Annotated in this window: 94 protein-coding genes and 2 pseudogenes (1 of these 96 only partly in view); 42 read left to right on the top strand and 54 right to left on the bottom strand. The window is 67.0% G+C overall.

Annotated elements, in window-relative coordinates:
* From FHT98_RS22245 to FHT98_RS22240, 3 genes and pseudogenes are all read left to right on the top strand, one after another.
* Positions 1–84: the end of an ABC transporter permease gene (locus tag FHT98_RS22245; RefSeq protein WP_113587409.1), read on the top strand. Its footprint begins 870 nt before the window's first position; 84 of the gene's 954 nt are visible here — the last part of the coding sequence; its start codon lies beyond the left edge, outside the window; the stop codon is at positions 82–84.
* Positions 81–899, top strand: a pseudogene (locus FHT98_RS26685) (ABC transporter permease); the annotation flags it as partial. The gene FHT98_RS22245 and the pseudogene FHT98_RS26685, both read left to right, overlap by 4 nt.
* A 54-nt stretch (positions 900–953) precedes the next feature.
* Positions 954–2,834: an ABC transporter ATP-binding protein gene (locus tag FHT98_RS22240; RefSeq protein WP_465246938.1), complete on the top strand. Its 1,881-nt coding sequence runs from the start codon at positions 954–956 to the stop codon at positions 2,832–2,834.
* 98 nt (positions 2,835–2,932) lie between these two features.
* Here the strand turns inward: FHT98_RS22240 and guaA are convergent, their stop codons facing one another.
* From guaA to FHT98_RS22225, 3 genes are all read right to left on the bottom strand, one after another.
* The gene (gene guaA / locus FHT98_RS22235) at positions 2,933–4,501 is read right to left on the bottom strand and encodes a glutamine-hydrolyzing GMP synthase (protein WP_142115324.1); all 1,569 of its coding nucleotides are present in this window, start codon (positions 4,499–4,501) and stop codon (positions 2,933–2,935) included.
* A gap of 69 nt (positions 4,502–4,570) precedes the next feature.
* On the bottom strand, positions 4,571–5,257 hold the full coding sequence (locus tag FHT98_RS22230) for an alpha/beta hydrolase (protein ID WP_142115323.1): 687 nt from the start codon (positions 5,255–5,257) through the stop codon (positions 4,571–4,573).
* Between the two features lie 109 nt (positions 5,258–5,366).
* Complete coding sequence (locus FHT98_RS22225) at positions 5,367–6,665, bottom strand: RsmB/NOP family class I SAM-dependent RNA methyltransferase (protein WP_142115322.1); 1,299 nt, start codon at positions 6,663–6,665, stop codon at positions 5,367–5,369.
* A gap of 181 nt (positions 6,666–6,846) precedes the next feature.
* On the opposite strand from FHT98_RS22225, the gene FHT98_RS26295 reads away from it, so the two are divergent.
* The 3 genes from FHT98_RS26295 (at position 6,847) to FHT98_RS22215 (ending at position 8,761) form a co-directional block, all read left to right on the top strand.
* Positions 6,847–6,984, top strand: coding sequence for a lipoprotein (locus tag FHT98_RS26295; RefSeq protein WP_170843263.1), 138 nt, complete (start codon positions 6,847–6,849; stop codon positions 6,982–6,984).
* Positions 6,985–7,204: 220 nt separating this feature from the next.
* Complete coding sequence (locus FHT98_RS26760) at positions 7,205–7,453, top strand: DUF6719 family protein (RefSeq protein ID WP_349236274.1); 249 nt, start codon at positions 7,205–7,207, stop codon at positions 7,451–7,453.
* 147 nt (positions 7,454–7,600) lie between these two features.
* Entirely contained in the window at positions 7,601–8,761 is a 1,161-nt protein-coding gene (locus FHT98_RS22215; protein WP_142115321.1) for a glycerophosphodiester phosphodiesterase, read from the top strand.
* A gap of 84 nt (positions 8,762–8,845) precedes the next feature.
* Here FHT98_RS22215 and FHT98_RS22210 read toward each other — a convergent pair whose 3' ends face one another.
* From FHT98_RS22210 to FHT98_RS22185, 6 genes are all read right to left on the bottom strand, one after another.
* Positions 8,846–9,127 (bottom strand): hypothetical protein, encoded by a 282-nt coding sequence (locus tag FHT98_RS22210; protein ID WP_061963785.1) that lies wholly within the window; start codon positions 9,125–9,127, stop codon positions 8,846–8,848.
* A 121-nt stretch (positions 9,128–9,248) separates the two neighbouring features.
* Positions 9,249–10,043, bottom strand: a complete 795-nt coding sequence (locus FHT98_RS22205) for an amino acid ABC transporter ATP-binding protein (RefSeq protein WP_377848949.1) — start codon at positions 10,041–10,043, stop codon at positions 9,249–9,251.
* A gap of 20 nt (positions 10,044–10,063) precedes the next feature.
* Positions 10,064–11,443, bottom strand: a complete 1,380-nt coding sequence (locus tag FHT98_RS22200; protein WP_142115320.1) for an amino acid ABC transporter permease — start codon at positions 11,441–11,443, stop codon at positions 10,064–10,066.
* A 10-nt stretch (positions 11,444–11,453) separates the two neighbouring features.
* Positions 11,454–12,650, bottom strand: a complete 1,197-nt coding sequence (locus FHT98_RS22195) for an amino acid ABC transporter permease (protein WP_142115319.1) — start codon at positions 12,648–12,650, stop codon at positions 11,454–11,456.
* 372 nt (positions 12,651–13,022) lie between these two features.
* Positions 13,023–14,039, bottom strand: a complete 1,017-nt coding sequence (locus tag FHT98_RS22190; RefSeq protein WP_465246937.1) for an amino acid ABC transporter substrate-binding protein — start codon at positions 14,037–14,039, stop codon at positions 13,023–13,025.
* 168 nt (positions 14,040–14,207) lie between these two features.
* The gene (locus FHT98_RS22185) at positions 14,208–15,230 is read right to left on the bottom strand and encodes an amino acid ABC transporter substrate-binding protein (RefSeq protein ID WP_061963792.1); all 1,023 of its coding nucleotides are present in this window, start codon (positions 15,228–15,230) and stop codon (positions 14,208–14,210) included.
* Between the two features lie 264 nt (positions 15,231–15,494).
* Here FHT98_RS22185 and metC point away from each other — a divergent pair, with 264 nt between their 5' ends.
* A complete protein-coding gene (metC, locus tag FHT98_RS22180) occupies positions 15,495–16,685 on the top strand; it encodes a cystathionine beta-lyase (protein WP_142115317.1) in 1,191 nt (396 codons plus the stop codon).
* 184 nt (positions 16,686–16,869) lie between these two features.
* Here the strand turns inward: metC and ppx are convergent, their stop codons facing one another.
* From ppx to FHT98_RS22155, 5 genes are all read right to left on the bottom strand, one after another.
* Complete coding sequence (gene ppx, locus FHT98_RS22175) at positions 16,870–18,444, bottom strand: exopolyphosphatase (protein WP_282568658.1); 1,575 nt, start codon at positions 18,442–18,444, stop codon at positions 16,870–16,872.
* On the bottom strand, positions 18,380–20,575 hold the full coding sequence (locus tag FHT98_RS22170) for an RNA degradosome polyphosphate kinase (protein ID WP_061965455.1): 2,196 nt from the start codon (positions 20,573–20,575) through the stop codon (positions 18,380–18,382). The genes ppx and FHT98_RS22170 overlap by 65 nt, the downstream gene beginning before the upstream one ends.
* Positions 20,576–20,696: 121 nt before the next feature.
* Positions 20,697–21,395, bottom strand: a complete 699-nt coding sequence (locus FHT98_RS22165) for a P-loop NTPase family protein (protein WP_142115316.1) — start codon at positions 21,393–21,395, stop codon at positions 20,697–20,699.
* Between the two features lie 6 nt (positions 21,396–21,401).
* Entirely contained in the window at positions 21,402–22,511 is a 1,110-nt protein-coding gene (locus FHT98_RS22160) for an AI-2E family transporter (protein WP_091855439.1), read from the bottom strand.
* Positions 22,512–22,604: 93 nt separating this feature from the next.
* Positions 22,605–23,135 carry a CDP-alcohol phosphatidyltransferase family protein gene (locus FHT98_RS22155; protein ID WP_091855440.1) on the bottom strand — a complete coding sequence of 177 codons (531 nt, stop codon included), beginning with the start codon at positions 23,133–23,135 and terminating at the stop codon, positions 22,605–22,607.
* Positions 23,136–23,310: 175 nt separating this feature from the next.
* Between FHT98_RS22155 and purM the strand changes: the two genes are divergently transcribed.
* The gene (purM, locus tag FHT98_RS22150; RefSeq protein WP_142115315.1) at positions 23,311–24,384 is read left to right on the top strand and encodes a phosphoribosylformylglycinamidine cyclo-ligase; all 1,074 of its coding nucleotides are present in this window, start codon (positions 23,311–23,313) and stop codon (positions 24,382–24,384) included.
* A gap of 56 nt (positions 24,385–24,440) precedes the next feature.
* Positions 24,441–25,004, top strand: a complete 564-nt coding sequence (gene purN, locus FHT98_RS22145; RefSeq protein ID WP_465246936.1) for a phosphoribosylglycinamide formyltransferase — start codon at positions 24,441–24,443, stop codon at positions 25,002–25,004.
* Here purN and FHT98_RS22140 read toward each other — a convergent pair.
* Positions 24,932–25,732 (bottom strand): helix-turn-helix transcriptional regulator, encoded by an 801-nt coding sequence (locus tag FHT98_RS22140; RefSeq protein ID WP_113587397.1) that lies wholly within the window; start codon positions 25,730–25,732, stop codon positions 24,932–24,934. The two genes, purN and FHT98_RS22140, sit on opposite strands and share 73 nt — an antisense overlap.
* Before the next feature lie 187 nt (positions 25,733–25,919).
* A complete protein-coding gene (locus FHT98_RS22135; protein WP_142115313.1) occupies positions 25,920–26,282 on the bottom strand; it encodes a hypothetical protein in 363 nt (120 codons plus the stop codon).
* Positions 26,283–27,361: 1,079 nt separating this feature from the next.
* Between FHT98_RS22135 and FHT98_RS22130 the strand changes: the two genes are divergently transcribed.
* Positions 27,362–28,204, top strand: coding sequence for a MipA/OmpV family protein (locus FHT98_RS22130; RefSeq protein WP_142115312.1), 843 nt, complete (start codon positions 27,362–27,364; stop codon positions 28,202–28,204).
* Positions 28,205–28,316: 112 nt separating this feature from the next.
* On the opposite strand, the gene ndk is transcribed toward FHT98_RS22130, so the two are convergent.
* Positions 28,317–28,739, bottom strand: a complete 423-nt coding sequence (gene ndk / locus FHT98_RS22125) for a nucleoside-diphosphate kinase (protein WP_061963812.1) — start codon at positions 28,737–28,739, stop codon at positions 28,317–28,319.
* 164 nt (positions 28,740–28,903) lie between these two features.
* Here ndk and FHT98_RS26680 point away from each other — a divergent pair, with 164 nt between their 5' ends.
* The gene (locus FHT98_RS26680; protein WP_274532841.1) at positions 28,904–29,038 is read left to right on the top strand and encodes a hypothetical protein; all 135 of its coding nucleotides are present in this window, start codon (positions 28,904–28,906) and stop codon (positions 29,036–29,038) included.
* A 42-nt stretch (positions 29,039–29,080) separates the two neighbouring features.
* Here the strand turns inward: FHT98_RS26680 and FHT98_RS22120 are convergent, their stop codons facing one another.
* The gene (locus FHT98_RS22120; RefSeq protein WP_248309277.1) at positions 29,081–29,335 is read right to left on the bottom strand and encodes a hypothetical protein; all 255 of its coding nucleotides are present in this window, start codon (positions 29,333–29,335) and stop codon (positions 29,081–29,083) included.
* Between the two features lie 368 nt (positions 29,336–29,703).
* On the opposite strand from FHT98_RS22120, the gene FHT98_RS22115 reads away from it, so the two are divergent.
* Positions 29,704–30,090 carry a DUF2147 domain-containing protein gene (locus tag FHT98_RS22115; RefSeq protein WP_142115311.1) on the top strand — a complete coding sequence of 129 codons (387 nt, stop codon included), beginning with the start codon at positions 29,704–29,706 and terminating at the stop codon, positions 30,088–30,090.
* Between the two features lie 131 nt (positions 30,091–30,221).
* On the opposite strand, the gene FHT98_RS22110 is transcribed toward FHT98_RS22115, so the two are convergent.
* From FHT98_RS22110 to gatB, 4 genes are all read right to left on the bottom strand, one after another.
* Positions 30,222–30,929, bottom strand: a complete 708-nt coding sequence (locus tag FHT98_RS22110; protein ID WP_061963816.1) for a glutathione S-transferase N-terminal domain-containing protein — start codon at positions 30,927–30,929, stop codon at positions 30,222–30,224.
* 119 nt (positions 30,930–31,048) lie between these two features.
* A complete protein-coding gene (locus tag FHT98_RS22105; protein WP_142115310.1) occupies positions 31,049–31,537 on the bottom strand; it encodes a GNAT family N-acetyltransferase in 489 nt (162 codons plus the stop codon).
* A 29-nt stretch (positions 31,538–31,566) separates the two neighbouring features.
* Positions 31,567–32,073: a GNAT family N-acetyltransferase gene (locus FHT98_RS22100; protein WP_061963820.1), complete on the bottom strand. Its 507-nt coding sequence runs from the start codon at positions 32,071–32,073 to the stop codon at positions 31,567–31,569.
* Between the two features lie 4 nt (positions 32,074–32,077).
* Complete coding sequence (gatB, locus tag FHT98_RS22095) at positions 32,078–33,559, bottom strand: Asp-tRNA(Asn)/Glu-tRNA(Gln) amidotransferase subunit GatB (RefSeq protein ID WP_113587391.1); 1,482 nt, start codon at positions 33,557–33,559, stop codon at positions 32,078–32,080.
* A 380-nt stretch (positions 33,560–33,939) separates the two neighbouring features.
* On the opposite strand from gatB, the gene FHT98_RS22090 reads away from it, so the two are divergent.
* Together FHT98_RS22090 and FHT98_RS22085 are read left to right on the top strand one after the other, a co-directional pair.
* A complete protein-coding gene (locus tag FHT98_RS22090; RefSeq protein WP_091855452.1) occupies positions 33,940–35,094 on the top strand; it encodes an efflux RND transporter periplasmic adaptor subunit in 1,155 nt (384 codons plus the stop codon).
* 121 nt (positions 35,095–35,215) lie between these two features.
* Positions 35,216–38,407, top strand: a complete 3,192-nt coding sequence (locus tag FHT98_RS22085; RefSeq protein ID WP_113587390.1) for an efflux RND transporter permease subunit — start codon at positions 35,216–35,218, stop codon at positions 38,405–38,407.
* A gap of 86 nt (positions 38,408–38,493) precedes the next feature.
* Here FHT98_RS22085 and FHT98_RS22080 read toward each other — a convergent pair whose 3' ends face one another.
* The 5 genes from FHT98_RS22080 to FHT98_RS22060 all read right to left on the bottom strand — a co-directional run bounded on the left by FHT98_RS22080 (position 38,494) and on the right by FHT98_RS22060 (position 41,835).
* Positions 38,494–38,700 carry a hypothetical protein gene (locus FHT98_RS22080; protein WP_061963828.1) on the bottom strand — a complete coding sequence of 69 codons (207 nt, stop codon included), beginning with the start codon at positions 38,698–38,700 and terminating at the stop codon, positions 38,494–38,496.
* Between the two features lie 129 nt (positions 38,701–38,829).
* Positions 38,830–40,344 carry an Asp-tRNA(Asn)/Glu-tRNA(Gln) amidotransferase subunit GatA gene (gatA, locus tag FHT98_RS22075; protein ID WP_142115309.1) on the bottom strand — a complete coding sequence of 505 codons (1,515 nt, stop codon included), beginning with the start codon at positions 40,342–40,344 and terminating at the stop codon, positions 38,830–38,832.
* A gap of 84 nt (positions 40,345–40,428) precedes the next feature.
* Complete coding sequence (gene gatC / locus FHT98_RS22070) at positions 40,429–40,716, bottom strand: Asp-tRNA(Asn)/Glu-tRNA(Gln) amidotransferase subunit GatC (protein WP_061963832.1); 288 nt, start codon at positions 40,714–40,716, stop codon at positions 40,429–40,431.
* A gap of 114 nt (positions 40,717–40,830) precedes the next feature.
* Positions 40,831–41,529: a metal-dependent hydrolase gene (locus FHT98_RS22065; protein WP_142115308.1), complete on the bottom strand. Its 699-nt coding sequence runs from the start codon at positions 41,527–41,529 to the stop codon at positions 40,831–40,833.
* 21 nt (positions 41,530–41,550) lie between these two features.
* Positions 41,551–41,835 carry a GIY-YIG nuclease family protein gene (locus tag FHT98_RS22060; RefSeq protein ID WP_142115307.1) on the bottom strand — a complete coding sequence of 95 codons (285 nt, stop codon included), beginning with the start codon at positions 41,833–41,835 and terminating at the stop codon, positions 41,551–41,553.
* 228 nt (positions 41,836–42,063) lie between these two features.
* Between FHT98_RS22060 and ade the strand changes: the two genes are divergently transcribed.
* Entirely contained in the window at positions 42,064–43,779 is a 1,716-nt protein-coding gene (ade, locus tag FHT98_RS22055; protein WP_142115306.1) for an adenine deaminase, read from the top strand.
* A 321-nt stretch (positions 43,780–44,100) separates the two neighbouring features.
* A complete protein-coding gene (gene argC, locus FHT98_RS22050; protein ID WP_142115305.1) occupies positions 44,101–45,075 on the top strand; it encodes an N-acetyl-gamma-glutamyl-phosphate reductase in 975 nt (324 codons plus the stop codon).
* 83 nt (positions 45,076–45,158) lie between these two features.
* Here the strand turns inward: argC and FHT98_RS22045 are convergent, their stop codons facing one another.
* Both FHT98_RS22045 and FHT98_RS22040 read right to left on the bottom strand, forming a co-directional pair.
* Entirely contained in the window at positions 45,159–46,091 is a 933-nt protein-coding gene (locus FHT98_RS22045; protein ID WP_142115304.1) for a hydroxyacid dehydrogenase, read from the bottom strand.
* On the bottom strand, positions 46,088–46,672 hold the full coding sequence (locus tag FHT98_RS22040) for a GNAT family N-acetyltransferase (RefSeq protein ID WP_248309276.1): 585 nt from the start codon (positions 46,670–46,672) through the stop codon (positions 46,088–46,090). Before FHT98_RS22040 ends, FHT98_RS22045 begins: the two co-directional genes overlap by 4 nt.
* A 169-nt stretch (positions 46,673–46,841) precedes the next feature.
* Here FHT98_RS22040 and ruvX point away from each other — a divergent pair, with 169 nt between their 5' ends.
* Positions 46,842–47,348: a Holliday junction resolvase RuvX gene (ruvX, locus tag FHT98_RS22035; protein WP_113587386.1), complete on the top strand. Its 507-nt coding sequence runs from the start codon at positions 46,842–46,844 to the stop codon at positions 47,346–47,348.
* 69 nt (positions 47,349–47,417) lie between these two features.
* Here ruvX and FHT98_RS22030 read toward each other — a convergent pair whose 3' ends face one another.
* Both FHT98_RS22030 and FHT98_RS22025 read right to left on the bottom strand, forming a co-directional pair.
* The gene (locus tag FHT98_RS22030) at positions 47,418–47,777 is read right to left on the bottom strand and encodes a hypothetical protein (protein ID WP_142115303.1); all 360 of its coding nucleotides are present in this window, start codon (positions 47,775–47,777) and stop codon (positions 47,418–47,420) included.
* A gap of 122 nt (positions 47,778–47,899) precedes the next feature.
* Entirely contained in the window at positions 47,900–48,289 is a 390-nt protein-coding gene (locus FHT98_RS22025) for a hypothetical protein (protein WP_142115302.1), read from the bottom strand.
* Positions 48,290–48,537: 248 nt separating this feature from the next.
* On the opposite strand from FHT98_RS22025, the gene FHT98_RS22020 reads away from it, so the two are divergent.
* Entirely contained in the window at positions 48,538–49,452 is a 915-nt protein-coding gene (locus FHT98_RS22020; RefSeq protein ID WP_185745246.1) for an AEC family transporter, read from the top strand.
* A 113-nt stretch (positions 49,453–49,565) separates the two neighbouring features.
* On the top strand, positions 49,566–49,814 hold the full coding sequence (locus tag FHT98_RS22015) for a hypothetical protein (RefSeq protein ID WP_142115300.1): 249 nt from the start codon (positions 49,566–49,568) through the stop codon (positions 49,812–49,814).
* Between the two features lie 16 nt (positions 49,815–49,830).
* Here FHT98_RS22015 and dprA read toward each other — a convergent pair whose 3' ends face one another.
* Genes dprA through FHT98_RS21995 form a run of 4 tightly spaced genes read right to left on the bottom strand, consistent with a single transcriptional unit; the run spans position 49,831 to position 53,990 of the window.
* Entirely contained in the window at positions 49,831–51,042 is a 1,212-nt protein-coding gene (gene dprA, locus FHT98_RS22010) for a DNA-processing protein DprA (protein ID WP_142115847.1), read from the bottom strand.
* Positions 51,043–51,058: 16 nt separating this feature from the next.
* Complete coding sequence (plsY, locus tag FHT98_RS22005) at positions 51,059–51,682, bottom strand: glycerol-3-phosphate 1-O-acyltransferase PlsY (RefSeq protein WP_142115299.1); 624 nt, start codon at positions 51,680–51,682, stop codon at positions 51,059–51,061.
* A 29-nt stretch (positions 51,683–51,711) separates the two neighbouring features.
* Entirely contained in the window at positions 51,712–53,028 is a 1,317-nt protein-coding gene (pyrC, locus tag FHT98_RS22000; protein ID WP_142115298.1) for a dihydroorotase, read from the bottom strand.
* Between the two features lie 17 nt (positions 53,029–53,045).
* Positions 53,046–53,990 (bottom strand): aspartate carbamoyltransferase catalytic subunit, encoded by a 945-nt coding sequence (locus FHT98_RS21995; protein WP_091855463.1) that lies wholly within the window; start codon positions 53,988–53,990, stop codon positions 53,046–53,048.
* A gap of 151 nt (positions 53,991–54,141) precedes the next feature.
* On the opposite strand from FHT98_RS21995, the gene FHT98_RS21990 reads away from it, so the two are divergent.
* From FHT98_RS21990 to FHT98_RS21980, 3 genes are all read left to right on the top strand, one after another.
* Positions 54,142–55,266, top strand: a complete 1,125-nt coding sequence (locus FHT98_RS21990) for a serine hydrolase domain-containing protein (protein ID WP_248309275.1) — start codon at positions 54,142–54,144, stop codon at positions 55,264–55,266.
* A gap of 217 nt (positions 55,267–55,483) precedes the next feature.
* A complete protein-coding gene (topA, locus tag FHT98_RS21985; protein WP_142115297.1) occupies positions 55,484–58,162 on the top strand; it encodes a type I DNA topoisomerase in 2,679 nt (892 codons plus the stop codon).
* Between the two features lie 28 nt (positions 58,163–58,190).
* Positions 58,191–58,439, top strand: a complete 249-nt coding sequence (locus FHT98_RS21980; RefSeq protein WP_091855465.1) for a hypothetical protein — start codon at positions 58,191–58,193, stop codon at positions 58,437–58,439.
* Positions 58,440–58,454: 15 nt separating this feature from the next.
* On the opposite strand, the gene FHT98_RS21975 is transcribed toward FHT98_RS21980, so the two are convergent.
* Positions 58,455–59,555, bottom strand: coding sequence for a DUF2778 domain-containing protein (locus FHT98_RS21975; RefSeq protein ID WP_185745245.1), 1,101 nt, complete (start codon positions 59,553–59,555; stop codon positions 58,455–58,457).
* Between the two features lie 460 nt (positions 59,556–60,015).
* On the opposite strand from FHT98_RS21975, the gene FHT98_RS21970 reads away from it, so the two are divergent.
* A complete protein-coding gene (locus tag FHT98_RS21970) occupies positions 60,016–61,272 on the top strand; it encodes an MFS transporter (protein WP_162260047.1) in 1,257 nt (418 codons plus the stop codon).
* Between the two features lie 4 nt (positions 61,273–61,276).
* Here the strand turns inward: FHT98_RS21970 and FHT98_RS21965 are convergent, their stop codons facing one another.
* Positions 61,277–63,607 (bottom strand): bifunctional salicylyl-CoA 5-hydroxylase/oxidoreductase, encoded by a 2,331-nt coding sequence (locus tag FHT98_RS21965; protein WP_142115295.1) that lies wholly within the window; start codon positions 63,605–63,607, stop codon positions 61,277–61,279.
* 239 nt (positions 63,608–63,846) lie between these two features.
* Between FHT98_RS21965 and FHT98_RS21960 the strand changes: the two genes are divergently transcribed.
* The 6 genes from FHT98_RS21960 (at position 63,847) to FHT98_RS21935 (ending at position 69,344) form a co-directional block, all read left to right on the top strand.
* The gene (locus FHT98_RS21960) at positions 63,847–64,602 is read left to right on the top strand and encodes an SDR family NAD(P)-dependent oxidoreductase (RefSeq protein WP_142115294.1); all 756 of its coding nucleotides are present in this window, start codon (positions 63,847–63,849) and stop codon (positions 64,600–64,602) included.
* Position 64,603: 1 nt separating this feature from the next.
* The gene (locus FHT98_RS21955) at positions 64,604–65,140 is read left to right on the top strand and encodes a MarR family winged helix-turn-helix transcriptional regulator (protein WP_113587376.1); all 537 of its coding nucleotides are present in this window, start codon (positions 64,604–64,606) and stop codon (positions 65,138–65,140) included.
* Positions 65,140–65,976: an enoyl-CoA hydratase family protein gene (locus tag FHT98_RS21950; protein WP_113587375.1), complete on the top strand. Its 837-nt coding sequence runs from the start codon at positions 65,140–65,142 to the stop codon at positions 65,974–65,976. The genes FHT98_RS21955 and FHT98_RS21950 overlap by 1 nt, the downstream gene beginning before the upstream one ends.
* A gap of 1 nt (position 65,977) precedes the next feature.
* Positions 65,978–67,186: an acyl-CoA dehydrogenase family protein gene (locus FHT98_RS21945; RefSeq protein ID WP_142115293.1), complete on the top strand. Its 1,209-nt coding sequence runs from the start codon at positions 65,978–65,980 to the stop codon at positions 67,184–67,186.
* Between the two features lie 62 nt (positions 67,187–67,248).
* Positions 67,249–68,889, top strand: coding sequence for a benzoate-CoA ligase family protein (locus FHT98_RS21940; protein ID WP_142115292.1), 1,641 nt, complete (start codon positions 67,249–67,251; stop codon positions 68,887–68,889).
* Positions 68,890–68,936: 47 nt separating this feature from the next.
* Entirely contained in the window at positions 68,937–69,344 is a 408-nt protein-coding gene (locus FHT98_RS21935) for a RidA family protein (RefSeq protein ID WP_142115291.1), read from the top strand.
* 9 nt (positions 69,345–69,353) lie between these two features.
* Here FHT98_RS21935 and FHT98_RS21930 read toward each other — a convergent pair whose 3' ends face one another.
* From FHT98_RS21930 to FHT98_RS21905, 6 genes are all read right to left on the bottom strand, one after another.
* On the bottom strand, positions 69,354–70,988 hold the full coding sequence (locus FHT98_RS21930) for a sulfate adenylyltransferase subunit 1 (RefSeq protein ID WP_142115290.1): 1,635 nt from the start codon (positions 70,986–70,988) through the stop codon (positions 69,354–69,356).
* Positions 70,988–71,890: a sulfate adenylyltransferase subunit CysD gene (gene cysD, locus FHT98_RS21925; protein ID WP_248309274.1), complete on the bottom strand. Its 903-nt coding sequence runs from the start codon at positions 71,888–71,890 to the stop codon at positions 70,988–70,990. The genes FHT98_RS21930 and cysD overlap by 1 nt, the downstream gene beginning before the upstream one ends.
* Positions 71,887–72,696 (bottom strand): phosphoadenylyl-sulfate reductase, encoded by an 810-nt coding sequence (locus tag FHT98_RS21920; RefSeq protein ID WP_142115288.1) that lies wholly within the window; start codon positions 72,694–72,696, stop codon positions 71,887–71,889. Before FHT98_RS21920 ends, cysD begins: the two co-directional genes overlap by 4 nt.
* Before the next feature lie 154 nt (positions 72,697–72,850).
* Entirely contained in the window at positions 72,851–76,264 is a 3,414-nt protein-coding gene (locus tag FHT98_RS21915; RefSeq protein WP_142115287.1) for an error-prone DNA polymerase, read from the bottom strand.
* Positions 76,261–77,805: a Y-family DNA polymerase gene (locus tag FHT98_RS21910; protein ID WP_142115286.1), complete on the bottom strand. Its 1,545-nt coding sequence runs from the start codon at positions 77,803–77,805 to the stop codon at positions 76,261–76,263. Before FHT98_RS21910 ends, FHT98_RS21915 begins: the two co-directional genes overlap by 4 nt.
* On the bottom strand, positions 77,711–78,619 hold the full coding sequence (locus FHT98_RS21905; protein ID WP_210244396.1) for an ImuA family protein: 909 nt from the start codon (positions 78,617–78,619) through the stop codon (positions 77,711–77,713). The genes FHT98_RS21910 and FHT98_RS21905 overlap by 95 nt, the downstream gene beginning before the upstream one ends.
* 297 nt (positions 78,620–78,916) lie before the next feature.
* Here FHT98_RS21905 and FHT98_RS21900 point away from each other — a divergent pair, with 297 nt between their 5' ends.
* The 8 genes and pseudogenes from FHT98_RS21900 to FHT98_RS21865 all read left to right on the top strand — a co-directional run bounded on the left by FHT98_RS21900 (position 78,917) and on the right by FHT98_RS21865 (position 88,678).
* Positions 78,917–80,362 carry a phospholipase D-like domain-containing protein gene (locus FHT98_RS21900; protein WP_142115285.1) on the top strand — a complete coding sequence of 482 codons (1,446 nt, stop codon included), beginning with the start codon at positions 78,917–78,919 and terminating at the stop codon, positions 80,360–80,362.
* 88 nt (positions 80,363–80,450) lie between these two features.
* Positions 80,451–81,248 (top strand): annotated as a pseudogene (locus tag FHT98_RS21895) (endonuclease/exonuclease/phosphatase family protein); the annotation flags it as partial.
* A 360-nt stretch (positions 81,249–81,608) separates the two neighbouring features.
* Entirely contained in the window at positions 81,609–82,157 is a 549-nt protein-coding gene (locus FHT98_RS21890; protein WP_142115283.1) for a chromate transporter, read from the top strand.
* An 8-nt stretch (positions 82,158–82,165) separates the two neighbouring features.
* The gene (locus FHT98_RS21885) at positions 82,166–82,702 is read left to right on the top strand and encodes a chromate transporter (RefSeq protein WP_091855478.1); all 537 of its coding nucleotides are present in this window, start codon (positions 82,166–82,168) and stop codon (positions 82,700–82,702) included.
* 353 nt (positions 82,703–83,055) lie between these two features.
* Entirely contained in the window at positions 83,056–85,221 is a 2,166-nt protein-coding gene (locus tag FHT98_RS21880) for a TonB-dependent hemoglobin/transferrin/lactoferrin family receptor (protein WP_185745244.1), read from the top strand.
* Between the two features lie 91 nt (positions 85,222–85,312).
* Positions 85,313–86,062: a ChuX/HutX family heme-like substrate-binding protein gene (locus FHT98_RS21875; protein ID WP_185745243.1), complete on the top strand. Its 750-nt coding sequence runs from the start codon at positions 85,313–85,315 to the stop codon at positions 86,060–86,062.
* Positions 86,049–86,939: a ChaN family lipoprotein gene (locus FHT98_RS21870; RefSeq protein WP_142115280.1), complete on the top strand. Its 891-nt coding sequence runs from the start codon at positions 86,049–86,051 to the stop codon at positions 86,937–86,939. Before FHT98_RS21875 ends, FHT98_RS21870 begins: the two co-directional genes overlap by 14 nt.
* Positions 86,936–88,678 (top strand): ABC transporter ATP-binding protein/permease, encoded by a 1,743-nt coding sequence (locus FHT98_RS21865; RefSeq protein WP_142115279.1) that lies wholly within the window; start codon positions 86,936–86,938, stop codon positions 88,676–88,678. Before FHT98_RS21870 ends, FHT98_RS21865 begins: the two co-directional genes overlap by 4 nt.
* Positions 88,679–88,700: 22 nt before the next feature.
* Here the strand turns inward: FHT98_RS21865 and FHT98_RS21860 are convergent, their stop codons facing one another.
* The 7 genes from FHT98_RS21860 to FHT98_RS21830 all read right to left on the bottom strand — a co-directional run bounded on the left by FHT98_RS21860 (position 88,701) and on the right by FHT98_RS21830 (position 99,702).
* The gene (locus FHT98_RS21860) at positions 88,701–89,978 is read right to left on the bottom strand and encodes an NAD(P)/FAD-dependent oxidoreductase (protein ID WP_142115278.1); all 1,278 of its coding nucleotides are present in this window, start codon (positions 89,976–89,978) and stop codon (positions 88,701–88,703) included.
* 93 nt (positions 89,979–90,071) lie between these two features.
* Complete coding sequence (locus FHT98_RS21855; RefSeq protein ID WP_185745242.1) at positions 90,072–92,420, bottom strand: molybdopterin guanine dinucleotide-containing S/N-oxide reductase; 2,349 nt, start codon at positions 92,418–92,420, stop codon at positions 90,072–90,074.
* Positions 92,421–92,602: 182 nt separating this feature from the next.
* Positions 92,603–93,616, bottom strand: a complete 1,014-nt coding sequence (locus tag FHT98_RS21850) for an amino acid ABC transporter substrate-binding protein (RefSeq protein WP_061963901.1) — start codon at positions 93,614–93,616, stop codon at positions 92,603–92,605.
* 103 nt (positions 93,617–93,719) lie between these two features.
* The gene (locus FHT98_RS21845; protein ID WP_142115277.1) at positions 93,720–94,904 is read right to left on the bottom strand and encodes a MalY/PatB family protein; all 1,185 of its coding nucleotides are present in this window, start codon (positions 94,902–94,904) and stop codon (positions 93,720–93,722) included.
* A 150-nt stretch (positions 94,905–95,054) separates the two neighbouring features.
* The gene (locus FHT98_RS21840) at positions 95,055–96,332 is read right to left on the bottom strand and encodes a cytochrome c (protein WP_142115276.1); all 1,278 of its coding nucleotides are present in this window, start codon (positions 96,330–96,332) and stop codon (positions 95,055–95,057) included.
* 5 nt (positions 96,333–96,337) lie between these two features.
* Positions 96,338–96,883 (bottom strand): (2Fe-2S)-binding protein, encoded by a 546-nt coding sequence (locus FHT98_RS21835; RefSeq protein ID WP_061963907.1) that lies wholly within the window; start codon positions 96,881–96,883, stop codon positions 96,338–96,340.
* The gene (locus FHT98_RS21830; RefSeq protein ID WP_248309273.1) at positions 96,880–99,702 is read right to left on the bottom strand and encodes a xanthine dehydrogenase family protein molybdopterin-binding subunit; all 2,823 of its coding nucleotides are present in this window, start codon (positions 99,700–99,702) and stop codon (positions 96,880–96,882) included. The genes FHT98_RS21835 and FHT98_RS21830 overlap by 4 nt, the downstream gene beginning before the upstream one ends.
* Before the next feature lie 355 nt (positions 99,703–100,057).
* On the opposite strand from FHT98_RS21830, the gene FHT98_RS21825 reads away from it, so the two are divergent.
* Positions 100,058–101,161, top strand: coding sequence for a YeiH family protein (locus tag FHT98_RS21825; RefSeq protein WP_465246922.1), 1,104 nt, complete (start codon positions 100,058–100,060; stop codon positions 101,159–101,161).
* A 52-nt stretch (positions 101,162–101,213) separates the two neighbouring features.
* On the opposite strand, the gene ampH is transcribed toward FHT98_RS21825, so the two are convergent.
* From ampH to FHT98_RS21805, 4 genes are all read right to left on the bottom strand, one after another.
* Positions 101,214–102,371 (bottom strand): D-alanyl-D-alanine-carboxypeptidase/endopeptidase AmpH, encoded by a 1,158-nt coding sequence (ampH, locus tag FHT98_RS21820; RefSeq protein WP_142115274.1) that lies wholly within the window; start codon positions 102,369–102,371, stop codon positions 101,214–101,216.
* Positions 102,372–102,413: 42 nt separating this feature from the next.
* The gene (locus tag FHT98_RS26675) at positions 102,414–109,010 is read right to left on the bottom strand and encodes an autotransporter outer membrane beta-barrel domain-containing protein (RefSeq protein ID WP_142115273.1); all 6,597 of its coding nucleotides are present in this window, start codon (positions 109,008–109,010) and stop codon (positions 102,414–102,416) included.
* A gap of 200 nt (positions 109,011–109,210) precedes the next feature.
* A complete protein-coding gene (locus FHT98_RS21810) occupies positions 109,211–110,137 on the bottom strand; it encodes a GAF domain-containing DNA-binding protein (protein WP_142115272.1) in 927 nt (308 codons plus the stop codon).
* A gap of 38 nt (positions 110,138–110,175) precedes the next feature.
* The gene (locus FHT98_RS21805) at positions 110,176–111,060 is read right to left on the bottom strand and encodes a LysR family transcriptional regulator (protein WP_091855491.1); all 885 of its coding nucleotides are present in this window, start codon (positions 111,058–111,060) and stop codon (positions 110,176–110,178) included.
* A 155-nt stretch (positions 111,061–111,215) separates the two neighbouring features.
* Here FHT98_RS21805 and FHT98_RS21800 point away from each other — a divergent pair, with 155 nt between their 5' ends.
* The 4 genes from FHT98_RS21800 to FHT98_RS21785 are packed head-to-tail and all read left to right on the top strand — an operon-like array spanning position 111,216 to position 115,323.
* Positions 111,216–112,373: an NAD(P)/FAD-dependent oxidoreductase gene (locus FHT98_RS21800; RefSeq protein WP_142115271.1), complete on the top strand. Its 1,158-nt coding sequence runs from the start codon at positions 111,216–111,218 to the stop codon at positions 112,371–112,373.
* The gene (locus tag FHT98_RS21795) at positions 112,370–112,633 is read left to right on the top strand and encodes a 2Fe-2S iron-sulfur cluster-binding protein (RefSeq protein ID WP_142115270.1); all 264 of its coding nucleotides are present in this window, start codon (positions 112,370–112,372) and stop codon (positions 112,631–112,633) included. Before FHT98_RS21800 ends, FHT98_RS21795 begins: the two co-directional genes overlap by 4 nt.
* Complete coding sequence (locus FHT98_RS21790) at positions 112,626–113,912, top strand: FAD-dependent oxidoreductase (protein ID WP_142115269.1); 1,287 nt, start codon at positions 112,626–112,628, stop codon at positions 113,910–113,912. The genes FHT98_RS21795 and FHT98_RS21790 overlap by 8 nt, the downstream gene beginning before the upstream one ends.
* Before the next feature lie 7 nt (positions 113,913–113,919).
* Complete coding sequence (locus tag FHT98_RS21785; RefSeq protein WP_248309272.1) at positions 113,920–115,323, top strand: aldehyde dehydrogenase family protein; 1,404 nt, start codon at positions 113,920–113,922, stop codon at positions 115,321–115,323.
* Positions 115,324–115,343: the final 20 nt, after the last annotated feature.

Raw genomic sequence — 115,343 nt, 5'->3', positions numbered from 1 at the left:
GTCACAGCGACGCTCTTCATCCTGCTCAATCTCGTCGTCGACGTGCTTTATTCGGTTCTCGATCCGCAGGTGCGCGCGTCATGAACGGCTTGCTCACCCTGTGGCGGAATCCCAAGGCGCGCCATCTCGCGCCATCGCTGATCGCGCTTTTCATCCTGATCCTGATCGCCGTCCTGGCGCCGGTGATCGCTCCCTACGACCCCCTGACCCTGGATATCGGCGGGCGGCTGGCACCGCCCTCGGTCGAACATTGGCTGGGGCAGGACGAGTTCGGCCGCGACGTCCTGAGCCGGCTGCTCTACGGCGCGCAGGTCTCGCTCAGCGTTGCTCTCGCGACCGGCGCGGTGGCGGCCCTCGTCGGCGTCAGCGCCGGCATGATCGGCGGCTATTTCGGCGGCATCGCCGAGGTGCTCACCGTCCGCACGGCGGAGTTCATGCTGTCCTTCCCGCCGATCCTGCTGGCCCTACTCGTCATCGCCCTGACCGGCCCCGGCACGGCAACGCTGATCGTCACGCTCTCGGTCTTCTATGCGCCGGAATTCGCCCGGATCGCCTATGGCGAGGTCCGCGCCGTCAGGCAGAAGGAATATGTCGAGGCAATGCGCGCCATCGGGGCAGGCCCGTCCCGCATCCTGCGGCGGACGATCCTGCCCAACATCGCCGCGCCGCTCTTCGTGCAGTTCTCGCTGGTGGTCGCCTCGGCGATCGTGGTCGAGTCCGGACTGAGCTTCCTCGGGCTCGGCATCGTGCCGCCGACGCCGTCCTGGGGCCTGATGATCCGCGGTGCGCGCGCCTATCTGGAGATCAATCCGCTCGGCCTGGTCTGGCCCTGCGCCGCGCTGGTGACGACGATCTTCATCGTCAACGCGCTCTGCGACGCGGTGCGCGACGTGTTCGACCCCCGCACGACCAAGCTGAAGGGCCTGCCCGAGGACAAGGAAGGCACGAGCGACCTGCAGGGTCGCAGCGACGTCCGCCTTCCAGAGGGCGTCCAGCTCTCCGTGGCGGGGTTGCGGACCGAGTTCGCCACGCCGAACGGCGCCGTGGCCGCGGTGAAGGACATCTCCTTCGATCTCAGGCGCGGCGAGACGCTGGCGGTGGTCGGCGAATCCGGTTCCGGCAAATCGGTCACCAGCCTGTCGATCATGGGGCTGCTGCCGAAGGGCGTCGCGCGGGTCACCGGCGGGCGGATCGCCTTCGCGGCGAAATCGGGCCAGACCTACGACCTGGCCGATCTCCCGGACGAGACGGCCTGCTCGCTGCGCGGCAGCGATATCGCCATGATCTTCCAGGAGCCGATGACCAGCCTCAACCCGGTCTACCGGATCGGCGACCAGATCGCCGAGGCCATCCTGGCGCATCGGGATTGCTCGCAGGCGGAAGCGCGCAGGCTCGCCCTGGAGATGCTGCGCAAGGTCCGCATCTCGGACCCGGAGCGCCGCCTCGACCAGTTCCCCTTCGAATTGTCGGGAGGGATGCGCCAGCGCGTGATGATCGCGCTCGCCTTGGCCTGCAAGCCGAAGCTCCTGATCGCCGACGAGCCGACCACGGCGCTCGATGTCACGATCCAGGCGCAGATCCTCGAGCTCATCAAGGATCTCCAGAAGGAAGAGGGCATGGCGATCCTCTTCGTCACCCACGACATGGGCGTGGTTGCCGAGATCGCCGACCGGACCGTCGTCATGTTCAATGGCGAGGCGGTCGAAGCCGGGACCACCGCCGAGATCTTCCGGCGGCCGCAGCATCCCTACACCAAGGCGCTACTCGCCGCGGTTCCGAAGCTCGGCGCCATGAACGGCCGCGAACGGCCGATGCGCTTCCCGATCGTGGATCGCAGCACCGGCACGTCTGATATTCCGACGGAGGTTCCAGACACCGTCAGGGACCAGGAGCGCCCTCTCCTTCAGGTCAGCAATCTGACGACGCGCTTCCCGATCCGCTCCGCCATTCGCGGCCGGATCACGGGGCGTGTGCACGCGGTCGAGAACGTCTCCTTCGACCTCCGCGCGGGCGAGACCCTGGCGCTGGTCGGGGAATCCGGCTGCGGCAAGTCGACCACGGGCCGCTCCCTGCTGCGGCTGATCGAGCCGGAATCCGGCTCGATCCTGCTCGACGGCGTGGACATGCTAAAGCTGGGCGCCGACGAACTGCGCGAACAGCGCCGACGCATCCAAATGATCTTCCAGGACCCGTTCGGCAGCCTCAACCCGCGCGAGACAGTCGGCAGGGCGATCGCCGAGCCGCTCGTCATCCACGGCCTCGCCACGCCGGCCAAGGCCCGGGACAAGGTCGCGGACCTGCTGGAGCGGGTCGGGCTGCAGACCGACATGGCCCGCCGCTATCCTCACGAATTCTCGGGAGGGCAACGCCAGCGCATCTGCATCGCCCGCGCATTGGCGCTCGAACCGCGCCTGATCGTCGCCGACGAATCCGTTTCGGCGCTGGATGTGTCGGTCAAGGCGCAGGTGGTGAACCTGATGCTCGACCTGCAGGCCCAGATGGGGCTGAGCTACGTGTTCATCTCGCATGACATGGCGGTGGTGGAGCGTGTCAGCCACCGTGTGGCGGTGATGTATCTCGGCGAGATCGTCGAGATCGGACCCCGTGCCGCGATCTTCGGCAGTCCGCAGCATCCCTATACCAAACGGCTGCTCGCCGCGGTGCCGGTCGCGGACCCGGAGCGTCGCCACCAACCGCGGCCCGTCTCCGACGCCGAGATCAGAAGCCCGATCAGGCCGGCCGATTTCGAACCTCCGATCCGCCAGTACCGGACAGTCTCGCCCGGGCACTCGGTCATGATCTGGGGAGACGAGTGGGCGCGCGACGCAACATAGTTGCTCCGGCCCCGCTCGTCGCGGCAGGCGCCCTATCCGGCTTCAATGCGTTGGAGCGTGCTCCAGCGCAATCTTGAAGACGCCCGGAGCGGCCTGGGTCACTCCCACTCGATCGTGCCGGGCGGCTTGCTCGTCACGTCGTAGACGACGCGGTTGATGCCCTTGACCTCGTTGATGATCCGGGTCGCGGCGCGGCCGAGGAAGTTCATGTCGAAGGGATAGAAATCCGCGGTCATGCCGTCGACCGAGGTCACGGCGCGCAGCGCGCAGACATGGTCATAGGTGCGGTAATCGCCCATCACGCCGACGGTTCGCACCGGCAGCAGCACGGCGAAGGCCTGCCAGATCACGTCGTAGAGGCCGGCCTTGCGGATCTCGTCGAGATAGATCGCATCCGCCTTGCGCAGGATGTCGAGCTTCTCCCTGGTGATCTCGCCGGGGCAGCGGATGGCGAGGCCCGGCCCCGGGAAGGGATGGCGGCCGACGAAGGCCTCGGGCAGGCCGAGCTCGCGGCCGAGCACGCGAACCTCGTCCTTGAACAGCTCGCGCAGCGGCTCGACGAGCTTCATCTTCATGCGCTCGGGCAGGCCGCCGACATTGTGGTGGCTCTTGATCGTGACCGAAGGACCGCCGGAGAAGGAGACGCTCTCGATCACGTCGGGATAGAGCGTGCCCTGCGCCAGGAAATCGGCGCCGCCGAGCTTGGCGGCTTCGGCATCGAAGACATCGATGAAGAGCCGGCCGATGGTCTTGCGCTTGGCTTCCGGATCGGCGCCGCACTTGGCAAGTTCGGAGAGGAAAAGCTCTTCGGCTTCAACATGAACCAGCGGGATGTTGTAGTGATCCTTGAACAGGCGGACGACCTCCTCGGCCTCGTTCATCCGCATCAGACCATGGTCGACGAAAACACAGGTGAGCTGGTCGCCGATCGCCTCGTGGATCAGCACCGCCGCCACGGCGGAATCGACGCCACCGGAGAGCCCGCAGATGACGCGGCCGGTGCCGACCTGCTCCTTGATCTTCTTCTGCATCTCGGAGCGATAGGCCGACATGCTCCAGTCCGGCTTGCAGCCGCAGATCTCGACGACGAAGTTGCGCAGCAGCTTGCCGCCATCGGGGGTATGGACCACCTCGGGGTGGAACATCGTCGAGTAGAAACGGCGCTCCTCGTCGCTCGCCACGGCATAGGGGGCGTTCTCGGAGGTCGCCTTGACGGTGAAACCGGCCGGGAGCTGCGTGACCCGGTCGCCATGGCTCATCCAGACCGGATAGCGGCCGCCCTGCTCCCAGACACCTTCGAACAGCGCCGAGGGCGTGACGATCTCGACATCGGCGCGGCCGAATTCGGCAGCATGCCCGCCCTCGACCTTGCCGCCGAGCTGATGCGCCATGGTCTGCTGGCCGTAGCAGATGCCCATCAGGGGAATGTTCGCGCTGAAGACCGCTTCTGGCGCGCGGGGGCTGCCCTCGTCCGGCACCGAAGCGGGGCCTCCCGAGAAGATCACGCCCTTTGGCTTCATGCGGGCGAAGGCCTCGGAAGCGGACTGGAACGGGGCGATCTCGCAATAGACGCCGATCTCGCGGATACGCCGCGCGATGAGCTGCGTCACCTGCGAGCCGAAATCGATGATGAGGATGGAGTCGTGATGGGGCTGAGCGCTCGTCATCGCGTTCCGTTAATGGATCGCGCGGGCGCGCGCAACGGGGCCGCGCCCGAACGCATGGCGGCCCTACCGCTAGGCCTTGGCGGCATCCTCGATCAGGTCAGAAATCTCGGCCGGGCGCGAGGCGAGCGAGGCGTGGCTGGCATCGAGCCTCAGGGTCTTCTGCGGACGCATGCGCTCCGCCATCATCTTCTGGTTTTCCGGGGCGATCATCCGGTCGGCGGTCGAGATCTGGTACCAGTTCGGCTTCTTCTTCCAGGCCGGGGCCGTCACGGTGTCGCCGAAGGTCGAGCCGAGCGGCGCCTTCTGCGCGATCGCCATCACCAGGGCTTCATCGGCCGAGAGATCCTGGCAGAAGCTCTCGTGGAACTTGTCCGGCTTGATCCAGAGATAGCCGTCGCTATCCGGTGCGATGTTGGGGAAGGCCTGCGGCGGCCTGGCCTGGCTGATACCGCCCGCGCTTTCGCCGGCATCGGGCGCGAAGGCCGCAATGAAGACCAGCGCCTTGACGTTCGGCAGGTCACCCATCTCGGTGATGACCTTGCCGCCATAGGAATGGCCGACGAGCACGACGGGGCCTGCGATCTGCCGCACCATCTTGCGGGTGCGCTCGGCGTCATCCGCCAGCGAGGTCAGCGGATTCTCGACGGCGTGAAGATCGGCATGGCCGCGTCGCGACAATTCGAGAATGACCTTCGACCAGTGGGCGGCCCCGCCCCAGAAGCCATGAACCAGAACGATCGCGGGCTTGTTGGGCATGTCACCATCTCCCATCCCGGCCGGGGAAGGTCCCGGCCGAACACGTCGCCGAGTGGAAACCTCGCAGAGTTTCAGCGCAGTGTCGATGCGGAAGCGCAGCCGCTAACGCTCACGCGTTGCGCGTCAGGCAGGCCAGATAGAACCCATCCGTGCCGGTGCGCCGCGGCGAGAGCTGCAGGCCGTGGGTGGTGGCGAAGCGGGCGAGCAGGGAGAAGTCGCTTTCGGCGCCCCTGAGCACGTCGATCGGCGCGATTGCGGAGAAGCTCGCATGCTTGGCGAGAAAGGCGCGGATGGCCTCGTCGTTCTCCTCCGGCAGCACCGAGCAGGTGATGTAGGCGATGCGGCCGCCCGGCTTCACCAGCCTGGCGGCGCGGGCCAGCACCTCGGCCTGGTCCTTGATGCGCTCGGCCAGTGCGCCCGGGCGCACGCGCCATTTCGCATCCGGGTTACGCCGCCAGGTGCCGGAGCCGGTGCAAGGCGCGTCGACCAGGACGAGATCGACCTGTCCGGCGATATCGGCGAAGGGCTCGTGGCCGCGCGAGCGGGGAATGCGAACCTCGACGATGCCGGCGCCCGAGCGGGCGAGCCGGTCATGCAGGGGCGCGAGGCGGCGGCTGTCGAGATCGGTGGCGTAGAGGCTGCCGCGATTGGCCATCAACGCCGCGAGCGCCAGCGTCTTGCCCCCTGCCCCGGCACAGAGGTCGATCACGGTCTGGCCGGGCCGGGCACCGGCGAGCAGCGTCACCAGTTGCGAGCCCTCGTCCTGGATCTCGAAAGCGCCAGCGAAGAAGCCGGGCTCGGTCTGCAGCGAAGGGCCGCGCCCGTCATGGCCAGGCTGGAAACGCAGCGCATCCGGAGACCAGGGTCCCTGCTCCGGCTCAAGATGGGCCAGATCGTTCAACACGGCGTCCCTGCCCGCCTTCAGGCGATTGACGCGCAGATCGATCGGCGCGCGCGCGGCCAGCGCCTCGCCCTCAGCGATGGCGACCTCGCCCAATCCCGCGCGGAAAGAAGGCCAGAGCCATTCCGGCACGTCGGCCTGCACCCATTCGGGCGCGCCCTCGACCGAGAAAGCGGTGAGAAGCGCGGTCTCGTCGTCGCTCAAGGGTTCCGGCGCGTGGTTTTCGCCAGAGCAGAGGTCCGCGATCTCCGCGACGCCGAGGCCGCGCAAACCCGCGAGCATGCCGAGGACGAGCGCACGCGGCGTCTCCGACGCCATCGCATAGCCGGAGGAGGCCTTGCGGCGGAGCGCATCATAGACCAGCGAGGCGATGGCGGCGCGGTCCTTGGAGCCGGCGAAACGGCGCGACAGGCCCCAGTCCTTCAGGGAATCGGAGGCCGGCCGGCGGCGCTCGACGATATCCTGGAGTACCTCGATGGCGGCACTGATCCGGGCGGCTGGGGTCATGACGCTTCAATCCTGGCGCCGGACGCATTCCGGAACACCGCAAAGACGGAGTCGAACGAATTTCGACCGATTCAAGCATGACGCAGGGACATGAAGACCCCATTGCCACACTCTTGACGCGGTCGTTCCACAAGCGGAAAGACGATGCAACCGCATGTCGCGGCCATTGGGATACACACACATGAAAAGCGCCAGCCGCATCGTCATCCTGAGCCTCGTCGCGCTCGGCCTCGCCGCCTGCGCCACCCAGCAGCCGGACTACACCCCGCCGGCCTCCAAGCGCCTCGACGCCAAGACGACCCTCGAGAACCGCCGCTGAGATTTCGCGGAGCGGCAAAGGCTGGCTGCGTCGAAGCGGCCGGCCGATCCCGCTCGCATCGGCAATCGCACCAAAACCCGCGCCGGCTTCTGCCGGGGCGGGTTTTTATATGGGCGACGCGATCGGTAGAAGACCCGCGGCACGCGGCCGCTCAACTTTCGGCCAACTGTCATCGGGACAGCGCCGATGCTAGCCTTCCACCAAGGTGGAGGAACGGTCGATGATACGCTTCGGGGCTCTCTCGCTAGCTCTTCTATCGTTCGCGCTGGCAGATGCGGCGGCAGCCCAGCAGATCTATCGCCACGAGCCGGCCAAAGGGCTGATCCGAGCCGGTCAAAAGATACTGGTCGATGACGGCAGATGCCCGCGAGGACAGATCCTCGAGGTGACCGGCGGCACAAATCCAGGCCTCAGGGCCCGGCAAGGCCAATCGACGGAGCGTGAACGTCGTTGCATTCCGCGCGGTTGAGCGGCGACAGTTTCGACCAGATGCCGCGCCACACGCTTCCGCGCGGCGCCCCAGACCCGCCCCAGATTCACTAAGCGCCAGCCTTCATGGCGGCGTCATATCCGCCGACCTAAGTTCGCCGGCATTTCCGCAAGACCGGGTCAGGCCATGACAAAGAACTTCCTTCTCTCGACCACGCTCCTTGCCGCGCTGTCCTTCCAGGCACCGGTCGCGCTTGCGCAGGCGGCTCCGACGCTGTCCGGCCAGAAGCCGCTCGTCATCGCCCATCGCGGCGCCAGCGGCTACCTGCCCGAGCATACGATCGAGGGCTACAAGCTCGCGATCGAGCAGGGCGCCGACTTCATCGAGCCGGACCTCGTCTCGACCAGGGACGGCGTGCTCGTCGTCCGCCACGAGCCGATGCTATCAGGCACGACCGATGTCGCGGATCGCCCGGAATTCGCCAATCGCAAGACCACGCGCAAGGTCGACGGCGTCGACACCACCGACTGGTTCGCCAATGACTTCACCGCCGCCGAGATCAAGACGCTGAAGGCGAAGCAGGCCTTCGCCGATCGCGACCAATCGCATAACGGCCAATACCAGATCCCGACCTTCCAGGAGGTGATCGACCTCGCCAAGGCCGAAAGCACCCGCACCGGCCGCACCATCGGGATCTATCCGGAGACCAAGCACCCGACCTATCACGCCGCGCTCGGCCTCGCCTTCGAGGACAAACTGCTCGACATGCTCAAGGCGGCCGGCTGGACCGACAAGACCGCGCCGGTCTTCATCCAGAGCTTCGAGACCGCGAACCTCAAATACCTGCGCCCGAAGACGCAATTGCGCCTCGTCCAGCTCGTCGACGGCGACGGCGTCGACAAGGACGGCAAGGTCACGCTCGCCGCTCCCTTCGACCGCCCCTATGATTTCGCCGTGCTCGGCGACAAGCGGACCTTCCAGGACATGCTCTCGGCCGAGGGCCTGAAGGAGATCGCGACCTATGCCGACGGCGTCGGCCCCTGGAAGCCCTATCTGATCGGCTCCAAGCAGACGATCGGCGCCGACGGCAAGCCACAGGATCTCAACGGCGACGGCGCCATCGACGAGCGCGACCGCACGCTGATCGCCCCGACCAATGTCGTGAAGGACGCCCATGCCGCCGGCCTGCTGGTCCATAGCTGGACCTTCCGCAGCGAGCCGAAGCGGCTGACCTCCGACTTCAAGGGAGAGGCTGGCGCCGAATACAAGGCCTTCTTCGCGCTCGGCCTCGACGGCCTGTTCTCGGACTTCCCCGACCAGGCCGTGAAGGCGCGTGACGGCAAGTAAGCCCGATCTTGGCAGAAGGCCCGCGACGCTCGGCGTCGCGGGCCTTCTCATGGGCAGATGTCGCGCCTTCCGGCACGGCTGAACTCAATCGCAGACGCGGGTCGTCCGGCGCACGACCCCGCGCGGGGTCTCGCGCTCGGTCGTCACGGTGCGGCAGTCGCGGCGCGAATTCGCACGGCGCCATTCACGCTCGCGATGACGATCGTACCGGTCGCGCCGCTCCTCGCGGATTTCGCGATCGATGGCCCGCTCGCGCGGCGAGCGCGTATCGACGCTGACGCCGCCGGGGCCGACATTGATCGACTGGGCATAGGCTCCGCCACTCATCAGAAGCGCGACGAGCAGGGCAGGAACAAGACGTTTCATGACGTATCCTCCGTTCCCGTCACCAACCGGTTACGCAAGGATTCGTTCCGACATCCCCTGAAACGCAAAACGCGCCGGCGAGAGCCGACGCGTTGGCAATCGATGACGGAAGCGCCTGCCCTCAGTGCAGGATCTGCGAGAGGAAGAGCTTGGTGCGCTCGTGCTGCGGGTTCTTGAAGAACTCGTTCGGGGTGTTCATCTCGACGATCTGGCCGGCATCCATGAAGATGACGCGGTCGGCGACCTGGCGGGCGAAGCCCATCTCGTGGGTGACGCAGAGCATGGTCATGCCCTCGTCGGCCAGCGAGACCATGGTGTCGAGCACCTCCTTGACCATCTCGGGATCGAGCGCCGAGGTCGGCTCGTCGAACAGCATGATCTTCGGGCTCATGCAGAGAGAGCGGGCGATCGCGACGCGCTGCTGCTGGCCGCCCGAGAGCTGGCCCGGATATTTATGGGCCTGCTCGGGGATTTTGACGCGCTTGAGATAGTGCATGCCGATCTCCTCGGCATCCTTCTTGGGCATCTTGCGCACCCAGATCGGCGCCAGCGTCAGGTTCTCGAGGATCGTCAGATGCGGGAACAGGTTGAAGTGCTGGAAGACCATGCCGACGTCGCGGCGGATCTCGTCGATCTTCTTGAGATCGTTGGTGAGCTCCGTGCCATCGACGATGATCTGGCCCTTCTGATGCTCCTCCAGCCGGTTGATGCAGCGGATCATCGTCGACTTGCCCGAGCCGGACGGGCCGCAGATGACCAGCTTCTCGCCGCGGCTGACCTTCAGGTTGATGTCGCGCAGCACATGGAACTCGCCGTACCACTTGTTGACGCCGATCATCTCGACCGCCGTCGCCGTGTTTAGCGAGGTCTGCTTCAGGGCCGCGGGGCGGGAGTCGGTCGTCTTGGTTTCTGCCATTGCCATGGTTGTCGTCCCTCTCAACGTTTTTGGCCGGCGGCGAGGCGCTTCTCGACCGCGATCGAGTAGCGCGACATCCCCCAGCAGCACAGGAAATAGAAGATGGCGGCGAAGGCGTAACCTGTCGACCGTGTCGTCGGCGTCGCCCAGGTCGGATCGATCAGCGTCGCCTCGATGGTGCGCAGGAAGTCGAAGATGCCGACGATGGTGACCAGCGTCGTATCCTTGAACAGCCCGATGAAGGTGTTGACGATGCCGGGGATTACGATCCGCAGCGCCTGCGGCAGGATGATCAGGCGCATCATCTGCCAGTAGCCGAGGCCGAGCGACATCGCGCCCTCGTACTGGCCCTTCGGCATCGCCTGCAGGCCGCCGCGCACCACCTCCGCCATATAGGCGGCGGCGAAGAGCGCGACGCCGATCAGCGGCCGCAGCAAACGGTCCGGCGAATATTCCTGCGGCACGAAGAGCGGCAGCATGGTGTTCGCCATGAACAGCACCGTGATCAGCGGCACGCCGCGCACGAACTCGATGAAGATCACCGAGAGCAGCTGGATCGCCGGCAGCTTGGAGCGGCGGCCGAGCGCCAACAGCACGCCGAGTGGCAGCGAGAAGACGATGCCGACCGCCGAGATCAGGAAGGTGACGGTCATGCCGCCCCAGAGGCCGGTATCGACGCGCGGCAGCCCGACCTTGTCGGCGAGCACCGCCAGGAGCCCGAAGACGACGAGCGAGATCAGGATCAGGCGCTTGGGCCGGTAGAAGCGCTGCCAGGCCGGCATGGCCTCCTCGACCGCGAGCTGGCCCTCGCCGATCCAGAACTTCATCAGCCCCGGTGCGAAGGAGAGCACCAGATAGAGCACCGCCAGCGCGAAGGTGACGAGGATCAGGAAGCGCAGGAAGCTCTCCGCGCGCTCGCCGCCAAGCAGCAGGATGAAGGCGCTCGCCGGCATGATGACGAAGAAGAAGAAGAAGCCGACCTTCTTCAGCGGCATCTTGTTCCAGAGCAGCCAGACCACGCCGAGCGCGAACATCGCGAAGACGATGTTGACCCGCCAGCGCTCCGCCACCGGATAGGAGCCGTAGATGAAGTACTGGGTGCGGTCCGCGATATAGGCCCAGCAGGCGCCGACCGGGCGGCCGACCTTGTCGGCGAGGCAGGCATCGCGGTTCGTGCCGGTCCAGACCGCATCGAGGAAGTAGAAGCGGATCATCCCCGGAACCGTGTCGATCACCAGCCAGACGCAGAGCAGCGTCAGGATGATATTGAGCGGGCTCGAGAACAGGTTCGTCCTGATCCAGGCCAGCGGGCCGGCGACGGAGAGCGGTGCCGGCTCCTGCTCGAGGGTTTCCCTGCGGACGAAGGCGTAGGGCGCGTTTTCGGTTGTTGCGTCGGTCATCGCGCGGCCCTCACCGTTCCACCAGCGCCATGCGCTTGTTGTAGATGTTCATGAACAGCGATGTCACCAGCGAGATCGTCAGATAGACCGCCATCGTGATCGCCACGACCTCGACTGCCTGGCCGGTCTGGTTCAGCACCGTGCCGGTGAAGACCTGAACGAGATCGGGATAGCCGATCGCGACCGCCAGCGACGAGTTCTTGGTCAGGTTGAGGTAGTTGGAGGTCAGCGGCGGGATGATGACGCGCATCGCCTGCGGAATGACGACGAGCTTCAGCGTCGGCCCGTTGCGCAGGCCCAGCGCATGGGCGGCCTCGGTCTGCCCTTTCGACACCGCGAGGATGCCGGCGCGCACGACCTCCGCGATGAAGCCGGCCGTATAGGTCGTCAGGCCGATCAGCAGCGCGACGAATTCCGGGAAGATCTGGACACCCCCGCGCAGATTGAAGCCGGCGAGTTCGGGATAGACGAAGGTGACCGGCCGGCCCAGGACGAAATAGATCAGCGCCGGCACGACCACGATCAGGGCGAGCGCGACCCAGCCGATCGGATATTGCCTGCCGGTCGCGGCCTGCTGCTTGTGCGCCCAGGAGCGGAAGATGAAGGTGGCGACGAGACCGATCAGGAACGCCCATATGATCAGGCTGCCGCCGGGACCCAGGTGCGGATCGGGAAGGTAGAGGCCGCGATTGTTGAGCAGCGCTCCAGCCGGCAGCTCGATGGACTGGCGCGGGTTCGGCAGCGGCTTCAGCACTGCGTTGTACCAGAAGAACAGCTGGAGCAGCAGCGGGATGTTGCGGATGACCTCGACATAGATCATCGCCAGCTTGGAGATGACCCAGTTGTTCGACAGCCGGGCGACACCGACGAAGAAGCCGAGGAAGGTCGCAAAGATGATGCCGAGCCCGGCGACCAGCAGCGTGTTCAACAGGCCGACGATGAATGCGTCGCCATAGGTCGAGCCGCCCGCGGCCGAGAACGGGATCAGCTTCTGGTTGATGTCGAAGCCGGCGGCGTTGTGCCAGAAGCCGAAGCCGGAGGCGATCTTCTGCGCGCGCAGGTTCTCGATCGCGTTCGAAGCCGCCGACCAGATCAGGAAGACGACGATCGCCACCAGAGCGGCCTGATAGACATAGCCCCGGACCTTCGGGTCGTAGAATAACGACGCCTTGCCGGGTGATACCTGTTCGCTCGGAATGCTCGACACCTGTCACGCCCTTTTTGTTTCGCTTGTCGTGGCCGGCGATCCTGCAGCGGTGCGGTTGCGCTGCGGTCGTCTTGTTGTCCGTGCCACTCTTCTGGTTTTGCGAACGGCGCCCGGCCGGCAGGCCGCGCGCCCTTCCCTCACGTCCCGGTCCGGCGCAGCGCGTTGCTCTGCGACAGGTATCCGGCACCGGCGGCCGCCGGCGCGATGATGTTCCTCATGCGGTTCCCCTGTTCGGAGCGGGTTCGTCCCGCCCTCGGCCAGCCAGCAAGCTTCGCGCCAACCGGCGCGACCCCTGCCTCGATTCCTTCGTCTCGCACAGGGCTGCCTCGCCCTGTGCCGTCATCTTTCGAACCGGCTGCCCGCCGGTCGTCTTCAGCGGATCGGCGGAGCGTATTGCAGGCCCCCCTTGGTCCACAGCGCATTCTGGCCACGTTCGATCTTCAGAGGCGAGTCCCGACCGAGATTTCGCTCAAAAGATTCACCATAATTGCCGACATGGCGAACGATGCGATAGGCCCAGTCGCGATCCAGGCCGAGTGCCTCGCCGAAATGACCCTCCAGGCCGAGCAGCCGGCGGACGTCAGGCCGCTCCGAGGCCCGCATGGAATCGACATTGCCCTGGCCCACGCCCAACTCTTCGGCATCGACCATGGCGAAGAGCGTCCACTTCACCAGGTCGAACCATTGGTCGTCGCCATGGCGGACGGCGGGGCCGAGCGGCTCCTTCGAGATCGTTTCGGGCAGGATGACGTGCTCCTGCGGCGCTGCCAGCTTCATCCGCTGGATCGCGAGCCCGGCCCGGTCATAGGCATAGGCGTCGCAGCGGCCGCTGGCATAGGCGTCGACGGTCTCCTCGCTGCCCTTGAAGGTGACGATCTCATATTTCAGGCCGTGGCTGCGAAAGAAGTCGGCAACATTGAGCTCGGTCGTGGTGCCCTGTTCGGTGCAGACGGACGAGCCGGCAAGCTGCAAGGCAGAAGTCAGGCCGAGCCTGGCACGAACCATGAAGCCTTCGCCGCCATAGAAATTGATGCCGGTGAAGTTGAGACCGAGTGCGGTATCGCGCGCCATCGACCAGGTCGAGGTGCGTGACAGGAGATCGACCTCGCCCGTCTGGAGCGCGGTGAAGCGGTCCTTCGACAGGAGGGGAATGAATTTCACCTTCTCGGGATCGTCGAAGATCGCGGCCGCGACGGCCCGGCAGAGATCGACATCGAAACCGGTCCAGCGCCCCTGCCTGTCGGGAATGGAAAACCCCGCCAGCGAAGGAGCCACGCCGCAGATGACGGCGCCGCGATGCCTGACCTGCTCCAGCAGGCCGCCGGCTGGCGCCGCTCGTCCACAGTCGGGCGCGAGGGCGGCCATGGCGGCCAATACCAGCGCAAGGATGGTCGGCATCCCGGCCTTTCCCATGGCGGAGTCAGACCCGGGTGACAGCGGCGGCGACACCACCCGGCAATCGACGTTCAGATGATCGCGGCCGATCAACGAGGACCGCTTCGGCGAGCGCATGCGAGAACGGGGCGCCGGTCAGACAACCGGCGCCCCGCATGCCTCTCAGCGAACCGGCGGGGCGTATTGCAGGCCGCCCTTGGTCCAGAGACCGTTCTGGCCGCGGGCGATCTTGAGCAGCGAGCCCTGGCCCACGTTGCGCTCGAAGGATTCGCCGTAGTTGCCGACATGCTTGACGATGCGGACGACCCAGTCCGGCGTCAGGCCGATCTGCTCGCCGAACTTGCCCTCGGTGCCGAGCAGACGCTTGATCTCGGGGTTCTCGGACTTCAGCTGCTGGTCGACATTCGCCTGGGTGACGCCGAGCTCCTCGGCGTTCAGCATGGCAAAATGGGTCCACTTCACCAGGTTGAACCACTGCGGGTCGTTGTTGCGGACGGAGGGGCCGAGCGGCTCCTTCGAGATGATCTCCGGCAGAACGAGATGCTCGTCGGGGTTCGTCAGCTTCAGGCGTTCGGCATAGAGGCCCGAGGCGTCGGTGGTGAAGGCGTCGCAGCGACCGGCATCGTAAGCCTTGACCGTCTCGTCCGAGGTCGCGAAGGCGACGACTTCGTACTTGAGGTTGTTGGCGCGGAAATAGTCAGCGAGGTTGAGCTCGGTCGTGGTGCCCTGCTGGGTGCAGACCGACGCGCCCGAAAGCTGCAGCGCCGAATTCACGCCGAGCTTCTTGCGGACCAGGAAGCCCTGGCCGTCATAATAGTTCACGCCGGTGAAGAGCAGGCCGAGCGAGGCGTCGCGCGTCATCGTCCAGGTCGAGTTGCGGACGAGCACGTCGACTTCGCCCGACTGGAGCGCGGTGAAGCGATCCTTGGCCGAGAGCGGGATGAACTTCACCTTGCTGGGATCGTTGAAGATCGTCGCGGCGATGGCACGGCAAAGATCGACGTCGAGCCCCTTCCAGTTGCCCTGCGCATCCGGCACGCCGAAGCCGGCGAGGCCGGTGTTCGAGCCGCAGTTGAGAATGCCGCGCTGCTTGACCTGCGCCAGCGTGGCCTGGGCCGAAGCCCCCGTCGCGGACATCGCCAGGCCGATGCCTGCTGCAAGGGCGGCTGCTACAAACTTCTTCATCGGTACTCTCCCGTTGGAACCCCTGTCCGGCTGATGCCGGAAGATTTGTCTGGTCCCGCCGCCGGCGGCTTTTTCGCCGCTCGGTTCATCCCGCTTTCGCGCGGCGTCCCCATATCATCGCGTCGATTGCCAGAGCGACTCATGAGCGTCAAGCAACCGCCATACGCATGAGCCGCCCCTTGTTCGCTGCATATATCACATGCGAGTTTGTGGGGAGTGGTCAAGCCCGGCCACAATTTTTCCGTTTTTTGGCCGTGCCTTTCCATGAAAAAGCTGACTTCGCCTGAATTTGCGCGCCTCGGCGAGCGCACGCGCCTCGTCCTGGCAGGCCGCGACCCCGCCGACAGCTACGGGTTTGTCAATCCGCCTATCGTACGAGGCTCGACGGTGGTCTATCCGAACACCGAGGACTTCCTGGTGCGCAAGGCGCGCTACACCTACGGCACGGACGGCAACCCGACGATCGACGCGCTGATCGCCGCCGCCAACACGATCGAGGGCGGCGCGGGCGTCGTCGTGACGCCATCGGGCCTGATGGCCTGCACACTTGCCTTTCTCGCCATGCTCTCGGCCGGCGATCACGTTCTGGTGACGGACAGCGTCTACCGGCCGACGCGGATCTTCTGCGATACCTTCCTGAAGCGGATGGGCGTCGAGACGACCTATTACGACCCGCTGGTCGGCGCCGACATCGCCAAGCTGTTCAAGCCGAACACCAGGGCGATCTGGACCGAGGCTCCGGGCTCGCAGACCTTCGAGATGCAGGATATCCCGGCCATCGTGGCGGCTGCGCATGAGCGCGACATTCTCGTCGCGATGGACAACACCTGGGCGACGCCGCTGTTCTTCGATGCCCATGGCTTCGGCGTCGACCTCTCCGTGCAGGCTGGTACCAAATATTACGCCGCCCATTCCGACGTGCTGATCGGCACCGTCTCGGCCCGCACGCCGGAGCTGTTCAAGGCGTTGCGCGCAACCTGGGGCCAGCTCGGCCTGATCATCGCCCCGGAAGACGCCTTCCTGACGCTGCGTGGCATGCGCACGATGGCCATCCGCCTGAAGGAGCAGATGCCGGCCGGCATCGCCATGGCGGAATGGCTGCGCGCGCGGCCCGAGGTCGCTCAGGTCCTGCACCCTGCCCTGCCGGGCGCGCCCGGGCACGAGATCTGGAAGCGCGATTTCACCGGCGCCTCCTCGCTCTTCACCTTCGAATTGAAACCGGTCTCGATGAAAGCCGTCGGCGCGATGCTGGACGGGCTGACGCTGTTCGGGATCGGCGCGTCCTGGGGCGGCTATGAGAGCCTCGTCCTGCCCTTCGACTGCAAGAGCTATCGCACTGCGACCGAGCCCGGCTTCAAGGGGCCGACGATCCGCATCCATATCGGGCTGGAGGACATCGAGGACCTCAAGGCCGATCTCGATGCCGGCTTCGCGCGGTTGCGGGCGGTCGGCTGAGCGTGGGCCACCCGGCCGTCATTCCCGGGCGAAGCGCAGCTTCGACCCGAGAACCTCTGGACGAAAAGGCGCCGGAACCTCCGGCGTCATTGCGAGCGCAGCGAAGCAATCCAGGGCGGCGGAGCTCTACGACCCCTGGATTGCTTCGCCGCTTCGCTCCTCGCAATGACGGCAGGGGAAGGCCTCAGAGCCTGCCGATCTCGAAATCGCGGCCGAGCAGCTTCGCGAGCTGCTTGAGCCGCCCCTCGACACGCTCGCTCGCCAGCGCCGACAGATCGTCGGGAAAGCGCAACAGCAGGCGATTGTCGACGCAAGCCGCCGGAATGCGCGGCAGGATGCCCGCCATGCCGGCCGAAAGCAGATAGGCGACGCGGAAGATCGCCGCGATCAGCAGCGCTCGCGCGAGAATGGCCGGCGGCAACAGCGTCTTCAGTCCCGCCGCCCCCGGCGAGCTCGCCTTCATCCCGGCATAGCGGTGGAAGATCGCCAGCGCCAGGAAAGCCCGCCCGACATGGTCGATGCCGGTGAAATAGGCATGGGCGATGACGTTCATGCTCTGCTCGCCGCGATAATCCGGATGGGCGCGCCAGCCGATATCGGAGAGCAGGCAGACGGTCTCGATCATCCGGCCGGATGGCTCGTCCTGCGGCAGGCCGGCCGTTTCGAGGATGCCGCGGGTCCAATTGATCAGCTCGGCCGCGTGGCGGGGATCGCGTGCGCGCAGCAGGTTGTAGTCACGCGCCGCCTGCAAGAGCGGATCGGCATTCTGCTCCTCCGGCGAGAGCTGCTCGTGCAGCAGGCCTTCGCGCACGCCCTGCGCCGAGATGATGATGCCCCGCGGCTTGCCGCGCTTGATCAGCTCATCTAGCACCAGCGCGCCATAGGCCAGCAGCGGACGGCGGGCCGACGACACTGAATCGATCGCATCGAGCACCGAGGCATCGGCCCGCTCGACCAGCTTGACGAAATCGGCGACGTCGCGCGTCGGCACGGCATAGCCGTGCATCACGTTGAGCGGATAGGCCATGCGGTGCTGATGAAGGGTGGCAAGCGCGCGCCAGGTCCCACCGACGGCATAGAAGTCCCGCCCCTTCATCGCAGCGAGCTGCGGCAGCTTGTCGAGTTCGTCCTTGACGATTTTCTCGGCAACCCTCAGCGAGCCCTTCGAGCGGTCGAGCAAGGCAAGGCCGCCGAGCGGCACGCTGGCGCCCTGCCCCACCGAACCGCCTTTGACCGAGATCAGCTCCAGGCTGCCGCCGCCGAGGTCGCCGACGACACCGTCCGGCACATCGAAGCCCGAGATCACGCCGAGGCCGGAGAGCACGGCTTCGCGCCCGCCCGAGATCAGTTCGATCGGCTGGCCGATCGCCTCCTCGGCACGCGCGATGAACTCGGGCCCGTTGCTGGCATAGCGCGCCGCCGCCGTCGCGATGACGCGGAGTTCCCCGACATGCATGGCTTCGCAGAGGATGCGGAAGCGGACCAGCGCGTTGATCGCCTTGGCGATGGCATCGTCGGCGAGGCGTCCGGTCGTGGCGACCTGGCGACCGAGACCCGCCATCTCCTTCTCGTTGAAGACCTGGGCGGGCGCGCGCGCCAGCATCTCGTAGACGACAAGACGGACCGAGTTCGAGCCGATATCGACGATGGCAATGGTATGGGAGAGCGCGAGCCGCCCCGGCGCGTGCCTGGGCTCAGGCCTTGCGTCCCCCTCGGCGTGCGAGGGAGCGGGGACTTGAATTGGAGAGCGATTTTCCACGTCCGGACAGACTCGGGTTCGTCATGAAGTACTTATGCGCATTGAACGGCTCTTCGTTCGGCGCGGGGACAATGCGGCGCGAGCCGCCATCGGGCAATATCGTCCAGCTCTGCTCGTTGTCGAGCAGGTTGGCCAACATGATCTGATCCAGCAACTGCTGATGCACCGTCGGATTCAGGATCGGCGTCAGCGCCTCGACACGGCGATCGAGATTGCGCGGCATCAGATCGGCCGAGGAGATGTAGATCTTGGCCTTGGGTCCGGGCATGCCGTGGCCGGCACCGAAAGCGTAGATGCGCGTATGCTCGAGGAAGCGGCCGATGATCGACTTGACGCGGATATTCTCGGACAAGCCGGGCACGCCCGGCCGCAGGCAGCAGATGCCGCGCACGACGAAGTCGATCTCGACGCCGGCCTGGCTCGCGTCATAGAGCGCGTCGATGATCTCCGGATCGACCAGCGAATTGCACTTGCCCCAGATCGCGCCCTTGCGGCCGGCCTTCACATGCGCGACCTCCTCGGCGATGTCGGCGAGCAGACGCTGCTTCAGACCAGTCGGCGAGACGGCCATGCGCTCCAGCCCGGCCGGCTCGGCATAGCCGGTGATGAAGTTGAAGACGCGGGCGACGTCCTGCGCGATCACCGGATCGGCGGTGAAGAAGGAGACGTCGGTATAGATGCGCGCCGTGATCGGGTGGTAGTTGCCGGTCGCGATATGGCAGTAGCTGACGAGCTGACCGGCCTCGCGGCGCACCACCAGCGAGAGCTTGGCGTGGGTCTTGAGCTCGATGAAGCCATAGACGACCTGGACGCCGGCCCGCTCCATCTCCTTGGCCCAGCGGATATTGGCTTCCTCGTCGAAGCGGGCCTTAAGCTCGACCAGTGCCGTCACCGACTTGCCGGCCTCGGCCGCTTCCGTCAGCGCCTTGACGATCGGCGAGTTCGATGAGGTGCGGTAGAGCGTCTGCTTGATCGCGACGACATTGGGATCGCGCGCCGCCTGCTGCAGGAACTGCACGACGACATCGAAGCTCTCATAGGGATGGTGGACGAGCAGGTCCTTCTGGCGGATCGCAGCGAAGCAATCGCCGCCATGCTCGCGGATACGCTCAGGGAAACGGGCATTGTACGGTTTGAACTTCAGGTCCGGCCGGTCGACGCCGACGAGCTGCGAGAGCTCGGTCAGGCCGATCAGGCCGTTGACCTCGACGACCTCGTCGCTGTCGACCTTGAGCTCGCGCACGATCAAACGGCGCAGATGGTCCGGCATGCCGGTCGAGAGCTCGAGCCGGATCACCACGCCGAGGCGGCGCTGCTTCAGCATCGTTTCGAAGACGCGGACGAGGTCCTCTGCCTCCTCCTCGATGTCGAGATCGGAGTCGCGGATGATGCGGAAGGAGCCGGCGCCCTTCACCTCGTAGCCGGGGAAGAGCTTGCTGATGAACAGCGAGACCGCGTCGTCGAGCGCGATGAAGCGGTGCAAACCCTCGCGCGCCAGATCCGGCAATTCGATGAAGCGGTCGATCTTGGTCGGCACGCGGATCAACGCGTCGAGCTGACGGCCATCATTCTTGCGCTCCAGCGCCAGCGCGATGGTGAAGCCCAGATTGGGAATGAAGGGGAAGGGATGCGCCGGGTCGATCGCCAGCGGCGTCAGCACCGGGAAGATGTAATTGAGGAAGTAGTCCTCCAGCCAGATTCGGTCCTGCGCGCCGATATCGCCGGGCTGCAGCAGGTGGATGCGGTTCTCGTGCAGCTCATGACGCAATTCGGCCCAGCGCGCCTGCTGGTCGGCGGTCAGTGCCGCGACGGCCTCGCCGATGGCGACGAGCTGGCCGGCCGGCGTCAGGCCGTCCTGGCTGCGCGTGGTCACGCCGGCCTTGAGCTGCTCGCGCAGGCCGGAGACGCGGACCATGAAGAATTCGTCGAGATTGTTCGCGGAGATCGAGAGGAAGCGCAGCTGCTCCAGCAGCGGGTGGCTGCGGTTCGAGGCTTCCTCCATGACGCGGCGGTTGAACTGGAGCCAGGAGAGCTCGCGGTTCATGAAACGCTCCGGCTGCTGGCGCAGGGGCGCCGCATCAGCTTCGCTGGAGAGCTTCTCCGACTCGTCGATCACCGTGTCGAGGGTCATGCGCTTCACTCGCGTCCTGGTCGTCTTGCCGCTCATGCCGCCGTTGAAGCCATTCTAGTGCGACGGTTCGATGACAAGCGACATGATTTGAAGCATGCGGCCTGCGCAGAGATGGCCGGGTTCAACCCGGCTCCTCCGGGAACAGTTCCGCCAGCGCCTCCTGCACCAGCGGGCGCGTCACCCGGCGTCCGCGTTCGAGTGCGAGCCGGTCAAGCCGATCGACCACCTGCCGCGCGGCGGCGAAGGAACGTTCCATCCGCATGGCGAGAGCGTCGATCACGGCGATATCGACCACGAGCTGGCGGTCGATGAAGAGCTTGACCAGCAGTGCCCGCAGCAGCCCGTCATCCGGCGGTTCGATCGTCGCGGCCGGCGCCAGCCGGAGTCGCGACAGCAGATCCGGCACGCTAACGCCCCAGAGATCGGGCGAGCGCCTGGCCGTCAGCAACAGCGAGCCGCCACGCGCCTTGATCGCGTTCATCAGATGGAACAGGGCGGGCTCGTCGAGGCGGCCGGCATCGCAATCCTCGATCACCAGCGCCCCGCCGGACACGAGGTGGGGCACCTCCGCCTCGTTCAGCTCCGCTGCCGAAATCGTCCAGGCATGGGCGGCGCGGGCCCAGATCGCGGCAAGATGGGTCTTGCCGGCCCCTTCCGGCCCGGTCAGGCGCAGCCAAGCCTCCGGCCAGGCGGGCCAGCTCTCGATCAGGCTGTAAGCCGCCTCGTTGGAAGAGCCGACGAGAAAATCCTCGACGCCATGGCGGCTGTCGACCGGCAGGTCGAAGGCGAGCTGGCGCGGGCGTGGCGGAATGTCGGACATGGCGGCTCAGGCGTCGGCGTCGACGCGCGCCTTTGCCGCCGCAGCGCGGGTGGCATCGCCGCCGTGATAGAGGTTGCTGGCGAGATATTGCCTCAGGGCAAAGCGGCAGAGCACGCCGATGACAGCCGCGAGCGGCACGGCAAGCAGCAAGCCCACGAAGCCGAACAGCGAGCCGAAAGCAAGCAGCGCGAACATTAGCCAGACCGGATGCACGCCGATGGAATCACCGACGAATTTCGGCTGGAAGATATTTCCCTCGAGGAATTGCCCGGCCAGGAAGACGCCAAGCGTCGCCAGCGGCCAGGTCCAGTCCGGCCAGAACTGCACCGTCGCGACGCCGACCGAGAGCACGAGCCCCGTCAGCGAGCCGACATAGGGAATGAAGGAGAGGAAACCCGAAATGATGCCGATCAGCGCGCCGAAATTCACGCCGATGACACTGAGGCCGATCGCATAGAAGCCACCAAGCAGAACGCAGACCAGTGCCTGCCCGCGCAGGAAGCCGGCGATCGCCATGTCCATCTCGTGCAGCAGGCTACGGATGGTGTCGCGATGGTCGAGCGGCAGCCAGCTATCGACGGTCGCGACCATGCGGTCCCAGTCGACCAGCAGGTAGAAGGCGATGACCGGCGTCAGCACCAGGAGCGAGAACACCCCGACGATGGCGGTGCCGCCGCTCCAGAGCGATTGCAGCAGGCCGCCGACCCATTTCATGCCGTCGCCGACGAGATTGCCGAGCGAATTCTGCGCTTCCTTGGTCAGGTCGGCGCCGCCGAAGCGCTCCAGCCAGGGCGCCCCCTTCTCCAGCACCAGCGCCTGCAGCTTGGCGGCGTCGCCCGGCAGGCGGGCGACGAGCCCGGCAAGCTGCTGGCCGAGCAGCGGCGCCAGCAGCACCAGCCCCAGCACGAAGATGAGCAGGAAGACGACGAGGATGACGATCGTCGCCGCCAACCGGTTCATGCCCATGCGCTCCAGCCTGTCGGCGAGCGGGTCGAGCAGATAGGCCAGCGCCAGCGCCGCGATGAAGGGCAGCATCACGTCCCGCAGCATCACCAGAACCAGGACGAATACGAGAAGGGAGCCGACCCAGAAGCCGATCTGGCGCTGCAACGTCATCGATCAGCCTCTCTCGCGTTTCACGGCCGGCGGGACAAGACAAATGTGCATCGAGGCCCGGGGTTCCAAGCCGCAATGGCGGATAAAGCCCCGTCAACCTGCCATGTGGCGCAGCCAGAAGGCGAGATAGGCCGTCATCGAGGCGACCGTCAACAGAGCGACGAGGAGTTCACAGACCAGAGCGGCAGCGCCGAGCTCGATCCCGAAGGCGCGCGAACCGAGCGCCAGCGCGGCGAAGCCGATCTGCGCGGCAGTGTTGAGCTTGCTGACGACGATCGGCGCGATCGTCAACGGCTTGTCGAGCAGCCAGGACAGGATCACCGCCGACACGATCATCAGGTCGCGCGCGACCACGAGGACGACGAGCCAGACCGGGATCGCGCCGACGATCGCCAGAGTGATGTAGATCGAGACGATCAGCGCCTTGTCGGCGACGGGGTCGAGCCACGCTCCCAGCTCGCTCGCCATGCCGCAGCGCTTGGCGAGGAAGCCGTCGACCGCATCCGAGATGCCGGCGACGACGAAGAGGATGAAAGCTGCCTGCCAGTTCGCACCGACGATCATGACGATGACCAGCGGCACCAGGAACAGGCGACCGATGGTGATCAGGTTGGGGATCGTCATGGCGGCAGTTTCGCGCGAACCGCGGAAAAGACCAATGCTCTCCGGACAGAGATCCTGCGTCCAGTCGGAATGACGTCGCCTCGCCTGTGAGAAATCGACAAAGCCGGCGCAGATGCCTTGCCAGCGCGGGCGCGCTTGCCTATCGCTCGCGCGAGCAGAAGGAAGGCGAAACGCAATGAGCAAGCCCGGCGCAAACGGACTGACCTATGCGCAGGCAGGCGTCGATATCGACGCCGGCAACGCCATGGTCGACGAGATCAAGCCGCTGGTGCGCGCGACGCGCCGGCCGGGCGCCGATGCGGAGATCGGCGGCTTCGGCGGATTGTTCGACCTCAAAGCCGCCGGCTTCAGCGATCCGATCCTAGTCGCGGCCAATGACGGCGTCGGCACCAAGGTCAAGATCGCCATCGAGAGCGGGCTGCACGCGACGATCGGCATCGACCTCGTCGCGATGTGCGTCAACGACCTGATCGTCCAGGGTGCCGAGCCCCTGCTCTTCCTCGACTATTACGCCACCGGCAAGCTCGACCCGAAGGTCGGCGTCGAGATCGTCCGCGGCATCGCCGATGGCTGCCGCCAGGCCGGCTGCGCATTGATCGGCGGCGAGACCGCCGAGATGCCCGGCATGTATGCCGATAAGGATTACGACCTCGCGGGCTTCGCGGTCGGCGCCGCGGAGCGCGGCACGCTCCTGCCGCGCGAGGACCTGAAGCCCGGCGACCTGGTCTTCGGCCTGCCCTCCTCCGGCGTGCATTCGAACGGCTATTCGCTGGTTCGCCGCATCGTCGAGGTCAGCGGCCTCGGCTGGGAGGCGCCCGCCCCCTTCGCGCCCGGCAAGAGCCTGGCCGAAGCACTGCTGGAGCCGACCCGCATCTATGTGAAGCCGCTGCTGCAGGCGCTGAAGGCGACGGACGGCATCAAGGCGCTGGCGCATATCACCGGCGGCGGCTTCCCCGACAATATTCCGCGCGTCCTCCCGGAGGGGCTCGGCGTCGCGCTCGATCTCACCGCCATCCCGGTCCCGGCCGTGTTCGGCTGGCTTGCCCAGGTCGGCGGCGTCGCCGAGCGCGAGATGCTGCGCACCTTCAACTGCGGCGTCGGCATGATCGTCGCGGCTGATGCCAGCAAGGCGGATGAGGTTCTCGCCGCGCTGAAGGCCGCAGGCGAAGCGCCGGTGAAGCTCGGCGAGATCGTGCCTGTCGCCAGCGGCGAGGAGCAGGTCAGCTATCGCGGCAAGCTCTCGCTGTGAGCGCCATCCCTCCCCGCAAGCGCGTCGGGGTGCTGATCTCCGGGCGCGGCTCGAACATGGTCTCGCTGGCGCAAGCGGCGCAGGCACCGGGCTATCCGGCCCAGATCGCGCTGGTCATCTCGAACATTCCCGATGTCGCCGGGCTCGACCGGGCACGCGATTTCGGCATCGCCACGGCGACGGTCGATCATCGCCCCTTCGGCAAGGACCGCGAGGCCTTCGAGCGCGCGGTGGATGAAGCGCTGCGGGTGAACCAGATCGACCTGCTCGTGCTCGCCGGTTTCATGCGGATCCTGACACCTTGGTTCGTGGCGCGCTGGGAAGGGCGGATGATCAACATCCACCCGTCGCTCCTGCCGCTGTTCAAGGGCACGCATACGCATCGCCAGGCTCTGGAAGCCGGCGTTGCCGAGCATGGCTGCTCGGTGCATTTCGTCGTGCCGGAACTCGATGCCGGGCCGGTGATCCTGCAGGCGAAGGTGCCGGTCCTGCCCGGCGACGACGAGGAGACGCTGTCGCAGCGCGTCCTCGTCGAGGAGCACAAGCTCTATCCGGCCGCGCTGGCGGAGGTCGCGTCCGGCCGAGCCAAGCTCGAAGGCGGCGTCGTGATCCGCGGCTGAGCCGCAGCATCGCCCTCGCGCTTGCAGCGCTCCCACTCCTCTTTCGCCCTCTCCTCCTCCTTCTGCCAGCGGCGGAAGAGATCGGCACGGCGCGCGGGATAGCGCTCCTCCAGCGCGGCGAGGCCGGTCATGCGGTCGGTGCGGAAATGGCGGAAGGCCTGCCGGAGCTCGCACCAGGCGATGACGACGCGCACGCGCTCGTAGAACGTCATGCCGATCGGCCAGATCATCCGCTGCGTCGCCTGGCCGCTCTCGTCGCTGTAGTGGATCGAGAGCTTGCGGCCGTTGCGGATGGCGGCACGCACGGCCGCGACATCTACCTGATCGGCCGGGACGTCGCCGGGATGGGAGGCCGCGAACAGCGCACCATCGAGCAGGATCGGCCGCAGATGCGGCGGCAGCACCGCCGCAACCTTGCTGACCACATCCTCGGCAGCCCGCGCGAGCACCGGATCGGCCCGCTCGCTGAGCCAGCGCATGCCGACCAGCACGGCCTCGATCTCGTCGGGCGAGAGCATCAGGGGCGGCAGGTCGAAGCCTGCGTCAAGCACGTAGCCGATGCCGGCCTCGCCGCGCACGGGCACGCCCTGGCGCACCAAGGCGCCGATGTCGCGGTAGACCGTACGCACGGAGACGTCGAGCTCGGAAGCCAGCGTCTCGGCCGTCACCGGGCGCCTGCGGCGACGCAGGCTCTGGATCATGTCGAGCAATCGTTCAGCGCGCTGCACGGCGGCGTCTCCCCACTCGTCTCCCGATCCAGCACCCATGCCGTTCGACCGAGACGATCGAACGGGCAACGATGTGGACCTGCGGCAGAATGGCTCGACCGCGCTGACAGGTTCTGTCAGGAGCGTGTCAGCAGCAAGGCGGCCGTCGCGAGAGGGATGCCGCCGGCGAGCCGGCGCAGCCGTCAGTTCAGAACGGGCGCTTCAGCTTGCACTGGTCGATGAACTGCAGGCCCTTCTGGCGGGCCGTGTCGTTGAAATAGCCGGTGTCGCGGAAGGCCTGAATCTCGTCCTTGGTCATCGCGTTGACCGTGCCCTTGGCGTAGCAGCTGCAGGGGGTGTGGACGGCTTCGCGCGTGGTGCCCATCAATTGCGACTGCGTGATCAGGCAGGCGTCGAAGGCGCGCAGCTGGATCATGTAGGGGGTCAGGTTCTTCGCCGTCGGGTCGGGCGGCGGCAAGGTCGTCGAGCTGCTTGCGGCATAGGCCGAAACGCTCGCCAGAATCGACAGTCCACCGGCCAGAACGACCGCACCCATCCGCCGCATCTTCATGATTCCGCCTGCCCTTCGAGAACGGAGCGCATCGAAGACCACGATGCCGAGCCCCTGCCCCGGCATGGCCATAGAGCGGGCCCGAGGTCAAGAGGCGGATCATCGCCGGACTACCGATTCATGGGCGGCGCGCCCCAGAGCAGGCGTTCGCAGCACCGGCGGCACAATCCGCTCGGAGCCCGCAGGTTCCGGCCATTTGAGAGGACCGCCTGGCCGATGCCGACACGGTCAATGCGGCCGTTCCCGGTCCTGCATCGCCTTTCCCGAGAACCGCATGCCCCTTTTCGAGCCGAAGCTTCAGTCGGCCTCGGGCGCACTGTCCGCCAGCTCGAGGAACACGGCCGCACAGAGCAGCCAGAGGATCGCCAGTTCCATGATCGCCGCTGCTCCTGGAGCGCCTTTCGGCCGCCATTCCCGGCCTTGCGATCATTCTCCCCGTCATCGATTAACGGGCGGTATCCGGGCCTGCCCCCACCCGCACCGCGAGCCCTGCCCGTCGCCTCTAGGCGGCCACAGGCACCGCCAGTCCGAGCTCGACCAGAATGGAGCGCGGGCACAAGCAGCCGATCTGGCTGGGCGGCGGTCCCCAAGCGCCTTGCCACTCGAGGCCGCCCTGCTTCCACGCTTCGACGACCGCGCGCCACTGCCTCCGCTGTTCGGAGGATTTGCGCCGGCGGACCGAGCCGGAGTTCCTTTTTGCCATGTCAGCCTCACCGCCTAGCTGCGACGCAGCATAAATTGTGCATCGCAACAGAGATAAGAAGCCATCGAGCGATGCGCCACCCTCGTTTCGGCAGGGCCAGTATGCACGCGGAGGCTTGGCAGCCGGAGGCGGAGTGCTGTTTGGCGCTTTCGAACGGCTCGACATGGCCTGTCGGCCAGCCGGCAGCCTGGTCCCGCCTCGCCGCCAGGACAGAGCGAAACCGTGCAGAAGCTGACGACGCGTGAAAGGCCCCTAAGATCAACCACTTGAAAATGCTGAAGATAACGAAATGGGAACCTTAACCGCGCATTAAACCTCCTCCGCCAGATTGCGGGCATACCTTATCGGAGACGCCGTCGCGTCGGAGTTCTGGATCATGCGTTGCGTTGCGTATCTGGCAGGTCTTTCGACCTGCCTCGCCCTGTCGCTAACTGGCTATGCCCAGGCCCAGTCGAGCGACTACTCGACCCTGACTTCCCCCCAGTCGGCGCAGAACTGGTACATCACGGTCGGCGCCGGCGTACGCTACCAGCCCGACTACACCGGCTCGGACGATTACGTCTTCCGGGCCCGCCCGATCATCTCGCTGGGCAAGGGCCTGAAGAGCACCTGGTGGAGCGCCGAGGACGATACGATGCTCAGCATCGGCGTCTTCTCCGGCCAGGGCTGGCGCATCGGCTTCTCGGGCGACCTGCTCTGGAAGCGCTCGGCCAAGGTCAATCCGGCCCTCGTGGCAGTGCCTGCGACCAAGTTCGGCGCCGAGCTCGGCGGCTTCGCCGAGTTCTACCCGACCTCCTGGCTGCGCGGCCGCGTCGACCTGCGCCGCGGCGTCGTCGCGCATGACGGCGTCGTCGCCGATTTCAAGCTCGACGCCTTCTCGACCGTCGGACAATGGACGCTCGGCATCGGCCCGCGCATGCGGATCACCTCGGCCGACTACGTCCGGACCTATTTCGGCACCCGCGGCGCCCAGCCGGGCACCGGCGGCCTGCTACAGCGCTACAACGCCGGCGTCCACACGGTCGGCGCCCTGGCGCAAGTGACCTATCACTGGTCCGACCAGCTCAAGACCACGGCCTATGTCGAATACAAGCGCCTTGTCGGCGACGCCACGCGCTCGCCGATCGTCAGGCCGTTCGGCTCACGCGATTCGCTCACCTTCGGCCTGTCGGCGAGCTATTCGTTCGACACGGGAACGAGCTACTCCTTCGGGCTCTGACGAGCCGCCGCGCCATGGCGGGGGCTCCCCCTGCCATGACGTCCCCAAACCGCAAAAGAAAAGGCGGGCCGGATACCGGCCCGCCTTTCTGCGTTTCAGCAGACGGCTGGGATCAGCCGACGATCTCGTTGCCAGCGAAGAACTGGGCGATCTCGATCGCAGCCGTCTCCGGAGCGTCCGAGCCGTGCACGGTGTTCTCGCCGACCGAGAGGGCGAAGAGCTTGCGGACGGTGCCCTCGGCAGCGTTGGCCGGGTTGGTGGCGCCCATCACTTCGCGATACTTGGCGATGCCGTCCTCGCCTTCCAGAACCTGCACGACCACCGGGCCGGAGGTCATGAACTCGACGAGCTCGCCGAAGAACGGACGGGCCGAGTGGACCGCATAGAAGGTCTCGGCCTGGGCCTTGGTCATCTGGATGCGCTTCTGCGCGACGATGCGCAGGCCGGCCTTCTCGATGACCGCGTTGACCGCGCCGGTGAGATTGCGCTTCGTCGCATCGGGCTTGAGAATGGAGAAGGTACGCTGGACAGCCATCGATCGATCCTTGGAAGGGGTACGGAGAAGGGAAATGTGGCGCGCTTATAGCGACCACCTTCGCACCCTACAAGGCTTGTGCGCCGGGCCATCATGCCCGGAATCCATGAGCCGGCGGATCAATTCCATGTTAGGATAGGGCGTTGACGACAAGGAGCCGATCCATGGTGCTCATTGCTCTCGCCTTCGCCAGCTGCCTGGCAATGCTTTGTCAAATCCTGCTCGTGACACCGGACTCCATCACCCGCGACCGCAGGGGCAACCAGCCCCCGCCTTCCGGCGGCATCGCGGCGTTCTGAACGGCGCAGCAGGGCGGCATCCTCCGGATACCGAACGTGGCCTCAGTGCCGCGTCAGGAAAGCGCGGGCTTCGCGCAGGGCCGAGGCGATCTCGTCGCGATTCATCTCGAGCGCCAGTTCCTGACGGTGCGCCGCTGCCCGGGCGCAGCCGCGGGCAAAGGCGACGTTGAACCACATCTGCGCCTTGACCAGATCGACAGCTCCCGCCCGCCCCGAGGCGTGCATCAGCCCGAGTTCGTAATAGGCTTCCGCCGACACCTCCGCCGGGATCACCAGCGAAGCAGGAACAGCGTTCATCTCCATGCGTGCCATGACAACCACCCTCTTGTCGTTGTGCCGGCCACCCGTCCAAAGGCCCCGGCTGATGACTGCGAGAGTGGGTCCGATCTTTAAAATGCCTCCTAAATTTCGCGATGAATCGAGTCTCAACGAGACGTAAGCGGGCGGTTAAATCAACGAAGGATTCACCCCGGAATCGCGAAATTCGCAATAATCTCAATACCCTGATCTTGCGTCACCCTGGGGCGCATTGAGAATGGATTCACCTTGCGCGGCGGAAGCGGCGGAAACCTCTTCCGCTGCGGCAGCTTGGAGACGGGCTCGATCCCGGATATAGTTCATATCTGAACCATGCAGGCATAGCTGGTCGGACACGGGAGGATCGGATGCATCACGGAACCGGATCGAAGCTTGCTGCCTTCGCGACGCTCGGCCTGCTGGCGAGCGTCACGACTGCTGCGGCGCAGGACGTGGTCGGCACCTGGGAGCGCGATACCGGCGCCTCGCGCGTGCGCTTCAGCAAATGCGGCGAGGCCCTCTGCGGCTCGCTCTCCTGGCTCAAGGAGACGAACGGGCCGGCCAAGGTCGGCCAGCGCATCTTCTACGACATGAAGCCGAACGGCGCCAACAAGTGGAGCGGCAGCGCCTTCAATCCCGAGGACGGCAAGACCTATTCGGGCACGATGACGCTCTCGGGCGGCACGCTGACCACCGCAGGCTGCGTCATGGGCGGGCTGATCTGCCGCTCGGTGAAGTGGAACCGGATGAATTGAGGTTTTGCCGCCAACGGCGGGAAAACGTCATCCTCGGACGTAGCGAAGCGCAGCCCCGAGGATCTCATCCCGGAAGAGGCGATCTCTCGTCGTGAGATGCCCGGGTCAAGCCCGGGCATGACGGCCCGTGTTCAGCGCGCCTTCTGGCCGAACAGGATCGCCTTTTCCTCCGGCGTGCTGATGCCCGCCGGATTGCGCAGCTCTTCGCCGACCTTCAGCCCGCGCTGCACGGCCGGGCGCGCCTGCATCGTCTCCAGCCAGCGCGCGACATTCGGGAACTGCTTCAGGTCCTGGCCCTGCTTTTCCCAGCCACGGGCCCAGCCGATGCAGGCCATGTCGGCGATGGAATAATCGCCGCAGATATAGTCGCGGCCTTCGAGACGCTTGTTCAGCACGCCATAGAGGCGGTTGGTCTCGTTGGTGTAGCGATCAATGGCGTAGGGCACGGGCTCGGGCGCGTAGAGGCGGAAATGATGGGTCTGGCCGAGCATCGGGCCGAAACCGCCCATCTGCCAGAACAGCCATTCGTCGACTTCGACGCGGCCGCGTTCGTCCTTCGGATAGAATTTTCCGGTCTTGCGGCCGAGATATTGCAGGATCGCGCCGGATTCGAAGACCGAGATCGGCTTGCCGCCCGGCCCGTCGGGATCGACGATCGCCGGCATGCGGTTGTTCGGGGATATCGCGAGGAAGTCCGGCTTGAACTGGTCGCCCTTGCCGATGTTCACCGGAACGATGGCGTAGGGCAGCCCGGTCTCCTCGAGCATGATCGTGATCTTGGTGCCGTTCGGCGTCGGCCAGTAATATAGGTCGATCGGCTTGGCGGGGGCTGCGGACATCGGTCGCTTCCTTTCAGGCGGGAGGCCTCGCCATCGAACCTAGGAAGCTTGCGAAGGCCCCGGAAGGGGCTGCGGTGCGCTTTCGGCGCGACCGCGCCATGCCCTGACGGCGGGCTCGCTCAGGGCGAGAGCGCCATCTTGAAGCCCTCGTGGCTCTGCTCGAAGCCGAGGCCAGCGTAGAAGCGATGCGCGTCGGGCCGGGCCTTGTGCGAGGTCAGTTCGACGAGGCCGACGCCCTTCTGCGCCGCGAAGGAGAGCGCATGGCGCATCATGATCGCACCGATCCCCCGCCCCCGGCATTCCGGCGCGACATGGACGCTCTCGATCTTGGCGCGGATGCGCCCGCGCTCGGCCAGGCCCGGCAGGACGGTGATCTGGTAGGTGCCGACGACCTTACCTTCATGCTCGGCGACGAAGAGCGTGTTGTAGGGGTTGGCCGCGATCACATCGAAGGCCTTGATATAGACCGGGTCCTGCGCCTCGGCCACGATCTCTCCCGGCGTGCGCTTCTGCACGGAAGCGCCATGCATGATCAGCTCTGCGACGCGCGATACGTCGGCCCTCGCCGCCTCGCGCATGCGGATTTCGGAAGCGTCGGTTTTCGTCATAGGCCTGTCTCGTTTGTTGGGCGCCTACGTCAGGCGACGAAGAGGCGCTTCGCCATCAGGAGCGTATTGGGCGTATCGTCACGCCCGTCGAAGCGCGCCTGCCTTTGCAGGAAGAAGCCCATGCGCTCGTAGAAGGTGATGGCCGGCTCGTTCTGGCTCTCGACCTCCAGCCGCGCCACCGGCGCCTCCGGAAAGCAGGCCAGCGCGACCTGCAGCAGAGTGCGCCCGATGCCGACGCCCTGCCGGGTCGGCAGGACATAGAGCCGCGTCAGCAGGGCCGCGCCGTCACGCTCCTGCCGGGCCGAGGCCGTCGCGACGATCTCCTCGCCGACCAGCGCGACGAGGAAGACGCCCTCGTCGCGCCCGAGCTGCGCCTTCAGGTTCTCGAGGGAGTGCCAGGCATTGGTGATCTCGGCGACGCGCTGCCAGCCATAGATCCCGTCATAGGTGGCGTGCCAGGTCTCGACCAAAAGCGCCCTGACCGCCGGGAGATCGGCGGCTTCGGCGTCGCGGATGACGAGATCGGCTGGCGTCACATGATCACTCGATGCCGAGTTTCTGCTTCAGGATCTCGTTCAGGGCCTGCGGATTGGCCTTGCCACCCGAGGCCTTCATGGCCTGGCCGACGAACCAGCCCAGCATGGTCGGCTTGGCCTTGACCTGCTCGACCTTGTCGGGATTGGCGGCGATCAGTTCGTCCACGGCCTTCTCGATGGCGCCGGTATCGGTGACCTGCTTCATGCCGCGGGTCTCGACGATCTCGCGCGGGTCGCCGCCCTCGGTCCAGAGGATCTCGAACAGGTCCTTGGCGATGCGGCCGGAGATGACGCCCTCACCGATCAGGTCGACGAGCCCGCCGAGCTGCGCGGCCGAGACGGGCGAGGTCGTGACGTCCTTGCCTTCCTTGTTGAGGCGGCCGAATAGTTCGTTGATGACCCAGTTGGCGGCGGCCTTGCCGTCGCGACCCTTGGCGACCTCCTCGAAATAATCGGCCTGCTCGCGCTCGGCGACCAGCACCGAGGCATCATAGGGCGAGAGCCCGTAAGTCGCGATGAAGCGCGCCTTCTTGGCGTCCGGCAGTTCCGGCAGCGCGCCCTTCAGGCTCTCGACGAAGGCATCGTCGAATTCGAGCGGCAGCAGGTCCGGGTCGGGGAAGTAGCGGTAATCGTGCGCTTCTTCCTTGGAGCGCATCGAGCGCGTCTCGCCCTTGCCGGGATCGTAGAGGCGGGTTTCCTGATCGATCGTGCCGCCATCCTCGATGATGCCGATCTGGCGACGCGCCTCGGTCTCGACCGCCTGGCCGATGAAGCGGATCGAGTTGACGTTCTTGATCTCGCAGCGGGTTCCCAGCTCCGCGCCGGGCTTGCGGACGGAAACGTTGACGTCGGCGCGCAGGTTACCCTTCTCCATGTCGCCGTCGCAGGTGCCGAGATAGCGCAGGATGGTGCGCAGCTTGGTGACATAGGCCTTGGCTTCCTCGGCCGAGCGCAGGTCGGGCCTGGAGACGATCTCCATCAGCGCGACGCCGGAACGGTTGAGGTCGACGAAGCTCATCGTCGGGTGCTGGTCGTGGATCGACTTGCCGGCATCCTGCTCCAGATGCAGCCGCTCGATGCCGACGGTGATCTGCTCGGTCGGCGAGAGATCGACGACGATCTCGCCCTCGCCCACGATCGGGCTCTTGTACTGGCTGATCTGGTAGCCCTGCGGCAGGTCCGGGTAGAAGTAGTTCTTGCGGTCGAAGACCGAGCGGTTGTTGATCTGCGCGTTGAGGCCCAAGCCCGTACGCACCGCCTGCCTGACGCATTCCGCATTGATCACCGGCAGCATGCCGGGCATGGCGGCGTCGACGAGGCTGACATGCTCGTTCGGCTCGGCACCGAAGCCGGTCGAGGCGCCGGAGAACAGCTTGGCATTGGAGGTGACCTGGGCATGGATTTCCATGCCGACCACGATCTCCCAATCGCCGGTCGCGCCCTTGATCAGCTTCTTCGGGTCGGCGGGGCGGGCATGCGCGTTCATCTGGACTCTTCCGGCTGATAGAGTCGGATCCGATCACGTCGAAACCTGATCGATGAATCCGTCTCCAAGTTATATTAGAGGACGCGTGACCCGATCATATTGCAACGCAATCTGATCGGCGCATGCTCCAGCGCCTACGCGTTACGATGTCGGCGGGCGGGCGGCAAGCACCCGTTGCACCGGCACAGCACTCACGAGAGGCGAAAATGGCCCGTCGCGTTGCGCTCCTGCAACCAGATGGCGGGAATGTGGCTTATGTGGCGCTATATCGCGCCGATTGACGGGTGATGGTTCTTGACATTCGTCACTCGCCACCCCTTCTTGCGCAAAATGCCGGAAACCCTCATTGGTTGGGCCGGCTCGTTACCCGGAGTTCCGTCATGTCACGCAGCCGTTTCATCGGTCTGGTGCTCACCGCCATCTTCACGTCGACCGCCCTGACGGCTTTCGACGCCGCCGCACAGGGGGCTCCTCCGGCCCCTCCGGTCCAGGTCGCCAACCCGCTCGCCAAGCGCATCACCAACTGGGACGAGTACACCGGTCGCTTCGAGGCCAGTGAACAGGTCGACGTGCGCGCCCGCGTCTCCGGCTTCATCGACAGCGTGCATTTCTCCGACGGCTCGCTCGTCCAGAAGGGCGACCTGCTCTTTACCATCGATCAGCGGCCTTACAAACTGGCCGTCGACGTGGCCCGCGCCGAAGTCGCGCGCGCCAAGGCCCAGGTCGAGCTCGCCCAGAATGAAGTCGAGCGCGCCGAGGGCCTGACCCAGAACCGCACGATCACGGCGCGCGACGTCGACCAGCGCCGCGCCAACCTGAACAGTGCGGTCGGGTCGCTGCAGGGTGCCGAGGCGAACCTGAAGAACGCCGAGCTCAACCTCGAATGGACCGAGGTGCGCGCGCCGCTCGCCGGGCGCATCTCGAACCGCCGCGTCGATCCGGGCAACCTGATCGCCGGCGGCCAGTCGGGTGCGTCGCTGCTGACGACCATCGTCGCGGTCGCGCCGATCTACTTCACCTTCGACGTCTCGGAAGCCGATTACCTGCGCTATGCCCGGATGAGCAATCCGCGCGACGGGGCCAGCAAGGATGCCGGGACGGTGGTCGAGGTGCGCCTGTCCGACGAACCCAAATGGGGCCGCCGCGGCAAGGTCAACTTCCTCGACAACGCGCTCAACGCCCGTTCGGCGACGATCCGCGGCCGCGCCGTGTTCGAGAACAAGGACCAGTTCCTGACGCCGGGCGTGTTCGGACGCCTGCGCTTCTACGCCGGCGAATCCGACGCGCTGCTGGTGCCGGACACGGTCATCGCCTCGGACCAGGCCCACAAGATCGTGTTGACGCTCGGCCCCGAGAACAAGGTCGTGCCGAAGCCGGTTGTGCTCGGGCCGCTCAGCGAAGGCCTCAGGGTGATCCGGTCCGGGCTGACGCCCGAGGACAAGGTGATCGTCGGCGGCACCGCCAATCCGATGGTCCGCCCGGGCGTCACCGTCGCCCCGCAGCCCGGCGAGATCAAGGTCGCGACGACCAACTGAGCGCCTGCCGCACCGGCTTTCCGCAAAAGCCGGTGCCCGCCTCTCGGGCCCTGCCTGGCCCGGCATCGAATCATGGACGCCAACGGGCGCCCGCCCGCTTTATTCCGGCCAGGACATCCCCATGTTCCGCTTCGCCCATTTCTTCATCGACCGGCCGATCTTCGCCACCGTGCTCTCGGTGCTGCTGACGATCGCCGGCGCCATCGCGCAGCGCTCGCTGCCGATCGCCGAATATCCCGAGATCGCGCCGCCGACGGTGTCGATCACCGCGACCTATCCCGGCGCCTCGGCCGAGACGGTGGCCGCCACGGTGGCGACGCCGATCGAGCAGGAGGTGAACGGCGTCGACGACATGCTCTACATCACGTCGCAGTCGACCGGCGACGGGCGCGTGACCATCAACGTCGTGTTCAAGGCCGGCGTCGATGTCGACCAGGCCCAGGTGCTGGTGCAGAACCGCGTCTCGCAGGCCGAAGCGCGCCTGCCGGCGGAAGTGCGCCAGCTCGGCCTGCAGGTGCGCAAGGCCTCGCCCGACTTCCTGATGGTCATCAACATGATCTCGCCGGACGGGTCGCGCGACGCGCAGTACATCTCCAACTACGCCTCGCTCTACGTGAAGGACGTGCTGACCCGCGTCGACGGCGTCGGCGACGTGCAGGTCTTCGGCGCACGCGACTTCTCGATGCGCATCTGGCTGGACCCGGCCAAGGTGGCGGCGCGCAACCTGACGGCCGGCGACGTCGTCGCCGCGCTCCGGGCGGCGAACGTCCAGGTCGCGGCCGGCGCGCTGAACCAGCCGCCGGCGAAGTCGGACGAGGCCTTCCAGCTCTCGGTCAACACCCTCGGCCGCCTGACGGATATCTCCGAGTTCGAGAACATCGTCGTGCGCTCGGACGCCGATGGCGGCACGATCCGCGTCCGCGATATCGCCCGCGTCGAGCTCGGCTCGCAGGACTACACCACCAACGCCTATCTCGATAACAAGAACACCGTCGCCATCGGCGTCTTCCAGCGCCCGGGCTCGAACGCGCTCGCGACCTCGGACAAGCTGATCGCGACGATGGCCGACATGGCCAAGCAGTTCCCGGTCGGCCTCGAGCACCGCATCATCTACAACCCGACCGAGTTCATCGGCGAATCCGTCGATGCCGTCGTGCGGACGCTGCTCGAAGCGGTCGTGCTCGTCGTGATCGTGGTCATCCTGTTCCTGCAGACCTGGCGCGCCGCGATCATCCCGATCGTCGCGATCCCGGTCTCGCTGGTCGGCACCTTCCTGGTGATGAGCGCGGTCGGCATCTCCTTCAACACGATCTCGCTGCTGGCGCTCGTGCTGGCCATCGGCATCGTCGTCGACGACGCGATCGTCGTGGTGGAGAATGTCGAGCGTTATCTGGCCGAGGGCATGACGCCCAAGGAAGCCGCGCACAAGACCATGGACGAGGTCGGCGGCGCGCTGCTCGCCATCGCGCTCGTGCTTTGCGCGGTGTTCATCCCGACCGCCTTCATCAGCGGCCTGCAGGGCACGTTCTACCAGCAGTTCGCGGTGACGATCGCAGCCTCGACGGCAATCTCCTGCTTCGTCTCGCTGACGCTCTCGCCGGCGATGTCGGCGGTGCTGCTCAAGGCGCACAAGAAGCATGACGAGCACGAGCAGCACGGCTTCCTCTACAAGCTGGGCGCGCCGGTCCGCTGGTTCTTCCACTATTTCAACGCCGGCTTCGACTGGCTGTCGCGAACCTATGGCCGCGTCACCTCGCGGCTCATCCGGATCGCGGTGATCCTGCTGATCGTCTATTCCGGTCTGATCGCGGCAACCGTCTACGATATCCGCAAGACCCCGACCGGCCTCGTGCCGCAACTCGACCGCGGCTATTTCATCGCCGTGATCCAGTTGCCGCCGGGTTCCTCGCTGCAACGTACCGACACGGTGCTGCGCAAGGCCAACGAGATCCTGCAGTCACGCCCCGGCGTGGCGCATACCGTCGCCTTCGCCGGTCTCGACGGAGCGACCTTCACGATCGCGCCGAACGCGGGCGTCGCCTTCGTCACCCTCTCGCCGTTCAAGGATCGCGAGAAGCAGGGCCTGACCACACAGGGCATCCTGAACGATCTGCGCCAGCAGATGTTCGGGATCACTGAGGCCTTCACCCTGCTGATCGAGCCGCCGGCCATTCCGGGCATCGGCACCGGCGGCGGCCTGAAGGGCTATGTGCAGGATCGCGGCGGACGCGGGCTTGCGGCGCTTGAAGGGGCGGCCTGGACCGTCGCCGGCTCGGCCGCGCAGGTCCCGGGCATCCAGCAGCCCTTCACGCTGTTCTCGACCAAGACGCCGCAGATCTATGCCGATATCGACCGCACCAAGGCGGAGATGCTCGGCGTGCCGGTGACGCGCATCTTCGAGACCCTGTCGGTCTATATGGGCTCGGCCTATATCAACGACTTCAACCTGCTGGGCCGCACCTTTCGCGTCACGGCGCAGGCCGACAACCCGTTCCGCCTGACCACGCGCGACGTCGCCACGCTCAAGACCCGCAATGCGGATGGCGAGATGGTGCCGATCGGCTCGGTCGCGTCCTTCCATGACACGACCGGCGCCTATCGCGTGCCGCGCTACAACCTCTATCCGGCGGCGGAGGTGCAGCTCTCGATGGCACACGGCTTCTCGACCGGACAGGGCATCGCGGCGGTCGAGAAGATCGCGGCGGAGCGGCTGCCGGCCGGGTTCGGCTTCGAATGGACCGAGATCGCGCTGCAGGAGAAGCTCGCCGGCAACACCGCGGTGATCGCCTTCGGGCTGGCGGTGGTGTTCGTCTTCCTGCTGCTGGCGGCGCTCTACGAAAGCTGGCTCCTGCCGCTCTCGGTCATCCTGATCGTGCCGATGTGTATCCTGGCGGCGATGTTCGGGGTGAACTATGCCGGGCTCGACCGCAACATCCTGGTGGATATCGGCCTGGTGGTGCTCGTCGGCCTTGCAGCCAAGAACGCGATCCTGATCGTCGAGTTCGCCAAGCAGGCCGAGGACGAGGGCATGCACCGCCGCGACGCGGCGATCGCCGCCGCCAAGACCCGCCTGCGGCCGATCCTGATGACCTCGATGGCCTTCATCCTCGGCGTGCTGCCGCTGACCGTCTCGGTCGGTGCCGGCGCCGAGATGCGCCAGGCGATGGGCATCGCGGTGTTCTCCGGCATGCTGGGCGTGACCTTCTTCGGCCTCATCTTCACGCCGGTGTTCTACGTGATGGTGCGCTGGCTGGCGGATCTGCGCGGGACGAAGCGCAAGGCCGCGGCGGGGCAGCCGACCGGGGCGCATTGAGGCCACGGAAGGCCCGGGACAGCCAAACAGGAAAGGGGCCGCAGCGATGCGGCCCCTTTTTCGTTCGCCGCCCCTGCCCGGCGGGCCTAGACCAGACGTCGCGCCAATGCCCGGCAGAGCGGCGCGAGGCCGGCGGCGATCACCGTGCCGATCGCCCTGGCGCCCAAATCCGGAATCGTCTCGCCACGCGCCATCTGGACGATCGTCAGCAGGATCATCAGCGCGGCGATGAGCACGAGCATGCCGGCGAACACCATCAGGCAGGCATAGGCCATCGCGCGGCTGACGATCATCGCCGTCTCCTTTGAAGAGGCAACCAGCCTAACGGCCAAGCGCAGCTCATGCCATCCCGGGGCGGGGCGGCTTCACCAAGCGTCCGGATGGCGAAGCGTTCTGTCAGCAGCCCGGGGGCCGAACTCCGCTCAGCCCCACCAGCGCTCGGAGACCGGGAAGCGGCCCGCCGCCTGCTCGATCACTTCGCCGAGCGAGAACAAGGTCTCCTCGTCGAAGGGGCGACCGATGAGCTGAAGGCCCAGCGGCAGGCCCTGAGCATCCAGGCCAGCGGGCACGGCGATGCCGGGCAGGCCGGCCATGTTCACCGTCACCGTGAAGATGTCGTTCAGGTACATCTCGACCGGATCGGCCGAGCCTTTCTCGCCGATGCCGAAGGCCGCCGACGGCGTCGCCGGCGTCAGCACCGCGTCGATGCCCTGCGCATAGACCGCCTCGAAATCGCGCTTGATCAGCGTGCGGATCTTCTGAGCCCGGACGTAATAGGCGTCGTAATAGCCGGCCGATAGCACATAGGTGCCGATCATGATGCGGCGCTTGACCTCGGCGCCGAAGCCGGCGGCGCGGGTCTTCTCGTACATCTCGACGATGTCCCTGCCCTGCTCGCGCAGGCCGTAGCGGACGCCGTCATAACGGGCGAGGTTCGAGGAGGCCTCGGCCGGGGCGACGATGTAATAGGCCGGCAGGGCGTATTTGGTATGCGGCAGCGAGATCTCGACGATCTCGGCGCCTGCGGCCCTCAGCCATTCGATGCCCTGCTGCCAGAGCGCATCGATCTCGGCATTGAGGCCATCCAGCCGGTATTCGCGGGGGATGCCGATCTTCATGCCTTTCACCGAGCGCCCGACCGCGGCCTCGTAATCCGGCACGGCCATGTTGACCGAAGTGGTGTCCTTGGGATCGTGGCCGGACATGGAGCGCAGCATCACCGCCGCGTCGCGCACGGTCTTGGCGATCGGCCCGGCCTGGTCGAGCGAGGAGGCGAAGGCGACCGTGCCCCAGCGCGAGCAGCGGCCATAGGTCGGCTTGATGCCGACCGTGCCGGTGAAGGCCGCCGGCTGGCGGATCGAGCCGCCGGTATCGGTCGCGGTCGCGGCCAAGCAGAGACCGGCGGCGACGGCCGAAGCCGAACCGCCCGACGAACCGCCCGGCACGAGATGGTTGCCTTCGACGGCGCCACCGGCGCCAGAACCGACATTGGAACCCTTGCGGCGCCACGGGTTCACGACATTGCCGAAAGCGCTGGTCTCGTTGGACGAGCCCATGGCGAATTCGTCGTTGTTGAGCTTGCCGAGCATCACGGCGCCGTCGCGCCAGAGCTGGCTCGTCACGGTCGACTCATAGGCCGGCACGAAGTTGCCGAGGATCTTCGAGCAGGCCGTAGTGCGCACGCCGTTGGTCGCGAACAGGTCCTTGATGCCGAGCGGCAGGCCTTCGAGCGGGCCAGCCTCGCCCTTGGCGAGCTTCTCGTCGGAGGCGGCAGCCTGCTTCAGGGCGTGCTCGGGGGTTTCCAGCACATAGGCGTTGAGGGCACGGGCCTTCTCGACGGCGGCGATATGCGCCTTCGTCAGTTCGGTCGCGGAGAAGGTCTTGGCCTTCAGGCCGTCGCGGGCCTCGGTCAGCGTCAGGCGGGTGAGATCGGTCACGGTTTCAGTTCCGTTCTGTATGCAGATGGTGATCCCGGATGACGCTTCGCGCCTCCGGGACGATCGAACAGGCGCGCCTCGCGCTTATTCGATCACCTTCGGCACCATGAAATAGTTGTCCTCGGAGGCCGGGGCGTTGGCGACGATCGCGTTGGCGATCTCGCCGTCATTGACCACGTCCTCGCGCTGCAAGATCGCCATCGGCGTCACCGAGGTCATCGGCTCAACGCCATCGACATTCACCTCGTTGAGCTGCTCGACGAAGCCGAGAATGGCGTTGAGCTCGCCTTGCAGCTTGGGCAGATCGGCCTCCGGCACGGCGATGCGCGCGAGATGCGCGACGCGTTTGACGGTGGCGAGATCGACCGACATGGCGGACTCCTGAAGAGGGCGCGGATCGCGCGCCGGAAAACGGTTCGCCGCGCTATAGCGCGGCGAACGGGCAAACGTAAATCAGCATTGAGCGATCAGGCCGGATTCTCCGGCTCAGATCGCGAAAGCCTCACCCTTCTTCGGCAGGATCACGTCGATGCCACTGCCCTGCATGCCGGCGACGAAGGCGTCGGCATTCTGGTCGATGATCGGGAAGGTGCCGTAATGGCTGGGGATCGCCAGCTTCGGCTTGACGAAGCGGGTCATGGCCAGCGCGGCAACCTTGCCGCCCATCGTGAAACGGTCACCGATCGGGCAGATGCAGGCCTCGACGCCGTGGATCTCGCTGAGCAGCGCCATGTCGGAGAAGATGTCGGTATCGCCCATGTGCCAGAGCGTCTTCTCGCCCTTGGCCTTGATGATCGCGCCATTGGCGCTGCCGACGGGGACGTTGACGCCGCCCTCGCCCATGCCGGCCGAATGATCGGCGCGCGTGAGCGTGACGCTGAACGGGCCGAGATCGACCGTGCCGCCGGTGTTCATCGGCTGAAAGCTCTTCAGCCCCTGCGAGGCCAGGTGCATGGCGAGATCGTAATTCGTGATGACGGTCGCGCCGGTCTTCCCGGCGATATCGAGCGTGTCGCCGACATGGTCGCCATGGCCGTGGGTGACCACGATATGGCTGATACCCTTGGAGATCGCGGCGACATCGCCCTCGAAGGCCGGGTTTCCGGTGAAGAACGGGTCGATCAGGATGGCGGCGCCGTCGAGATCGACGCGGAAGGCGGAATGGCCGTACCAGGTGAGTTTCATGCGAAGGCTCCGGGCTTTCGATCAATCGAAATGCGTCGTCGGATATAGATCATTCCACTCGGGATTGGCACGCTCGATCAGCGCGATCTTCCAGCTTCGACGCCAATGCTTGATGCGCTTTTCATGAGCGATGGCTTCGCCCGGACTCGCGAAGTGCTCGGCGTAGACAAGGCGCAAGGCGCCATAACGGGACGCGAATTCAGAGCCTTGACCATTACGGTGCTCCCCCACCCGACGCGACAATGCATTGGTCACGCCGACATAAAGCGTTCCATGCTTCTTGCTGGCGAGAAGATAGACCCACATCGAGAAATACCCGCGCCGTCGTCCCGGGCGGAGCGAAGCGTAGACCCGGGACCCATTCCGGAACGATGCCCGATGCACGCTTAGGCGCTCAAGATGGCTTGCGTTCCGGAATGGATCCCGGATCGGCGCGGCTACGCCGCTTGTCCGGGATGACTCGCGTTGGGATATATCGACAAGCTGGAACAGCCCGTGCAGGTTCGTGCGATGATGTCAGACGGAAATCGCCCCATGACCGACGCCGCCACGGTCTCCAGTCAAGAATTGGCCCGCCGGATCGCCCAGGGGCATGGCGACGAGCCGGCCGATCTCGTCATCAAGGGCGCGAAGCTCCTAGACCTCGTCACCGGCGCGCTGGTCGAGAGCGATATCGCGATCTGCGGTGATACCATCGTCGGGACCTACGGGACCTATGAGGGCAAGCGCGTCGTCGATGCCAGGGGCCTCATCGCCGTGCCCGGCTTCATCGACACGCACCTGCACATCGAGTCCTCGCTGGTGACGCCGCTCGAATTCGAGCGCTGCGTGCTGCCGCATGGCGTCACCACCGCGATCTGCGACCCGCACGAGATTTCGAACGTGCTCGGCACCGAGGGAATCCGCTATTTCCTCGCCTGCGCCGAGGCGATGCGGATGGATCTGCGCGTCAATCTCTCAAGCTGCGTGCCGGCGACGCATCTGGAGACGGCGGGGGCCGCGCTGGAGGCCGGCGACCTCACGCCGATGATGGATCACCCCAAGGTGATCGGCTTGGCCGAATTCATGAATTTTCCGGGCGTGATCCATCGCGACCCCGGCTGCCTCGCCAAGCTGGAGGCCTTCTCGCATCGCCATATCGACGGCCATGCGCCGCTTGTCCGTGGCATGGACCTCAACGCCTATCTCGCGGCTGGCATCCGCACCGACCACGAGACGACCACGGCCGACGAGGCTCGCGAAAAGCTTGCCAAGGGCATGGCGATCCTGATCCGCGAGGGCTCGGTCTCGAAGGACCTGCATCAGTTGATCCCGCTGATCTCCCGCGACACCTCGCCCTTCCTCGCCTTCTGCACCGATGACCGCAACCCGCTCGATATCGGCGAGGAGGGCCATCTCGACTACATGATCCGCACCGCCATCGCCGAGGGTGCGGATGTTCTGGCGACCTATCGCGTCGCCTCCTTGTCGGCGGCGCGGAATTTCGGGCTGTTCGATCGCGGCTTCATCGGGCCGGGCAAGCGCGCCGATATCGTGCTGGTCGAGGACCTCGCCGCCTGCTCGGTGAAGCAGGTCCTGACGGGTGGCCGGCTGGTCGAGGAGGCGCTGTTCGCGGACCGAGCGACGATCGCTCCGGTCGGACTCGGCAGCGTGAAGAGCCGCAAGCTCGCGCCCGCCGACTTCACCGTTAAGGCCCGCGACGGCGAGACGCCGGTGATCGGCGTGGTGCCGGGGCGGATCATCACCGAGCGCCTGGCGATGGCCCTGCCCTCGCGCGACGGCGAGGCCCTGCCCGATCTGGCGCAGGATGCGATCAAGGTCACGGTGATCGAGCGGCACGGCAAGAATGGCGGCATTGCGGGCGGCTTCGTCCATGGCTTCGGCATGAAGCGCGGCGCCATCGCCTCCTCCGTCGGCCATGACAGCCATAATCTCTGCGTCGTCGGCGTCGACGAGGCCTCGATGGCGGCGGCGGCCAACCGGCTGATCGAGACCGGCGGCGGCTTCGCCGTGGCCGATGGCGGGAAGGTCACGGCGGAGCTGGCGCTGCCGGTCGCCGGGCTGATGAGCGAAGAGCCCTTCGAGGCAGTCAGGCACGATCTTGAAAAACTACGCGCCGCCGCGAAATCGCTCGGCGTCGTGCTGGCCGAGCCCTTCCTGCAGGTCGCCTTCCTGACCCTGCCGGTGATCCCGCATCTCAAGATCACCGACAAGGGGTTGGTCGATGTCGACCGGTTCGATTTCGTGTGAGCTTTTGATGGCGAGCTGGAACGCTTGCTGAGCGCGCAGCGTCCGCGTTGCGGCGAACGCGGAGTTTCCGCTTGACGATGAATAGGGGCAGCGACAGTGTCGCGGGACATGCGCGGAAACCGGAACCTCTGTGATCGACGCCGACGCTGCTTCACACAAGCGGCGGCTCTTCCGGCTGCGCGTCGATCAGCGCCCTTCCGCATGATGACAGCCTCACCGTAGGCTTCATCCGCCGAAGCGGCCCCCGGCCCGTGTTCCCGAACCTCCGCAGCCCTCGGCTCCGGGGGTTTTCTTTTGCCCGAACCCCAGAAGGACATCATCATGAGCATTCGCGTCGGCATTGTCGGGATCAGTGGCTTCGGCGGCGGCGAAGCATTGCGCCTGATCGCGAGCCACCCGTCTTTCGAGCTGGTCTACGCGGCCGGCGACAGCAGCGCCGGCAGCCGATTGGTGGATCGCTTCCCCGGCGTGCCGACCAAGCTGGCCGGACTGGTGATCGAGAAATGGGACCCGGCAACCTTGCCGAAGCTCGACGTGCTCTTCGCGTCGCTGCCCACGGGCGCCTCGGCCGACGCGCTGGCACGCGTCCCCCAGGACGTGAAGATCGTCGATATCGGCGGTGACCACCGCTATGTCGAGGGCTGGGCATACGGCCTGGCCGACATCTGGCCGGCGCAGATCGAGGGCCGGACCCGCGTTGCCAACCCCGGCTGCTTTCCTGCAGCGACGCTGACCGCACTGGCTCCGCTGCTGGCCTCCAAGCTGATCGAGCCCGGCAACATCGTGATCGACGTCAAGACGGGCATCTCCGGTGCCGGCCGGGGCGGCGACAGCAAGTTCGGCTATGCCGAGAGCAACGAGAACCTGGTGCCCTATGGCCTGCTCAAGCATGTCCACATGCCCGAGATCGCCAAGACGATCGAACGGCTGAGCGGCGGCAGCGCGGCCGGGCTGGTGTTCACGCCCCATCTGGTGCCGATGACTCGCGGCATCCTCGCCACCATCTACTGTCGCGGCCGCGCCACCACGGACGAGTGCCTGGACGCGGCGCGGCGCTTCTACGCCGAGCGGGCATTCGTCCGCGTGACCAACAAGCCACCGCAGACTAAATGGGCGACCGGCTCGAATCTCGCATTCGTCAGCTATGCGGCCGACCCGGAGCGCGACCTGATCATCGCGATGGGCGTGGTCGACAATCTCGGTAAAGGCGCAGCTGGTCAGGCGCTGCAGAATGCGAACCTGATCTGCGGTCTACCGGAAAGCACAGGGCTGGACGGCGCACCTGTCTGGCCATGAAACGGGCCTCGAGGCGATTATTCAATCCGTTTCGAGGTTAGCCAGGGAGCGAAAGCCGTCGCTCCCTGGCTGTCCAGATCGCCCTAAATCCGCTCGTCCAGCGCCGCCATGACCTTCTCGGCGACGAGCCCGGACACACGCCCATTCGATTCCACCGTATTCCCGGCGATATGCGGCGTCAGGATCAGGTTCGGCGCCCCGGTGAAGACCTTGGCGGCGTCCTTGCCGAGCGGCTCCTGCTCGTAGGCATCGATCGCCGCGCCGCCGAGCTTGCCGGCCTTGAGCGCCTTCACCAGAGCCGCCTCGTCCAGAATGCCGCCGCGCGCCGTGTTGATCACGATCGCGTCCGGTTTCATCCGGGCGAAGGCCTTGGCGTCGATCATGCCACGGGTTTCCGAGGTCAGCGGGACATGCAGGCTGATGATGTCGGCCTGCTCCAGCAATTCGTCGAGCTCCAGCCGCCGCACGCCGCTCCAGGCCGGATCATCGATGGGGAGGCGCGGATGGTAGGCAGCGACCTCCATCCCGATCGCGCGGGCATGGTGGGCGACGTCGCGGGCGATGGAGCCGAAGCCGACAAGGCCCATCAGCTTGCCGGCGATCTCGCGGCCGATCAGCCTGGTCTTGGGAAACTCGCCGGCCAGCATCGCGGCATTGGCGTAATAGGCGCCGCGCAGCAGGGTCATCGTCGTGCCGATGACATATTCGACGACGGAGAGGCTGTTGGCGCCGGTCGCCGGGAAGACGCGGATGCCACGGGCGGCGCAAGTCTCCATGTCGAGATTGTCGAGGCCGACGCCGAGGCGGCCGATGACCTTGAGCGCCCTCGCCACTTCCAGCACCTTGCCACGCACTTGCGTCTGGTTGCGCACGATCACGGCCGGGACATCGGCGAAAAGCCGCGCCATCTCGTCGATATCGGCATAGAGCTCGGGGTCGTAATGGACCGCGAACCGCGCTTTCAGGTTGGCGAGAGCGGTGTCGTCGATGAACTCGGTGATGACGATATCGGTCATGGTGCGGTGCTGACGCTGAAACGGAGGCGTTGATCGGGGCCGTAGAGCGGCGCGACGAAAGTCTCGACCAGCCGCCCGCCATTCTTCTCGATGATGCGGCGCGAGGCCTGGTTGGTCGCGTCGCAGGTGATGCTGATCTCGGGCAGCCCGGCTTCGCGTGCCACGCCGAGCATCGCCGCAAGCGCCGCCGTCGCGTAGCCGCGCCCGGCGAAGGCCGGCAGGATGGTGTAGCCGACATGGCCGAGGACATGCTCCGGCAGGGCGAGGATCGGGCGACCCGCCGCATCCTCCTGCCAGCGCAGGTTGATCGAACCGATGAAGGGCCGCTCGGGACGATCCTCGGCGAAGATCCAGCGCGTCGGGCCGGGAATGCGGTCGACCTCGCGGCCATCCGGCAGGCGGATGCGGCCGGGGCCGCCACGGATCTCGGCGAGGAAAGCGTCGGGATCGGCGGCAATGGCAGCGAGATGCTCGGGCGCGACGTTACGCGTCGTATTCGGCGACCAGCCGCCGCGCAACGCCGCCTGATAGGCGCCGAGCAGGTGCTTGTCGGGAACATGGAGCGAGATGCGCGCCGGCACGGGACTATCCTTTATGCGGCAGCGCCGCTTTTCAAGCGCGCGGATATAGCCTGATAGCCGGCGATGCGCGATGGCTTCCGCGCTACAGCCGCCGGGAACCCGTCATTCGCCGGGCGCATCGAAGAAGGTATCGCTCGCGAGGCCGGCCGGCGCGTGATACCGCCATGCCATGACCAGCGCCGTCGTCCCGCTCGAAGCCTTCCTCGACCTGCCGGCGCATGCCCGGCTGCTCGGGCTCGATCTCGGCAGCAAGACGATCGGGCTGGCGCTCTCGGATGTGGAGCGGCAGATCGCGACGCCGCTGGAGACGATCCAGCGGGTCAAGTTCGGGCTCGATGCAGCAGCGCTGCTGAAGATCGCCGGCAAGCACCAGGTCGCCGGGCTGGTCATCGGCCTGCCGCTCAATATGGACGGCACGGAAGGACCGCGCGTGCAGTCGACCCGCGCCTTCGTGCGCAATCTCGTGCCGCTGACCGACCTGCCGATCGTGTTCTGGGACGAGCGCATGTCGACGCTTGCCGTGACGCGGACCCTGCTCGATGCCGACGCCTCGCGCGCCAAGCGCGCCGCCGTCGTCGACAAGATGGCGGCCGCCTATATCCTGCAAGGCGCGCTCGACCGGCTGGGCCGGCTCGGACCGCAGGAGGATGGCGAAGACGAAAGCCAATACGACTGAAGGCCGCCGGCCGGATGGCGAAGCGGCCTTCGTGAAAGCCGTCCTTGCCGGCGTCGTGCCAGCCTGGACCTATTGGAAGATCTGGCCGCGCTTGAACGCCTTCTTCTGCGCCTCGCGCTCGTTCTTGACCGCGCGCTTCTGCTCTTCAAGGCTCATCCCGGCCATCGGATTCTGCGTGCGGCGACCGTAGCCACCGCGCCCGTCGTCCCGGCCGAAACGCGAGCCACGATCATCGTCACGCCAGGAGTCGCGGCGTTCATAGCCGTTGCGTTGATAGCCGTTGCGGTCATAGCCGTTGCGTTCCTGGCCACGGCGCTCGTAGCCGTTGCCCTGGCCGCCGTAATACTGGGCGACGGCCGGCTGAGCGGAAGCCCAGGCCAGCGCGACCAGACCGAGGCTTGCGACCAGTGTCTTTCGAAGCGATTTCATCGTGGCGATACCCCCATCGGAAAGTCCATGACCGCGCTTCATGACGCCAAATCCCAAATATATCGTCACACAGAAAGGCCCGCGCGACGGCGCGGGCCTTGCCGGTCTAGCTGCGATCGATCTCAGCGATAGTCCCGGAAATCATAGGGCTGATAGCCATAGGGGGCGTAGTAGCGCCTCGGCGCGACGTAGACCGGCGCCAGCGGCGCATAATAGCCATCGTCGTCGTAGTAGCTCGGCCCCGCATAAGCATTCCTGTTGGCCGCGATGGCCGCAGCGCCAAGGATGCCGAGACCGATCGCACCGGCAACCGCCGCGCCGCGCGACGAGCCGCGCCAATGGCCACGATAGCCGTGACGGTAGCGATACTGCGTATATTCGGCCTGGGCCTTGTCGAGGCGCGCCGCGTCGAAGCCGCGCGTTTCGGCCGCCATGGCGGGAACGGCAAAGCTGCCCGCGGCAACGCTCGCGGCGGTCAGCGCAACAGCGACTTTCTTCTTCAGAGACATCATGACGGCATCTCCTTTCACGAGATCACCCAATGTTGAAGCCAGTATGGGGCAATCCGGTTGAATGGGACCTGAACCAATCGCGGCAGCATTGCGGCAGGGACAGGACGGTCCTTCTCCCGCGCCCTTGCCGGCCACGAACGGGCATGACAGGGACAGGTCAGTTCGACAGTAAAACGGCTGCCCATCTCCATTGTTCCCGACAGCCTCTCGCCACGGCCTCCTGCCCCGCCCTCGTTTCCGGCCCCTCCATGCTCGATAGCCTGATCGCCGTCTTCCTCGTCATCGCGACGGGCTGGTTCCTGAAGGCGCGCAACATCGTCTCGCCGGCGCATTGGGTCGGCGTCGAGCGCCTGACCTACCAGGTCCTGTTTCCGGCGGTGGTGATCCATACGCTGGCCATGGCCGACCTGCGCAGCGTTCCGGTCCTCGGCATGGGCGCGAGCCTCGTCCTCGCCATCCTCAGCGTCGCCGCCCTGCTCCTGCTCGCCCGCCCGCTGCTGGCGCGGGTCGGTATCGGGGGACCGGCCTTCACCTCGATCTTCCAGGGCTCGGTGCGCTGGAACAGCTTCGTCGGCCTCGCGCTGGCGGCCGGCCTGCAGGGCCGCACCGGCACGACGCTGATGGCGATCGCCGTCGCCACGATGATCCCGCTGCTCAACGTCATGTGCGTCTTCGTGCTCGCCCGCTTCGCCAGCGGCAAGCCGATGAGCCTGAGCGCGATGATCCGCTCGATTCTCTACAACCCCTTCATCTGGTCCTCGGCGGTCGGCCTCGTGTTCAATCAGGTTCAGTGGCTGCTGCCCACCGCCTTCACCGGCTATCTCGACGTGCTCGGGCGTGCCTCGCTCGGCATCGGGCTGCTCGTGGTCGGCTCGGCGCTCGACCTCGACCGCCTGGCCCGGCCACGGCTGGCGCATGCCGTTGCCGTCGGGCTCAAGCTCGCGGTCATGCCGGTGCTGGCCTGGCTCTATGCCGGCTGGTTCGGCGTCACCGGCCCGGCCCTTGCGATGACGGTGGTCGCAGGCGCCGTCCCGACGGCCACCGCCGCCTATTTCCTGGCACGCGACCTCGGCGGCGACGCCCCGCTGATGGCCGAGATCACGACGCTGCAGACGCTGCTCGCCCTGGCGACGCTTCCGGCAGCGGTCCTTCTTCTGGCATAGTATACGGAAACTTGAAATTCATTCATAAATGCAATCTATGATTGCATATCTGTCCGGGAAGCAAAGCCCGCCGGACGAGTCGATCCCCGATTATGCGAGGGAATCCATTCGCCATGAAACACAAAGTCTCCAAGCTGGTCGCACTTGAGCCCGATCCGGGAGGGCTCAGCGAAGACGACATTCCCAGCCGGCCGATGTCGCCGCTGGAGGCCGCCTGCTTCATCGAGGGGATGGCGGCGGAACTCCGCGCCATGGCCCGCGATGCCAGGCTCAGCGCCCTCAGCTACTTTCTCGAAATGGCCAGAATCGAGGCCTCGGCGGAAATCGAGCGACTGGCATCGCCGCGCAGCGACCGTCATTGAAACCGGCCTGGCCGGTTCAGGGCAGGTTGCGCGACAATGCCCCGCCGGGGTGGCGCCGTATCGTTCCCGAGAGCTCCAGCTCGACGAGGATATGACCGATCTCGCGGGCCGCAAGCCCGCTGGCACGGACGAGATCGTCAAGCCCGATCGGAGTGGGGCCGAGAAGATCGAGCACCAGCCGGCCGGAATCGGCAGCGCCCTTCGCCTGCAATGATGACGGTGGCTCCGGCTCGAAGCCGTCTTCATGCCGGGCATAGCCGGGCGCCGGCATGATCTCGGGCAGGTCGAGTTCGTCCCACATCGCCTCGGAGGCGGGCTCTCCGATGACCTCGCGCATGGCTTGCACCGGGAAGGACAGGTCGAGCTCGCGCTGGCGCAAGGGCTGAAGCGCTTCGATGACATGGGCCGCCTCGGCGCAGAGCGTCGCCCCTTCCCGGATCAGGTGGTTGCCGCCCTCGGCGCGCGGATCGAGCGGCGAGCCCGGAACGGCGAAGACCAGCCTGCCCTGCTCGTTGGCGAAGCGCGCGGTGATCAGGGAGCCCGAACGGCGCGCCGCCTCGACCACGACCGTGCCGAGTGACAGCCCCGAGACCAGGCGGTTGCGGCGGGGGAAGTCGCGCGCCCGCGCGACCCAGCCGAGCGGCATCTCGCTGATCAGCGCGCCGCGCTCCAGGATGCGGCGGGCGAGCGGGATGTTCTGCGGCGGGTAGATCTCGTCGAGCCCGCCGGCGAGCACGGCGACCGTGCCGGTTTCGAGGCTTGCCTCATGGGCTGCCGTATCGATGCCGCGCGCCAACCCCGAGACCACGGTGAAATCGGCCTCGCCGAGCTCGCGGGCAAGCCGCGCCGTGAACTTCATCCCCGCGGCCGAGGCGTTGCGCGAACCGACCATGGCCACGCCAGGGCGTTGCAGGATGTCGCCGCGCCCGAGCACCGCCAGCAAGGGCGGGGCCGAATCGATCGCCTGCAGCGGGACGGGATATCCGACTTCGCCGAGCGCGATGAAGCGGCCGCCGAGGCGCGACAGTCCCTCGAATTCGCGCTCGGCCTCGCCTGCCGGGCAGATGCGGATGGCGCGGCCCGCCTGCCGGGCGAGGTCGGGCAGCGCATCGAGTGCCGCGGCCGCGCCGCCGCAGCGGTTCATCAGGGTGCGGAAGCTGCGCGGGCCGATGCTCTCGCTGCGGATCAACCGCAACCAATCGAGACGCTGGCGATCGGAGAGGACGATCCCAGCCATGCCCCTGTCAGCCCTTCTGGCCGATCTTGCCTTCGCGTCCGGCCAATAGCCGGGCGATGTTCTCCCGGTGCATGATCCAGAGCAGGACGGTGAGCCCGGCCATGACGAGCGCCGCCTTCGGCATCCCGACCCAGAACCAGAGCAGGAGCGGCGTCAACACGCTCGCGACCAGAGCCGAGAGAGAGGAATAGCGGAACAGATAGGCCAGGCTCAGCCAGATCGCGGCGAAGACCAGCGCGATCGAAGCCTTCACGCCGATCAGCACGCCAAGATAGGTCGCGACGCCCTTGCCGCCCTTGAAACCGAGCCAGACCGGGAAGAGATGCCCGAGGAAGGCGCCGGCGCCGGCCGCCAGCGCGGCCTCGGCGCCGCCGAGGAAGCGCGAGCCGACCAGGACAGCCACCGTGCCCTTGAGCATGTCGCCGACGAGAGTGGCCGCCGCGAGCTTCTTGTTGCCGGTGCGCAGCACATTGGTCGCGCCGATATTGCCGGAGCCGATGCTGCGCAGGTCCGGCCCACCGGCGAGCCTGGTCAGGATGATGCCGAAGGGGATCGAGCCGAAGAGATAGCCGACGACGAGGGCGATCAGCGTGGCGGAGCCGGAGAGGCCCCAGTTCAGAACATCCGTCATGCCGCCCGTTCCCCCGGTTCGCAGGTAGCCTAGCCCGGCTCGGCTTCGTAGACCACCCGGCCGCCGACGAAGGTCGCCTGCACGATGCCTTCCAGCCGTGCCTCGTCGAAGGGCGAGTTCTTGGCGCGGGACTTGAGCTTGCGCTTGTCGACGACGAAAGGCGCCTCGGGATCGAACAGAACGAGGTCGGCGGGCGCCCCGACAGCGAGCCTGCCGGCGGAGAGCCCGAGCAAGGCGGCCGGCCGTGCCGACAAGGCGGCGAGCAATTGCGGCAGGCCGATCTGCCCGGCCTGGACCATGCGCTGGGCAGCCGAGAGCATGGTCTCGATGCCGAGCGCGCCGTCGGCGCATTCGGCGAAGGGCTGGCGCTTGGTCTCGACGTCCTGAGGATCGTGATCGGAGACGACGACGTCGATCACGCCCTCGGCCAGCGCCGCGACCATCGCGAGGCGGTCGTCCTCGTGGCGCAGCGGCGGCGTGACCTTGCAGAAGGTGCGGTACTCGCCGACGTCGTTCTCGTTGAGGGTGAGGTTGTTGATCGAGACCCCGCAGGTGACGCGCACGCCGTCCTGCTTGGCACGACGCACCAGCTCGGCCGATTCCGCGCAGGAGATCATCGCGGCGTGGTAGCGGGCGCCGCTCGCGCGAGCGAGGCGGATGTCGCGCTCCAGCATCACCGTCTCGGCCTCTACGGGTATGCCCGGCAGGCCCTTGCGGCTGGCGAACTCGCCCTCGTTCATCACGCCCGAGCCGCGCAGCTCGGGGTCCTCGACATGGTTCATGATCAGGGCGTCGAAATTCCGGGCATAGATCATGGCCCGGCGCATGACCTGCGGATTGCGCAGGCCCCTGGCGCCGTCGCAGAAGGCGACCGCGCCGGCTTCCAGCAGCAGGCCGAACTCGGTGATCTCCTGGCCATGCAGGCCCTTGGTCAGGGCGGCACAGGAGAGGACGTTGACGACGGCCTTGTCGCGGGCGCGGCGCTTGACGAAATCGATGATCGCGGGGTCGTCGATCGGCGGATTGGTATCCGGGCGGCAGACGACCGTGGTGACGCCGCCGGCGGCCGCGGCCTGTGAGCCGGTACCGAGCGTCTCGCGGAATTCGGCGCCGGGCTCGCCCAGAAAGGCGCGGAGGTCGACGAGGCCGGGCGTCAGTACCTGGCCCTTCGCATCGATGCGGCGCACGCCCTCGCCCGTAGCGGGGGCGCCCTGCCATTCGACCGCGGCGATCGTGCCGTTGCGGAGCAGGACGGAGCCCGCTTCTTCGCGACCGGTTGCGGGGTCGATCAGGCGAGCGTTGACGATCGCCGAGTCCCGCGTCGCGATGTCCTGCGTGTCAGCCATGTCCGCTCTCTTTACGCTTACGCATTCGGCAGATGCTGGGCCAGCGCGTCGAGCACGGCCATGCGGACGGCGACCCCCATCTCGACCTGCTCGCGGATCAGCGACTGGGCGCCGTCGGCGACCGCAGAAGAAATCTCGACGCCACGATTCATCGGGCCCGGATGCATCACCAGCGCGTCAGCTTGAGCGCGCTCCAGCTTCTCGTGATCGAGCCCGTAATAGCGGAAATACTCCTTCGGCGAGGGCACGAAGGCGCCATGCATGCGCTCGAGCTGGAGGCGCAGCATCATCACGATGTCGGCGCCCTCCAGCCCCTTGTTCATATCGGTGAAGATTTCGACGCCCATGCGCTCGATGCCAACCGGCAGCAGCGTCGTCGGCGCGATCAGCCGGACTTTCGCGCCCAGCGCGTTGAGCAGGATGATGTTGGAGCGGGCGACGCGCGAATGCAGGATGTCGCCGCAGATCGCCACCGTCAGGCCCTGGATGCGGCCCTTGTTGCGGCGGATGGTCAATGCGTCGAGCAGCGCCTGCGTCGGATGCTCATGGGCGCCGTCGCCGGCATTGACCACCGAGCATCCAACCTTGCGGGCGAGCAGGTTGACCGCCCCCGCTGCATGGTGACGCACGACGATGATGTCCGGCCGCATGGCGTTGAGCGTCGCGGCGGTGTCGATCAGCGTCTCGCCCTTCTTCACCGAAGAAGAGGCGACGGACATGTTCATGACATCGGCACCGAGGCGCTTGCCGGCCAGCTCGAAGGAGGCCTGCGTCCGGGTCGAGGGCTCGAAGAACAGGTTGATCTGGGTGCGGCCGCGCAAGGTCGCCGCCTTCTTCTCGACCTGGCGGGAGAGCGCGACATAGTCCTCGGCCCTGTCCAACAGCGCCTCGATGTCCAGATGGGACAACCCCTCGATCCCGAGGAGATGGCGGTGCGGATAGAGCGGTGCTGGCGATGTCATTTGAAGCAGGCTGTTTAGGCGCGAGTCGGGTGCGGCGCAAGCTCCTCCCGGCTGGGAGGACACATGTCCTGTGGGTGTTGTCTTGCGGGTCTTGGAGCTTTCGCCGAAACGGCGCTACCAATCGGGTTTTCCGCCGTGTGAGGATGCCGCCTTGTCCAGCCCGACCGATGCCTTCGTTCCCGCCCCCAATGGGGCCCTCTGGCAGACGATCGCGCCCGCCGAGGCCGGCTTCGACCCGGAGAGGCTGAAGGCCGCGGTCGAGTTCGCCCGCGAGCAGGAGAGCCCCTGGCCGCGCAGCCTCTATTATCCGGACGGCAGCTATGTCGGGAATGTCGAGTGGAACGAGCGCGGCCCCTGGACCGAGATCGTCGGCCCGGTGCGCGAGCGCGGCGGCCCGGCAGGGCTGATCCTGAAGGGCGGGCGCATCGTCGCCGAATGGGGCGACACCGCCCGCACCGACATGACCTTCTCGATCGCCAAGAGCTATCTCGCCGTGCTCGCCGGCATCGCCTTCGATGATGGACTGATCAAGGATGTCGAGGAGCCGGTCGGTGCGACGGTCGCCGGCCCGGTCTTCGCCGGCGCCCATAACGGCCAGATCACCTGGCGGCACCTGCTGCAGCAATCCAGTGAGTGGCAGGGCGAGATCTTCGGCAAGTCCGACCAGGTCGACCATAACCGCCAGATCGGGCCCGGCGCGGACAACAGCCGCAAGGGCCAGCGCCGCGAACTCAAGACGCCGGGCTCCTTCTACGAATATAACGACGTGCGCGTGAACGTCCTCAGCTATGCGCTGCTGGAGCGCTTCCGCCGCCCGTTGCCGGAGGTGCTGCGCGAGCGGGTCATGAACCCGATCGGCGCCTCGCCGGACTGGCGCTGGGAGGGCTACAGCACCTCCTTCACCGAGATCGACGGACGCTCGATCCAGTCGGTGCCGGGCGGCGGCCATTGGGGCGGCGGGCTGTTCATCGGCGCGCGCGACCATGCCCGCTTCGGCCTGCTGATCGGCCGCGAGGGCGATTGGGGCGGCCGGCAGATCCTGTCCCGCGACTGGGTCAGGCGCATGCTGACGCCCTCGCCCACCCTGGCCAATTACGGCTATCTCTGGTGGCTGGCGGCGCGCCCCGGCGTGCCGGCCGCGTCCTTCTCGGCGCTGGGCGCCGGCAGCAACGTGATCTGGGTCGACCCGGAGCAGGATGTCGTCGCGGTGCTGCGCTGGATCAACGGCGCCCAGACCGACGGCTTCATCGACCGGCTGGTGGCGGCGCGGGGCTGAGGCCCCCGCTTGCAAAGCCGGCGATCGCCCCCATGTCTCACCGCTGCATCAGCGGGCCGGCGATCGTCGTTGTCATCCATTCGGGGTTTGACAGAGCCGGCGCGCTGAACCACTTTCGCGCGCATCTTCCGAACCGCAGCGGTCTTGCGGGTCGCGGGACCGTCCGTTACGGCCGGTTCCGCGCTCTGATCAAGGCTGTTATCGAGACACGAAAATCATGAAGCTCCTCGTCGTCGAGTCGCCGGCCAAGGCCAAGACGATCAACAAATATCTCGGCTCCGATTACGAGGTCATCGCCTCGTTCGGGCATATCCGTGACCTGCCGGCCAAGGACGGCTCGGTCGAGCCCGACAACGACTTCTCCATGAAATGGGAGATCGAGGGCCGCGGCGCCAAGCAGGTCGCCGAGATCGCGCGCGCCGTGAAGGGCGCCGAGAAGCTGATCCTCGCCACCGACCCGGATCGCGAGGGCGAGGCGATCTCCTGGCATGTGCTGGAAGCGCTGAACCAGAAGAAGGTGCTGAAAGGCATTCCCGTCGAGCGCGTCACCTTCAACGCCGTGACCAAGGACGCCGTGCAGAAGGCGCTGGCCAATCCGCGCCAGATCGACCAGGCGCTGGTCGATGCCTATCTGGCGCGCCGCGCGCTCGACTATCTCGTCGGCTTCACCCTCTCCCCGGTGCTGTGGCGCAAGTTGCCGGGCGCGCGCTCGGCCGGCCGCGTGCAGTCGGTGGCGCTGCGCCTCGTCTGCGACCGCGAGCGGGAGATCGAGGCCTTCCGGGCCCGCGAATACTGGTCGCTGGTTGCGACGCTCGCGACGGAATCCGGCCAGACCTTCGAGGCCCGGCTCGTCGGCGCCGACGGCAAGAAGATCACCCGGCTCGATATCGGCAACGAGGAGGAGGCCAAGGCCTTCAAGGCGGCGCTGGAAACCGCCCTCTTCGCCGTCAGCGAAGTCGAGGCCAAGCCGGTCAAGCGCCACCCACAGCCGCCGTTCCAGACCTCGACGCTGCAGCAGGAAGCCTCGCGCAAGCTCGGCCTCGCCCCGGCGCGGACGATGCAGCTGGCGCAGCGGCTCTATGAAGGCGTCGACATCGGCGGCGAGACCGTCGGCCTCATCACCTATATGCGAACCGACGGCGTCGACATGGACGCCTCGGCGATCACCGCGGCGCGCAACGTCATCGGCAAGGAGTTCGGCGCCAAATACGTGCCGAACGCGCCGCGCAAATACATGGTCAAGGCCAAGAACGCGCAGGAGGCCCACGAGGCCATCCGCCCGACCGATCTCGGCCGCCTGCCGGCCATGGTCGCGCGCCAGCTCGAACCCGAGCAGGCCAAGCTCTACGAACTGATCTGGAAGCGCACCATCGCGAGCCAGATGGAATCGGCCGAGATGGAGCGCACGACGGTCGACATCGCGGCCAAGGTCGGCGCCCGCAACCTGGAATTGCGCGCCTCCGGGCAGGTCGTGCTCTTCGACGGTTTCCTGACGCTCTATCAGGAAAGCCGCGACGACGAGGAAGACGAGGACTCCAAGAAGCTGCCGGCGATGAAGGCCGGCGACCCGCTGGAGAAGCGCGACATCGCCGCCGACCAGCATTTCACGGAGCCGCCGCCGCGCTTCTCGGAAGCGAGCCTCGTCAAGCGCATGGAAGAGCTCGGCATCGGCCGGCCCTCGACCTATGCCGCGACGCTCTCGACTTTGCGCGACCGCGAATATGTCCGCATCGAGAAGAAGCGCCTCGTGCCCGAGGACAAGGGCATGCTGGTCACGGCGTTCCTGGAGAGTTTCTTCAAGCGCTATGTCGAGTTCGACTTCACCGCGAATCTCGAGGAGAACCTCGACCGCGTTTCGAACGCCGAAGTCGACTGGAAGGCGCTGCTGCGCGCGTTCTGGGACGAGTTCCAGGCCTCGATCGGCGAGACCAAGGACCTGCGCGTCGGCGATGTGCTGGAAGCGCTGAACGGCATCCTCGGCGAGTACATCTTCCCGAAGAAGGCCGACGGCTCCGATCCGCGGGTCTGCCCGACCTGCGGTAACGGCCAGCTTTCGCTCAAGCTCGGCAAGTTCGGCGCCTTCGTCGGTTGCTCGAACTACCCGGAATGCCGCTATACGCGGCCCCTCTCCGTCCCTGCCGCCGATGGCGAGGCCTCGGCCGAGGGCGGCCAGGGCACGCCCGGCGTGCGCATCCTCGGCACCGATCCGGTGACGAACCTCGAAGTCACGCTGCGCGACGGCCGCTTCGGCCCCTATATCCAGCTCGGCGAGGGCGAGAAGCCCAAGCGCTCCAGCCTGCCCAAGGGCATGAGCCCGTCGAGCGTCACGCTGGAGAAGGCGTTGGCGCTCCTCTCCCTGCCGCGCGAAGTCGCCCGGCATCCCGAGAGCGGCGAGCCGATCCTCGTCGGCATCGGGCGCTTCGGGCCTTATGTCCAGCACGGCAAGGTCTACGCCAATATCGACAAGGACGACGACGTGCTCGAGCTTGGCGCCAACCGCGCCATCGACCTGATCGTCGCCAAGGAGGCCGGCGGTGGGCGCGGCGGCCGGGCGGCGACGCCGGGCCGGGCGCTGGGTGACCATCCCGCCGGCGGGGCGCTGGAGGTCAAGGCCGGCAAATACGGCCCCTATGTCGCCTGGGGCAAGATCTTCGCGACCCTGCCCAAGACGATGACCGCGGAGAGCATCACCCTGGAACAGGCGATCGAGCTGGCGAACGCCAAGGCCGAGGCGAAGGGCGGCAAGGGTAAGCCGAAGGCCGCCAGCGGTGCAGCCAAGGCCAAGGCTCCGGCCAAGAAGGCTGCTGCAAAGAAGGCGCCTGCCAAGAAGACGGCCGCCAAGAAAGCGGCCGAGCCGGACGCGACGGAGAAGAAGGCGAAGGCGGCGCGCGGCTAACCGCGCCGCGCCTCACGGAGAAGCCTGAATGCGGCGCGCGAGCTGGCTTCTGATCGGAGGCGGGGCGGTTCTCTGCCTCGTCGCCTTCGCGGGCTGGGTCGCGTTGAACCTCTTCGCCTGCGGCCTGCATTCGGGCGGCTGCAGCCTCTCCCGCTTCCGCTTTCGCTGGGAGGATACCGAAGCCCTTATGGTCTTCGTCCCGCCCTTCTTCCTGGGCTGCGTTCTGACCGCGACCGGGATCGCGTTGCGGACGGCAAATCGTCAGCAGCGGCCTTAGCGCAGTCGCCTGCGCTCAGAGGCTCGCCACCACAACGATGCGCTTGATCTCGCCGCGCAGGAAGGCCTGCAGGAAGCGATCGTAATCCTTGAAGGAAATACAGCCGTTCGAGTCGCCACGCGGGCCGAGCAGATAGGTATGGGCGAGGAGCCCGGCCCGGCCGTGGATCGCGCCGCTGCCGCCGACCGGGTTCAGGCGAATGGCGCGCACGCCGTGGAACAGTGCCTCGCGCTCGGTCAAGGTATAGGTGTGCGGCGGGGTGACGCCCTTCATCCGGACATGGGCGTAGCGGACATCGTCCATCATCTCGCCGAGGCCTGAATGAGCCTCCAGTCGCTCGCCATTCGGCAGATAGACCATCTTGGCCGCGATATCGTAGATCGCGGTGCCGGCCTCGGCGGTGCGCGTGGGGGTGCCGGCCGAGGGGCTGAGACGGGTGATGCGGCCACGATCGATGATGTCGTCCTGCGGCGCGGCATAGGCGAGCACGGTCCCGGCCGGCTCCTGCTGCTTCTGCACGCCGAAAAGCTTCTCGAAGAAGCTGCGGTTGTCCCCGGGCGTCGGCGCGGCGGCAGCCGTCCGGTTGCGACGCGACGTCGTCGGCTGGGCGACGCGCGGCTGGACTTGTTGCGGCTGGAGCTGCTGCGGACCGGCCTTCGGCAGCAGATCCAAGGGGCGCGGCACCGGCATGGGAGCGGCCTTCTCCGCCAGCGTGACCGGAGGCTGCGGCGGCAGCGGCAAGGCGGGCTCCGCGGGAGCGACAGCGGCGAGCGACGAGGATGGCGGCACCGGGGCCGCCGGCTGGAACGCGGAGCGGACGGGAGCGCCCTGGACGAAGGAGGCACCCTTGCCGCCCGACAGGGAGGGATCGAGCAGGCCGCTATAGGCCGGCGCCTGCTGCTGCGCGACATGACCGGCCGATCCCTTATGGGCGATTGCGGCGGGCACCTTCTCCGCATCGGGGCCGGGCGCGCCCTGCCCCAGCATCCAGAAGCCGGACATGGCGCCGCCGCTCAGGGCGAGCGCGAGGAGAAGCCCCTTCAGCAAGGGCCTGCGGCGACGACGCGGCCGCACATAGGGCGCGCCACCTTCCCGCACATAGGTCGCATACGTCATCCGCCGCACTCTCGATACGCTTACGCCACGCCCGGCGGCCGCAGGCACAGCACGGCCGCACGCGCCTCGACCGAGGGAGGCACGGTGCGCATCGCGGTGTGACAGGACATGCCGGGAGAACCCAAACTTCGTTCCGTATCGATAAGGCGCCGCCTTGGTTAATCGCCGGTGAACCGGATCGATAATTTTTCGCGGTTCGCGCGCGGCGGCACAGGGCCCGGCGCGCGCCTCCAAGGCCACGCGAAGACGGCGCGATCGAGACCGGACGATGGAGGAAGAAAGACGGGTTTTTTCGCGACCTGCCCCGATTGGCCCATTTTTTCGGGCAAGGCTGCAATTCCAACCTATTTCTCACCAACCGGCCTTCGAATCGGATATGTCGCAAGCATCGCAACCGCAGGAGTTGCAGCCGCCGGAATCGCAGGATTCAGTGGCCGCTGCGCCGGAGGCCGGGACCGCCGTGAGCCAGCCAGCCGAGCCCCGGACGAGTTCCGTCGCAGCGCTCGGCGCAATCGTCAGCGGCGCTCTGATCCTGCAGATCGCCTCGACCATCGTGAACACGGTCGTGCCGCTCAAGATGGCGCTGGAGCAGAAGGCGCCGCTGCTGATCGGCCTTGTCGGCTCGGCCTATTCCGTCGGCTTCCTCGCCGGCTGCTTCGTCATCCCCGCTTTCATCCGCCGTGTCGGGCATATCCGCGCCTTCGGCGTCTTCGCGGCGCTGCAGGCGGTTCTGACGATCAGCTTCGCGCTCACATCGCTCGATTTCTGGGGTATCTCACGGCTCGGCATGGGCTTCGCCGGCGCCGGCCATGCGATCTGCATCGAGAGCTGGATCAGCGGCCAGGCCAAGGCCGGCCAGCGCGGGCGCCTGTTCGGCTTCTACCAGATCCTCAACCGCCTGGCGCTGATCGGCTCGCAGATCGGTGTCGGCTATGTCTCGCTGCAATCGCACGATGTCTTCCTGCTGGCGAGCGCGACCTTCTCGATCGCACTGATCCCGGTCGGCATGACCCGCGCCAAGGGACCTGAATCGGGCGAGGTCGTCTCGGTCCGGCTCAACACGATGTGGCAATACGCGCCGGCCTCGGTGATCGGCTGTCTCTATGTCGGGCTGATGGGCGGCGCGCTGACCAATATCGCACCGGCCTACGGCATCCTGATCGGCCTCGACCAGGCCTGGGCGATCCTGCTGACCGCCGGCATCCAGATCGGCGCGCTCGTGCTGCAATGGCCGCTCGGGCTGCTGGCAGACCGCGTCGAGAGCCGCAAGATCATGCTGACCGCCACCGTCTCGGTCGTGCTCTGCTCGCTGGCGCTCGGCGTCGTGCTCTGGCTCTCCGTGCCTCATACGCGCTTCTGGCTGTTCGGGCTTTTCGCCCTGATCGGCGCAGGGGCGATGCCGATCTACACGGTCGCCGTCGCGCATGCCTATTTCCGGCTCGGCCGCGAACGGGCGCTCGGCCTCTCGGCGCAATTGCTCTTCCTCTGGGCGACAGGCTCGGCGATCGGCCCCCTGGTCGCCGCCGCCTTCATGCAGACGGTCGGGCCGAACGGTCTGCTGGCCTATCTCGGCCTGCTCTCGGCGGCGGCTGCGGCCTATCTCGCCTTCCGGCTGCGGCGCAACCCACCTTCGGCCAGCCCGTTCGGCGAGCGCCCTGCCACGGCGCCGACCATCCCGGAGGTTTCACCTTCCGGGCGTTCGCAGGGCGCAAAATAGAGTCTCAGGCCTCGATGACCGGCGCGTGGCGGCTGGGCTTGGCCTTGAGCTTCAGCGTCTCGAGCTCCTCGCGCTCCCGCGGCGTGTTGCGCATGAGCTGGTCCTTGCCGGGCCCGTACTGCACCGGCTGGTCGGCATCGACGCCGTACCAGGCGGCAGCGCGCAGCACGAAGGATGGATCGGCGAGGTGCGGCCGCCCGAGCGCGACGAGATCGGCGCGGCCGGCCGCGATGATGGTGTTGACCTGATCGGCTGTCGTGATGTTGCCGACGCACATGGTCGCCACCTGCGCCTCGTTGCGGATGCGGTCCGAGAACGGCGTCTGGAACATGCGGCCGTAGATGGGCCGCGATTCCCGGGCAGTCTGGCCGGTCGAGACGTCGACGAGGTCACAGCCCTCGGCGGCGAAAGCCTCGGCAATGGCGACGGAATCGGCCGCCGAGAGGCCGCCCTCGGCCCAGTCCGTAGCGGAGATGCGCACCGACATCGGCTTCTCGCGCGGCCAGGCCTCGCGCAGAGCCCGGAAGACCTCCAGCGGATAGCGCAACCGATTTTCGACCGGGCCGCCATAGTCGTCCGTGCGCCTGTTGGTCAGCGGCGAGAGGAAGCTTGCGAGCAGATAGCCATGGGCGCAGTGCAGCTCCAGCATGTCGAAGCCGGCCCGTTCGCCACGCTCGGCCGCGGCGACGAACTGCGCCTTGACCAGGTCCATGTCGGCGTGGGTCATCTCGCGCGGCACCTGGCTTTCGGGATAGTAGGGCAAGGGCGACGCCGAGACGATCGGCCAGGCGCCGTCCGGCAGCGGTCGGTCCATGCCCTCCCACATCAGCCTGGTCGCGCCTTTTCGCCCGGCATGGCCGAGCTGCAGGCAGATTTTTGCCGCTGAATGGGCGTGGACGAAGTCGGTGATCCGCTTCCAGGCGGCTTCCTGCGCATCGTTCCAGAGCCCGGTGCAGCCGGGCGTGATGCGGGCATCGGGCGCGACGCAGGTCATCTCGGTGAAGATCAGGCCCGGGCCGCCGATGGCGCGGGAGCCGTAATGCATCAGGTGCCAATCATCAGGCAGGCCGTCCTGCGCCGAATACTGGCACATCGGCGAGAGCGTCATGCGGTTCTCGACCCGCATCTCGCGCAGCTTGAACGGCTGGAAGGCCGGCGGCACCGGAGAGCCGTCCTTGCGGCGCTTGGCAAAGTCTCCAAGGCCATCGGCGACGAGCTTGTCGACAGCCGAGACCATCTCCGGCGCGCGCAGTGCCAGATTGTCATAGGTGATCGCCTTGGAGCGGGTCATCAGGCCGAAGGCGAAGCGCAAGGGCTCGAAATCCCAGAAGCGTTTCAATTCCTCGAACCAGACCAGCGAGACATCCGCCGCATGCTGGGTCTTCTCGACCTCCTCGCGGCGCTGCGTCTCGAACAGCTTCAGGCCGGCAGCGACATCGAGCTTCGCCTGCCCCATCGCCCTGTGCAGGGCGATGGCATCCTCCATCGCGAGCTTGGTGCCTGAGCCGATCGAGAAATGCGCCGTCGCCTTGGCGTCGCCAATCAGCACGACATTCTCGACCACCCAATGACGGCAGCGGATCATCGGGAAATTGCGCCAGAGCGAGCGGTTGGTGATGAGCTTGTGGCCCTGCAGTTCCTCAGCGAAGACGCCTTCGAGGAAAGCTGCCGACTGCGCCTCGTCCATGGCGCCCAGGCCAGCCTTCGCGAAGGTCTCGGGGTCGGTCTCCAGCACCCAGGTCGAGCGGCCGGCCTCGTACTGGTAGCAATGGGCGATGAAGACGCCGTGCTCCGTCTCCCTGAAGAAGAAGGTGAAGGCGTCGAAGGGACGGGTCGAGCCCATCCAGGTGAAATGGTTGGGGCGCAAGTCAGTCTGCGGCTGGAAGCGCTCACGCCAGTTCTCGCGGATGCGGCTGTTGATGCCGTCGGCGCCGACGACGAGATCGTAATCGCGCTTCAAGGTCTCGGTGTCGGCGATCTCGCTGCCGAAATGCAGGTTGACGCCGAGCTCGCGCGCCCTCGCCTGCACCAGCATCAGCAGCGAGCGGCGCGAGCAGCCGCAGAAGCCGTTGCCAGGCACGCGGAAGGTGTCGCCCTTGAAGTGGATCTCGATGTCGTCCCAGTAGGCGAAATTGTCCCGGATCGCGGCATAGCTCTGCGCATCCGCCATCTTGAACGTATCGAGCGTCTGGTCGGAGAAGACCACGCCGAAGCCGAAGGTGTCGTCCGGCTGGTTGCGCTCGAAGACGTCGACCGTCAGCTCCGGCCAATCCCGCTTCATCAGGAGCGCGAAATAGAGCCCCGCCGGCCCTCCGCCCACGACCGCGATACGCATCGACGCCTCCATCCGGGAGCCGGGTCGATCCGGCTTGAGAAATTATTTTAAGCCTGAAATGTTTTTGGCCTCAAGAGGATTTTGCGGCAGCCACCGCGGGGCCATGCCGCTCGATACTCAAAAGCGCCCTACCGGATTGCCAGCTTGCGTTCGAAATACCCTTGCATCGCGGCTGCCATCAGGCTGCTTGCAAATTCCTTCAGACTTAAAATATATTCTCATCCGGAGGTCGAGCGGCCATGACACTGCGGGAACAGCGTGCACTGGTGACGGGCGGCGGACGCGGCATCGGCCGGGCCATCGCCGCCGGGCTGACAGCAGCCGGAGCCAGGGTCAGCATCCTCGGGCGCGACGAGGCGACTCTGCGGGAGGCCGTCGCAGCTGGCGTCGCCGCGGATTTCGCGGCCTGCGACGTGCGCGACGAAGCCTCGGTCTCCGCAGCGCTGGATCGGCTCTCCCGCCAGCATGCCTATGACATCGCCATCGCCAATGCCGGCGCGGTCGAAACCGGCCCGTTCATGCGCAGCGACAACGAACGCTTCCGTCGTATGCTCGACATCAACCTGATCGGCACGGTGAACCTGTTCCACGCCACTTTGCCGGCCATGCTGGAGCACCGCCGCGGCCGCCTGATCGCCATCGCCTCGACGGCGGGGCATCGCGGCTACCCTTATGTCAGCGCCTATACGGCGGCGAAACATGCCGTGATCGGGCTGGTGAAGTCACTGGCGCTGGAGACGGCGCGCTCCGGCGTCACCGTCAACGCGGTCTGCCCCGGCTATGCCGATACCGACATGGCGACCGCCAGCATCGACAATGTCGCCAACAAGACCGGCAAGAGCCGCGAGGACGCGCTGGCGGCCATGATCAAGGACAATCCGCAAGGCCGGCTGATCGCACCGGAAGAGGTCGCCGCCGCCGTGCTCTACCTGTGCGGGCCGGGCAGCGATGCCGTCACCGGCCAGTCGCTCATGATCAATGGCGGGGAGTTCTGAGATGGAAACGCCCTCTTCCGCCCTCGTGCTGGACCGCGAGACCAAGGCCAGCGAGCGCCCCGGCGACCACAAGGACGAGTTGCGTCTCTGGCTGCGGATGCTGACCTGCTCGACCCTGATCGAGACTGAGATCCGCAACCGGCTGCGCGAGGAGTTCAAGACCACGCTGCCGCGCTTCGACCTGATGGCCCAGCTCGACAAGACGGCGGTCGGCATGACCGTCGGCGAGGTCTCGCAGCGCCTGATGGTCTCCAACGGCAATGTCACCGCCGTCGTCGCCGGCCTCGTGACGGATGGGCTCGTCGACAAGCGCTCCGCCCCGCAGGACCGGCGCGTGCAGATCCTCACCCTGACCGCACAGGGTCGCAAGGTCTTCCGCGCCATGGCCGAGCGCCATGAGGACTGGATCGCCGAGTTGTTCGCCGGACTCGACCAGCCCGCCATCGCGCAGCTTTTCCGGCTGCTCGGAGAGACCAAGACCTCGCTGCATCGCGCCATCGCGGGGCGGATCGGCGAAGCCGCCAAGGGAGACGCCTGATGGCAGAGATCGCCAATGCCACGACCCTGCCGCTGGCAGGTTTCACGCCGGAGCATTTCAGCCTCTCGGTCTCCGGAAAGGTCGCGACGGTGACGCTGAACCGGCCTGAGAAAAAGAATCCGCTGACCTTCGCAAGCTACCGCGAACTCACGGATTTCTTCCTCGCCGCGCAGAAGGAAGAGGCGGTCAAGGCGATCGTGGTGACCGGCGCCGGCGGCAATTTCTCCTCGGGCGGCGACGTCTTCGAGATCATCGGGCCGCTGGTCGCGATGGAGACCAAGGACCTGCTCAAGTTCACCCGGATGACCGGCGAGCTGGTCAAGGCGATGCGGGCCTGCCCGCAGCCGATCGTCGCCGCGATCGATGGCGTCTGCGCCGGGGCCGGCGCGATCGTCGCGATGGCTTCCGACCTCAGGCTCGGCACGGCCGGCAGCAAGATCGCCTTCCTGTTCAACCGCGTGGGCCTTGCTGGTTGCGACATGGGCGCCTGCGCGATGCTGCCGCGGATCATCGGCCAGGGCCGCGCCGCGGAACTGCTCTATACCGGCCGCGTGCTCAGGGGCGAGGAAGCCGAGCGCTGGGGCTTCCTCAACCGCATCTGCGCCTCCGAGGCCGTGCTGCCGGAAGCGCAGACGCTCGCTGCCGAACTGGCTGATGGCCCGACCTTCGCCAATGCGATGACCAAGCGCATGCTCGAAATGGAATGGGCGATGTCGGTCGAGAGCGCGATCGAGGCGGAAGCCGTGGCGCAGGCGCTCTGCATGCAGACCGAAGACTTTTCCCGCGCCTATCACGCCTTCGCCAACAAGCAGAAGCCGGTCTTCGAGGGCAACTGAGATGAGCAGCGCTTCTCCTCTCGGCCTCGACATCCTCGGCGACACGCTGGACTGGCCGTTCTTCGAGGAGAGCCATCGCGCTTTCGCCGCCGAATTGTCCGGCTGGGCCGATTCCTATCTCGCCGACCTGCCCCACGACGACGTGGACGAGGCCTGCCGGGCGCGCGTCGCGGCTTTGGGTGCAGCGGGCTTCCTGAAGGCTGCCGTGCCGGCTGCCTATGGCGGGCTCAACGACAAGCTCGACGTGCGTACCCTCTGCCTCGCCCGCGAGATTTTGGCCGCGCATGACGGGCTCGCGGATTTCGCCTTCGCCATGCAGGGACTCGGCACCGGCGCGATCTCGATCGCCGGCTCCGAGGCGATGAAGCGGCACATCCTGCCGGATGTCGCTGCCGGCAAGCGCATCGCCGCCTTTGCGCTGTCCGAAAAGGAAGCCGGATCGGATGTCGCAGCGATGGCGACGACCGCGACGCCGGACGGCAATACCCATGTCCGCATCGGCGGCGAGAAGAGCTGGATCTCGAATGGCGGCATCGCCGACCATTATGTCGTCTTCGCTCGCACCGGCGAGGCCCCGGGCGCGCGCGGCCTCTCCGCCTTCCTGGTCGAGGCCGACACGCCCGGCCTCACCATCGCGGAACGCATCGAGGTGATCGCGCCGCATCCGCTGGCCACCTTGCGCTTCGAAAGCTGCCGCGTCCCGCTCGATAACCGCATCGGCGGGCCCGGCGACGGCTTCAAGGTCGCGATGGCGACGCTCGATATCTTCCGCTCGACGGTCGGCGCCGCCGCGCTCGGCTTCGCGAGACGGGCGCTGCATGAGACGCTGACCCATGCCAATGGCCGCGAGCTCTTCGGCGGCACGCTCGGCGATCTCCAGTTGTCGCAGGCGGCCATCGCCGACAGTGCTGCCGAGGTCGATGCCGCCGCCCTCCTCGTCTACCGCGCGGCCTGGACCAAGGACCGCGGCGCGGCGCGCGTCACCCGCGAGGCCGCGCTGGCGAAGCTCGTCGCGACCGAGAACGCCCAGAAGGTGATCGACCGGGCCGTCCAGATCCATGGCGGGCTTGGCGTCACCAAGGGCGTCAAGGTCGAAGAACTCTACCGGGAGATCCGGGCACTGCGCATCTACGAGGGCGCCTCGGAGGTCCAGAAGGTCGTGATCGCGCGCGATCTTCTGAAAGCACATGCCGGAAGAACAGATCGTTAGAGGCGGATTCACCGGTCAGGCCGAGGGGACCTGATCGGATCCGGCTCTTGCAGGGGAATGCAATGACAGCAACCGGGTTCGCGAGATCGGGACATCAGGACAGCTTCGCGCGGGACAACCTGCCCCCGCGCGAAAGCTGGCCCGATCTCAAACTGGAAGAAGCGGGACTGACTTATCCTGAACGGCTGAACTGCGTCGCCGAATTGCTCGACCGGCACATCGCCGAGGGGCGCGGCGGACGCACGGCCGTGATCGCCAATGATCTGCACTGGAGCTATGCCGATCTCGCCGAGCAGGTGAACCGTATCGCCAATGTGCTGACCCGCGATCTCGGCATGGTCAGCGGCAACCGCGTGCTGCTGCGCGCCGGCAACACGCCGATGATGGTCGCCGCCTATCTCGCCGTCATCAAGGCCGGTGGCGTCGCTGTCGCGACCATGCCGATGCTGCGGGCGGGCGAGCTTGCCTATCCCCTGCGCAAGGCGAAGATCACGCTCGCGCTTTGCGACCACCGCCTTACGGCCGAGCTGGAGACCGCCAAGGGGCAGGTGCCGGAATTGGCCCGCATCGTCGCCTTCGGCAGTGCCAAGAGCGAGCTGGAAGCCCTGATGACGCAATCTGGCTATGAGCATTTCGAAGCCGCCGACACGGCGCGAGACGATGTCTGCCTGATCGCCTTCACCTCCGGCACCACCGGCGAGCCCAAGGGCACGATGCATTTCCACCAGGACATGCTGGCGATCTGCGACTGCTACGGCGCGCGCGTGCTGAAGGCCTCTCCGGATGATCGCTTCACCGGCTCGCCGCCGCTCGCTTTCACCTTCGGACTCGGCGGGCTCGTGCTCTTCCCGATGCGGATCGGTGCGGCGATGGTGCTGCCCGAGAAGGCCGGCCCGGCCGATCTCATCGACGCGATCGAGCGCCACAAGGTCAGCGTCGTCTTCACGGCGCCCACCGCCTATCGCGCCATGCTCGACAAGCTCGACGGGCGCGACATCGCCTCGCTCCGAACTTGCGTCTCCGCCGGCGAGGCGCTGCCCAAGGCGACCTTCGATGCCTGGCAGGCGCGGACCGGCATGCCGCTGCTCGACGGCATCGGCGCAACCGAGATGCTGCATATCTTCATCGGCGCGCCGCGCGAGGCGATCCGGCCGGGCGCGACCGGAACTCCGGTGCCGGGCTATGAGGCGAAGATCGTCGACGCCGAGGGGCGCGATGTGCCGGACGGCACCCCCGGGCGCCTCGCCGTCCGCGGCCCGACCGGCTGCCGCTACCTCGCCGACCCGCGCCAGGCGGTCTATGTCCTGAACGGCTGGAACATCACCGGCGACACCTATCTGCGCGATGCGGATGGCTACTTCTGGTACCAGGCCCGTTCCGACGACATGATCGTCTCGGCCGGATACAATATTGCCGGTCCCGAGGTGGAAGCCTGCCTGCTGATGCATGAAGCCGTGGCCGAATGCGGCGTGGTCGGCGCACCCTGCCCCGAGCGCGGACAGATCGTGAAGGCCTATGTCGTGCTGCGCGAGGGCGTCACCGGCGACGCCGCGCTGGCCAAGGTGCTGCAGGAGCACGTGAAGGCCAGCATCGCGCCCTACAAATACCCGCGCGCGATCGAATTCGTCGCCGCCCTGCCGAAAACAGCGACCGGCAAGCTGCAACGCTTCGCCCTGCGCCAGATGGCCCAGGGCGAGAGTTAATCTATCTTTCGACAGAGCCTGAACGGCCGAAAACGAGGCGATACGCCATGTCCGACCACTTCCAATCCCGCGCCATCCTGCCCGAAGGCTGGCCGCAGCCGCGCGGCTATGCCAACGGCATGGTGGCGGAAGGCCGTGTGCTGGTGACCGGCGGGCTCGTCGGCTGGGACGCGCAAGGCGTCTTCGCCGAGGGCTTCATCGGCCAGTTGCGCCAGACCTTCCTCAATATCAGGGCGGTGGTCGAGGCCGGCGGCGGGCGCGTCGAGGATATCGTGCGGCTGACCTGGTATGTCACGGATATCGCGACCTATCGCGCCAGCCTCAGGGAGATGGGGCCGGCCTATCGCGAGGTCTTCGGCCGGCATTTCCCGGCCATGGCGGTGGTCGCCGTCACCGCACTGGTCGAGCCGGAGGCGCTGCTGGAGATCGAGGCGACGGCGGTGGTCGGTGCCTGACCCCGCGCCCTAAATCCCCGCGCCGTCCTGCAACGCCCCGACCGGCGCCTTGCGCCAGAGCCGCATATGCAGCGCCCGCAAGCCGGGACGCAGCAGGATGTCGCCGAAGGCGAGCGCCAGGGATGCTGCCGCATTGGCCGTCAGCACGAAGGCTGCCGCGAACAGCCCGGCCGTGCTCAACACACGCCAGCTGATCCCGGCAAGCCATGCCCGGCGGTCCGGCGTGCCCCGCCGGCCGACGATGCGAAGGACGCCGCGTTGCGCCCGTACCAGCGCCCCGCCCTCGCCCACGGCCTGTCGAGCCTCGCCCTCGACGGGTTCGACGAAGCCGAAGGCCACCGTCTCGTTGCTGATCCGGTCGATCAGGATGAAACCGCCAAGCTGGTGGCTCTGCGCGTAGGGCAGCGAGACCAGCGGCCGATCGAGCCGGAGCGTGACGAGACCGATGCCGTTCATGCCCAGGCTCTGCGCCGGCAGCGGCTGGAAGCCCTCGATATCGATGCTGTGATGCAGCGTCTCGACCGTCGCATTGGCGCTCTGCGTCGCGAGCTTCACCAGAAATTGGCCGCCTTCGAGCATGGCCCGCTCGCCCGTCCAGAGCAGGCGTGCCTTCAGGCCGCGGCTCACCGGCAGCGCCGCCCCGGCAGCGGCGATGACGTCGCCACGCGAGACGTCGATATCGTTCTCCAGTGCGACCGTCGCGGCCTGGCCGGCAGCGATCTGGCTTGCCTCGCCGGCTGCGCCGATCAAACGTGCGATGCGGCTGGTGCGGCCGGAGGGCAGCGCGACGACGGGGTCTCCGACACGAGCGCGACCGGCAACCGGCGTACCAGCATAGCCGCGGAAATCGAGATCGGGCCGGTTGACCCATTGCACCGGCAGGACGAAGCCTTCGTCACTGGGGGCAGCACGGGCGGCCGCGACGCCCTCAAGATAGGGCAGTAGCGCCGGGCCATCATACCAGGGCATCAGCGTCGACGGGCGCATGACGTTCTCGCCGTCGCGGGCCGAGACCGGGATGAAGCGGATCGAGGCAAAGCCAAGGCTTTTCACCGCCGCGCGATAGTCGTCCGCGATGCGCTCGAAAACCGCTTCGTCATAACCGACGAGGTCCATCTTGTTGATGGCAACCACGACATGGCGGACGCCGACCAGCGAGACGATGAAGGAATGGCGGCGCGTCTGCGGCAGCAGGCCTTTGCGGGCATCCACCAGGATGATGGCGAGATCGGCGGTGGAGGCGCCCGTCGCCATGTTGCGGGTGTACTGCTCGTGGCCGGGCGTGTCGGCGACGATGAAGCTGCGCGTCTGCGTCGCGAAATAGCGATAGGCGACATCGATGGTGATGCCCTGCTCGCGCTCGGCCGAGAGGCCGTCGACCAGCAGCGCGAAATCGGGCGCCTCGCCTTGCGTGCCGAACTTGCGGGAATCGCTGTCGAGGGTGCTGAGCTGGTCGTCGAAGACGGCGCCGGCCTCGTAGAGCATGCGACCGATCAGGGTCGACTTGCCGTCATCGACCGAGCCGCAGGTGATGAAGCGCAGCAGCGAATGCTGGCCTGTTTCGGACGAAGCTGGAGCATCGTTGGCCGGAAGCGGCGTCTGCACCGGTTTCGGTGCCTTTTTCTTGGCAACGGCGAAGCCCATCAGAAATAGCCTTCCTGCTTCTTCTGCTCCATCGAGCCCGAGCCGTCATGATCGATGACGCGGCCCTGCCGCTCTGAGGATCGCGACGAGCGCATCTCGGCGATGATGTCGGTGAGGTTCGTCGCCTCGCTCTCCACCGCGCCGGTCAGCGGGTAGCAGCCGAGCGTGCGGAAGCGGACCATGCGGGTTTCGACCGTCTCGCCGGGAAGGAGCCCCATGCGCTCGTCGTCGCGCATGATCCAGGCGCCGTCGCGCCGGACGACCGGCCTGGGCGCGGCGAAATAGAGCGGCACGACGGGGATGTTCTCCAGCGCGATGTAGTCCCAGACGTCGCGCTCGGTCCAATTGGAGAGCGGGAAGACGCGAAAGCTCTCGCCGCGATGCTTGCGGGTGTTGAAAAGCTGCCAGGGCTCAGGACGCTGGTTTTTCGGGTCCCAGCGATGCTCAGGGCTACGCAGCGAGAAGACGCGCTCCTTGGCCCGGCTCTTCTCCTCGTCACGGCGCGCACCGCCAAAGGCCGCATCGAACTTGTGGAGGTCGAGCGCCTGCTTCAGCCCTTGCGTCTTCATCACGTCGGTATGGACGCGCGAGCCCGAAGTGAACGGGTTGATCCCGGCCTCGACGCCTTCGCGGTTGATATGAACGATCAGATCGAGCCCGAGCCGCTTCGCCGTCTCGTCACGGAAGGCGATCATCTCGCGGAACTTCCAGGTCGTGTCGACATGGAGCAGCGGAAAAGGCGGCTTTGCCGGATAGAAGGCCTTCATCACGAGATGCAGCAGGACGGCCGAGTCCTTGCCGATCGAATAGAGCAGCACCGGCTTGTCGCAGGTCGCGACGACCTCGCGGATGATGAAGATCGCTTCCGCCTCGAGCTTCTGGAGATGGCTGAGCTGGATCATGCACGCGCCTCCAGCGGCGCGGCTTTGGCGCGCGCCAATTTTCCGTCCTGCCCGACATGCAGGCCGCATTCCTTGGCCGCATCGTCCTCCCACCACCAGCGCCCGGCCCGCTCGGGCTCGCCGGGGCGGATGGCACGGGTGCAGGGCTGGCAACCGATCGAAACGAAACCCTGCGCGTGCAGCGGATTGAGCGGCACGGCGTTCTCCTGCGCGAAGGCGAGCGCCTGTTCACGCGACCAATCGATCAGCGGGCTCGCCTTGACGAGGCCCCGCGCCGCATCGGCCTCCGCCAGCTTCACCCCGCCGCGGGCAGCCGACTGATCGGCGCGCAGGCCGGTCAGCCAGATATCGGCGCCGGCGAGCGCCCGGCCCAGCGGCTCGACCTTGCGGATATCGCAGCATGACTTGCGGGCGTCGCGCGAGGCATAGAAGCCGTTGATGCCGTTCTGGCGCACGTGAAGCTCGAGCGTGTCGTGGCGAGGGTAATAGGGGCGGATCACGATGCCGTAGCGTTCCTCGGTCTCCTGCCAGAGCGCATAGACCTCGGGAAAGAGCCGGCCGGTATCGAGCGTGGCGAAGGTGACAGGCAGCTTTGCGGTCGCGATGAAATGGGTCAGGACCTGATCTTCGAGACCGAAGGAGGTGGTGAAGACTACTCGCCCGTTCGCTTCCGCGACGATGCCGGAAACGCGCGCGGGCACGTCCGCCTTGCCGAACGCCACATCGAGCGCGGCCGCGCGATGCGCCAGCAGCGCCTCTGCCGGCGTTGTCGTCGAGGGTTCGTCCGAGCCGAAGCCGTTCGCCATGGTCGTGGCCGCCTGTTCGGTAAATCGAACGAACCACTTATACCCATGACGACCAAGGTTCAATTTACAGCAAGTAGCGTGTTTTTTCTTATTTTACTTCCATTGGAGAAGTTTGTTTTGGTGAGTGCCCTGCACGCCCCTTAGCTGCGCAAATTCAATGGAAATCCCGGGATTTCGGGAGAATGCGCACATTGCGCGGGTGGCGATGGCGCGGCAAAGGCGGGTTCTTGAGTTCGTCGATGGGCATCGGAACCTCGGCACGATGCGTGTCTGAGAGCGAGAGCAGGTCGACCGAGCGGTCGGCGATACGCTGGGCCATGAGATGGGTGACGCCCTCGACGCTTTTCTGCACCCTGCCCTCGACCAGCATCAGCCGCGCGCCCATGACCTCGCGGCGGAAACGCTCGAACAATCGCGCCCAGATCACGACATTGGTGATGCCGGTCTCGTCCTCCAGCGTGACGAAGATGGCGTTGCCCTTGCCCGGCCGCTGCCGCACCAGCACGATTCCCGCCGTGCGGACGAAGGCGGCATCGGGCTTCGCCTCGGTCTCGGCGCAGCTCAGCACGCCCTCATGACGGAAGCGCGGGCGCAGGAGCTGCATCGGGTGCCCCTTCAGCGAGAGCCGGACGGTCTGGTAATCGGCGACGATATGCTCGGCCAGCGGCATGACCGGCAGCGCCATACTCCGCTCCGAGCCTAGCTCGCGCGCCTGCGCAACCTGAAACAGCGGCAGCGCCGGATCATCCGGCAGGCGACGCACGGCCCAGAGCGCCTCGCGCCGGTCGAGCCCGAGCGAGCGGAAGGCATCGGCATCGGCAAGCAGGCGCATGGCGCGGGCGGGGAGATTGGCCCGGCGCATCAGTTCCTCGACGTCGCGATAGGGGTCGCCCGTTTCTCGCTCCTTTGAGATGGCGTTGCCCCAGTCATCCTTGAAACCGTCGATCTGACGGAAGCCGAGGCGCAGGGCGAAGGGATCCCGTTTGCTCTCCTGATGCGGCCGATCATGATAAGAACTTGATTCCGAAACAGCTTCCAAGCTGTTGTCCGAGAAGCTGGAATTGACATCGGCGGGTCGTGGTTCGACACCGCCGTTCTCCTCCGCCTCCCGGACGATCTGGGCGGGAGCGTAGAAGCCCATCGGCTGGGAATTCAACAATGCGGCGGCGAAAGCGGCCGGATAATGCTTCTTTAGGAAGGAGGAGATGTAGACCAGCTTGGCGAAGGAAGCCGCGTGGCTCTCCGGGAAGCCATAGCTGCCGAAGCCCCTGATCTGGTCGAAGCAACGCTGGGCAAAGTCGCGTTCATAGCCGCGCGCGACCATGCGTTCGACCATCTTGTCCTGGAAATGGTGGATGGTGCCGGCATTGCGGAAGGTCGCCATCGCCTTACGCAGGCCGTTGGCTTCGATGTCGGAAAACTCGGCCGCCACCATGGCGAGCTTCATCGCCTGCTCCTGAAAGAGTGGCACGCCGAGGGTCTTGTTCAGAACCTCATGAAGCTCGTTGGGATCATGAGGAGGTGCGGGCTTCGGAAACACGACTTTCTCGATTCCCGCCCTCCGCTTCAGATAGGGATGAACCATATTCCCCTGAATCGGGCCGGGCCGGACGATCGCGACCTGAATGACGAGGTCGTAGAACTCCCGCGGCCTGAGCCGCGGCAGCATGTTCATCTGGGCGCGGCTCTCGACCTGGAAGACGCCGAGCGACTTGCCCTCGCAGAGCATGTCATAGGTCGCTTCGTCGCCGTCCTTGAAGTCGGCGAGCGCATAGTCCTTTCCCCCGTTCTCCCTGATCAGATCGAACGCCTTGCGGATGCAGGTCAGCATGCCCAGTGCGAGCACATCGACCTTCATCAATCTGAGCTCGTCGATGTCGTCGCGGTCCCATTCGATGAAGGTCCGGTCCTCCATCGCGGCGTTGCCGATCGGCACGGTCTCGTCGAGGCGCCCGCGCGACAGGACGAAACCGCCGACATGCTGCGAAAGATGGCGCGGATAGCCCAAGAGCCGGCTGGCGAAATCGACGGCGCGGCGGATCGTCGGATTGGTCGGATCGAGCCCGGCCTGACGGACCCGGGCATCGCCGATCTCGCTGCCCCAGCTTCCCCAATTGGTATCGGCGATGCGGGCTGTAACGTCCTCGGTCAGGCCCAGTACCTTGCCGGCCTCGCGGATGGCGCTGCGTGGCCGGTAATGGATCACGGTGGCGGCGATGCCGGCGCGGTGGCGGCCGTATTTCTCATAGATCCACTGAATCACCTCCTCGCGCCGCTCATGCTCGAAATCGACGTCGATATCGGGCGGCTCCTTGCGCTCGGTCGAGATGAAGCGCTCGAACAGCACGTCGTTGTCGGCGGGGTCGACCGCGGTGATGCCGAGCACGTAGCAGACGGCGGAATTGGCGGCAGAACCGCGGCCCTGGCAAAGGATGCCCCTGCTATCGGCAAACTCGACGATCTGGCGGATGGTCAGGAAGTAGCGGGCATATTTGAGCTTCTTGATCAGCGCGAGCTCCTTGGTCAGAAGCCCCTCCACCTTTGCAGGTACTCCTTCCGGGTAACTGATCAGGCTGCGCTGGTGGACCAGCTCTTCCAGCCAGTCCTGATCCTTCCAGCCGGGCGGGATCGGCTCGTCGGGGTATTCATATTCAAGCTCACCGAGATCGAACTCGATGCGGGAGAACAGGGCTTGCGTCTCGGCGATGGCCTCGGGCGCATCGCGAAACAGGCGGGCCATTTCCTGCGGCAGCTTGAGATGGCGCTCGGCATTGGATTCGAGCAGGCGCCCGGCCCGCTCGATGGTGGTGCCCTCGCGGATGCAGCTCAGCACATCCTGCAGGTCGCGCTGCGCGATGGAATCATAGAGCGCGTCATTGGTCGCGATCAGCGGGGTGCGGGTCGCGGCGGCAATCGCCTTGAGACGCGCGAGGCGGCGGCGGTCGTCGCCGCGCCGGTGCATGCTGGCGGCAAGCCAGATTGCACCGGGAGCGGCATTGTCGAGCTTGGCGAGCAATGCGGGCAGACCATCGAGGCTGCGCGCCGGCATCAGGATCAGCAGCAGGTCGCGGGCATCGTTCAGGAGGTCGTCGAGGACGAGGTGGCATTCACCCTTCTTCACACCGTCCTTCAGGTTGCCATAGCTGAGCAGGCGGCAGAGCCGGCCCCAGCCGTCACGATTGGCGGGATAGACGACGATGTCTGGCGTGCCGTCGGCGAAGACGAGGCGGGTGCCGGTCGCGAGCTTGAACTTCTTCGCCATCGCCTTCATCGGCTCGGGCTCGATGGGATGATCAGCGAAATCCGGGTTCTCGACCCAGATGTATTCGCCGGGGCTGCCGCCTTGCCTGACCTTGTCGGGCGCCGGCAGACCGTCTTCGCGCAACTGCTTCAGCGCCGCCCAGGCGCGCACCACGCCCGCCACCGTGTTGCGGTCGGCGATACCGATGCCGGAATAACCGAGCAGCAGCGCCGTCAGCACCATATGCGGCCCCGGCGAAGCGCCGCGCAGGAAGGAAAAATGCGAGGCGGCAACGGGTTCGGCGAAGGCATTCGCAATCTGATTCATGCGAAGAGCCCGTGCAGGAACCAGCGCGGCGGAGCGCTGTCGGCCTCGTAGAAGCCGATCCGGTAGAGCCAGAAACGGCGCCCTTGCGCATCCTCGACGCGGTAATAGTCGCGCATCGGCTCGTCGGAGCCGTCGCGCCACCATTCGGGCGCGATGCGCTCGGGGCCTTCGGCGCGGGCGATGTCATGGATGAGGCGCCGCCAGCGGAAGCGGATCGGCGGGCCATCCGGTACTTCCGCGATGGCCTCGACAGGCTGGGGCGGCTCGAAGAGCTGGAGCGGGCGGGCCGGCGGCTCCTGCGGCTCCGGTACGGACCAAGCTGCGTCCGGCAGCGGCGCAGCGGCCGACAGCGCCTTCGCGGCCCTAACGGGGTGATGCGTATCCTGCGCCGCGAAGCGCAGCACCCGGTCGCGGCCGAAGCGGGTGACGAGCCGGTCGACCAGATCGGCCACTGCCTCCTCCTCGACCGCGCGGCCATCGAGGCTGTGCTGCGGCGTGTCGAGCGGCTCGCAGAGCGGCACTGCGAGCTTGATCGCATCGAAGCCGAAGCCGGGATCGAGCGGATCGGACAAGGTTTCCACGCGCTCGCGATAGAGCCTGAGCAGTGCCTTGGCGTCGCGCGACGGGTGGCCGGTCTCGATGGCGAGGCGGCGCACCGCGCCGTCGCTGCGAAAGAAGCCGAGCTCGAAGACGCGACCGCCCTCGCCGCGTGCCTCCAAGACCCGCGCCGCCTCCCCGATCAGCCTGACGACGACAGCCTCGAGGCTCGCGGTGTCGGCGAAAGGCTCGGCGAAATGGCGCTCCACAACGCAGTCGGGCGGCGGGCGCAACGGCGTGATGCGGCGATCCTCATGGCCGAGGATACGCCGGAGCTTGACCGCCAGCGCCTCGCCGAAGCGGGCCGAGAGCGTTTCCGAAGGGCGCTCCGCGAGATGGTCGAGCGTCTTGAGGCCGGCGCGGGAGAGCGCGATCACGGTCTCCGCGTCGGTATCCAGCGCGGCGGTCGGCAGCGGGCGGAGCCACGCCTCCTCCTGGCCGGGCGGGATGATGCCGCCGAGACCGTGCCGCGCGCAGGCACGGGCGGCGTCGGGCGTGCCGGCGATGGCGGCCTTGAGCTTGAGGCCGCCGCGTTGCATGGCGCGCCCAGCCAGATTACCGAGCCCCCTCTCGCCGCCGAAGAGATGGGCGCAGCCGGTGATGTCGAGGATCAGGCCATGCGGTTCGTCGAGCGCGACAAGCGGCGTGAAACGGTCGCAGAAACCGGCGAGCGCTTCGAGGAATTCGCAATCGGCCTGAGCTTGCGTCTCCAGCGCGACGAGATCGGGAATGCGAGCGCGAGCATCGGCCAGCGTCATCCCGCGCGTCAGGCCGAGATCGACGGCGCGCCGGTCGCAATCGACGAGGCGCAGGGCATTGCCCTGCATCTCGGTCAGCACGTGCGGCTTCTCAGCCGGCGCGCCGGAGGTCGGAATCGCGCCCGTCCGCCGCAATCTGTCCGTCGCCAGGAAGGGGAACCAGAGGGCGAGATAGCGGCGCGGCATGGTCTGTCCGGGAAGCTCGGTCGAAAAGGCTGCGTTCCGCAAAGCAATGTCGGTCACGGTCCCACTCCACACGCCACTCACGTTCGGCCGCGCCGCCGCGCTGGCGCAGCAATCTCAGGGCGAAGGCCGGCGCGCCCGGCGCATTCGCCTCCAAGGCCCGCGAGGCCAGCGCCCTCACCTGCCAGCGCGTGCGCGCCGCGCTCGGCGCCTCGGTCGCCGCGACGCGCAGCAGCAGCACCGGCACGCCCGAGGCTTCCGCCGCCAGAGCGAGACGGCGGCTCGCCGTCAGGTCGAAAGGGCGCGGCTCGCCCCAGGGTTCGATCAGCACGGCGCCCAGCGCGGCACAGCGCGCCGCCTCGGCGCCCGCCCGCAACACGCCCTCGCCGTCGCGCGCCCGCACCAGCAGGAGGCGTGACGGATCGAGGCCGAATTCGTTCAATCCCGGCGCGTGCAATCGCCCGGCTTCGGCATCGACGAAATCCTGCCGCGCCCACAGGATGGAACGCTCGTTGGAGCCATTCCGCGTTTCTTCACGCGAACCGATGCCCACTTCGCTCGAAAATGCTCCGGCCTTCTCATCTGCCACCCCCGCCCGCAGCGCGAGGCCGAGCGCGAAGCCGGTCGCGGCGGCGAGATCGGCGACCTCGGCAGCGTAGACCTCATGCAGCGCCGCCCGTGCGAGCCCGCCGTTCAGGGCTTCGTCCAGCGCAGGCACGCCGAGGCCGATCCGCCCGGCCGCAACCGGCCCGCCCCGCAAGGCGGCCTCTGAGAGGCTGCGGCGCAGATCGGACAGGGTCGAGGCGATTTCGGGCATGGGGCAAAGCTTATGTTCTCTCTTTGTTCTTTATAGAACGCTCCCCACCGGAAGGCGAGTCGAGTCTTCCCGCCTTCCCCATGCCCCTGCCAGAGAATGACGCGGGGCGGGTCTCGTCATTCCGAAGCTGCTGCGCAAACAGCTCTCGAGGCCACGGCACTGACATGTGCAGAGGCGCGTTCGGAAGAGCAGCGCCCGGAATATCCGCTCCGCCGCAGGCTCTCGGTTTTCATTTATCGCAATTTCTTCATGCGAACCGACGCCCACTTCGCTCGAAAATGCTCTAGCCTCAGCAGCATGTGGGGGATTCTCTCGACCTATTGGCCGCATATCCTCGCGGTCATCACGATCGCGCTGTCGGCCGTCGCCGGCGCGCATGCGGTGATGACCAAGGACGAGGTGCGCGCCGCCATCGGCTGGGTCGGCGTCATCATCCTCTCGCCGATCATCGGACCGCTGCTCTACGCCATCGCCGGGGTCAACCGCATCCGCCGCGCCTCGATCCTGGCCCAGCGCCCCGGCCATGGCATGGCGGCGGCCGATTTCCATGTCGAGGACGAGGCGGTCGCGACGCATTTCGGCCGGCGCTTCCTCGCGCTCAAGACGCTCGGCGACCGCGTCGCCCGCCACCCCCTGACCACCGGCAACCGCATCGACACGCTGGAGACCGGCGACGAGGCCTATGGCGCGATGCTCGCCGCCATCGCGGCGGCTGAGCGCAGCATCATCCTGGAAAGCTACATCTTCGACCGGGACCCGATCGGCCTGCGCATCGCCGATGCGCTGATCGAAGCGCAGAAACGCGGCGTCGCGGCCCGGGTGCTGATCGACGCGGTCGGGGCGCGCTATTCGGTGCCGAGCATCGCCGGGCACCTGCGCGAGGGCGGGGTCGCGGTCGACGTCTTCAACGGCAACATCATCATGGGCCTGCGGCTGCCCTATGCCAATCTCAGGACGCACCGGAAGATCATCGTCGTCGACGGCGCGATCGGCTTCATGGGCGGGATGAACATCCGCGAGGGTTTCACCCGCGAATTCGCCGGTGATGCCTTCGCCCATGACACGCATTTCCGCATCGAAGGGCCTGTGGTGGCCGATCTCTTCGCCGTCGCGGCCGAGGACTGGTGCTTCGCCACCGGCGAAGCACTGGCCGGCCCGGCCTGGGAGATTCCGGAGCTGGCGCGAAGCGGCATGCCGGTGCTGGCGCGCGCGGTGCCCACCGGGCCGGATTCCTATCTGGAAACCAATCACAAGCTGTTGATGGGCGCGCTGTCGGTGGCGCGCCAGTCGGTCAAGATCATGTCGCCCTATTTCCTGCCCGACCAGGAACTGATCAGCGCGCTCGTCACCGCGGCGCGACGCGGCGTCGACATCGATATCGTCGTGCCCTCGGTCAACAACCTCGTGCTGGTCGACCGCGCGATGACCGCGCAATTCGACCAGATCCTGAAGAATTATTGCCGGATCTGGCGCTCCACCGGTGCCTTCGACCATTCCAAGCTCCTCGCCGTCGACGGGAGCTGGGCCTATGTCGGCTCCTCCAATCTCGACCCGCGTTCGCTGCGCCTGAACTTCGAGATCGACCTCGAGGTTCTCGACCATGGATTCGCCCGCGCGATCGAGCGCCGGATCGAGACGGTGATGTCGACTGCGACCCCGGTCACGCTTGCCGGCCTGCGCGCCCGGCCCTATGTCATGCGTCTGATCGACAGGCTGATCTGGCTCGGCTCGCCCTATCTCTGAGCCGAAGCAGTCATATCCCTGATGCCAGAGGCGCCTAAACCGTGACCCGCCCTACCAAGGCGGATCCGGAGCACGAGCCGGCGGAGCGATGCAGAAGAAGAACCAGAGCCTGCCCGCCAGCATCATCGCCTCGCTGCGCCAGCGCAACAACCGCCCCGGCACCGTTTCGGCCGGAGAGAACGGTCGTTCCGGGGGCACGCTGGTCGCCTCCTACAACGTCCATAAATGCGTCGGCGTCGATGGCCGCTTCGATCCCGGCCGGATCGGGCAGGTGATCCGCGAGATCGCGCCGGATGTCATCGCCCTGCAGGAGGCCGACAAGCGCTTCGGCGCCCGCCACGGCCTGCTCGACCTCGCCCGGCTGAAAGACGAGACCGGCCTCGTCCCTGTTCCCGTGGAAAGCACCAATGCCGCGGCGCATGGCTGGCACGGCAATGTCGTACTGTTCCGGCAGGGGCTGGTGCGCGACGTCCATCAGGTCTCGCTGCCGGGGCTGGAGCCGCGCGGCGCGCTGGTCGTCGATATCGACCTCGAGAGCGGCGCGGCACTTCGGATCGTCGCGGCCCATCTTGGCCTGCTCAGGCGCTCGCGCTCGCAGCAGGCCCGGATGATCATCGACCTGATGCGCAGCCGGGACGAGCGCCCCACCCTCCTGCTCGGCGATCTCAACGAATGGCGCCTCGGCGGCCGCTCGGCACTGAGCGCGCTCGATGCCGCCTTCGGCGCGATGCCCGTGCCGGTCCCGAGCTTCCCGGCCGGGCTGCCCTTGCTGGCGCTCGACCGGATCATCGCCAACCGCCCGGAAATCCTGTCGCAAGTCGCAGTCCACGATACGCCACTCGCGCGCATCGCCTCAGACCACCTGCCGATCAAGGCCTTCGTCGATCCGGCCATGGCGGCGCTGCCGGTCAGCGGCCCCGATTTCATGATCGCGCCGGCCGAGCCGCCGGGCCCCGGCAGGGCAGTCTTGCATGCCAAGGAGACTCCCCTGCCCCTTCCCGCATCCTCGCCAGGCGGCAAGAAACGCGCGGGCAGCAATCGCGAACTCGTGCGCAAGGCCGGCGCCCAATTGAAGCGCGCCGTCAAGCGCACCTTGCGACGGTCGGACGCTCCGACTCGCTAACGACCACCGCCTGCGCGAAGCGTTGCAGAGCACGGCTTCATGCCGGCAATGCGCTTCAGCGCTGGCCAATCCCGGTGAAGCCTGCTTTCTGGATTCATCAGCCGTCCCATGGCGCAGAATCAGATGCCGGATAACTTGGCCGAGCGCCCGAGCGCGCCGCAGCTCTTCCTGATCTTCACGCGGATCGGGCTGACCAGCTTCGGCGGCGGCCTGAGCGGCTGGATGCTCCGCGAATTTGTGCAGCGGCGGCGCCTGATGAGCGAGGAGGATTTCCTCAACGGGCTCTCGGTCGCGCAGGCCCTGCCCGGCGTCAATGTCACCAACATGGCGATCTGGATCGGCTACAAGCTCGGCGGACGCAACGGCGCCATCGCCTCCTGGCTCGGCATCGTCGTGCCCGCCGCCTTCGTCATCGTCCTGATCGGCAGCGCCTTCGCCTCGCTCAGCAGCTATGAACTCAGCCATGTCGCGCTGAGCGGCGCAGCTTCGGGTGCGATCGGCCTGTCGCTGGCGATGGGGCTGACCGCCGCGCGCCGGGTGCCGCGCCGGGTCTTCCCGCTCGCGATCATGGCCGCGACCTTCGTCGCGGTCGCGATCCTGAAATGGCCATTGCTCTGGACGGTGCTCGGCTTCGGCTCGCTCAGCGTCGCCGTGACCTACCGGGACGGTTGAGCGACCGGATGCAATCCCTGCCCTTCAGCATCCTGCTCGTCTTCCTGCCGCTCTCGCTGGTGACCATCGGCGGCGGCCAGAGCGCCATCGCCGACATGCATCGCCAGATCGTCGAGGTGCATCAGTGGATGAGCGCCGCGCAATTCGTCGACGCCTTCGCGATCGCGCGGCTGGCGCCGGGGCCGGGCTCGCTGCTGGCGACGCTGATCGGCTGGCAGATCGCCGGGTTCTGGGGCGCGCTCGCCGCCACCGCCGGCATCTTCGGGCCGACCGCCTTCCTGATCTACGGCGTCGCCCATATCTGGTCGCGCTACGAGGGCGCCCGCCTGCTGCGCGCGCTTGAGAGGGGCTTGCGACCGGTCGCTGCGGGCATGATCCTGGCGGCGAGCTATGTGCTGATCCAGTCCCTCGACAGCGGCTGGCTCGGCCGCGGCATCGCGCTGGTCTCGACAGCCCTGCTGATGCTGACGCCGGTCAATCCGCTCCTGCTGATCGCCGGCGGCGCCGGCTGTTTCGTCGGGCTGCACCTGCTGGCACTGATCTGACCGCCGCCCGCGGAGTCGAGCCAAAGCTCCAGCTTCACTGGCCACGGAGCATTGAACAAATTCTCTCTCCATTTGTTCAGATAGGGCTTTACACAACAGGCTATTGTAATAACTATATTATATCGAAGGCTTTTCTTTTGAATTATAGCAATTATTATATTGCCATCGCGCAAAGAATCAACTTGCGAATCCTTTGAGAAGACTATTACACGCCCCGGACATGGGACTGGGGTTACGTAATGAATAATAATTCTAGATTGACTTTCCTGGCAGCTTTGCTGTCGACAACAGCTCTTTCGGTGGCACAGGCGCAAACGCAAGCGCCGCAGGTCAATGCGCCCAGCAGTGAGCAGATGATCCCGCTCGACCAGATCACGGTCACGGCATCGCGCGGCGAGAAGCAGGTTCTCGATGTTCCCGGCACCGTCAGCGTGATCACGCGGCAGGAACTCGACGAGCGGATCACCCGCGACACGCAGGACCTCGTGCGCTACCAGCCGGGCGTCAGCGTCAACCGCATCACCAGCAGCACCGACCCGTTCGGCAATTACGGCGGTTTCACCATCCGCGGCGTCGGCGGCAACCGGGTGCAGATGCAGGTCGACGGTTCGCGCGTGATCGAGCGCGTCACCGACGGCAACCGCGACTTCGTCGACCTGCCCTTCCTCAAGAATGTCGAGATCGTGCGCGGGCCGGGCTCGGTGCTGTGGGGCGCGGACGCGCTCGGCGGCATCGTCGCCTACCGCACGCTCGACCCGGAAGACCTGTTGAAGGGCAAGGACAAGCCCTACGCCGCCCGGCTGAGCACCAGCTATGACAGTCTCGACCGATCCTTCGTGAAGACCGGGATCGCGGCCTTCCGCTTCTCGCCGATGCTGGAGGGCATCGTCGGCGTCAGCCAGAAGAGCGCCCAGGAGGCACGGTTGACCAAGGCGCGCGCCGATGGCGGCCGCTGGGGCTGCCCGGTGCCGACGATGCGCTTCCTCGGCTGCGACCGGCTGAACCCGCTCGACGTCACCGTCTGGAACAGCTTCGCCAAGCTCGTCTTCAAGCCGACAACAGACCACACCTTCAAGCTGACCGGCGAATACTACGACAGCGATTCGACGGTGAACCAGCTCTACAACTACAACGTCGTGAGTTCCGGCATCCGCAACGGGCCGAACATCCGCAACCAGGTCAAGAGCCGCAAGCGGGTCGCGCTCGAGCACGAATGGCAGGCGGGCTTGAGCTTCCTCGATTCCGTGCGCTGGCAGGCCTCGTTCTCGCCGCAGGAGCGGACCTTCGTCACCAACAACCTGCAGACACTCGCCAACGGCCAGCAGCGCTTCACCCGCGGCCTGCACGACTATTCCGAGCAGTTCTCGCAGCTCGACATCCAGGCGAAGTCAAGCTTCGGGCTCGGCCCGAGCTTCCACCGCCTGACCTACGGTTTCCAGGGCGACATCACCAAGACCAACTACAAGCGCCAGGACGATGTGAAGAACCTCGCCACGGGCGTGACCACGACGACGATCGCCGGCGGCTTCAACTTTGCGAACTCGACGACGAACCGCTACGATTTCTATCTCCAGGACGAAATCGAGCTGCTGTCAGGCCGCTGGACGATCACGCCCGGCCTGCGCTACGCGAACTATAACATCGATCCCAAGCCGGGGCCGGGCTACCAGATCGCGGTGGGCAAGGAGCCGCGCGAACTCACCTCGCACCGGCTGGTCCCGCAGATCGGCACGATCTTCAAGCTCGACGACACCTATTCGATCTATGGCCGCTATGCCGAAGGCTTCAAGATGCCGACGGCCGAGCAGCTCTATACCTCGCTGCCGTCGACGGGCTTCAACCTGATCCCGAACCCTGACCTGCGGCCGGAAAGCGTCCGCTCCTACGAAGCCGGTTTCCGTGGCAAGTTCGCGGATGGCTGGTTCTCGGTCGGCGTCTTCCACGCGCGCTACAAGGACTTCATCCAGTCCCTGTACAACATCCCCGGCACCAACGATTACACCTCCCGGAATCTGTCGCAGGTGCAGATCTCCGGTATCGAGGCCTCCGCCGAATGGCGCTTCCACGAGCGCTGGCTGGCGAGCGCGACGCTCAGCTACCAATACGGCAAGCAGCGCATCGAGGCGGGCCTCCCCGTCACGCCCTTCGACGTCAATCCGTTCAAGGCCGTCACCGGGTTGAAATACATGATGCCCGAATACGGGCTCGAGGCCGAAGTGATCGGCACCTTCGCGGGCGGCGCCACCCGGGCAAGCTCGCCCACCCTCTTCAAGCAGGGCGGCTATTCGGTGTTCGACGCCTATCTGAGCTGGAAGCCGACCTCGTCCATCACCGTGCGCGGCGGCGTCGATAACATCTTCGACAAGCGCTACTTCGCCAACCTGGTCGGCGGGACGACCTATGCGAAGACGGCGGCTGTCTGCACCAGCCCGGCCAGTTGCGTTGCCGCCGCCAACCCACTGGAACTGCAGACCGCACCGGGGCGCACCTTCAAGCTCTCCGCTTCCGTCGAATTCTGATCCTGTTCGAGACGCCGGACGCCAAAAGCCCGGCGGATCAGCGGCGCCCCGGCCGAGACCCCGGGGCGTCGCAACCCTTTTGGAGACCATCATGAGCAACGAGACCAACCCGCGCGAAAAGCTCGTGCAATCGCCGGCCGAAATCCTGCAGAGCCTGCCCGCCATGGGCCGCGTCATGCTGAGCACCCGTTCCGGCGGTGCCACCCATGAACGGATGGGCGCAGTCGAGACCGTGACCATCGCCGGAAACGAAGCCCGCCTGTCCGGCGCCTGCCATGACAGCCGCATCGACCTCGCAACCGTCGTGCGCATCGTCGCCGACCGAACCAGCAAGATGCGCGAGCGCGTGCTGCCGCGCCTGGAATGCCAGGATGCGGCCGGCGAGATGCTGTTCAGCCTGATCGGGCTCGACGGGCTGGAGCCCTTCGACAAGGCGCTTGAGCCGTTCGGCGCCGGCGAGGCGCTGGAGCCGGTCCAGCGCGAGGCGCCGGGCAGCGGCGGCTCCGCCGAGGTGCCGGAGGATGATCTCGGCGCCCGCAGCTTCGCGGCGATCCTGGCCAGCGGCAAAGCGATCGCCATCGATGTCGAGCGCGCCGGCCTGTTCCAGCACTGGCAAGGCGCCCTGCCCGAGCCGAAGCCGGCGATGGGCTTCGTCAACATCATGCAGGGCGATTTCCACCTGCATCTCAAGGCCGGCGTGGTCTCCGGCTGGGCGCGAACGGAAAGCGGGGGCGTCGTTTCCCTTCAGGCCCGCGACGCCGAGGGCAAGAGCTTCGGCCTCGTCCTGCGCGGTCCGGCGGCGGCTTTCGCAGAGGTGCCGGGTGTCGATGCTCGCGGCTGACGCCAGCCCGGCCGTCGCAAGCTTCGCCCATCCGCGCGCTAGCTGGCTCTGCCCGGAGACGGGCCGGCTGCTGGCGCAGGGCGAACTGATGCAGGCGATGGCGCGCAAGCGCGTCGTCCTGCTCGGCGAGACGCACGACGTCGCCGAGATCCACCGCTGGCAGCTCCATGTCACGACCTGCCTGCACCTGCTGCGGCCGCAGATGGCTGTCGGCTTCGAGATGTTTCCGCTGCGCATCCAGCCGGTGCTCGACGCCTGGGTCGCAGGCGAGCTGGATACCGCGACCTTCATCGAGCGCAGCGAGTGGGCTGAGGTCTGGGGTTTCGATCCCGCGCTCTACCTGCCGCTGTTCCATTTCTGCCGGCAGCAGCGGGTGAAGATGCTGGCACTGAACTGCCATCGGCCTCTGGTCACACGGGTCGGACAGGTCGGCTGGGAAGCGATCCCGGTCGACGAGCGCGACGGCGTCACGCCGGCAGCTCCTGCGACCGAGGGCTATCGTGCCTATCTCGCGGCGATCACCGGCCGGTTCAGCGGATCGGCCCGACCGGAAGCGATGGCGCCGGAGCGCTTCGACCGCTTCGTGCGGGCGCAGCAGTGCTGGGATCGCTCCTTCGCCTGCCGGATCGCCGACCACCTCGCGGCAGCGGAGGACGATCCGCTGGTCGTGGGGATCATCGGGCGTGGCCATCTCGAATACGGCCATGGCACGCCGTTCCAGCTGCGCGATCTCGGCATCGAGGATGTCGCGGTCCTGCTGCCGGAGACAGCCGCAACCCATGACCCCAGCGCCGTGGCCGGCATCGCCGACGTGCTCTTCCGACTCGATACGCCCGAGCCTCCGCAATCGCGGCGGACGGCGCGGGCCGCGTCATGAGGGCCGTGCTCTCGCAGATCGTCGGGCTGACCCGGCTTTGCATCGCCGGGCCGGGCGGCAAGGTCGGCGCGCTCTATTTCCTGCTGATCTTCGGGCTCGGCCTCGCCAGCGTTCAAGTCATGGTCCGGCTGATTTCCTGGACCGCGGATTTCTACAACGCGCTGCAGAAGCTCGATGTCGACGGCGCGCTGAGGCAGATCGCGATCTTCTTCGGCCTCATCGCGATCAGCGTGGGCCTGCATCTCTCCAGCGCCTATCTGCGCAAGATGGTGCAGATCCGCTGGCGGCGCGCGCTGACCGAGGCCGCGCTGGATCGCTGGCTCGCCGGCAAGGCCTATTGGCATCTGCGCGAGCGCACCGACCACGGGCTCGACAATCCCGACCAGCGCATCGCCGAGGATTGCCGCATCTTCGTCGAGAAGCTCACGATCGAAGGCATGGAGCTCGCCACGAATAGCGTCGCGCTGGTGACCTATGTCTCGATCCTCTGGTCGCTTTCAACGTTCGCGCTGTCGTTCAGCCTGTTCGGCTACGCGATTGAAGTCCCGCGCTACATGGTCTGGGCCGCGCCGCTCTACGTGGCGATCGCCACCTTCATCACGCATGGGCTCGGGCGCCCGCTGAAGGCGCTCAACATCGAGCAGCAGCGGCGCGAGGCCGATTTCCGCTTCTCGCTGGTCAGGCTGCGCGAGCACGTCGAGGCCGTGGCGCTGGCCGATGGCGAGCCGGCCGAGCGAAGGCTGTTCCGCGAGCGCTTCGGCGCGATCGCCGGGAACTGGCAGAGACTGGCCAATCGCGAGCTGATCCTCGGCTTCTTCACGCGGCCCTATTTCCAGACGGTGCTGCGCATCCCGCTCTTCCTGGCGCTGCCGGCCTATCTTGCCGGACGCGTCACCTTCGGCGGGCTGATGCAGATCGGCTCAGCCTTCCAGAACGTGGTGACCACGCTGTCCTGGTTCGTGTTCTCCTATCGCGACCTGACCGAGCTCGCGGCGGCAGCGAGCCGCCTGTCGCATTTCATGAGGGCTGCCGAAAGCGCGGCCGCACCGGTGGCGGGCCCTGCCCTGCACAAGACGGGCGAGGCGAGGCTGCGGCTGCGCGATCTCATGCTCGCGACGCCCGCGGGGCGCCATCTCGCGCCGATCCCGAATCTCATGCTGGAGGCCGGCGGCAGCTATTGGCTCGCGGCGCCTTCCGGCCATGGCAAGAGCACGCTGGCCAAGGCCATCGCCGGGCTCTGGATACATGGCGAGGGCCGGATCGAACGGCCGGAGGGGCGTATCCTCGTCCTGCCGCAGCAGCCCTATCTGCCGCTCGGCGATCTCCGCACCACCCTCGCCTATCCGCAATCGCCGGAGGCCGTCGACGACGAGAGGCTGCGCGAGGCGCTCGCCGCCGTCGGGCTGGAGGCGCTCTGGCCGCTCGACGCGGAAGGCTGGATCGACATGCGGCGCGGCCTCTCCGGGGGCGAGCGGCAGCGCTTCGCCCTGGCGCGCGCATTGCTTCAAAAGCCCGACTGGCTCGTGCTCGATGAGGCGACCAGCGCGCTGGATGCCGAGAGCGAGGCGCAGGTGCTCGCCGCGCTACGGCAGGCACTGCCCGCGAGCGCCCTGATCCTGATCGCGCATCGCGCGCCGCAAGGCCTCGGCTCGCTCCGGATGATCGAACTCGTGCAGCCGCCGTCGCGAGCGGATACCGGTCTCGCCACGGCCGTTGTGCAGGCTGAACCCGTAGGTTAAGCGGCGTTGGGGCTCGCCGCGGCTACCGCCCGCGGAGCAGGTCGGCGGCCTGGTAGCCCCAATAGGTCAACTGGACGGCGGCGGTGCCGAAAGGACCGCCATTCCAGACCAGGCCGAAGGGCGCGAAGAGCTTGTAGCGGTCGCTGGCGCCCCGGATCGCCTCGGCGATGACGGTGCCGCCGATTGCGGTCGTGTTCATGCCGTGGCCGCCGAAAGCAGTGCAGTACCAGACGCCCGGCCGGTACTGGCCGATCTGCGGCATGAGATGGCGCGCATAGGACATCAGGCCGGACCAAGCGGCCTCGACCTTGAGTTCGGCGAGCTGCGGATAGGTCGTGACCATCTCGTGGCGCAAGATCGCGGCGACATCGCTGGGCTCGGTCGTGCGCGTCGTGATGCGCCCGCCCCAGAGGATGCGCGAGCCGCCCTCGACCGTGCGGTAATAGTCGCCCGCCCGCCGGTCGTCGCCGACGCCGGTGCCGATGCGGATCGCCTGGCGGATCAGGTCCGGCGCGGCCTCGGTCAGCAGCACATAAGTCGCGATCGGGATATAGGCGCGCCGCAGCGCCGGCAGCACGTCGCCGGTATAGCCGCCGGTGGTGAACAGCACCTGATCGGCCTCGATCGTCGCCTTCGCCGTCTTCAGCCGCTTCACGGCGCCGTCGAGTTCACAGGAGATGACCGGCGAGCCCTCATGGATCTTGCCGCCGAGCCGGACGATCTCGCGGGCGAGCGCGCGGGCGTAGTTCAGCGGATGGAAATGGAAGGAATCGTCGGCCGTGAGCGAGGCGTGGTATTTTGGCGAGTTGAGCAGCGCGCGGGTCTCGTCGCGGCCGAGATAGCGTAGCTTGCGGCCGAAGCGCTTCTCCTGCGTGTCGCGCACGGCCTGAAGCCCGGCGCCGCCATCATAGCGCACGACCTTCATGATGCCCGGCGACGGGGCGGCTTCCGTGATCGCGAGGCTTTCGATATTGCCGCGGACGATCTCGACGCCTTCCATCGTCAGACGATAGAGCTCGTCGGCCTGCTCGCGCCCCGTCTGGCGCTCGATCGCGGCAAGCGAGGTCGCATAGCCCGGGCTGACGAAGCCGCCATTGCGGCCCGACGCGCCCCAGGCGACGCGCTGCGCCTCCAGCAACAGGACGGAGCGGCCGGCGCGGGCAAGGTTGAGCGCGGCGGTGAGGCCGGCCAGGCCGCCGCCGACGATGCAGATATCCGTCTTCAGCGTGCCTTCGGCCGGCGGATAGCTCTCCTGCGTCGCGAGGGTGCGGCGGTAATAGGTGTCGATATAGGAGGACATGCGGTCTCGCGGAGGCAGGCGGCGGGTTGTTTCGTCGTCGGCGCGCGCGCTCCACCACCGGTTTTCCCAGCGGCGGATCGCGGATTTCGGTGTTTACTCGGCGGCTTCCGCCGTGCGCGACCCTGGCGGATCGAAGGCCTGGATCGGCGGCAGGTTGCCGTCGAAGCGCGCGACCTGCACCGTCGTGAGCTGCCCGGTGCAGCCCTGCGCCAGCGCCGAGGTGCCGATATCGCGGGTCAGCACGTTCGGATTGCCGTGGACACAGAGCGGCTTGTCCTCGTTCGCGTCGGCGGGGTCGTACCAGGCGCCGGTCGGCAACTGGATCACGCCCTTGCGGATGCCGTCGGTGACATGGACGGCGGCAAGGCAAGCGCCGCGCTCGTTCGAGAGCCGGATGATGTCGCCATCGGCTATGCCGCGCAGGCCTGCATCGTCCGGATGCATATGCGCGATCTCGCGCCCGCGATGCTTGGCGTCGTTGCTGTGGCCGCCGAAATCGAACTGGCTGTGCAGGCGGGTCCGGGGCTGGTTGGCGACGAGCACATAGGGGTTGGCGTCATCCGGCACATTGGTTGCGCCGAGCCAGGTCGGGTGGCCGGGGCAATCCGCCTCGCCGAAGCCGGCGATGGTCTCGGAGTAGATCTCCAGCTTGCCGCTCGGGGTCCGTAGCGGCGAAGCGTCCGGGTCGGCCCGGAAGGCGCGCAGATTGCCGCCATCATCCGGCTGCTGCGGCAGGTCGAAACCCTCGCCCGCCCAGAATTCGGCGAAGCTCGGTGCCGGCAGGCCTTTCTCGGCAAGAGCCGTGCGGGTCGGCTCGTAGAGATGCTCCAGCCATTGCCGGGCGGTGCGGCCCTCGGTGAAGGCCTCGCCGGTGCCGAGGCGCTCGGCGAGATCGGCGAAGATCGCGTAATCGTCGCGGGCCTCGCCATAGGGCGCGACCACCGGATGCATCGGCACCAGCAGCGGATCGTTGGGGTTGCCGCCGATATCCTCGCGCTCCAGCGTCATCGTGCAGGGCAGCACGATATCGGCGTGACGCGCCGTCGCGGTCCAGGCGAGCTCGTGCACGACCAGCGTGTCGATGCGGGCGAAGGCCTCGCGCAGGCGGTTCAGGTCCTGGTGGTGGTGGAACGGGTTGCCGCCGGCCCAATAGACCAGCTTGATCTCGGGATAGGTCCGGGTCTCACCGTTATAGCGATAGGTCGTGCCCGGGTTGAGCAGCATGTCCGAGATGCGGGCGACCGGGATGTAATCGCTGATCGGGTTTTTCCCTTGCGAGAAGGTCGGCATCGGCACGGCATTGTAGCGCCGGCCGTAATAGGCGATGGCGCCGAGGCCGTAGCCGTAGCCGCCGCCGGGCAGGCCGATCTGGCCCAGCGCCGCCGCGAGCACCATGCCCATCCAGACCGGCTGCTCGCCATGGGCAGCGCGCTGCAGGGCATGGGCCACGACGATGAGCGCGCGCTTGCCGTGGAGACGCTTCGCCAGCGCGACGATCTCCTCGGCCGGCAGGCCGGCGATCGGCGCGGCCCAGTTGGCGTCCTTCGGCTGCCCGTCGGTCTCGCCGAGCAGATAACGCTCGAAGACCGGCCAGCCGGCCGTGTAGCGGTCGAGGAAGGCGCGGTCGTGCAGGCCGTTGACGACGAGCGTGTGGACCAGCGCCAGCATCAGCGCCGTGTCGCTGCCGGGCTTGTTCGCCACCCAGTCGGCGCGGGCTCCGGCCGGCAGATCGCTGCGCAGCGGGCTGACCAGCACGAATTCGCAACCGCGCTCCTGCGCCCGCTCCATCGCGCCGCGCTCGACATGGCGGCTGGTGCCACCGCCGGCGACCATGCTGTTCTTCAGCGCCATGCCGCCGAAGGCGAGCACGATCTCGCTGTGATCGGCGATCTGCTCCCAGGAGACGTTGCGCTTCACCAGATCCTCGTAGTCGCCGATGATATGCGGCACGAGGACGGAGGAGGCGCCCGAGGAATAGCTGTTGACCGACTTCACATAGCCACCGGTCGAGGTGTTCAGGAAGCGGTGGATCTGGCTCTGGGCATGGTGGAAGCGGCCGGCGCTGGCCCAGCCATAGGAGCCGCCGAAGATCGCGCCGGGGCCGTGGTCGTCGCGCACGCGGCGCAGTTCGGCGGCGAGCTTGTCGAGCACCGCCGACCAGGACATCGGCACGTATTCGTCGCGTCCGCGGCGATCGTCGGGACCCGGCCCGTTCTCCAGCCAGCCGCGGCGGACCATCGGCTGCGCGATGCGGGCGCGATGGCGTAGCGCCGCCGGGAAATTCTGGATGATCTCGTTGGGATCGGGATCGCCCTCATGCGGACGGACCTCAAGCTGCCCTTCCTTCATGCGGGCCGAGAACACGCCCCAATGCGAGGTATGCGGGCGAAACGCCTCGCTTTCGGCCACAGCTTCGCCTGCCGGAACGATCGGAGCCGTCATCGCCTTTACCCTCACCTTTTCGAACTGAAACAGCCCTTCCCTCATTCCGCCGGTCCGCGAACGATCGCAAGGGGTTTTCGCGGATTGCGGACAAGCGCCGCACGCTTGGCCCAATGCAGAAAGGCCCGGCTGCTCGTCGCAGCCGGGCCTTTCCCTGTTCCGTCAACCGGATCGCGTCGTGATCAGCGGATCGGCGCCGCGTATTGCAGGCCGCCATTGGTCCAGAGCGCATTCTGGCCGCGCGCGATCTTGAGGAGCGAGCCCTGGCCGAGATTGCGCTCGAACATCTCGCCGTAATTGCCGGTCGCCTTGATGGCGTTATAGGCCCAGTCGTTCTTGAGGCCGAGCGCCTCGCCGAAGGTGCCTTCCTTGCCGAGCAGGCGCTTGATCTCCGGGTTGTCGGACTTCTCGCGCATCTCGTCGACATTCGCCTGGGTCACGCCGAGTTCCTCGGCCGTGACCTGCGCGAAATGGACCCAGGTGACGATGTCGAACCACTGGTCGTCGCCGTGGCGGGTGACGTAGCCCAGCGGCTCCTTCGAGATCGTCTCCGGCAGCACGATGTGATCGGCCGGGGCCTTGAAGCGCATACGCTCGGCGTAGAGGCCGGACGCGTCCGTGGTGAAGGCGTCGCAGCGGCCGCTCTCATAGGCCTCGGTCGCCTCGTTGTTGGTGGCGAAGGTCACCGGCTCGAACTTCATGTTGTTCTTGCGGAAATAGTCCGCGGTGTTGAGCTCGGTCGTGGTGCCCTGCTGGATGCAGATCGAGGCGCCGCTGAGCTCCTTCGCCGATTTGATGTTCAGCGACTTCTTCACCATGAAGCCTTGGCCGTCATAGTAGTAGGTCGCGCGGAAGTTCTGGCCGAGCGTGGTGTCGCGGCTCATGGTCCAGGTCGTGGTGGCGGCGATGAGATCGGTCTCGCCCGACTGGAGCGCGGTGATCCGGTCCTTCGAGGGGAGCTGGATGAACTTCACCTTGGACTTGTCGCCGAAGACGGCCGCGGCCAGCGCCCGGCAATAATCGGCGTTGATGCCGGTCAGGACGCCATTCGCGTCCGGCACCGCGAAGCCGGCGAGATTCGCACCGGTCCCGCAGTTCAGAACGCCACGCGACTGAATGGTCTTCAGGGTCTGCGCTTCGGCCGACACCGAAACGGCGCAAACGGCAGCAGCGGCAAGCGCCAAGGTCAACTTCATTGTTCCATCCCCATATTACGGTAGTGTCGACGATGTTCCACGCGGCCCGGCTTCCGTCAATCGGCAGCACGGGCCTTTCCTTCCGGAAGCTTGCCGTTCCGTCTTATTGCAGGTCGGCGAAGGCGAGCTTCAGGCGCTCGACCGCCTCCGTGACCACATCGCGCGGCGTCGCCAGGTTGAAGCGCAGGAAGCTCTCGCCGCCCTTGCCGAAGGTCGGGCCGTGATTGATGGCGATCTTCGCCTGCTTCTCGACGCGCGCCGTGAACTCGGCCGTATCCATCCCCGTTCCCGAGAAATCCGCCCAGGCGAGATAAGTCGACTCGAGCGGCATCGAGCGCACGCCCGGAATCGCGTTGATCCCGGTGTCGAAGATACGGCGGTTGCCGTCGAGATAGAGGTTGAGGGCATCGACCCAGGCGGCGCCCTCCGGGCTGTAGGCCGCGGTCGCCATCGCCATGCCGAAGGAATTCGGGGAGATGCCGAGCGCTTCCATGCGCCCGCGGAACAGGTTGCGCAGCCGCTCGTCGGGGATGATGACGTTGCCGACATGGGCGCCGGCGATGTTGAAGGTCTTGGTGGTCGCCGTCATCATGACCAGGCGGTCCATGATCTCGGGCGCCGCGACCGGCATCACCATGTGCTTCTGGCCGGGCATGACCAGATCGTGGTGGATCTCGTCCGAGACGAGAATGAGGTCGTGGCGCTTGCAGAAATCGGCGATCGCCCGCAATTCGTCCCGCGTCCAGACGCGCCCGCCCGGATTATGCGGCGAGCAGAGGATGAGCATGCGCTCGGTGCCGGTCATCGCGGCATCCCAGGCGGGGATGTCGAGGACGTAACGCCCCTCCTCCAGCGCCAGCGGGCATTCGACGACGCGCCGCCCAGACGAGGTCACGATGCGCGCGAAGGCGTGATAGACCGGCGTCATCAGCACGACGCCGTCGCCGGGCTTGGTATAGGCCTCGACGCAGAGCGCCGTGCCGTTGACGAGGCCATGCGTGGTGAAGATCGAGTCGGGTGAGACCTCCCAGCCGTGCCGGTTCGACATCCACCAGCGGATCGCCGCGAGATAGGCCCGGTCATCGCCGAAATAGCCGTAGATGCCGTGGGCGTTCATGCCATCGAGCGCGGTCTGGACGCAGGCCGGCGGGCGGAAGTCCATATCCGCCACCCACATCGCGATGCCGCCATCGGCCGGCACGCCATAGACGGTTTCCATCTTGTCCCATTTGGCCGAATGGGTGCCGCGGCGATCGATCCGCTCGTCGAAATTGGGAGAAAACTGCATGAGACCCTGCCGGCTAACACGGAGAATATCCTTCCCCTAGCAGGTCCCGCGGGAGAACACAGCCGCTGCCGGGCGCAACCCGGGAGAACGGGGAATGCATTCGCAGCGGGGCAGAGGCGATGGGCGGTGGGTGATGCTCGACCTCGTTCCTCAACGCTGCTTGCGGACCTCCTCCGCCGTGACAGTCGGCTGCTGGCCACCCCAGCTTGCGCGCAGCCAGTTGGAGAGATCGGCGACCTGCTGGTCGGTGAGATGCGCGGCAAAGCCGGGCATGGGCTGCATGCGCTCAAGCCCCGGGAAGCGCTGGGCAGGAATGCCGGAGAGGATGACCTTGTTGAGGTTGCGTGCATCCGCCAGGCGCAGCGAGGCATTGGTCGCGAGCGGCACCACGACATGCGGGATGCCCTGCCCCTCGCCGCCATGGCAACTGGCGCAGACGGCGAGATAGCTGGCGCGCGCCGAGGCCGCGGTCTCAGCCGAGACCGTGACGGGAGTTGGCGGCGCCGGCGGGGTCGTGCGCTCCGGCAATTTGTCGAGATCGAAGAGATAGGCCGACATCGCAGCGAGATCGTCGGCGGTGAAATACTGGGTCGAGAAATGGACGACCTCGAACATCTGGTTGGTCATCGCGCCTTGCGCCGAGATGCCCGATTTCATGAAGCTCGCGAACACCAGCGGGTCGAAGCCCATCCGCGTCAGCCCGGCCTTGGTGATATCGGGCGCGACGACGCCTTCGAGTTCCGCGCCTTGCAGATAGGCGCTGTCCTTCATCCCCATCGTGAGGTTGCGCGGCGTATGGCATTCGCCGCAATGGGCGAGCGCGTCGGTCAGATAGCGGCCGCGATTCCATTGAGCCGAGCGGCCGGCGACCTCCGTCTTGGTGTCGGAGGAGAGGTTGACCAGGTTCCAGAAGGCCAGACCCTGCCGGATGTTGAAGGGAAAGGGCAGATGATTGGCCTTGTTCGCCACCTTCATCGGCTCACGGCTCATCAGGAAGGCATAGACCGCGTCGACGTCCTCGGCCGTCAGCTTGCGATAGGAAGCATAAGGCATGGCCGGGTAGAGATGGCCCTGCTTGCCGACACCATCGCGCACCGCGCGGTGGAACTCGGCCCGCGTCCAGGCGCCGATGCCATGCTCCTTGTCGGGTGAGATATTGGTCGAATAGATCGTCCCGAACGGTGTCTCGAACGGCAGACCGCCTGCCCAGGGCGCGCCGCCCTTGGTGACGTGGCAGGCATAGCAATCGGCGGCGACGGCGACATAGGCGCCGCGCCTGGCCAGCGTCTTCATCTGCTCGGCCGAGAGCGGCTGCTCGATATCCTTGGCCACGACACTGCGTTCGAACAGGCCGAGGAAGACGGCACCCGCCGCAAGCACCCCGAGGACGGCGATCGTCACAACCGCCAGAAGCAGCTTCCTCGCCATGCGCGTTACGCCTTCACCAAGCCGGGAGTCTTGAGGGCGAGGTCGCGCACGGCCTCGAAATAGCGGACATAGCCGGTGCAGCGGCAGATATGGCGGTCGAGCGCCTCGCTGATCACCTGCTCCAGCGCCTCGCGCTTGACCGGATTGCGCTTCAACTGGTCGAGCAGCACCGTCGCGCCGGTGACGAAGCCCGGCGTGCAATAGCCGCACTGGAACGAGAAATGCTCGATGAAGGCCTGCTGGACCGGCGAAAGCGCCGTGATGGTCCCGCTGGCGTCGCGTTTGGCTTGCCCTTCCACGGTCCTGACCTTGCGCCCGGCGAACCAGTGCGCGCCGGTGATGCAGGTGCGCATCTCCTCGAGCGAGCCATCGGGCTTCTCCAGCACCACCGTGCAGGCATGGCAGATGCCCTGGCCGCAGCCCATGCGCGAGCCGGTCAGGTCGAGATACTCGAAGAGGAAATCCTGCATCATCATCGTCTCGGGCACGTCGATGGGGCCGACGGGCTTGTCGTTGATGGTGAGGGAGAGCGGCTTCATCGCGATGGTCATGCCAGCGCCTCCCGGATCTTCTCGGATGTGATCGGCAGGCTGTAGAAGCGCTTGCCGATGGCATGCGCGACGGCGTTCGCGATCGCCGGAACGACCGCGATCATCACCACCTCGGCCATGCCCTTGGGCGGATCGGTGTCCGAGAGCGGCGGCAGCACCTCCGCGGTCTGCGACCAGACGGCGACGTCCTTCGAGACCGGCAATTCATAGCGGTTCCAGTTCCAGGTGCCGTCGCCCGGTCCGTCCTCGTGCAGCGGCAGATACTCCTTCAGCGCGTGGCCGATGCCCATGGCGATGCCGCCCTGGATCTGGCCGGAAACCAGCTCCGGAACGATCTGGTTGCCGCATTCCAGGATCGAGTGATGCGAGAGCAGGCTGATCTCGCCACTGCCGGTATCGACGACGATTTCGGCCAGCGTCGCCATCGGCGCGTAATAGGTGACGCCGGCATTGTTGCGCTGCGCCGGCGGGTAGAAGACCGCGGCACGTTCGACGAAATGCCAGCCGTCCTGCGTCATCAGATCCCGGCGCGCGGCCGGGGCGCCCTCGCCATATTTCACGGCGAGCGCGTCGATGGCGAAGCGGCGTTTTCCGGTATCGGGCAGGTCGAATTCCGCTTCGGCCCATTGCCAGCGGTTGAAGCTGTGCACGGTGACGCCGGTGACGAGGCCGAGCCGGTGCGCTTCCGCCGCGATCTCGGCGAAGGCGAGCGGCTGCATCGCGGCGGCCGTGACCCTGCCATCGACGATACGCAGATCCTCGCGGCGCACCGCCTCCGGCGCCATCTGGCCGCCGCCGATGCCGCGCGACCAGAGCGAGCGCGCCGCCGGCCAGATCGCGAGATCGACCAGTACCCGCGCGGCCTCGCGCGTCGCATGGCCGAGATAATAGACGCTGTTGGAGGCGCTCATCGGCGAGGTGAAGCTCGGCGTCCAGCGCGGATTGGCCTTGCGCTTGTCCTCTTCCTCCTGGGAGAGCGTGTAGGGCTCGTCGGTGGTCTCCAGCGGCATCTGCGGCCAGCGCACCTTGCCGAACTCGGTCTCGTCGGGTTGTCGCCCGAGCAGGCCGGCAGCCATTACCGCCTGCGAGGTCGTGGCGCCCGTGCCGATCTCATGCGCGACATGCGAGAGCTTCAATCGCCCGGCTGCATCGAATTCGAGCGCGCAGAGCGCCGACTCCGCGCCGGTGCCGTAATCCTTGTGCACATGGCCGTAGCCGACGCCGTATTTCTTGCCGGGATTGGCGGCTTCGAAGGCTGCCTTGCGCGTCTGCCTGTTCGCCCAGAGCGGGTGCTGCTGCGCGCGGTCGAGGATCTCGCCATGGCGCATGGCGCCGGAGGGGATCGCGCCCTGCGAGTTCTTCATCCCCGCCTTCAGCGCGTTGCGGCGCCGGAACTCCATGGGGTCGAGGCCGAGCGCCTCGGCGGCTTCATCGACCATCATCTCGGTCGCCGCCATCGTCTGCAGCGTGCCGTAGCCGCGCATCGAACCGGCATCGACCGCGCGCGACGAGACGATCGTCGCCGAGAAATCGCTCTTCGGCAGGTAGTAGATCGACTGCGCCGCCGTCGCGCCGACCGTTCCGACCGAGACCGAGAAGTTCTCACGCCCGCCGCCATCGGTGCGGTAGCGCCCGGTCATCGCCCGGAACCGCCCGGTCTTGCGGTCGATGACCATGACCTTCTCCATCTGGAAGCCATGGCGCTTCAGCGCGGTCTGGAACTGTTCGTAGCGGTCGTTGGCGAGCCTGACCGGGCGGCCGTCGCCATAAAGCCCGGCGAGCACGCAGTAGAACGGGAAGATCGCGTGGTCCTTGGTGCCATAGCCGACGGTGTAGCCGACCTTGAGGTCGATGCTTTTCAGCGGGAATGTCGACTTCGAGACCATATGCGCCGCCATTTCCGCCACCTCATAGGGCGATTGGGTGGCGATCAGCGCATGCAGCAGGCCGCTAGCGCGGTCGTACCAGACATTGCCGTTATCGGCTTCCATGGCCGAGGCATCGGCGGACTGGCTGGTGAAGGAACGCCGCAGCACCAGCGCCTCATCGTCGGCAGCGGCGATCTCGCGTTCGATCTCGGCTGCGGCCGCCATACCGCGGGCCATCGCATCGCCGTCGCCGGGGGCCGGCCATTGCGGCTCCTCGCCCTTGAAGCCGGCGCGGATCGTCGTCTCCTTGAGCGACGAGTAACGGTCCTCGGCGTCGGGGTTCCCACCGTCGATCCGGACATAGCGCGCAGCGCCGTAAGGCCCCGGCGTCGTCGAGGGCCCCTCGGGACCGTAGCGCACGACCTTGTCGTTGAAGCGCAGCTTGCGCTTGGCCGCGTCGTAGCGGGCGAAGTCGTGATAGATGAGCATGGCGACGGGCTGGCCGAGCAGCCGGGCCGTCTGGCCCTTGGGAACGAAGAAGACGTCGCCATAGAAGCCGGGCACGGGAATCGCGACGCCATCGGCAACGAGATCCTCATGCAGGACGAGCCGGTCGGGCTTCAGGTCATCGCCGAGCAGGCCGAGATCGATGCCGTCGAAGACGCGATCGACCCGCGTCGCCTTGAGCGTGAAGGCGTGCGCCTGCTCTTTCGGCCAGCCTGCGAGGTCGCGGGCCCGATAGTCGCGCGAGAAGGTCTTGCCGCCGGTCACCTTGGCAATCGCGTCGAGGCGGTATTTCGGCTTGCCACCGGCAGCGAGCCAATCGGCGCCGGGACGCGGCGGCGTCTCGATCAGCTCCGCTTGCGTGGGCGACGGCAGCAGCGAAACCTTGATGGCAATGCCGGCTGCGCCGGCCTTGAGAAAGCTTCTGCGGGACAGGCCTGTCTTCACGTCCGATCCTCCGCCCGCTGGCGAGCCGATTCCACTTGCCGACGCGACGGCACCGACGAGCTGGCCTACGAGATACTTGAATTGTTCTGATTTCAAGTGCCGGAGCCGGAGGGTCGCATGACGTGGGAGGGCGGATGACGGCCGGAATCTTGCGGGCCTGAACGCAGGGAACCCTCGAAAGGGGGCCTCGAACGTCGCCATGCGGCCGCGCGCCCATGGCCGACAGGCTCTTCCAAAGAAGCGGCTGACATCGCCGAGCACCCATCGTTCGATCTGATGAAACGAAACGGTCGGAATAATGCAATGGACAGCTGAATTCTTCTCCGGCTAGGTCAGCGGAGAGGACAATTTCCCTATGGCTACCATGCGTTCTTCCAATCCTTTGCCCCTGTCTCCCGGTTCGATATCGCGGGGAGTGGGACGAATCCTGCCCGGCCTGGGCCTTTGCGTCGGCATCAGCGCGATCGCCTTCGCGCTGGAGCATGTCGAGGCTGCGACCACGGGCCGGGCCTGGCTCGAGGCCCTGGTGCTGGCAATCCTGATCGGCGCCGCTGTCCGGTCCGTCTGGACGCCCTCGGACACCTGGCGCGCCGGGATCGCATTCTCGGCGAAAACCGTCCTGGAGATTGCCATCGTCCTGCTCGGCGCGTCCTTGAACGCTGCGATGATCGTCGCCGCCGGGCCGGCCTTGATCGCCGGCATCGCAGTGGTGGTGGCGCTAACCCTCGCCTTCAGCTTCCTGATCGGGCGGACGCTCGGTCTGCCGAAGCGCATGGCGGTCCTCGTCGCCTGCGGCAATTCGATCTGCGGCAACTCCGCCATCGCCGCGGTCGCACCGGTCATCGGCGCGGACGGCAAGGACGTTGCCGCCTCCATTGCTTTCACCGCGGTGCTAGGCGTCCTGGTCGTGCTCGGCCTGCCGCTGCTCGTTCCGCTGCTCAGGCTGTCCGAAACCCAGTACGGCGTCCTGGCCGGGCTGACGGTCTATGCCGTCCCGCAGGTGCTGGCCGCGACCGCGCCTGTCGCCACCGCCAGCGTCCAGATCGGGACGCTCGTCAAGCTCGTCCGTGTCCTCATGCTCGGGCCTGTCGTCCTGGTGCTGTCGCTGCTGCGGCACAGGCTGCAGGACGACGCGACCGGGACGGCTCCGGCAGGCGCGGTCGGGAACAGCGCCACGCGGCAGCGCATCGCCTTCAACAAGCTGGTCCCGTGGTTCATCATCGCCTTCCTGGCGATGGCAGCCCTGCGGACGCATGGCTTCATCCCGCAGGCCGCGCTCGGCCCGATCTCCCACATCGCAACCGTCCTGACCATCATTTCAATGGCGGCTCTGGGCCTGGGAGTCGATGTCCGTGTCGTTGCCAGGGCCGGCGGACGCGTCACCACCGCGGTCACCCTTTCGTTGATCATCCTGGCGATCATCAGCCTCGGCCTGATCCGCCTGCTCGGGATCAGCTGAGCCGACAGCGGCTGGCGCGAATGCGGGAACGATGCGGGCCGCAGAGATACTTTCAGCGAGCCGGCGCCTGGGAGCCCACTGGCGCCAGTTCCGCTGCGAGATTTCGGACCGATTGCCGGATACCCTCGAACATCGCGAAATTGACGCGGCTTGCCGCCACGAAGATGCCGAGCTTGCGATTGGGCGCGAGCACGACATAGGTCATGAACCCGCCGAGCCCGCCGCTCTTCCCGAGCAGCAGCGGCACGCCGTCACGCGCGCGGCTGACGACCCAGCCCAGCCCCATGCCTTCCGAATCCGTGACCTCGACCCCGACAGCGCGGCGCAAGCCGTCATGCGGGCGCCAGAGCGCATGGGCCAGCGCCATCGTCGCCTGAGCCTCGCCTGAAAGGTGCCAGCGCATCCAGCGCGCCATGTCGTCGGCCGTCGAATAGAACCCGCCGCTGGCCGCCATGATCGGCGTCGCCTCCCAGTTCGGGTCGGGATTGCCGAACGGGTCGAGCCCCGTCATCAGGCGCGGCTTCTGCGCGTCCGAAAGCCGGGCGACCGTATCGGCCATGCCAAGCGGCGCGGTGATCCTGTCGCGGAGCAGGTCGGGGAAGGATTTGCCGCCGGCCTGGGCGAGAGCCTCGCCGAGCAACCCGAAGCCGACATTTGAGTAGATCGCGGTTGTGCCCGGTGCGTAAGCCGGCGCGTTCTGCCGCATCCAGCTCCAGTAGTAGTCGCCCCTGTAGGCGGCAAACGGGTTGCCTTCGCCCGTGGCGGCCGGATCACGCAACTCGCGCGGCAGTCCCGCCGAATGCGTCGCGAGATCCAGCAAGGTGAAGGGCTGGCCGCCGAAGGATTTCACGCTGCTTCCGGGCGGCGCGTAACGGGTAAACGGATCGCTCAGGCCGACGCCGCCTTGTGCCGCCATATCCGCCAGGAGATCGCCGGTGAGCACTTTCGAGATCGAGCCGAGGCGCAGGATCGAGCGCCCGTCCGGCTCGACCTTGCTACCCGGCGCGGTCTCGCCGACGCCGGCGATCTCGGTCTCGTCACCATGGACGACGGCGACGATCAGGCCGGGCGCGCCGGAGTTCAGGAACATCGCCGTGGCCGCCATCGAGACGGCATCGCGCAAGGCGAGATCCTTGGACTGCGCGCCGGCCGTTGCCGTCAGGATATGGAGCGCCGCCAATGCGACGCCTGCCTTGCCGATAAGTGTCATGATCGCTCCGTGTCATTCCGATGTGTCGCCGGGTACAGGGGTCTAGAACCGGTAGGCCGCGCGCAGGGTCGCCGACTGGTCGAGATAGCGGCTGGCGGCGCGCGCCGTGTATTCGGCGCGGAGTTCGAAGCCTTTCGCGGTGACCAGCTCCAGGCCGGCCGAGACGTTGCCATAGGTCTTCGGCAGCCCTGTCACGAGGGTGAAGGGGGCTGCGTCGAAGGCGGCGAGATGCAGCTTCGAGGTCCAGTCGCTGGTCGGCAGGATGCTCACGCCCGCAGAGAGATAGGAACGCAACGTCATGCCCTCGAGGTCGTGGCGCGCGCCGATCTCCAGGCTCGGCGTCGCCATGACGGTGAAACGATCGCTGCGATGGACCGCGAGATCGAACCAGCCGGCCCCGCTCTCGCGATGGCCGCGCTGCACCGCGTAGTTGAGATCGAGATCGACGAAGGGCTTGGCGTACCAGCTGCCGAAATCCATCTGGTAGGCGGCGCGCAGGCGGCCGCCGCCGAAATCGAGCTGCGGCTCGCTCGTGGCGATGCCTCCCGGCGCCCGGCGCGACGTCTTCGCCATGTCGCGGCCGATCTGCACCGCCGCGGCGAACTGCCAGGGGCCGAGCTGGCGCTTCAACGTGAGGCCCCCGATGAAGCTGTCATTGTCGCTTGTCGAGCCGGCCGCCGTGCTGGTCCGCCCGAAGCCATAGCTCGCCGCGCCGCCGAGGAACCAACCGGGTACGAACTCTCGCTGCGCCCCGAGGCTCAACGTGGTCTGCCTGATCCGAAAGCCGCTATCACTGGTGCTGCTGCCGCGACGCATCCAGTTCGAGCCGACCCGCGCCCAGTTGCAATCGCTTTCGGAGAGCGCCGCACCGGGCCCCGTGAAGGCCGGACAGCTCATCAGCCGGTTGAAGAAGGCGAACGACTCGTTGATCTGATTGGCGGACCGCGCGCCGACCCCGTCATTGGCGATCGCATCGACGACGCTGCCGTGATGCGCGAGCGTCTCGACGCTCGTAAAAGCATCGAACAATGGGCCTGCCCGCGTGTCGCCGCTGTCCCACAGCGCCTGGATGTGCTTCGCGACGCGCGACCGGTCGGCGCTCAGGCCGCCATTGGCGAGCCCGAAATGGCCGTCGACCGTCAGGAAAAGGTCGCGCCCGTCCGGGCTCTGGTGCATCCGGTAGCTATAGGCGGTCGTCGCACTCTTGATCGAGAAGTCCCCCGTCGGCCGATCGTCGAAATGCGCAACCTGCAGCGAGACGCCCGGCCGGGGCTTCTGGAGCTGCGGTTCAAGCTGACCGGCCAGTGACGGCGCCGTGCCCGAGCTTGCTACGGAGATCATGTCGGCGGTGCCGGCGCCGAAATCGACGTCGGCCTGATAGATTCCGCCCGGGCTCTGTTCGAAGACGCTCGCGATCCGCGTCGTGGCGATGCTTCCGCCATGCGCCACCGCACCGCCCGGATTGATCGTCCCGGAGTTGTACAGCCGTGTCTGATATTGCGCGCCCATCGCGAGGATGCCGCCGGGCCGGTTGTCGATGTCGCTGTTGAAGGGATCTCCGGTGGTAAGGATATCACCGATCATGGTCCCGCTATTGCTGATCGACAGGCCGCCTTTCGTCGAGCGCCCGGCGACCTTGCCACTGATCACGCCGGCATTATCGACGCGCGTGTAGAACTCGCTGATCGCGAGGATCGCGGCATCCCGCTCGCTGGTGACATGCGCACCGGGAGCGATGCTGATCGCGATCGGCGTCGAGCGGTTGTTTACGCCGGGGCTGGCACTCATGCTGACCGCGACGATCGCCGGCGCCCCGGCCCCGCCCGCATGCACCACGGCATCGCGCCCGACCGTGATCTCGACCTTGCCGCCCTTGGTGTTGGTCCCCCAACTGCCCTGGTTCGCCTCGAGCAGGATGCCGCCATCCTTGAAGATCGCCCCGCCGCCTAGGCTCATCGCCACGATGGCGGGAGCGCGAGCCCCAAAGCTTGCGACCCAGCCATTGTCCCCGACGGCGACCTTCACCGCACCGCCATTGCCACCTGCACCCTGGACGTTGCCGGGCGCGGACCGGACCAGCCCGGTATCGTAGGAGATCGACGAGAGGTCGCCGGCGATGCCGCCGCCCCCGCCAAGGCTTTGCGCCAGGATGGCGATGGAGCCCTGTCCATAGGTTTCCACCGATCCGTCGACCCTGACGCCAACAGCGCCGCCATCGCCATAGGTCACCGAACCGAAGAGCGAGACCGGGTTGAGGGTGACGAGACCCGGCTGCGTCGTCAGCGCGGCGATGCCGCCGCCGGCACCGACACTCTGGGCGACGATGCCATGCGCCGCCTTGCCCGTGGTGGTCAGATCGCCGTCCTTGCCCAGGGCGACGGCGATGTCCTGCCCCCAACCCTGCACGCCGCGGGTGGCATTGAGGGTGAGTGTCATCGGAAAGGCGAGCGCGCCCTGCGTGGCCGCCGTTGCGACATAGCCGCCGCCACCGCCGACGCTCTGGGCGAGGACCCCAAAGGCGAGGTCGCCGGAGGTCCTGATCAGGCCGTCGACAGCGACCCTGACCTTGCCGCCATCGGCCTTGCCGCGTCCAGTTTCCGCCCCAAGCGTGATGTCGTGCGAGCCGGAGGTCGGGCGGTCGAACACCAGGCTCGCCGCACCGCCGCCGCCGCCGATGCTCTGGGCCATGATCGCGTGCGACAGCAGGCCCGAGGTTTCGATTCGGCCAGTCGACCTGACGAAGACATTGCCGCCATGCCCGTTCGCACCGAAGGCCCCGACCTTGGTCGCGCCGCTGAGCGAGATCGGCATGTTGCCGACACCCGCACCGCCGCCGAAGCGGGACGCGCTGCGCCCGCCGCCGCCGCCGACACTCTGGGCGAAGATGCCGGGTGAATCCACGCCGTCGGTGCCGATCCGCCCGCGGTTCTCGATCACGACCGCATAGTCGGTCGGATCATCGGCGACGCGTAGTCCGCCACCGCCATGGCCGCCGGCTCCGCCGCCGCGGCCGATGTTCAGGCCGATATTGAAGGACTGATTGCCGAGCGCCGTATGGCTGCTGCCGGCATTGCCGCCGCCCCCGCCGACCGTCTGGGCGAAGATGGCCGGCGCCTGATCGCCATGGGTCGTGATCTGGCCGGTATTGGCGATCTCGACATGGCCGGCATTGCCACCGCTACCACCGGCGCCGCCGACATTGAAGGAAAGGCTGGCCCCGCCTTGCGCCTGCAGGAGCGGAACCGCGTCGAGCAGCGCGTGCAGAACGGTCGTGCGCATGTTGGCGTCGGAGAACAGATCCCTAGCGATGTCCTCGACGCTGCGGCCGACGCTGCCGCCATTGCCACCGCCACCGCCGATGCTCTGGGCGAAGATGCCGGCTGCTCCGGCGCCGCCCGTTTCGATCGTGCCGCTATTGGCGACCTTGACCGCGCCGCCATCGCTGGAGCCGCCACCGCGCCCGCCGAGATTGAGGTTGAGGCCGAAGGTCTCGGGAAATTGCCGGAAATTCGCGCCGGCGGCGGCGAGCGTTCCGAGCGCATCGACCAGGGTCGTCGCCAGCGTGCTGATCGCATGGGAATCGGCGCTGCCGCCATTGCCGCCACCACCACCGATGCTCTGCGCGACGATCGCATGCGCGCCGGTTCCCGTGGTCCGCAACGTTCCGGCATTGTCGATCGCGACCGTGCCGCCATGGCTGCCGCTACCGCCATTGCCGCCGACCGTGACGTTGCTGGTGAAGGAGGGCGTGAACTGGCTCGTCACCCATTTATCTGCCGAGACCGCGCGCAGCGTGCTGATCAGGCGGAAGAGTGCGCTGATGTCACCGCCGATCGCGGATGCCAACGAATTGCCGGTGAGCCGCTCCGCATTGCCGCCATCGCCGCCGCCCCCGCCGATGCTCTGTGCGAAGATTCCATAGGACATCTCGCCGGCCGTCGAGACGGTGCCGCGATTGGCGATCGTGACCGAGCCGCCGTGATTGCCGCTGCCGCCGGTGCCGCCGACCGTGATCGCGCTGGTCCCGCGCTGCGACGGGCTGGTCTTGCCCTGGGAGCTTCCGCCCGCCCCGCCACCGCCGCCCACGCTCTGGGCATAGATGCCGGCCGCGGCGATGCCCGTGCTGGTAATCGTCCCCTCATTGCTGAGGACGACGCTGCCACCGACAGCGCCGAGGCCGCCATGCCCGCCGACCGAGGTCGCGACGCCGAACGTCGTCGGTGCAGCCTGCGGCGTCCCTTCCGGCAGGGGCACGATCTGCGCGCCGCTGACCTCGGCCAGCGCGCTGCCGCCGACACCGCCGCTCCCACCGATGCTTTGCGCGATGATGCCCCGAGCATTGTCGCCACCGGTCGCGATCGTGCCTCTGTTCAGGACGTTGACCGCGCCGCCGACGCCGCCGATGCCGCCCGCTCCGCCAACGGCGACGCCAGTGGTGAATTGCGAGGCGGCGAGCAGGGTCAGGCTCTGCGTGGCGGTTGAGCCGCCGATGCCGCCGCCACCGCCGATGCTTTGGGCGACGAGGCCATGCGCGCCGGCGCCTGCCGTCCTGATCGCGCCCAATTGCTGGGCGTCGACGCTGCCGCCGGTCCCGCCACTGCCGCCGGCCCCGCCGACCGCGACGCTCAGCGCGGCGGCCGCAGGCCCTGTCGGGCTGCCGCTGATCGGCACGCCCACGGTGAGCTGCTTCGTCCAGACCGAACCGCCATTACCGCCGCCGCCCCCGATGCTCTGTACGGTCGCGCCGATGCTCTGTGCGCCGGCCGTCGTAACCTCGCCCTCGTTGACGAGGCTGGCGGTGCCGCCATTGCCGCCGCTGCCACCACTGCCGCCGATATTGACGCCGACATTGAGTCCGACCCCGATCGCGATCAGGTTCGCGGCGCCGCCACTGCCGCCGCCGCCGCCGATGCTCTTGACGCTGATGCCGGTGGCATTGGCGCCGAAGGTCGCGACCACGCCGCTATTGCCGACCGAGACGGCGCCGCCCGAACGGCCACCACCGCCGCTGCCGCCAAGGCTGACGCCGAGCGGCCCGACGCTGATGGCGCGCGCGATGCCGGCATCGCCACCGCCGCCGCCGATCGACATCGCGTCGATCCCCGTGCCGAAGGCGCCATGGGTGGCGATGCTGCCGGAGCGCGTGTTCGTCACCGTGACCAGGCCGCCATCGCCCGCATTGCCGCCGCTGCCTCCGGCGGAGACGAAGCCGCCCTGCGTGCTGCCGCCGGTGGCACCGCCGCCACCGATGCTGCGCGCGACGATGCCCTTGGCGTTCTCGCTGGTCTCGGGCGTGTCGCCGCCGGCGCTGATCGCGCCCGCATTGGTGATGCTGATCGCGGCATCGCCGCCGCCACTGCCGCCACTGCCGCCGCTCGACCAGATCACGCCGTGGTCGTTACCGCCGGCACCGCCCTTCCCGCCTGTGGCGAAGGCGCCGATGCCATAGCTGTCGCGGCCGATCGTGGTGATGCCGATCGCGTTCGAGATGGTGATCCGGCCGGTGCCGCCGCCATTGCCGCCGTCATAGCCTTCCGGCCCCGCGACATGGCCCTTGCTGCCATCGCCGCCGTTGCCGCCGATGCTCGTGGCACGGACGCCGAAGGCGCCGTCTCCCGTCGCCGCGATATGCGAAGCCGGGCCGCGCAGGATGATGTTGATGTCGCCCCCCTGGCCGCCGGCACCGCCGGCACTGCCGGAGCTCAACGCCCCCGCCGGCAACCCGGAGCCGCCATGTCCGCCGACGCTGCTGGCCGCGATGCCTCCGACCGCCGTCGTCAGCACGCCGCTGAAGGTCAGGTCGATCCGCCCGCCGGCGCCGCCAAGGCCCGATTCGCCATCATAGTTTGGATTGACGCTGTTGCCGCGACCGCCGCCGCCATTGCCCCCGCTCGAGGCAAGTCCGATCGCGGCTCCGGCCATGCTCGGCCCCAGGACCGTGATCGTGCCGGCGGCGATTGTCGAAGCGATATCGCCTCCGCGTCCGCCGTCACCGGCCTTCTCGTTGACCGCCAGATGCCGCGCCGCCGCGTCGAAGGCCGAGCCGCCCGCAGTGGTCGCCCACAGGAAATGCCCCGTGACGGTCGCGTTGGAGAGGGTCAGATCCGTCGTCAGCTTTCCGCCATGACCCGCCTGGCCATAGCTGTGACCGCCGGTGACGATGCTCGTCGCCCCGCCATTGCCGCCGAGCGAGACCAGCGTCAGTCCCGGCCCGAGCTGGCTGAAGAACGGGCCGGAGGGCGTCTGCGATGTCGGGCGCGCGATGACTGTGATCGCGCCTCCGTCGCCGCCATTGCCGCCCCAATGGTTGTGGCGGTCCGAGCTCTCGCCGCCCTTGCCACCATTGCTGCGCAGCAGGACGCCGCCTTGACCGGGAATGGTCGAAGCCACTCCGAGTGACAGAATCTGGGTCGTGATGTCGCGTCCCGACTGGCCGTTCTCGCCGTTGTCATTGTGGTTTCCGGCCGATTTCCCGTCGCGCCCGCTGGCTCCCGAGTTGTCGATGCAGATCACGGCGCCTGAAGGACAGCTCTGGGCGAGCGCCGGCATGCCGGCAAGCAGGTCGGCAGCCGTCACCAATGCCAGGCCGGAGACGGAACAGGATAGCCAGCGCGACGAGAGACCGAAGCTCCTGCGCATCACGGTACCCCTCGAAACGCTCGGCCGATGCCGGAAAGTCCGCGAATGGAGGCAACCGAAGCCCTGGCTGGCAAGCCCGTTTCGACCGATCGCCGGCTGGTGCCGACGAATCGACATGCCATTTCGCACGAGGATTAATCCGGCCTTACCGCCGCGCCGGCAGGATGCCTTGAAACCGTTTGCCCCGAACCTGCCGCGAATCAGATGCCGAGGCGTTCCCGGAGAGCCTGCCGGTAAGGGCGCGAGACGCTCCAGACCGCCTCGCTGGCGCGCAGTTGCACCGTCCACTTGCCATTGCCTGCGCCTGCCGGTCCGATCTTACTGACATGCTTCAGGTTGACGATCGCGGTGCGGTGAATGCGCAGGAAGTCGGCCGCGGGCAGGAGCGCGGTCCACAAGCCCAATGGGCGGGCATCGAGCATGACGGAGCCCCCGATCAACCAGACCTGCGTATAGTCCCTGGCCGAGCGCAGGCCGAGAATCTCGCCCGGCGCGACACCCCGAATCTCGCCGCCTCGGCGCAGATAGAGCAGCGGCGGAAATGCGCCCACGCTGCGCGCCTGCGCCTCGGGCGGCGGAAGCCCCTCGGGAGCTTCCTTGTAGAGCGCCAGGCCGATCAGTTCGGCGCAGGCTGCGAGCGAGCCCGCCTCGCTCGCGTTCCATGTCCGCCGCGTCCGCGTCATGTCGAAGCCGATACAGGCCCGCAGCCTGTCCTTGCCGAAGACCGGCACGCTCAGGACGCTCTTGTCGTCCTGCCGCAGCATTTCGGTCGCCAGGGGGCCGGCGAGCCGCGGCAAGCGCTCGACATCGTGGATCATGACCGCTTCGCCTTTCACCAGGGAGCGATGCAGCCAGCCGATCATGGTCACCGGGGCGTCCTGAAGGTCCTGGACATGCGAGCGCACGCCGTCCCGACACCATTCATGGGTGTTGTGGAAGCGCAGCAGGCCATCGTCATATTCGAACATCCAGGCCCGATCGACATCGGCCCGCGTGCCAAGGTCCTTCAGGATGCCGGAGATCGCGTCCCATGCCGGTTCTCTCAACAGGTGCCGTGCCGCCAGGAACGGCCAGTCCGCTCCGGATCCGCAGGGCTCGCCGACCGGGACATTTTCGAAAGAGCGCATGGGTGGACAGAGCTTCGTGGCGCGTGCCGACAGGGTCTTCATCCCATCACGGACGTGAAGCCCACGCAAAGCTGCCTTAGCGCAACGACGTACGGGTTCCGTGCCAGAAAGCTGGCTTCGCCGAAGTAGATGGGAATCTCGGGCAGTTCCGGCAGGTCGATCGCGGTAATCGTGGTCTCGGTGCCGTCGATGCACCAGGCGGGGATGATCGCATAGCCGAGACCTGCCTCGACGCAGCGCTTGACGCTCGAACTCCCCGAAGTCGAGATCGCGATCTCCATCTCGGTATCGCCCGCCTGCAGGTAGTCGATGGCGAGGTTGCGCAGGAGCTGGCCGGGCTCATAGGTCACGAAGGGGCGCCCCTGGACCCATTGCCTGATCTCTCCTTGTGGCGGCGCGCCCCACTCGCGCGGGAAAACGAGCGCCGGCCGATACGTGCAGACAAGGTGCTGCGGCACATTGGGGTCGCCGAAATAGCGCTCGGTAATGCACAGGTCGAGGCTGCCGTCGCGGATCATCTCCGGCAGAGCGGTATCGCGCTCGAAGGCGATGATCTCGACCTGCGGGAAAAGCGCGCGGAACTGCGCCAGGATCGGCGGCATCAGGTAGAAGAAGATCGCCTGCGGCAAGCCGATGCGCAGCACCGGCCGCTCCTTCTGAAGCGTCCGGTCAAGCCGGGTCAGCATCGTGTCGAGCTCAGGCAGCAGGAGCTTGTAGAGGCTGCGTCCGCGCGGCGTCAGGGTCACCGTCTTCGCGCCCTGCTCGGAGACGACCAGCCGTTCGCTCAACAGCTGCTCGAGCCGGCGGACATGGTTCGCGGCCGATTGGTAGCTCATGCCGAGCTTGCGGGCGGCGGCGGAATACGAGCCGTCGCGCGCGACGATGAAGAACGTCTGGATGAGCGTCAGATTGGCTTCGCGCATGCGCCCCCCTCGGCCGGTGCGTCACCTCTCCTACAACAGCCTGGCTTCGGTGACTTGCAAACAATGATGCAAGTCGAGGCGGATGATTTGGATCGACCCCATAGGTGAAGCCGACGAGGTTCGGGCCATCGCTTTACGGGACGAACCGCTTCTGCATGGCCTCCTCTTCACCCCTTCATGTCGCCGTGATCGGCACGGGGATCGTCGGCGCCTCCGCCGCCCATTTCCTCGCCGCCGCAGGGGCGCGGGTAACGCTGCTCGATGCTTCCGGACCGGCGGCGGGCGCGACCGGCGCCTCGGACGGAGCGGTCTCGGTGGCGAGCAAGCGGCCAGGCCCGATGATGGATCTCGCCCGCCACGCTCGCGCCTTCTACGTGCGCCACGAGCGGGACGGGTTGTTTCGCGGCCTGTTCCACCGTCGCTCAACCTTCCTCGTCGCCCGCACGGCCATCGAGGCCGATCTCGTCGCCCGGCATGGCGCGGACCTGGCGGCCGCGGGCGAACGCGTCATCGAGGTCGATCGCGCGACGCTTCTCGGGCGCATTCCGGGCCTCGGCGACAGCGTCTGCGCCGCGCTCGAGATTCCCGATGACGGGCATGCGCTGGGCTACGAGATCACGCAGCGCCTGCTGGCGACGAGCCGTGTCGACATCCGCCGCAACGCGCCCGTTTCAGAGATCGTCATGCGGGCCGGCCGCGCCTGCGGCATCTTGATCCGCGACGAATTCCTTCCGGCCGATGCGGTGCTCGTTGCAGCGGGCATCGGCTCGGCGCCGCTGCTCGGACTCGGCGAGATCCTGATCCCGCGGAAGGGCCAGATGGCCGTCACCGATCGAGCCACAACTGCCGGCCCGGCCATCGACGGTCATCTGATGGCTGCTTCATATCTCGCGGCGAAACGCGGCATCGTACGCGACAACAGCCATATCGGGCTGGTGATCGACCCGCTGATGACGGGCCAGTTCCTCATCGGCGGCAGCCGCGAGGACCATCGCAGCGACCACAGCACCGATGCCGTGACGATCGCGGCGATCCTGCGGGAGGCGCTCGATCTTTACCCGCCGCTGGCGGCCCGCCGCGTCCTGCGCAGCTTCGCCGGCGTCAGGTCGGCATCCCGCGACGGCCTGCCTGTCGTCGGCCCGCATCCGCATCGCCCGGGCGTGGTCATCGCCACCGGCTTCGAAGGCGACGGCATCTGCCTCGGCCCGTTCATGGGCGCGAGCGCCGCCCGCCTGCTGCTCGGCGAGAGACCCGAAGCCGACTTGTCCTCCTTGTCGCCGCAACGCCTGGTCCGGGCCGAGGTCCACGCATGACCAGCCATTTCTTCTGGAACGGCGACCCGGTGGCCTTCCAGCCGGGCGAGACGATCGCCGCGGCGCTGCTGCGTGCCGGCCTTGCCGATCTCGGCCAGCCATCGAATGCGCCAGGCGGGCGCGTCTTCTGCGGAATTGGCGCCTGCCAGGGCTGCGTCGTCGCCGTGATGGGCGCGGCACCGGTCGAGGCCTGCCTGACGCCGGCGCGCGTGGGCCTTCGGCTCGGCTCGCTGCCCCTTGTCGGAGCCCGACATGCGTGAGGCCCCCATCCTCGTCGTCGGCGCCGGGCCGGCAGGCGCGAGCGCCGCCGCGACCATCGCGGAAGCCGGGCTGCCCGTCCTCCTGATCGAGCAGCGAGACCAGTTCGGCGGCGCCATCCATCGCCAGCCGGCCGCCGGCAACGACAGCCATGTCTGGCGCCCTGCCCGGCACCGCCGCAACTGGGCCGGGTTGATGGTCCGGCTGCAAGCCTGCGCCGGCCGGATCGAGACCCGGACCGAGACCATCTTTCTCGGAGTCGACAGCGAAGGGCATTTCCTGTTCGACGATCGTCGCGCGGCCTGCGTCTTCGCGCGCCGCCCTCGCGCGGCGATCATCGCCGTCGGCGCCGTCGAGGCGATCCGTCCTTTCCCCGGCTGGGAACGGCCCGGCGTGATGAGCGCCGGCGGGGCGCAGGTGCTGCTCAAGGAAACCGGCCGCCCTCCGGAAGGCCCGATCCTGGTGGCCGGCAGCGGGGCGCTTCTGCCCGCCCTGGCGGCCCAACTGGCCAAGGCCGGCAATCCGCCCGTCGCCGTGCTGGAGCGCGGCCGGCCCTGGAACGCCCCGGCGGCGCTGGGCCGACTCGCTCTGTCATGGGGCCCGATGAGCGAGGCTGCGGCCTATGCAACGACGCTCGCTACGAGCCGCGTGCCCTATCGCTGCGGAGCGATCGTCACGCAGGCGGAGCCGGATGGCGACGGGCTCAAGGTCGGCATCCGGGTCGGCGATCAGCGGCAAGTCCTGCGCGTGCGGCATCTGCTGATCCATGACGGCATCGAGCCGAACCGTACGGGCATTCCGCTGCCGGACCCCGACGCGGCCGTGCCGGTCCTGCTCGCCGGCGACGGGCGGGAAGCGCTCGGAGCCGATGCCGCGATCCTCGATGGCCGCCGTGCTGCAACGCAGGTGCTCGCCCGCCTCGGCCAGGCCACGCCGCGCGCGTGGTCGGACGAGCGGGGCTTGATCCGGGCGCGCGGCTTCCAGGCCGCCCTCACCCGGGCGCTCCATAGCGAGCCCGTCGTGCCCGCCCCCGAGACGCTGATCTGCCGATGCGAAGGCCGCAGCTATGCGGAGCTTGCGGCTCTGGCGCAGGACGCTTCCGCTCGCGAGATCCGGCTGATGGGCCGCTTCGGGCTCGGCGCCTGCCAAGGCCGCTTCTGCGGCCCGATGATCGCGGCCCTGCGCGGCCAGCCACTGCCGGCCGCAATTCCCCCGCGCTGGCCGCTGCGACCGGTTTCGGTCGCAGCGCTCGCCCGCCTGACAACAGATGAAACGGAGTGATCTGACCGTGCCCCTGTCCCTCGCCAAGCCTGTCCGGGCCACCGCCGCCTCCATGGTCGAGGTCACCAATCCGTTCGACGGCTCCATCATCGGTCAGGTTCGCCAGGCCGACGAGATTGCCGTCGCCGACGCCCTGCGCCGGGCGCGCAAGGCCTGGGCGAGCTTCCGCTTCAGCACGCCTGCCGAACGCAAGGACCTGCTCCATCGCCTCGCGGAACGCCTTGGCGACGAGGCCGAGGCGATGGCCCGGACGATCTGCGCGGAGGTCGGCAAGACGATCACCGAGGCGCGCAACGAGGTTCGTCGCGCCCGCAACACGCTGCGGCTGAGCGGCGATGCCGTGACCGTGCTTCATGGCGAGGTGCTGCCGACGGCCATCGTACCGGGCGCGCCGGACAAGCAGGCCGTGATCACCCATGAACCGGCAGGCGTCCTCGGCGCGATCACGCCGTTCAACTATCCGCTCAACCTGCTCTGCCACAAGCTCGGCCCCGCGATCGCGGCCGGCAACGCCGTCGTGGCCAAGCCCTCGCCGAAGGCTCCGCTCGCCGCCCGGCGACTGGCGGAGCTGGCCGAGGAGGCGGGCTTTCCCGCCGGCCTGTTCAGCGTCGTCCATGGCGGCGCCGATGTCGCGGCGATGATCGCGAGCGGCGATATCGACCTGCTCAGCTTCACCGGCGGGCCGGCGGCGGGCCTGGCGCTGAAGAATGCCTCGGGCCTCGTGCGCTGCCTGATGGAACTCGGCGGCAACGACCCGCTGATCGTCATGCCGGATGCGGATCTCGACCGCGCCGCCGAGGTCGCGATCACCCACCGCTTCGAGATCGCCGGCCAGAGCTGCGCGGCCGTGAAGCGCCTCTACCTGCACGATGCGATCCGCGAGACGATGATCGAGCGCATCGCCGCAAAGGTCGCGCAGGTTTCGACCGGCGATCCGGCCGATGCCTCAACCGTCATGGGCACCGTCATCGACGAGCCGGCCGCGGCCGAGGTCGAGCGGCGCGTCAAGCTCGCCGTCGCGGACGGCGCCCGGATCGTCGCCGGCGGCAGCCGCCGCGGCACGCTGTTCGCGCCGACCCTGCTCGATGCCGTTCCGGCGCAGACGGAACTCGTCCGATCGGAGACCTTCGGGCCGGTGCTCGCGGTGCGCCCCTTCCACGATCCCGAAGCGGTGATCGCCGAGATCAATGGCGGCGCCTACGGGCTGCAGGCTGGGCTTTTCACCAATGACCATGCGCTGGTGAAGCGCGTTGCGCGCCGGCTGCGCGTCGGTGGCGTGATGGTCAATGAGGGGCCCGATTTCCGCGCCGAGAACGTCCCGTTCGGCGGCATCAAGTCGAGCGGGCTCGGGCGCGAGGGCATCCACATGACGTTGCGTGAAATGAGCGAAATCAAGGTCGTCATAGACTGACGATGCAGGGAGTTAAGCCG

This window comes from Allobosea sp. AK1, assembly GCF_006714945.1.
Lineage (GTDB): Bacteria > Pseudomonadota > Alphaproteobacteria > Rhizobiales > Beijerinckiaceae > Allobosea > Allobosea robiniae.
The sequence above is the reverse complement of the archived record's forward strand: the minus strand, read 5'-3'. Positions and strand labels throughout refer to the sequence as shown.

Coding starts and splice junctions, on each gene's coding strand:
- guaA (WP_142115324.1), bottom strand. CDS start 4,501: ATGACGAGCGCTCAGCCCCATCACGACTCCATCCTCATCATCGATTTC.
- FHT98_RS22230 (WP_142115323.1), bottom strand. CDS start 5,257: ATGCCCAACAAGCCCGCGATCGTTCTGGTTCATGGCTTCTGGGGCGGG.
- FHT98_RS22225 (WP_142115322.1), bottom strand. CDS start 6,665: ATGACCCCAGCCGCCCGGATCAGTGCCGCCATCGAGGTACTCCAGGAT.
- FHT98_RS26295 (WP_170843263.1), top strand. CDS start 6,847: ATGAAAAGCGCCAGCCGCATCGTCATCCTGAGCCTCGTCGCGCTCGGC.
- FHT98_RS26760 (WP_349236274.1), top strand. CDS start 7,205: ATGATACGCTTCGGGGCTCTCTCGCTAGCTCTTCTATCGTTCGCGCTG.
- FHT98_RS22215 (WP_142115321.1), top strand. CDS start 7,601: ATGACAAAGAACTTCCTTCTCTCGACCACGCTCCTTGCCGCGCTGTCC.
- FHT98_RS22210 (WP_061963785.1), bottom strand. CDS start 9,127: ATGAAACGTCTTGTTCCTGCCCTGCTCGTCGCGCTTCTGATGAGTGGC.
- FHT98_RS22205 (WP_377848949.1), bottom strand. CDS start 10,043: ATGGCAGAAACCAAGACGACCGACTCCCGCCCCGCGGCCCTGAAGCAG.
- FHT98_RS22200 (WP_142115320.1), bottom strand. CDS start 11,443: ATGACCGACGCAACAACCGAAAACGCGCCCTACGCCTTCGTCCGCAGG.
- FHT98_RS22185 (WP_061963792.1), bottom strand. CDS start 15,230: ATGAAGAAGTTTGTAGCAGCCGCCCTTGCAGCAGGCATCGGCCTGGCG.
- metC (WP_142115317.1), top strand. CDS start 15,495: ATGAAAAAGCTGACTTCGCCTGAATTTGCGCGCCTCGGCGAGCGCACG.
- FHT98_RS22170 (WP_061965455.1), bottom strand. CDS start 20,575: ATGACCCTCGACACGGTGATCGACGAGTCGGAGAAGCTCTCCAGCGAA.
- FHT98_RS22165 (WP_142115316.1), bottom strand. CDS start 21,395: ATGTCCGACATTCCGCCACGCCCGCGCCAGCTCGCCTTCGACCTGCCG.
- FHT98_RS22160 (WP_091855439.1), bottom strand. CDS start 22,511: ATGACGTTGCAGCGCCAGATCGGCTTCTGGGTCGGCTCCCTTCTCGTA.
- FHT98_RS22155 (WP_091855440.1), bottom strand. CDS start 23,135: ATGACGATCCCCAACCTGATCACCATCGGTCGCCTGTTCCTGGTGCCG.
- purM (WP_142115315.1), top strand. CDS start 23,311: ATGAGCAAGCCCGGCGCAAACGGACTGACCTATGCGCAGGCAGGCGTC.
- purN (WP_465246936.1), top strand. CDS start 24,441: ATGGTCTCGCTGGCGCAAGCGGCGCAGGCACCGGGCTATCCGGCCCAG.
- FHT98_RS22135 (WP_142115313.1), bottom strand. CDS start 26,282: ATGAAGATGCGGCGGATGGGTGCGGTCGTTCTGGCCGGTGGACTGTCG.
- FHT98_RS22130 (WP_142115312.1), top strand. CDS start 27,362: ATGCGTTGCGTTGCGTATCTGGCAGGTCTTTCGACCTGCCTCGCCCTG.
- ndk (WP_061963812.1), bottom strand. CDS start 28,739: ATGGCTGTCCAGCGTACCTTCTCCATTCTCAAGCCCGATGCGACGAAG.
- FHT98_RS26680 (WP_274532841.1), top strand. CDS start 28,904: ATGGTGCTCATTGCTCTCGCCTTCGCCAGCTGCCTGGCAATGCTTTGT.
- FHT98_RS22120 (WP_248309277.1), bottom strand. CDS start 29,335: ATGAACGCTGTTCCTGCTTCGCTGGTGATCCCGGCGGAGGTGTCGGCG.
- FHT98_RS22115 (WP_142115311.1), top strand. CDS start 29,704: ATGCATCACGGAACCGGATCGAAGCTTGCTGCCTTCGCGACGCTCGGC.
- FHT98_RS22110 (WP_061963816.1), bottom strand. CDS start 30,929: ATGTCCGCAGCCCCCGCCAAGCCGATCGACCTATATTACTGGCCGACG.
- FHT98_RS22105 (WP_142115310.1), bottom strand. CDS start 31,537: ATGACGAAAACCGACGCTTCCGAAATCCGCATGCGCGAGGCGGCGAGG.
- gatB (WP_113587391.1), bottom strand. CDS start 33,559: ATGAACGCGCATGCCCGCCCCGCCGACCCGAAGAAGCTGATCAAGGGC.
- FHT98_RS22090 (WP_091855452.1), top strand. CDS start 33,940: ATGTCACGCAGCCGTTTCATCGGTCTGGTGCTCACCGCCATCTTCACG.
- FHT98_RS22085 (WP_113587390.1), top strand. CDS start 35,216: ATGTTCCGCTTCGCCCATTTCTTCATCGACCGGCCGATCTTCGCCACC.
- FHT98_RS22080 (WP_061963828.1), bottom strand. CDS start 38,700: ATGATCGTCAGCCGCGCGATGGCCTATGCCTGCCTGATGGTGTTCGCC.
- gatC (WP_061963832.1), bottom strand. CDS start 40,716: ATGTCGGTCGATCTCGCCACCGTCAAACGCGTCGCGCATCTCGCGCGC.
- FHT98_RS22065 (WP_142115308.1), bottom strand. CDS start 41,529: ATGAAACTCACCTGGTACGGCCATTCCGCCTTCCGCGTCGATCTCGAC.
- FHT98_RS22060 (WP_142115307.1), bottom strand. CDS start 41,835: ATGTGGGTCTATCTTCTCGCCAGCAAGAAGCATGGAACGCTTTATGTC.
- ade (WP_142115306.1), top strand. CDS start 42,064: ATGACCGACGCCGCCACGGTCTCCAGTCAAGAATTGGCCCGCCGGATC.
- argC (WP_142115305.1), top strand. CDS start 44,101: ATGAGCATTCGCGTCGGCATTGTCGGGATCAGTGGCTTCGGCGGCGGC.
- FHT98_RS22045 (WP_142115304.1), bottom strand. CDS start 46,091: ATGACCGATATCGTCATCACCGAGTTCATCGACGACACCGCTCTCGCC.
- ruvX (WP_113587386.1), top strand. CDS start 46,842: ATGACCAGCGCCGTCGTCCCGCTCGAAGCCTTCCTCGACCTGCCGGCG.
- FHT98_RS22030 (WP_142115303.1), bottom strand. CDS start 47,777: ATGAAATCGCTTCGAAAGACACTGGTCGCAAGCCTCGGTCTGGTCGCG.
- FHT98_RS22025 (WP_142115302.1), bottom strand. CDS start 48,289: ATGATGTCTCTGAAGAAGAAAGTCGCTGTTGCGCTGACCGCCGCGAGC.
- FHT98_RS22020 (WP_185745246.1), top strand. CDS start 48,538: ATGCTCGATAGCCTGATCGCCGTCTTCCTCGTCATCGCGACGGGCTGG.
- FHT98_RS22015 (WP_142115300.1), top strand. CDS start 49,566: ATGAAACACAAAGTCTCCAAGCTGGTCGCACTTGAGCCCGATCCGGGA.
- plsY (WP_142115299.1), bottom strand. CDS start 51,682: ATGACGGATGTTCTGAACTGGGGCCTCTCCGGCTCCGCCACGCTGATC.
- pyrC (WP_142115298.1), bottom strand. CDS start 53,028: ATGGCTGACACGCAGGACATCGCGACGCGGGACTCGGCGATCGTCAAC.
- FHT98_RS21995 (WP_091855463.1), bottom strand. CDS start 53,990: ATGACATCGCCAGCACCGCTCTATCCGCACCGCCATCTCCTCGGGATC.
- topA (WP_142115297.1), top strand. CDS start 55,484: ATGAAGCTCCTCGTCGTCGAGTCGCCGGCCAAGGCCAAGACGATCAAC.
- FHT98_RS21980 (WP_091855465.1), top strand. CDS start 58,191: ATGCGGCGCGCGAGCTGGCTTCTGATCGGAGGCGGGGCGGTTCTCTGC.
- FHT98_RS21975 (WP_185745245.1), bottom strand. CDS start 59,555: ATGACGTATGCGACCTATGTGCGGGAAGGTGGCGCGCCCTATGTGCGG.
- FHT98_RS21965 (WP_142115295.1), bottom strand. CDS start 63,607: ATGCGTATCGCGGTCGTGGGCGGAGGGCCGGCGGGGCTCTATTTCGCG.
- FHT98_RS21960 (WP_142115294.1), top strand. CDS start 63,847: ATGACACTGCGGGAACAGCGTGCACTGGTGACGGGCGGCGGACGCGGC.
- FHT98_RS21955 (WP_113587376.1), top strand. CDS start 64,604: ATGGAAACGCCCTCTTCCGCCCTCGTGCTGGACCGCGAGACCAAGGCC.
- FHT98_RS21950 (WP_113587375.1), top strand. CDS start 65,140: ATGGCAGAGATCGCCAATGCCACGACCCTGCCGCTGGCAGGTTTCACG.
- FHT98_RS21945 (WP_142115293.1), top strand. CDS start 65,978: ATGAGCAGCGCTTCTCCTCTCGGCCTCGACATCCTCGGCGACACGCTG.
- FHT98_RS21940 (WP_142115292.1), top strand. CDS start 67,249: ATGACAGCAACCGGGTTCGCGAGATCGGGACATCAGGACAGCTTCGCG.
- FHT98_RS21935 (WP_142115291.1), top strand. CDS start 68,937: ATGTCCGACCACTTCCAATCCCGCGCCATCCTGCCCGAAGGCTGGCCG.
- FHT98_RS21930 (WP_142115290.1), bottom strand. CDS start 70,988: ATGGGCTTCGCCGTTGCCAAGAAAAAGGCACCGAAACCGGTGCAGACG.
- cysD (WP_248309274.1), bottom strand. CDS start 71,890: ATGATCCAGCTCAGCCATCTCCAGAAGCTCGAGGCGGAAGCGATCTTC.
- FHT98_RS21920 (WP_142115288.1), bottom strand. CDS start 72,696: ATGGCGAACGGCTTCGGCTCGGACGAACCCTCGACGACAACGCCGGCA.
- FHT98_RS21915 (WP_142115287.1), bottom strand. CDS start 76,264: ATGAATCAGATTGCGAATGCCTTCGCCGAACCCGTTGCCGCCTCGCAT.
- FHT98_RS21910 (WP_142115286.1), bottom strand. CDS start 77,805: ATGCCGCGCCGCTATCTCGCCCTCTGGTTCCCCTTCCTGGCGACGGAC.
- FHT98_RS21905 (WP_210244396.1), bottom strand. CDS start 78,619: ATGCCCGAAATCGCCTCGACCCTGTCCGATCTGCGCCGCAGCCTCTCA.
- FHT98_RS21900 (WP_142115285.1), top strand. CDS start 78,917: ATGTGGGGGATTCTCTCGACCTATTGGCCGCATATCCTCGCGGTCATC.
- FHT98_RS21890 (WP_142115283.1), top strand. CDS start 81,609: ATGCCGGATAACTTGGCCGAGCGCCCGAGCGCGCCGCAGCTCTTCCTG.
- FHT98_RS21885 (WP_091855478.1), top strand. CDS start 82,166: ATGCAATCCCTGCCCTTCAGCATCCTGCTCGTCTTCCTGCCGCTCTCG.
- FHT98_RS21880 (WP_185745244.1), top strand. CDS start 83,056: ATGATCCCGCTCGACCAGATCACGGTCACGGCATCGCGCGGCGAGAAG.
- FHT98_RS21875 (WP_185745243.1), top strand. CDS start 85,313: ATGAGCAACGAGACCAACCCGCGCGAAAAGCTCGTGCAATCGCCGGCC.
- FHT98_RS21870 (WP_142115280.1), top strand. CDS start 86,049: ATGCTCGCGGCTGACGCCAGCCCGGCCGTCGCAAGCTTCGCCCATCCG.
- FHT98_RS21865 (WP_142115279.1), top strand. CDS start 86,936: ATGAGGGCCGTGCTCTCGCAGATCGTCGGGCTGACCCGGCTTTGCATC.
- FHT98_RS21860 (WP_142115278.1), bottom strand. CDS start 89,978: ATGTCCTCCTATATCGACACCTATTACCGCCGCACCCTCGCGACGCAG.
- FHT98_RS21855 (WP_185745242.1), bottom strand. CDS start 92,420: ATGACGGCTCCGATCGTTCCGGCAGGCGAAGCTGTGGCCGAAAGCGAG.
- FHT98_RS21850 (WP_061963901.1), bottom strand. CDS start 93,616: ATGAAGTTGACCTTGGCGCTTGCCGCTGCTGCCGTTTGCGCCGTTTCG.
- FHT98_RS21845 (WP_142115277.1), bottom strand. CDS start 94,904: ATGCAGTTTTCTCCCAATTTCGACGAGCGGATCGATCGCCGCGGCACC.
- FHT98_RS21840 (WP_142115276.1), bottom strand. CDS start 96,332: ATGGCGAGGAAGCTGCTTCTGGCGGTTGTGACGATCGCCGTCCTCGGG.
- FHT98_RS21835 (WP_061963907.1), bottom strand. CDS start 96,883: ATGACCATCGCGATGAAGCCGCTCTCCCTCACCATCAACGACAAGCCC.
- FHT98_RS21825 (WP_465246922.1), top strand. CDS start 100,058: ATGGCTACCATGCGTTCTTCCAATCCTTTGCCCCTGTCTCCCGGTTCG.
- ampH (WP_142115274.1), bottom strand. CDS start 102,371: ATGACACTTATCGGCAAGGCAGGCGTCGCATTGGCGGCGCTCCATATC.
- FHT98_RS26675 (WP_142115273.1), bottom strand. CDS start 109,010: ATGCGCAGGAGCTTCGGTCTCTCGTCGCGCTGGCTATCCTGTTCCGTC.
- FHT98_RS21810 (WP_142115272.1), bottom strand. CDS start 110,137: ATGCGCTCTTTCGAAAATGTCCCGGTCGGCGAGCCCTGCGGATCCGGA.
- FHT98_RS21805 (WP_091855491.1), bottom strand. CDS start 111,060: ATGCGCGAAGCCAATCTGACGCTCATCCAGACGTTCTTCATCGTCGCG.
- FHT98_RS21800 (WP_142115271.1), top strand. CDS start 111,216: ATGGCCTCCTCTTCACCCCTTCATGTCGCCGTGATCGGCACGGGGATC.
- FHT98_RS21795 (WP_142115270.1), top strand. CDS start 112,370: ATGACCAGCCATTTCTTCTGGAACGGCGACCCGGTGGCCTTCCAGCCG.
- FHT98_RS21790 (WP_142115269.1), top strand. CDS start 112,626: ATGCGTGAGGCCCCCATCCTCGTCGTCGGCGCCGGGCCGGCAGGCGCG.